The organism is Staphylococcus sp. AC872, assembly GCF_979255425.1.
This window is the reverse complement of the sequence record NZ_CEEDKW010000001.1, coordinates 287,949-403,291: the sequence shown is the minus strand read 5'-3', so window position 1 is coordinate 403,291 and position 115,343 is coordinate 287,949. Positions and strand designations below refer to the sequence as shown.

Here is a 115,343-nt window from a genome sequence, read left to right as displayed (position 1 = left end):
TGATTCAAGGTTATAAATTAAAAACACTAAATCATGCGGATAACTTAATTGGTCAATATGTCCAAAATGAAAAAGTTCAAAAAATGTTAGCATTTCAAATGTTGTATATAGGCATTGATCCTAAACAAGGCCCTTCATTATACTCAATTATTCCAATGATTGAAATGATGTTTGGTGTTCATTTTATTAAAGGTGGTATGTATGGTATGGCGAAAGGTTTAGAACAACTAAACCTAAAGCTAGGTGTGGATATACAATGTAATGCTAATATAGAAGAAATTATTATTGATCCTAAGTATAAGCAAGCAGACGGCGTAAGAGTGAATGGCCTAGTTAAACGATTTGATAAGGTACTTTGTACGGCAGACTTTCCATATGCTGCGCAACAATTAATGCCACAACATGCACCCGTTAAAAAATATCCTCCTCAAAAAATAGACCAATTAGATTATTCATGTTCAGCTTTTATGATGTATATAGGCATTGATAAAGATATTACGGAAGATGTATTGTTGCATAATGTCTTATTTTCAAATCATTTCAGACAAAATATAGATGAAATATTTAATGGGGATATTTCCGAAGATCCATCGTTGTATTTATATGTACCTAAAGTAGGAGATGCCACGTTAGCGCCTGAGGGACAGACAGGATTATATGTTTTAATGCCAACACCAGAGCTTAAAACAGGCCCTCTAGAATGGGAAAATCCACAGTTCATAAAAAGTGTTAAAGAACATATTTATCGTAAATTAGCTACTATACCTGCACTTGAACATGTTCAAGATTATGTTATTTCCGAAACGATTTTTACACCTAAAGATTTTGAACAAACGTTTAATGCTAAGTTTGGTACAGCATTTGGGTTAATGCCCACGCTAGCACAAAGTAATTATTATAGACCTCCGAACGTATCTAGAGATTATAAAGATTTATACTTTGCTGGTGCGAGTACACATCCAGGTGCAGGTGTACCTATTGTTTTAACAAGTGCTAAAATCACCGTTGATGAAATCATCAAAGATATTAACAATCATATATAATTCGTTAGCGTAGAGCGTGAGATAGAATTGCTATGACTTTCATATCAATACGAATTCTCACGTTTTATTTATATTGGATACTTAACACAATTATAAAAATCAGAATATTGTTAATATTGACAATATTAATCCGCTTGATAGAATGATAATATCTAAACATGACATAGAACATTGGAGATTAAGGAGGCATGAGACTTGAAAATGTCAGAGAGATTGGCGGCAATTCCTGAAAGTTATTTTGGCAAAACTATGGGGAGAAAAATAGAATATGGGCCTCTTCCTTTAATTAATATGGCTGTTGGTATTCCGGATGGTGAAACACCACAAGGTATTATTCATCATTTTGCTAAAAGATTGAACGTACCTGAGAATCAAAAATATGGTGCTTTTCATGGTAAAGCATCATTTAAACAAGCCATCGTTGATTTTTATCAGAGACATTATGATGTTGAATTAGATGCAGAAGATGAAGTTTGTATATTATACGGTACGAAAAATGGACTTGTTGCACTTCCAACTTGTCTCGTTAATCCTGGGGAAAATGTGCTATTACCGGATCCAGGTTATACAGATTATTTAGCGGGGGTCATGCTTGCGGATGCGCGCCCTGTCTCATTAAATTTAGAACCACCGCACTATCTACCAGATTGGGATAAAGTAGATAAAAATATATTAAATAATACAAAGCTAATTTATTTAACATATCCAAATAATCCAACAGGCTCTACTGCTACCAAAGCAGTGTTTGATGAAGCGATTCAAAGATTTAAAGATACTAATACTAAAATTATTCATGATTTCGCTTATAGTGCATTCGGTTTTGATGCTAAAAATCCAAGTATTTTATCATCAGAGAATGGAAAAGATGTAGCTGTTGAAATATTCTCATTATCAAAGGGATACAATATGTCAGGATTTAGGGTAGGCTTTGCAGTAGGAAATCGTGACATGATTCAGGCCTTGAAAAAGTATCAAACACATACGAATGCAGGTATGTTTGGTGCCTTACAAGACGCAGCAACCTATGCGTTAAATCATTATGACGAATTTTTAGAACAACAAAATGACACATTCAAGCGAAGACGAGATATGTTTGAGCGTAAATTAAGTGAAGCAGGGTTGCCATTTGTACATTCTAAAGGTGGTATTTATTGTTGGTTAAAGACACCACCCGGATATGAGAGTGAATCATTTGAACAGTTCTTATTAAAAGAATATTCCATTTTAGTGGCACCTGGTATCCCGTTCGGTGAAAATGGTAGAAACTATGTAAGGCTATCTTTAGCACTACCAGATGAACAACTTGAAACAGCAGCAGAACGATTAGCAACTTTAGCAAATTTATATGGAAAATAGTACATAGGGGATGAAGTTATTATGACTAAAATTAAAATAATGAGTGTTTGTGACGAGGATATTGTATATATTGAATCATGGGCTAAGGAAAACAATGTGGAATATGAGTTAACTAAGTCACCATTGACAGAGGATAATGTCGATAAGGTTAAAGGATTTGATGGGTTATCATTATCACAACAACTACCTATTTCAGAAGCGGTGTTTGCTAAATTAAAATCATTCGGTATTAAACAAATTGCTCAAAGAAGTGCGGGATTTGATACATACGATTTAGAGTTAGCATCAAAATATGACATTATCGTCTCTAATGTGTCTTCGTACTCACCAAGTTCAATTGCAGAATTTGCAGTAACACAAGCTATTAATGTTGTCAGACATTTTAATGCTATTCAAACTAAAATGAAATTACATGATTTTAGATGGGAACCATCAATACTGTCACAATCAATCAGTGATTTGAAAGTGGCAGTCATAGGTACTGGAAGAATAGGAAGTATTGTAGCTAAAATTTTTGCTAATGGTTATGGATGCGAGGTAGTCGCATACGATCCTTTTCCTGATGCGCATATTAAAGATATAGTGTCATATCAAACCACTTTACAAGAAGCTATTGAAGGTGCAGATATTGTTACTTTGCATGTCCCAGCAACTAAATATAACCATCATTTATTTGATCAATATACATTTAATCATTTTAAAAAAGGTTCAGTATTTGTCAATTGTGCACGAGGCACTTTAGTCGATACACATGCGTTACTATCATGTATAGATAGTGGTCAAATTAAAGGTGCTGCTCTGAACACCTATGAATTTGAACGTGGCTTATTCCCTAGTGATCAACGAGATAAAAAGATGAATGATACGTTACTTCAACAACTGATTGATAGAGAAGATATCATCATAACACCACATATTGCATTTTATACAGAAGCAGCAGTGGAAAATTTAATCGTTGATGCGTTAGATGCAACAATGGAGGTTATTCAAACAGGAACAACTCATTTGCGAGTAAATTAAAAAACGGGAGCGATACCCATTAAGGTCGCTCCCGTTTTAATTTTTATTTAACATCATAGCCTTGATCTTCAATCGCATCTTTCATGTCAGAAAGTTGAACTTTATCTTCGTTATAATCCACTCGTACTTGTCCTTTTTCTAAATCAACTTCTGCAGCTGAAACACCGTTTATTTTAGCTAAAGCAGATTCAACAGCATTTTTACAATGATCACAACTCATGCCTTCTACATTAATAATTTCTTGTCCCATTTTAATTCACCTCATTTTATTTAATATCTTATCTTCATTTTATAACTAAGTTGTATGACTTAAAAGTAATTGATACAACTTAATTGGATTGTTTTATTTAATGATTCGTTTCAATCTTAATGCATTGGTTACAACGCTAACAGAACTTAATGCCATCGCAGCGCCTGCAATCCATGGTGCAAGTAGACCTAAAGCGGCGATAGGTATACCTGCGATATTATAGCCAAAAGCCCAAATGAGATTTTGACGGATATTGCGCATTGTTAGTTGGCTGATATTGATTGTTTGAGATAGTAATGATAAATCACCACCTAATATTGTAATATCGGCTGCTTCAATCGCAACTTCGGTACCAGTACCCATGGCAATACCGATATCTGCAGTAACAAGTGCAGGGGCATCATTGACACCATCACCAACCATAGCTACTTGTCGACCTTCTTTTTGTAGACGTGTGATGTTGTCGGACTTTTCGTCTGGAAGTACATTGGCAATGACATGATCAATACCGACTTGTTGTGCTATCGCTCGGGCGGTATTATTATTATCACCGGTCAACATCACGACATCAATATTCATTTTGTGTAGTTTCTGTATTGATTCAATAGCATTATCTTTAATAGTGTCTGCCACAGCGATCATACCTTGATATATATCATCGATGGCAATTAGCATGACCGTTTTACCATCGAGTTCCCACTGAGTCATTTTTTCATCTATATGAGAATTCAAAGGAATTTGATGTTTTGTCATTAATTGACGATTACCAACTAAAATCGTTGAATGGTCAACAGTTGCGGATATACCATGTCCTGGCATAGCATTAAATTCATCCGTATCCACTAATTCGAGATTTTTTCCTTTAGCATAGTCTACAATGGCTTTTGCTAATGGATGTTCGGAAGCGTTCTCTGCACTAGCGAGTAATTGTAGTGTACGTGTATCACCGTCAAAATCAGTTACTACAGGCTTCCCATTAGTAATGGTCCCCGTTTTATCCAAAACAATAGTATCAATGTGTTGTGTTTGTTCAACGTACTGACCACCCTTAAATAAAATACCTTTTTCAGCAGCGCGTCCTGTTCCCACCATGATAGATGTAGGTGTAGCTAATCCTAATGAACATGGACAAGCGATTACAAGTACTGAAATAGCTGCCATAAGCGCGGGTTCGAATTCTCCGACATGAATCACTGTAATCCATATCATAAACGTAAGTAATGCAATACCGACAACGGTTGGCACAAAATAACCAGATATTTGGTCAGCTAATCGTTGAATAGGCGCTTTGGACCCTTGTGCTTGTTCGACAACCTTAATGATATTAGCTAATGCTGTATCATTACCGACTTGTGTTGCTTCCATAATGATTGAGCCATTTTGATTAATCGTTGCGCCAATAACTTTGTCATCCACATTTTTATCTACTGGGATAGATTCCCCAGTTAACATAGATTCGTCTATAGACGTTATACCTTTAATAATGACACCATCAACTGGGATTTTTTCACCAGGTTTAATAATAATATGGTCGCCAACTAGAACATCTTTAATGGGAACCATTTTTTCTATACCATCTTTAACAATGCGCGCTTCCTTAGCTTGTAAACTTAATAATTCACCTAGGGCATTGGTCGTTTGTGTTTTAGCTTTTGTTTCCAAATATTTACCAAATAAAATAAGCGTAATTAATACAGCACTCGTTTCAAAATAAAGGTGTGGCATATGCGTTGAATGATTGAGCCATTTAAACATTTCATAAATGCTATAAAAATAAGCTGCGCTTGTACCTAAAGCGACTAATACATCCATGTTGGCAGAGCCATTTTTTAGATTTTTATAAGCACCTTTATAAAACTGCCAACCAATTATAAATTGTACTGGTGTAGCCAATATGAATTGGAACCAGGGATTCATCAATAGGGAGGGCAAAGGTAAATGGAATAAATGAACCAACATTGTCATCAGTAGTGGTACTGATAATACGATAGAAAAGATTAATTTATGGAACTGTTTCTTCAGTTGTTTATCTTTATTTGAATATTGTTGTTGTCCTTCTTTAACTTCAGCGTCATAACCTAAATTCTGGATTTTAGAAATAAAATCATCACTATTAACGACGCCACGATAATATGTCACAGTTGCTTGTTCTGTAGTCAAGTTAACCGTCGCTTGAACGACACCATCCATTTTATTAAGGACTTTCTCTATACGATTTGAACATGCTGCACATGTCATACCAGAAATAGTTAATTCAATACTGTCTTTTACTACATCGTATCCCAAATGCTGGATTTCGTTGACATAGTCATTAGTTCGGTATTGTCCTTTAAAATCATCAATAGTGGCTTGCTCAGTTGTAACGTTAACTTGAGCTTTAACATCATCCAGTTTGTTTAATTTCTTTTCAATTCTATTGGAACACGCAGCGCATGTCATGCCAGTGATGTCTAAAGTTGTTATTTTGTTTTTATCCATGCGAAATCCTCCGTTTCTATTCACTTTTAATATACCCCCTATAGGTATTTAAGTCAATCGTATGAACTGAGGTATTGTCAGTAAATAGGTAAGAATAACAAAAAGTACAATCCAACCATGCGTAAGACATGAGAATTGTACTTTAATCATCTATATTAACAGCTGATTCGCTGGTATTGTCATTTATATGAGTCATTGGTTTATTAAGTATCTAGAAGAAATCTGATGGAGAGAATTGTTTGATATCAATATCTTTAAGTTGGTTAATATCATAATTGGAAAAGTTCTCTAAAAGTTGTCCATTTTTCATTTGTTGATAGTATTGGTCGGCTTCGTTAATGACATCATGTGTTTGAACTGTTTTAACGACACCTAAGAGGATTAGGACTGCAATAACAGTTTTTAATATCCTTTTCATTATTATCGGCTCCTTTTGGTTTTGATACTATTTATTATAGAAAATAAAGTACTTGAATACATGGGGCTATGGTATTGATGTTACCTCGTACTTCAGTATGATGTTTAAAAATAGGCATGGAAAAAGTATTTAAATCGTTTTGAAAGCAGCTTTATAGGGAAGTTGAATATTGATTAGGAAAGGGGACATGTTATGAATTTATTAGAATTTCATCAACAAATTAAAGGTTATACGCAAAGTAATCAACCTGGTATTGAAGCGGAAATGAAACCTAAGCCAATAGCTGAGTTAAACACATATCAAGCTGCAGGAAAATTAAAAGACAAAGTTGCACTAATAACTGGTGGTGATTCAGGCATTGGACGTGCAGTTGCGATATTATTTGCTAAAGAAGGTGCCAATGTAGCCATTGGTTACTATAATGAGCATCAAGACGCTAAAGATACAGTTCGTCGTTTAGAAGAATTAGGTGTTAAGGCTAAAGCATATGCACATGATTTAAAAGACGAGACACAATCGCAGCAACTTGTGAAAGATGTTGTCGATGATTTTGGTGGACTTAATATCCTAGTTAATAATGGTGGCGTGCAATTTCCTCGAGATCATTTTGAAGAGATTACACCGGAACAAGTGAAAGAGACATTCCAGACAAATATTTTCGGAATGATATTTTTATCTCAAGCAGCAGTACCGTATTTAAATGATGGAGATTCAATTATTAATACGACAAGTGTGACAGCATATAGAGGATCAGGTCACTTGATTGATTATTCAGCGACAAAAGGTGCTATCGTATCATTTACACGTTCATTAGCTACGACATTAATGGAGAAAAATATTCGTGTGAATGCAGTAGCACCAGGCCCCATTTATACACCGTTGATTCCTGCAACATTTGATGAAGAGAAAGTTGAAAATCAAGGCGGTGGTACACCAATGGGGCGTCGTGGTCAACCAGCTGAACTAGCACCATCATATGTATTTTTAGCAACACCTGCAGATAGCTCATATATCACTGGACAGGTGATTCATGTTAATGGTGGAGACTTCATGACCACTTAACAAATAGTTAAACGAATTAAATGATAGGATGACGTAATAAATGACAGAAAAAGAAAAAATGTTAGCACATCAATGGTATGATGCCAATTTCGATTCGGAATTAATCAATGATAGGAAAAAAGCTAAAGATTTATGCTTTGACTATAATCATACAAAACCAAGTCATGAAGACGAAAGAAATGAAATATTAAAGTCACTGTTCCAATCAAATCCTGAAAATATAGATATTGCCATTCCATTTGATACTGATTACGGATGGAATGTGACCTTTGGTGAAAATGTATTTCTTAATACAAATTGTTATTTAATGGATGGTGGAGGTATTACATTTGGTGATAATGTATTTGTAGGTCCCAATTGTGGCTTTTATACAGCGACACATCCATTGAAATATGAAGATAGAAATAAGGGATTAGAATTAGCTGAGCCTATTAGTGTTGGTAGTAATACGTGGTTTGGTGGTAATGTAGTGGTATTACCAGGTGTTACTATCGGCGAAGGTAGTGTGATAGGTGCAGGTAGTGTTGTAACGAAAGATATCCCGCCTAATAGTTTAGCAGTAGGAAATCCATGTAAAGTCATACGTCAAATTGATAATTAATCACATAGTTGTCCATAAGAAGTAAAAGTGGTTCAATGCGTTTGCTTCTTGTGGACTTATTTTATTTCGAGTTGAGGTTGGCGATTTAACTTTCAGAATCAAAAAAATATTAAGGTTTGAATAATCCGCATATTAAATTTTTGAAATATTAAGATTTTTAAATGAAAGCGATTGCAAAAGTGTAACAGTACATAGTAGAATGTAAGAAAGGTTGAGATAAAATGACACTGAAAGACAGTAACATCAATAGGCATTTATCTAGACCTCAATATCATTAAACAAAGGGTTTGAAGAACTCACTTTAATATTTCATAGGGGGTACGCAATAATGGTAGTAGATTTTAAAAATGAACCAGGTATTGATTTTACGGTTCAAGAGAATGTAGATAAATTTAAAGAGACTTTAAAAAAGGTTGAAGGACAACTTGGTCAAGATATTCCATTAGTGATTGATGGTAAAAAAATTAGCAAAAAAGATCAATTTGAATCTATCAATCCAGCCAAAACATCTCAAACTATTGCTAAAGTCTCAAAAGCAACAAAAGAAGATGTAGAAAAAGCATTTCAATCTGCTAACGAAGCATACCAAACATGGAAAAAATGGTCTCATAAAGATCGTGCTGAATTAATGTTACGTGTTGCTGCAATTATTCGTCGTCGTAAAGAAGAGATTTCTGCAGTAATGGTTTACGAAGCGGGTAAACCTTGGGATGAAGCAGTTGGCGATGCAGCTGAAGGTATTGACTTTATTGAATATTATGCACGTTCAATGATGGATTTAGCTGATGGTAAACCAGTATTAGATAGAGAAGGAGAACATAACAAATACTTCTATAAATCAATTGGTACAGGCGTTACAATTCCACCTTGGAACTTCCCATTCGCAATTATGGCTGGTACAACATTAGCGCCAGTAGTAGCAGGGAATACAGTATTATTAAAACCAGCAGAAGATACACCATTAACAGCATATAAATTAATGGAAATTTTAGAAGAAGCAGGATTACCTAAAGGTGTAGTTAACTTTGTACCGGGCGATCCAAAAGAAATTGGTGACTACTTAGTTGATCATAAAGATACGCATTTTGTGACATTCACTGGATCAAGAGCGACAGGTACGCGAATCTATGAAAGAAGTGCAGTAGTTCAAGAAGGACAAACATTCTTAAAACGTGTTATTGCTGAAATGGGTGGTAAAGATGCGATTGTTGTCGATGAAAATATCGATACGGATTTAGCAGCAGAAGCCATTGTTACCTCAGCATTTGGTTTCTCAGGACAGAAATGTTCAGCTTGTTCTAGAGCTATTGTTCATAAAGATGTGTACGATGAAGTTTTAGAAAAAGCAGTTAAATTAACGAAAGCATTATCATTAGGTGATACAACTGGCAACACGTTCATGGGACCAGTGATTAACCAAAAACAATTTGATAAAATTAAAAATTACATTGAAATTGGTAAAGAAGAAGGTAAATTAGAACAAGGTGGCGGCACTGATGATTCTACTGGATACTTCATTGAACCTACTATTTTCTCTGGATTAAAATCTTCAGATCGTATCATGCAAGAAGAAATCTTCGGACCAGTTGTTGGATTTGTTAAAGTGAAAGACTTTGATGAAGCTATCGATGTTGCTAATGATACTGAATATGGTCTAACAGGTGCAGTGATTACAAATAACCGTGAACATTGGATTAAAGCTGTTAATGAATACGATGTAGGTAACCTATATTTAAATCGTGGTTGTACAGCTGCAGTCGTTGGTTATCACCCATTCGGTGGATTCAAAATGTCAGGTACAGATGCCAAAACAGGTAGCCCAGATTACTTATTAAACTTCTTAGAACAAAAAGTCGTTTCTGAAATGTTCTAATTCATATAGTAATTAAAAGATAAGAAACGTTGTTTGAGTCGCTTTATGACTTAAACAACGTTTTTGTTTTTCGTAAAAATTGAGTGAGAAATTAAGTTGTCATAAATTGTTAATAATATTGGATTAAATGATATTGAATATCAAAGGATATAAGTATACGCTTACTTTAATTAATAATGATTATCAATATTATTTGGGGAAGCGTGAGGTAAATGTTAAATATTAAATCAGCACTAAAAAATAAAAAATATAAGATTAAACAAATTGATATCAATAATAAGGACATGATTTATAGATTGAATGCATTTGGTATTCGAGTAGGTTCAGATATTAAAGTGAAACAACGTTGTATGTTCAATGGACCATGTGTGATTGAGATTAGCGGACAACAAGTGAGCATTAGACATTGCGATGCTTGTCAGATAGCTTTGGAGGAATAGGATCATGAGTCAAAGTTATTGTATTTTAGGTAATCCCAATGTCGGTAAGACCTCCCTCTTTAATAATTTAACAGGTTCTTATGAGTATGTAGGTAACTGGAGCGGTGTCACTGTTGAAAAGAAAGTTGGGAAATTAAAGCAAGAATTAGGAACCCTCGTTGATTTACCAGGGACGTATGATTTATCTCCAATATCTAAAGACGAAACAGTTGTGACAAAGTATTTATTGCAAAATGATTATACAGGAATGATTAATATTGTTGATGCGAGCCAACTCAAACGGAATTTGCAGCTAACAATTCAATTATTAGAACTGAATGTGCCAGTGATGATTGGTTTAAATATGATCGATGTATCTGCCAAACGAGGTATTATGATTGATCATGATAAACTGATGCGTCGTTTAAGAGTACCAGTATTACCAGTCATTGCACGTAATGGTAAGGGTACAGCGCATATGCTTGAAGAGTTACAATATTTAGATCAAGCTCAAGTGCCACACTTCAAATTAAACTATGGAACAGAAATAGAAAAAGCTATCAAAGATATTTGTGCATGTTTAAAAGACGGTACTCATTATATGTCGCAGCAAATGCGTTTTATCGCAATTCAATATTTGTTAGATAATGCGCAAATTTGTCAAACGTTAAATCAGACATTGATTCAACAATTAGAACCAATTAAATCAGCACTTTCACAACAACTCACATTATCTATCCGTGATGATATAGAACAAAAACGTAATCAATATATAGAACAAATACTAACAGACGTCGTGACATATCCAGATGAAGAAAAGCAATTCTTCTCATCAAAATTAGATAAAATACTAATTAATAAATATATAGGTATGCCTATTTTCCTAGGTATTATGTGGTTGATATTTCAAATTACTTTTACCTGGATTGGTACACCACTATCTGATCAATTAGATGATTTTATCGGAGGTACTTTAACCGATTGGGTTAAAGCGGGCATGCATCAAATAGGCGTCGTACCATTTTTGCAAGATTTAATTACAGATGGAATCATTGCAGGCGTAGGTTCAGTACTTGTATTTGTACCACAAATTATCGTATTGTTCTTCTTTATTTCATTGCTTGAAGATTCAGGGTATATGGCTAGAATCGCCGTATTAATGGATAAATTAATGGAACATTTTGGCTTAAGTGGTAAAGCATTTATACCAATGATCATTGGTTTTGGATGTAATGTGCCCAGTATTATGGCTGCACGTAGTATAGAAAATGAGAAAGAAAGATTATCGACAATATTAATTGCGCCATTTATGTCATGCTCAGCAAGACTACCCGTCTATGCTTTGTTTGTAGGGGTATTCTTTAAAGAACATCAATCTTTAGTGGTACTCAGTCTATATGTGTTAGGTATTGTCATTGCTCTTATTGCAAGTACTATTTTAACTAAGACCGTCCTTAAAAATAAGCATTCATTATTTATTATCGAGTTACCTACGTATCGAATTCCATCAATTAAAACATTATGGAGAAGTACATGGGAAAAGGCAAAAGGCTTTGTTAAAAAAGCAGGTACATTTATTTTTGGTGGGTCAGTCGTGATTTGGCTTCTAAGTTATGCAGGTCCAGGTGGATTTAATGTCAGTATCGATCAAAGCTTCTTACATATTGTAGGTTCGATTGTAGCTACTGTTCTACATCCATTAGGATTTGGCACTTGGCAAGCAGGTGCAACACTCGTTCCAGGGTTTTTAGCTAAAGAAGTCATTGTTAGTTCAATGGCAATCATTTATTCATCAAGTGAAGGTGGTCTCGTACATGTTTTACAACAACAATTCACACCTTTATCAGCGTATGCCTTTATGATTTTTATATTATTATATATTCCATGCCTATCAACAGTAGCGACGATTCGTAAAGAAACATATTCAATTAAATGGACATTATTTTCAATGATTTATCCATTAGCAACAGCTTATATTCTAGCACTAGCATTTTATCAAATTGCTAGATTAATCGTTTAAGGAAGTGGCGTAATGACAATTATCATTAATATTTTGATATTTTTAGCAATATTCGGCTATACAGTATATGTATTAATTAAACACTTCAAACAATCCAAGTCTGGACAATGCGGCTCATGTAGTTCTAAATGTCATTGTGATGATCAAATTAAAAGCACCCAAAGTAAAATTTTTAAATGAAAAAGTTCAATATCTGATTTTTAATATATTAAGAAATGATTGATTAAATATTAATTTACTAGAAAAATGATTAAAACTTTTAAATAGTGATATATAGTCAATAAGCAGAAAATTAAAAAACTATTGGGGGATTTTAATCATGAAAGGTAGTAAGAAATTAAATCAGTTATTAGAAGACAATGAGAAGAAGTTAAAGAAATTATTTAAATATGATAAGAAAGAGGCATTGTCATTCACGAAAGAAGATAGAGAAAAAGTCGAGGATCAGTTTGGTATATATGTGATATTCGATGGCAAAAAACCTGTCTTTGTAGGCCAAACTGGTGGTTATTCAACTGGATATAAACCGATTCAAAAGGATTTAAATAGCAAATTAGCGCAATATAATTCTAAATCTGATAGTGGCACAACCAAATTTAGACGAGAACTTGCGAAAAGTAAGAAAAAAGATACATCAGATTTAAAAGGTGTAACTGCAGAAGAATACGGATTAACTTTCCAATATATTAAAGTCAAAGATGAACCAGCATTTATTAATATTTTAGAAATTTTAGCTTTAGAATATGCGAAACAAGAAAATATGAAGTTATACAATTTTCAATAATTAGTAGAATTCAGAATATCAAGCGATGGAATGAATAAAGACTAAAGGTGACAGAACCTTTAGTCTTTATTGTTAGTATTTTGATTCAAGTCTTTTAAATATTGTTTATGATAAAAGTTGGCGAGTTTCAAATCATGGACGAAAGAGATGACAGGTCTTATCGTCATTTGTATACTACCAATAACAAAGAGAACTGTTCCAATTGTTACGGTTTTATCGCTAAAGAATAAGAAACTACCAACTAAAAAGACAAGTCCTAATACGATATCATTAACTTGATAAATGGCTTTATAAAAGTTAGTGATTTGATTCGCATGTGCTTCAGTGGCTTTGCTATTAAGTTGGTTATTTGTATTGAAATGTAAATCAACATCATTAGGATGCTTTTTCACAATCATCACCCCCAATTGATTATATAATGGTAGTCATTTTCAAACAACTTGAAATAGAAATAGACGGAATTTGGAGTGATCATAATGGAATATAATTGCTTTTATCAATCCCCAGTTGGCCAATTAGAATTGGTCAGTGATGGTCAAAATTTAACTCAATTATTATTTAGTAATCAACAACAACCAACTGAAAGAGTAAACAAAGCATCGTTACCAATATTTAAACAAGCAAGATCCTGGCTAGATACGTATTTTAAGGGAGAACGTCCACAAGAAACTATTCCTGTTCAACCATCAGGAACAGCATTCCAACAATATGTGTGGGAAGAATTGAACCAAATAGAATATGGTGAATTAACGACGTATGGTGATATAGCTCAACGTATTGCTAAGAAAATGAATAAAGATAAGATGTCAGCACAAGCAGTAGGTGGTGCTGTAGGTAGTAATCCGATATCAATTATTATCCCATGTCATCGCGTAGTTGGAAAAAATGGTAGCTTGACAGGGTATGGTGGGACGTTGCCTAATAAAATCAAATTATTAGAAATAGAAAATATAGACATGACGCATTTATTTACACCGAAACACACAACAAAGCCATAATAAAAAGCCTAGATGTGGACATCAATGATGATGGTCCGATACATCTAGGCTTATTTATATTAAAAAACGATGTGATATTTCTGATAAAGTTTATTCTGGAACGTGATATTCACGAATATTGTCATTGATTGCTTTTAAATAGAAGATCGATTGATCATTTTCAACTTTATCTTGTTGTTCATCAAATTCTAATTCATCAAAACGTTTAAAGAATGTTTCGTAGTCTTCAACTGACACTTCATTGCGTTGTTTTAACGCAGATTGATGACCTTCTATATCTAAGTGATTTTGATAACCATCTACTACATTAGCGCTAAAGAATTCACCTACTGAACCTGAACCGTAACTAAATAGTCCAATCGTTTGTCCACTTGAAAGCTTATGATTTTCTAATAATGAAATAAGACTTAAATATAATGAACCAGTGTAAATATTACCTACATAGCGATTGTAATAAACCGCATCTTCATAACCTGCTCTTAAACGTTCTTGAGTTGTTTCATCAGCGTCATCAATAATTGATTCTAATGCTTTTTTACCCATTTTTGTAAATGGTACATGGAAACATAATGATTCGAAATCAGCTAATGATTTATTTTCGCGTTTAGCATATTCGTTCCAACTATGTTGGAATGAGCGTATATAAGCATCTTTAGATAATGCGCCATCAACTAATGGATAAGCATGGCCTGTTGGTCTCCAGAAGTCATAGACGTCTTCTGTATAAGCGACAGCATCGTCATTAAGTTGTAAGATGCTAGGATTGTGTGAAATCATCATGGCTACGGCACCAGCGCCTTGTGTAGGTTCCCCACCAGATTGTAAGCCATAACGTGCAGTATCACTTGCAATAACTAATACCTTTTCTTCTGGACGATTTGCAAGATAATCTTTAGCTAATTGAATGGCAGGTGTAGCAGCATAACAAGCTTCTTTCATCTCAAAGCAACGTGCAAAAGGTTGAATACCTAGTAAATGATGCACTTGAACGGCTGCAGCTTTAGCTGAATCAATTGCAGATTCAGTTGCAACAATAACCATACCGATTTTCTTTTTATCTTCGTCTGTTATAATATCTTTAGCAGCATTTGCTCCCATTGATACGATGTCTTGATTGACTGGACTTACAGCCATTTCCGTTTGGCCAATGCCAATTAAAAATTTATTTGGGTCAACTTGGCGTGCTTCTGCAAGCTTTGCCATGTCTACATAAAATTTGGGTACATAAAAGTTAATTTTATCTATACCTATGTTCATAAGGCGTACATCCTTTCAGTTTTAAAAGTAGCATTAGTATCATACCAAAATAATTTAGTGATATACAATGAATATAACAGATTTTAATCTCAATGTATAACAGTTATGTAAGCGTTTTAATAATTGCTTTAAATAGCTTATTGAATCAAGTAGAAATTAAAAAACATAGTGAGCAATGTTGTTATAATTTAAAAATTTTAGAATGTTTTATAAGATTGAGGAAACATATAGACAGTATCATCTAAAAACGCTGACGCCTTTATGGATCATATATTTCAAGTTTTTAGATGAATGTAAACACGTTTGAATGCGAGTAGCGATGATAACTAAAAATGTTAAATAAAGGAGAAGCACAAATGAAAAAGTTAGACAAAGGGTTCCGACATCTTTCACGAGAAGATAAATTAGAACAATTAGAGTCATATGGTTGGTTATCTAGTGACAATCATGACATTCTTTTAAATCATCCACTGATAGATGAAGATATTGCAAATAGTTTAATAGAAAATGTAATTGGACAAGGTACTTTACCGGTGGGATTATTACCCGAAATTATAGTTGATGATCAACCTTATGTGGTACCAATGATGGTAGAAGAACCATCCGTAGTAGCAGCTGCAAGTTACGGGGCTAAATTAGTAAACAATACTGGTGGATTTAAAACTGTTTCAAGTCAACGATTAATGATTGGACAAATTGTATTTGATGGCGTGACAGATACGGAAAATCTATCACAAGCCATTCAAGATAAAGAAGCACAAATCCATCAAATAGCAGATGAAGCATACCCATCTATTAAAGCTAGAGGTGGCGGTTATCAAAAGATTGAAATAGATTCATTCCCAAAACAGCAATTGCTATCACTTAAAGTATATGTTGATACTAAAGATGCGATGGGTGCTAATATGTTAAATACAATTTTAGAAGCGATTACAGCACACCTAAAAAATGAATTCCCAGATAAAGATGTATTAATGAGCATATTATCAAATCATGCTACTGCGTCAGTAGTTAAGGTGCAAGGTGAAATAGACATCAAAGATCTTAATAAAGGTGGACGTGATGGTGAAGCGGTCGCTCGTAGAATGGAACGCGCTTCAGTATTAGCACAAGTAGATATCCACAGAGCGGCAACACATAATAAAGGTGTAATGAATGGTATACATGCAGTCGTTTTAGCAACAGGTAATGATACACGTGGTGCAGAAGCCAGTGCACATGCATATGCAAGTCGAGATGGTCAATATAGAGGCATTGCGACTTGGAAATATGATCAAGAACGTCAACGTCTTATCGGTACAATTGAAGTACCAATGACACTTGCAATAGTGGGCGGCGGTACGAAAGTATTACCAATAGCTAAAGCATCACTTGATTTATTGAATGTTAAGTCTGCACAAGAATTAGATCATGTTGTGGCAGCAGTTGGTTTGGCACAAAACTTCTCAGCATGCAGAGCCCTTGTATCGGAAGGGATTCAACAAGGTCATATGAGTTTGCAGTATAAATCATTAGCTATTATCGTAGGTGCAAAAGGTGATGAAATTGCACAAGTAGCAGATGCACTTAAACAAGAAGACAAAGCCAATTCAGCAAAAGCAAAAGCCATTTTAGAACAAATAAGACAAGATCAATAAATATAAATAAAAGGACATTGTTTGCAAACTCAATTGCAGTACCAATGTCCTTTTTATATCTTTAATAAATGTAGTTATAATTACGAGCAGATGCTTTACTTATAATTCGCGTCCCATACCCATATGGACGATTATAATTGTATTCTGATATTTTGATATTGCCGTTATTATATATTCTTTCTACTACGGCAACATGTCCGTAATAACCTGCTGTTGATTGCATAACAGCATATCGTCTTGGTGTATGACCAGTAGCATACCCAGAACGTCTTGCGTTGTAATACCAATTTTTCGCATTTCCCCATCGATTAGAAACAGGTTTACCTAATTGTGCACGACGTTGATAAGCCCACCATGTACATTGACCTTTGTTGTAATAATTTTTATATGAAGCTGCTTCTGACACGTGTGTCTGTTCAGCTGTTTGATAAGCAATAGTTCCAGTTAACAAGATTCCAGTAGCGATTATGACACGAGATAATAATTGTTTTAGTTTCATTGTTTTCTCCCAAAAATCGTTTTTTTATTTAGTAACCGTATTCATAATAGATGTAAAAAAGATAGAATACAACATTAGAAACGAATTATACAAGTAACTGTAACGCTACTGAAATAAAAATAGGGTATTTGTAATAATATTTATATTTGTATGCAATTTTCATCATTTTACATTAGATTTATAAGTATAAAAAAACTGCCAATAAAGTACGAAACTTTATTAGCAGCGTTCGACGTCATTTAAGACGTTTTCGAGATGATAGACTCCATGTATTCATTATGTTAGATGAATGCTAAATAACAATTAACATAGATCATACATTAGTGAATTGGTTGAAGACTGACAATGCTCTTTTAACAATCGTCATTGATAAGTCTTCAGGACACGGATTAGTTCGAAAATATGACAATATTTCACTTTGGCTCTTCACTTGTCTAGGAAAATTGTTATCTTGATTAATCCAATCAACCAATTCGCCTAATGGTGTGTCATCACCAAGAAAATTTTGCATAAATTCGTAAAAGCTCAATTCCTCACCTCGAATAATCAATTTGAGCCAGATTAAATTATAACATAGTTAACAGAGTGACATGCGATAAATGGCTAAATAAAAATACAGTAATGTGTATACTAATGTTTCATACATATAAAAATAAGTGATATTGTATAATAAAAGAAACAGTTTTTGAATGGGTGAGTTGCGTGGATATTAAACATATGAAATATTTTGTTGAAGTTGTGAGGCAAGGCGGAATGACTAATGCATCGAAGTCTTTATTCATAGCTCAACCTACTATTAGTAAGGCAATTAAAGATATTGAAGGTGAGATGGCAGTACCGTTGTTTGATAGAGAGAAGAGGCAACTTGTATTAACAGATGCAGGCCAGATCTTCTTTAATAAATGTAAGGAAATCATTGCACTTTATGAAAACTTGCCATCTGAAATCAATAGTTTATATGGATTGGAAACAGGTCATATGGATATAGGGCTTTCAGCAGTCATGAACATGCAGACTTTAATTGATATGATTGGTGATTTTCATCAACATTTTCCCAATGTAACATTTAACTTTGTGGAGAACGGTGGAAAATACATTGAACAGCAACTATTAAATGATGAATTGGATTTTGGTATTACAACATTACCTGTTGATCAACAACGATTTGAAGCCATTGCTTTAAATAAAGAATCGTTATGTGTAGTTATCCATCATGAACATCCTTTAGCACAACACCAATCTGTGAAAATGAAAGAATTAATTCAAGAGGACTTCATATTATTTAACGATGATTTCTATTTAAATGATAAAATTATGGAAATAGCTAAAAATGCAGGTTTTATACCCAATATGGTCTCTCAAATTTCGCAATGGAACGTCATTGAAAATTTAATCAGTAATCAACTTGGCATCGCTATATTACCTTATTCTATTACGCAACTCATGAATGAAAATGTACGTGTGCTAAATATTGAAGATGCGTATGTAGACTGGGAGTTAGGTATTGTTTGGAATAAAGGGAAACGATTAAGTTATGCAGCAAATAAATGGATTGATTATTTAAGAGAACGCTTAGGGTAAGAGCGTAATAAAGTTCCAATGATATCAATTTTATGAAAGTTGAAATACAAAGATAGCGTAGAGTTCTCCCGTTAACGCGGGGGGACTTTTTACATTACTTTTAAGATAGCGCTTCCATAGATTTAAGGAATGTTTAATATTCGAAAAATGTATTTTAATAATAGAAAGATGGAGACTATAATTACAAGTATCACTAAAAAATTGTTGTAACAATTTGGACAAATTTTTTAGAAGGGATAGATCGCATGCATAAGGTGAGAGATTTACTACAACTTTTTGTACAAATCATTCTTATATTACTTATTTCATACATCGGTACCGAAGTGCAGCGCTTATTACACATTCCTTTAGCAGGTAGTATTGTTGGCCTACTCATGTTTTATCTATTGTTACAGTTTAAAATCATTCCTGTATCATGGGTAGACGAAGGTGCAAACTTTCTATTAAAAACAATGGTGTTTTTCTTTATCCCGTCTGTAGTTGGCGTGATGAATGTAGCATCAGATATTACACTAAACTACATATTGTTCTTCTTAATTATTATTTTAGGAACATGTTTAGTGGCATTATCTTCAGGCTATATTGCTGAAACGCTAGTGAAAAGAGATGATGTTGGAAAAGGAACGGATGAGTTATGACGAATATATTACAAGCTACTATCATGATTCTGCTGACGATTGTGGTATATATCATAGCTAGAAGACTACAAGATCGATACAACAATCCTTTTCTGAACCCTGCATTAATTTCATCGATACTCATTATAGCGATTCTGCTTATGTTTGGCGTTAGTTATAAAGGTTACATGAAAGGTGGGGAATGGATAAACCATATTTTAAACGCAACAGTCGTTTGTTTGGCTTATCCCCTCTATCAAAATAGACAGAAGATAAAGAAATATCTATTTGTGATTTTCACGAGCGTGTTAACTGGTGTAGTACTTAATTTTATGTTAGTATACGTAACGTTGAAAATCTTTGGCTATTCCAAAGAAACCATTGTAACAATGCTACCAAGGTCTATTACGGCAGCCGTAGGGATAGAAGTATCCAATGAACTTGGTGGTACAGATACGATTACAGTGCTCTTTATAATAGCTACAGGGTTAATAGGCAGCATTCTAGGTTCAATGCTATTGCGTATGGGAGGCTTTCAGTCATCTATCGCGAGAGGCTTAACATATGGTAACGCTTCTCATGCTTTCGGTACGGCAAAAGCACTAGAATTAGATATAGAATCAGGCGCATTTAGTTCTATTGGTATGATATTAACTGCAGTAATCAGTTCGATTTTAATACCAATTCTTATTTTATTGTTCTATTAAAGGGAAGAAACTCATATAAATAGAAAGGGAGGCTATTTGAAAAAATGGCAAAAATCAAAGCAAATGAAGCATTAGTTAAAGCATTACAAGCATGGGACATCGATCACTTATACGGAATCCCAGGAGATTCAATCGACGCAGTAGTAGACTCTTTACGTACAGTTAGAGATCAATTCAAATTCTATCACGTACGTCACGAAGAAGTAGCAAGTTTAGCTGCTGGTAGTTATACAAAAATCACAGGTAAAATTGGGGTAGCATTAAGTATTGGTGGTCCTGGTTTAGTTCACTTATTAAATGGTATGTATGACGCTAAAATGGATAGCGTTCCTCAATTGATTATTTCTGGTCAAACAAACGATAGTCTTTTAGGTACAGGTGCGTTCCAAGAAACTAACTTATCTAAGTTATGTGAAGATGTAGCGGTTTACAATCACCAAATTCAAAAAGGCGACAATGTATTTGAGGTTGTTAACGAAGCAATCCGTACTGCTTATGAGAAAAAAGGTGTAGCTGTTGTTATCTGCCCTAACGATCTTTTAACTCAAAACATTAAAGATACAACTGATAAACCAGTTAACACAACTAAACTAAAAGCAATTGCACCTAAATTCAAAAACATCAAAAAAGCTGCTAAATTAATCAATAAAAGTAAAAAACCAGTTGTACTTTTCGGTGTTGGTGCACAACATGCGAAAGATGAATTACGCGAATTTGTAGAAATGGCTAAAATCCCAGTTATTCACACATTACCAGCAAAAGCAATTATTGCTGATGATCACCCATATAACTTAGGTAACCTAGGTCAAATTGGTACTAAAGCATCTTATCAAACAATTCAAGATGCAGATTTATTAATCATGATTGGTACTAACTTCCCATTCGTTAAATATTTACCTAAGAAAAATATTAAAGCGATCCAAATAGATACTAAAGAAGAAAACATCAGTCACCGTTTCGACATCAATGTTGGTATCTTAGGCGACAGTAAAATTGCGTTACAACAATTAACTGAAAATATTAAACATGTTGCTAAACGTCCATTCTTAGACAAAGCATTAGATCGTAAAGCTGTTTGGGATAAATGGATGGAACAAGACTTAAACAACAATAACTCACCATTACGTCCAGAACGTTTAATGAAAGCAATCAATGATAACTTAAAAGAAGATGCAATTGTATCTGCAGATGTTGGTACATCAACTGTATGGTCAACACGTTACTTAAACTTAGGTGTTAATAATAAATTCATCATCTCAAGTTGGTTAGGTACAATGGGTTGTGCACTTCCAGGTGCTATGGCATCTAAAATTGCATACCCAAATCGTCAAGCTGTAGCTATTGCTGGTGACGGTGCATTCCAAATGGTTATGCAAGACTTTGCAACAGCAGTTCAATACGATTTACCATTAACAATTTTCGTATTAAACAATAAACAATTAGCGTTCATTAAATATGAACAACAAGCTGCTGGTGAATTAGAATATGCCATTGATTTCTCTGATATGGATCACGCTAAATTCGCTGAAGCTGCAGGCGGTAAAGGTTATACAGTTAGAGACGTTAGTCGTTTAGATGATATTGTAGAAGAAGCTATGTCACAAGACGTACCAACTATCGTTGACGTACATGTAGACCCTAACGCTGCACCATTACCAGGTAAAATTGTTAACGCAGAAGCACTTGGTTATGGTAAATGGGCATACAGATCTATCACTGAAGATAAACACTTAGACTTAGATCAAATCCCACCAATCTCAGTAGCAACTAAACGTTTCTTATAATATAAATAGAAGCAAAGTTCATAAACTCAGCCAAAATAACTTGGCTGAGTTTTTTTGGAATTCCTATTGTAAACGCTTAAACAAATGTGTATACTATATTTAAATTTAATAAAACATTTGCGTGTTACTGGTTAAGCAGGCATGAGCAAACAGGTGATCATTTAATATGGTCTTGTTTGTTCATGCCATTTTTTATGTGCATGCGAGTGATTACAATATGAGAGGAATGTTTTTACATGTTTAAAAAGCTCTTTGGGCAATTGCAACGTATAGGTAAAGCATTAATGCTACCTGTCGCAATTTTACCGGCAGCTGGGATTTTACTTGCATTTGGGAATGCAATGCATAATGAACAGTTAGTCAAAATTGCACCATGGTTAACAAACCATGTATTTGTCATGATTTCTTCTATCATGGAAGCAGCAGGGCAAGTTATCTTTGATAATTTACCATTATTATTTGCAGTCGGAACAGCACTTGGATTAGCTGGAGGAGATGGCGTAGCAGCGTTAGCAGCGCTAGTTGGATATTTAATTATGAACGCAACAATGGGTAAATATTTAAATATTACAATTGATGATATCTTCTCTTATGCAAAAGGCGCTAAAGAATTAAGTCAAGCAGCAAAACAACCTGAATATGCACTTGTGTTAGGTATTCCAACCTTACAAACGGGTGTGTTTGGCGGTATTATCATGGGGGCAGTAGCCGCATGGTGTTATAACAAGTATTATAATATTACATTGCCAGCATTTTTAGGATTCTTTGCAGGTAAACGTTTCGTACCAATCGCAACATCAGTAGCTGCAATTATTGTAGGTATTGTATTAAGTTGGATATGGCCACCTATTCAAACGGGATTAAATGACTTATCTAACTTCTTACTAACGAAGAACTTAGTATTAACAACATTTATTTTCGGGGTTATAGAACGTTCATTAATTCCATTTGGATTGCATCATATTTTTTATGCACCATTCTGGTTCGAGTTTGGCCATTATACAAACCATGCTGGAGAACTTGTACGTGGTGACCAACGTATTTGGATGGCGCAATTAAAAGATGGCGTACCATTTACTGCAGGAACATTTACAACTGGTAAATATCCATTCATGATGTTTGGTTTACCGGCTGCTGCATTTGCAATTTATAAAAATGCACGTCCAGAACGTAAAAAAATCGTTGGTGGTTTAATGCTATCAGCAGGTTTAACAGCATTTTTAACAGGTATAACAGAACCGCTTGAGTTCTCATTCTTATTTGTAGCACCATTATTATATGCGATTCATGTCGTATTAGCAGGATCTTCATTCTTAATCATGCATTTATTAGACGTAAAAATCGGTATGACATTCTCAGGTGGATTTATCGACTATGTATTATTCGGTTTATTAAACTGGGACAGAACGCATGCATTACTTGTGATTCCAGTTGGTATCGTGTACGCGGTCGTGTATTACTTCTTATTCGACTTTGCTATCCGTAAATTTAACTTAAAAACACCGGGTAGAGAAGATAAAGAACAAGAGGTCAGAGATTCAAGTGTCGCTAAATTACCATTTGATGTGTTAGACGCAATGGGTGGTAAAGATAATATCAAACATTTAGACGCATGTATTACACGTTTAAGAGTTGAAGTAAATGATAAAGCTAAAGTAGATGTTCCAGGATTAAAAGCTTTAGGTGCTTCTGGTGTACTTGAAGTTGGTAATAACATGCAAGCGATTTTTGGTCCAAAATCAGACCAAATTAAACATGATATGGCGAAAATTATGAATGGTGAAATCACTAAACCAAGTGAAACGACTGTGACAGAGGAAGACTCTGAAGAGCCAGTTCATGTAGAAGATATTAAAGAAACAGAAATTTACGCACCAGGTGTTGGTCAAATTTTTCCATTATCTGACGTACCTGATAAAGTATTTTCAGAAAAAATGATGGGCGACGGTGTTGGATTTATTCCTGAAAAAGGAGAAATTGTAGCACCATTCGATGGTACTGTTAAAACAATCTTCCCAACAAAACATGCAATTGGTTTAGAATCAGATACAGGTATTGAATTATTGATTCATATCGGTATTGATACAGTTAAACTAGATGGAGAAGGTTTCGAAAGTTTAGTTAAAGCAGATGATAAAGTAACACAAGGACAACCGTTAATGAAAGTGAACTTAGCATATCTTAAAGAACATGCACCAAGTGTTGTAACACCATTAGTAATTACTAATTTAGGTGATCAAACATTAACAGTTGAAAAGACAAGCAGTGTTGAACCAAGCCAACGCATTATGAAAGTTAAATAAATATATTAAAAACCTGACTGTTTTAGATACAGTCAGGTTTTTTAAATTCATCAAATATAATTAAGCTTCTGTGATATCATTTTCGATTAATAATTTAATCGCTTTATGATCTGTAGCATTTCTAAATAAATCATATGCATTTTCAATATCGCTTAATTTACTATAATGTGTCACTAATTGTTCTGGTTGGATGATTTTACTTTTAAGTGCTTCTAAAAGTTCTTCTGTAGTATTACCAGAAACTAATCCAGTTGAAACGTTGATGTTTTTAATCCATAATTTGTCGATATCAAATTGAACAGGTAAACCATGAACACCTACATTAGCGATTGTACCGTCAACGCCAATGAGTTTTTGACATAAATCAAATGTTTGTGGAATACCAACAGCTTCGATTGCTACATCAACACCACGATGATTAAGTTTGTATACTTTTTGAATCGCTTGTTCAACGTTACTTGAATTAATCGTATGTGTAGCACCTAATGATTTAGCAGTTTCTAAACGGTTGTCATCTAAATCAATCATAATAATTTTAGAAGGTGAATAGAATTGAGCAGTTAATAATGTCGCTAATCCGACTGGTCCAGCACCCACAATGGCCACTGTACTACCAGGTTTTACTTTTCCTTTTAACACACCAATTTCGTATCCAGTAGGTAAAATATCTGAAAGCATTACAAGTGCTTCATCAGGTAATGATTGAGGCGCGTGATATAAAGAGTTATCAGCAAATGGTACTTTGACATATTCAGCTTGTGTACCATCAATTAAGTGGCCTAAAATCCATCCACCATCGTTCTCACAATGCGCATAAATGCCTTTTTTACAATAGTAGCATTTACCACAAGAAGAAACGGCAGAAACAATAACCTTATCGCCAACTTTAAAATTGTTCACATTAGATCCTACTGATTCTACAATACCAATACCTTCATGACCTAGTGTAGTATTTTCAGGTACTTCAGGTGTATCTCCTTTAATAATGTGTAAGTCAGTACCGCAAATTGTCGTTTTAACCATACGAATAATGGCGTCAGTACTTTCTGTAATAACAGGTTTTTCCTTATCGATTAATTGTGCCACACCAGGCTTTGCATAGTTATAGGCTTTCATATAAATCCCTCCAATGATATTGTGAATTATTTCACAAATATTATACCACAAAATAAAGAATAATAATTTAATATCAAAAAATATAGAAGGAAAATTATAAAACTCTTTACCTATAAATGCACAATTATTTATAAACTTCAAAGTTTTTAAACAATGAAATTATAGATTAAATAGCGTAAAATAGAATTGAACATAGATATAAAGGAGTTATGAGTAATGGATACAAATGAAGGGAAATTAGTGGTAGATACTGAAATAGAAGTCAATGGCTACGATATTGATGCAATGGGGATTGTGAGCAATATCGTTTTTATTAAATGGTTTGAAGACTTACGTACGATTTTTATCAATCAATATATGAATTATTCTGAAATGATGACACAAGGTATTTCGCCTATATTAATGAAAACAGAAGTAGATTATAAAGTACCTGTGACGATACATGATCGTCCAAGAGCACGTTGTTGGATGATCAAAGCGAGTAAAATGAAATGGATTTTTAAATTTGAAATCGCAACTAACGAAAAAGTTCACTGTATTGGCTATCAAACGGGTGGCTTTTATGATTTAGAAAAACAAAAGATAACAAAATTGCCACAAGTTTTCCAAGATATCTTAAAATAGAGTGGAAGTTGATTGACGAGAGTGAACTGCATACCTTATGATATATACCAATTTTAAGGCAAGAGGGTGTATGGTATGGTTGAATCAATTCGTGATGTAGCCCAATTTAAAACATTAATTAATACAAAACCTTTAGTAGTGATACATGTAATGAGAGAACATTGTAGTGTTTGTCATGCTGTTTTACCACAATTGAAGGATATATTAGACACGTCATATCCAAAAGTGACATTGGCAATTATAAACCAAAGTGAAGTACCCGAGATTGCAGGAGAGCTAACTATTTTTACAGTACCTGTTGATTTAATATTTATGAATGACAAAGAAATGCATAGACAAGGTAGATTTATTGATATGCAGTCATTCGAAAGACAATTAGCTATAATGTATGAACAAATAGATGATTAAATAAGAAAATGATGAAGGTGCCTCAAATTGATGACTCAATTTGGGGCTCTTTTTTATGGAAAACCAATATGAATTTAGCCCGAGTTGTTGGGGCATAGATATGATAAATGTTATGATAAAAAACGTGTGAAAATTTTAGATAGTATTATGATATGGCGTTATTAATCATTATTTAACATGTTTAAAGCTAACATTTAATAAAAGAAAAACAATCGTGATTAAAAAGTTTATGGCACCTATGTATACTTTTCAGCGCCTATTAATATGCTTTTAAATATTTTTTGTGTAATAAGGAGGCTCAAATGGAAAAACATTCTCGTAGTTATCATATTAAAAATACTATTTTTTGCTTATTAGGTACATTGTTAATTGCACTTGGAGTTAACTGTTTTGTTATTCCAGGGAATTTAGGTGAAGGTGGTGCTATCGGTATGTCTTTAGTGCTGAAGTATACACTTGGTTTATCACCGGCACTAACATCTTTCGTCATCAACGCCTTTTTAATAATTATCGGTTGGAAGTATTTAAGTAAAACAACAGCCATATATACAGTCATTACTATTACTGCAAGTTCCATTTTCTTGGATTTAACAAAGTCTTTAAGTTTAGGAATCGATGAAAACTTTATTAATGCGGTATTTGCAGGTGTATTTATTGGCGTAGGTTCAGGACTAGTCATCGCTTCTAGAAGTACGCTAGGTGGTACATCGGTTATTGCACGAATTATTAGTAAATATTCCGAAGTAAAAACATCGCAAGCGTTATTTATTCTAGATGCACTTGTCGTATTATCATTCTTAATCGTATTACCAGTGACTAATGTGCTGTATACGATTGTGATGTTGTTCATTGTCGAGAAAGCAATGGCATTTGTCGTTGAAGGTTTCAATCCTAAAAAAGCGGTAACCGTTATTTCTGATCACAATAAAGAGATTAGTTCTGAAATATACCAAGCGACTGGCAGAGGTTCAACATTATTAGATGGTAAAGGCGCTTATCAACTTGATAATACCGATATATTATACGCGGTAGTATCTCAAACACAAATAGCGACAGTTAAAAAGATTGTCAATCGTTATGACGACCAAGCCTTTTTAGTTATCCATGATGTTAGAGATGTTTTAGGTAACGGCTTTATGAATATCAAATAATAGGACGTGATGAGCGTTTTTAAGACCAATCACAAGAAATTGTTATATGATAGTAGTAAAGAATATAGGAGGTGCATGTCATTGTTTAAAAGAGCACTTGCTGTAATTAGCTCAACTGTTTTAGGAAGTATATTATTTGCTAAAGTTAAAGAAAAAAGAAGTTACCGTAGTTTTGTGCAGGAGAAAATGATGCGATTGAATGGTATGAAAAAGTCATTCGATAATGTTGAAGGTGCGAAAAAAGCACTTGAACGAACTAAAGAAGAAACGGCTGGTAAATACGGTGGTACACCGTATGAATTTAAACATCATGTGAAGATAAGAGATTATTATGGTTCACTTGTTTATATTGTTAATGATCAAAGCGACCGTAAGCAAGAAACGGTATTGTATATACACGGAGGTGCTTGGTTCCAAGATCCATTGCCATATCACTTCGAATTTATCGATTTACTTGCCGGAACGTTAAATGCCAAAGTGGTAATGCCGGTCTATCCGAAAGTGCCGCATAGAGATTATGTGACAACAGATGTATTGTTGCATCATTTATACCAAAACATACTGCAAAAAGTTGATGATGTTGAACAAATAGTGATAATGGGAGATTCTGCAGGTGGTCAAATTGCTTTATCATTTGCACAGTCTTTAAAAGAAAAACAATTACCTCAACCAGGACACATTGTTCTTTTATCACCAGTACTAGATGCTACATTTAGTAATCCAGAAGCCAAGAAGTATGAACAGGAAGACCCTATGTTAGGTATAGAAGGTAGTAAATATTTAGCTACATTATGGGCAGGCGATACGCCTTTAGAGGATTATAGAATCTCACCTATTAATGGGGAGATAGAAGGACTCGGTCATATTACGATTGTGATAGGTACAAAAGAAACGTTGTATCCTGATGCACTCAAACTCTCTCATATGCTCAATGACAAAGGCATTGCACATGACTTTATACAAGGCTATAATCTGTTTCATATTTATCCTATTTTTCCGCTACCAGAACGCGAGCGTTTCTTAAAGCAACTTCAAGAAATCATAAAAAAATAACCCTATGCCAAATTACTTTTGCTAGGGTTTGTTTGGAATATAACAGCGAATTCATTTATCAGTATGTTTGATAATTTGAATTCGCTGTTTTGTTATCTATATGTTCATTTTGATGCTTACTATTGTCATTTGTATCTACATTTTTATAATTTGTTGCTGTATATGAATGAGATTTTGATGAAGCTTCTTCATTTTTTAGAGAAGTGTTGACGGCTTCATCGCTATTACGAGTTTTATTGTTTATCTTCGTATGATCTGTATCTAATACAGAATTAGTCATGTCTTTCCCTTGTAAACTCCCAATTAGAATGAATGATAAGTATAAAGTTGTCACAATTAAGATAATCGCCAAATAAATACCGATAGCGAATTTAACTGACTTTTGCATTCTTCTCCTCCTAAGGTCTGAGTAACTACACTCTTAATGTAACACTTAATTTTTAAGATAGTGTAAATTCCTAGTAAAAAATATATAACTTAAGCAAATGTTGGCACAAACACGTGCATCTATTGATATTGCTAATAATGTAAGCTTATCTGTTAAATCACGAACTATACCTTTACATTCCTTTACATATTTTTAATCTTTGATTAATAGAATTAAAACTGAGTCAATAACCAAATGATAGGCTACTACTAGTAAGTAGTAGATTAAGCATTTTCGACAAAGAATTTTAAGCTAATATTTAAAATATATTGACTTTTAATTAATAACTTTTATAGACTTTATAGTGATGGAAACGTTTGAATAATTTGTATTTATCTTATTTTATTTAAATGTAAATCTACATGTATTGTTCCATTTATAATTCAATATACATAGAAAAGAGAGGGATTACAGCGTGATTCTCATAATAGTATGTGTCGTGTTGATTCTATGGCTAGGCATTAAGGAGAAAAACCGCCATGCGAATCGACTTAAGAAAATCCCTATACGTATCAACATTAATGGTATTCGAGGTAAATCAACAATAACTCGAATGGCGTATAGTGTGCTTAGAGAAGACCACTATAGAGTCATAGGGAAGACAACAGGAACTGACGCAAGAATGATGTACTGGTTTACCCAAAAAGAGTACCCAGTGATTAGAAAACCTCAAGGCGCCAATATTGGTGAGCAACGTGATATCATTCGTAAAGTTGTTAAACAAAAGGCGAATGCACTTGTTAACGAATGTATGGCTGTTAATCCAGATTATCAAATTACTTTCCAAAAGGATTTAGTAAAAGCGAATATTGGCGTTATTGTCAATGTTATGGAAGACCACATGGATGTGTTAGGTCCAACATTACAAGATGTTGCTCAATCATTCACGGCAACTATTCCATATAAAGGTAAATTAGTAGTAATGAAAGATGAATTTACAGAATTTTTCGCTAAAGAAGCCAAAAAGCGTAAAACAGAATTAATCGTTGTGGACAAAGAGCAAATACCAGAGTCTTACTTAAGAAAGTTTGATTATTTAGTTTTTCCAGATAATGTAGCTATCGTATTAGGTATTGCTCAAGCAGTTGGCATTGATAGTGAGACAGCCTTAGAAGGTATGTTAAATGCGCCAGCGGATCCAGGTGCTGTAAGAATTAAATACTTCCATGCCAATAACACTAAAAATGTATTTGTTAATGCGTTTGCTGCCAACGAACCACAATCCACTAAAGCTATTTTAAATAAGGTGGAATCATACAATTATCCTTATACGAAAAAAGTGGTCATTTTAAATTGTCGATCTGACAGAATCGATAGAACACAACTATTTGTTGATAATTTCTTAGAAGATATTGATTACGATACGTTGATTTGTACCGGAAAAAGTACACAGATGGTATCAGATTTAATGCATCGTTTACCAGACAAAAGATATTTGAACTTTGAAGGACAAGATTTTACAGAAATTGAAAAAGCTATTATGAAAGAATCGGACAATGCACTTGTCTTTTGTGTAGGTAATATCCACGGCCCAGGTGGAAGAATAGCGGAATTCATAGAAGGGATAGAATAAAATGATAGGTTCAGAATTATATTTCTCCTTATTTGTAGGTGTCGTTCTCAGTCTTATTTTTGCTGAGAAATTTGGTATTAACCCTGCAGGACTGGTTGTACCAGGTTATTTAGCTTTAATTTTTGATCAACCCATCATGCTGTTATCAGTACTTATTATTAGTTGTTTAACATTCTTCATTGTAAATAATGGTATTAGTAAATGGGTTATTTTATATGGTAGAAGAAAGTTCGCAGCCATGATTCTAACAGGTATGGTATTGAAGTTTATATTTGATTTGATTTATCCATTGACGCCATTTGAAATGGTCGAAGTGTCCGGTATTGGGGTAGTAATTCCTGGTATCATCGCTAACACAATTCAAAAACAAGGTGTTGTAATAACATTATCATCTACTATGTTATTAACATGTATTACATATGTCATCTTGTTCTTATACAGTTTTATTAATTAATCAAGAACAAGGAGCGCGTAATAACAATGAAAAAGAAAAAACGATTAACGCCAAGCGAATGGTTGCTCAAACAATCTAAACGACATAAGCGTAGAAATACGTTGTATACAGCCATCGTCCTACTTATCGCTTTAGTATTAATAGTCTTCGCTATTCGCGCGGTCAAAGTAGTACCAGTTAAGAGTGATGCGAAAGATCCTAGCAGTATCCGAATGACATATTTAGGCAATATTACGTTAAATAAACATATTCGCCAAAATAATCTCAATAGTGTCTTTTCTGGTTTGCAAGATCCGTTGAAAAATAGTGATTTCTCAACAGCATCGCTATTAGTTAATGACTTTTCAAATGATCCTAAGAAAGAAATTGAAAAGAATTTAGAAAATATCATGTTCTTAAAGAAACAAAATATTAAAAGTGTCAATTTAATTAACCAAACAGCCGACAATGTTACAGCTAGAGACTTAATGGAGAAAGTAGAATCGCAAGCAGGATACAACTTCTTAACGGGTAATGGTTCAAACCCAATCAACAGTAAAACAATTCAACAAAATATTAAAGGTAAGAAAATTGCGAATGTATCCTTTACAGATGTTGAATCCAATTATGCAGAGCCACTAAAAAATACGACGTCTATTAGTTTAGATCCTGATATTTTTTATCCGTTAATCAAAAAGTTAAAAGAGAATAATGATTACGTCGTTGTTAATGTCGACTGGGGCATTCCTAATGAAAGAAATGTTACAGATCGTCAAAGAGAATATGCACATGCGTTATCAAAAGCAGGTGCTGATGTCATTATCGGTCATAATTCAGTTATTCAAAAAGTTGAAAAATATAAAAACACACCTATTTTTTATAGCCTAGGAAATACGACTTCAGATGATTTCCTATCTAAAAACCAAAAAGGTATGGTTGTTCAAGATGATTGGAAAGGTAAAAAACATAAGTTCCATCTTACACCAATACAATCTAAAGACGGTAAAATCTCACAAGATGATATGAATAAGATGGATCATAAACGTTTCCATAATAATATTAAAGATCAGTCAATCAATCTTAAAAAAGCTGACGATGGAGGTTATACATTTGAATATTAAAAAACATTGGCTACCCATTACTGTCGTTATTATAGTCGTCATCATTTTCCTACTCGTCATATTTGCAAGAGCGAATGAAGGTTTAGATAGTTATGAACAACAAGAACTGAAAAATGGAGAACAGCAATATCTTTCAAAAGGGGCCAGTTAGGAATGAACATATACAATAAAGCAACCTTGACTGTCATTTTAATTATTACCATTATTATTTCGTTCGTCTTTTATTACTTCACCTCAGATGAAAAGGTAGATAAAGATAAGCTATATGAAAATAAAATAGCTAATCATAAAAAGCCAGGAACTAAAAATTATGGTGTTGCATCCAATAATGCAATTGCTACAAAAATAGGTGAAAAGGTAATAGAAGATGGCGGTAATGCAACAGACGCAGCATTTGCAGTCTCTTATGCATTAGCAGTGACTGAGCCGCATTCATCTGGATTAGGTGGCGGTGGCGCAACGCTAACGTACGATGGTAAAGATGGCCAAGTACCAAACTTATACGAATATAAAACATATTCTTCTTATAACTTTAAACAAGGTGATAAAATCGGTACCCCTGGGTTTGTAAGAGGGATGCATGATATGCATGAAAAAGAAGGTAAGATGGATGAGAAGAAACTCTTTGATTACGTTATTCCACTTGCTAAAGATGGATTTGAAGTCGATTCAGAGTTAGAGCGTAGCTTGAAAATATATGGTTCTAAAATTGATCGAAATTCACCATTCTTTAAAGGTAAACAAACAGTGCGTGAAGGCGATGTAGTAAAACAGGAAAAACTAGCAGATACTTTAACTAAAATACGTGACAAAGGTCCCGATTACTTCTACAAAGATGTAGGTAAAAGCGTTTCTAAACAACTAGATAATAAACTAACTGAAAAAGACTTTACGACATTTAAGACTGAAAAGAAAGAACCAGTAAGTACAGATTATTTAGGTAACAAAGTTTATTCAGCTTCTAATCCACTAGGTGGGACATTAACACTACAAGGTCTGAAAATTGATGAAAAGGAAAATCAAGATACCGCTGATCGAAATAGCTATATTAAAGGTATCTTGGAATCCAGAGATATCATGTATAGTAACCGTGATGTTGTTAATGGCGCAGAGCCAAGTAGTGAAGAACATTTATCTGATGACTACTTATTAGGTGAACTTAATAAGGTCAATGTTGGTACAGCAGGCGAAGGTGGTAGTGATTTCAACCCTATCCAAACAGATAACACTAGTACAACACACTTTGTTGTGATTGATAAACAAGGTAAAGTTGCAAGTACAACAAACACGTTATCAAGTTACTTTGGTTCTGGTGACTTTATGAAAGAAGGATTCTATATGAATAACTCATTAGGCGACTTCTCTAAATCACCATCAAGTCCAAACTATGGTGAAAAGCATAAAGCACCACGTTCATTTATTTCACCATCTATCATCGTTGGTACAGATTTCTATATGGGTATCGGTACACCAGGTGGTAACAAGATTCCAACGATGTTAAATGAAGTCATAGTCGATTATTTAAGAGGTGACGGTACGTTACAAGAAGCAGTAGATAAACCACGTTTCTATAATGATGGTGGCACGATTTACTATGAAAATGCGATTGATGATAAAGATTTAGACATCTTCAAGAGTATGGGATATGCTGTGAAAGAAAAGCGTAACGATCCAAACTTTGGTAGTGTTCAAGGCGCTGTGTATGATAAGAAAAACAAAAAGGTAGATGTCGGATCTGACGTTGGTAACAGATAAGGCAATACTATTAAAAAAGACGTGAGGCAAAGGCCCCACGTCTTTTTTTAATATTAACTATTTTCTCCATTACGGACACGGTCAATAATATTTTGAATTTGTTGTTGCTTTTCCTCTTCATTTTCAACAAAATAAGCAAATGGACCTTCTTTAATAGAAACCCAAGGTACGAGCACATCAAAGTCTAACGTTTTAATCAATTCAAGGCTTTGAATCGAGCGTTCTCTATCACTAGAGCCTAATATAACAGTACGCCATGAGTCACCTTCGAAACATAAGAAGTCGCCAGTAAATAAGTAACGATGCTCACCGTTATCCCATAGAAACATCGTCGTACCAGGTGTATGTCCTGGTGTAGGAATCACTTCTAAATCATCATATAACATTTGGCGTTCATTGAAATAATCCTGAATTGTTATTGAGCGCGTGAGTGCCTTGGCATCATCTTGGTGTATGATATACGGCATATCAAGTTGGTTAGGACCGCCTAAAGATTCATGATCATGATTCATTAAAACTTTAGCAGCGCCTCCCAATTGTTGAATGTCTGGTTGAACGTCTTTTAAATGACCAGAGTGATAAATGACTATATTGTCACCTTCACGTTCTAAAATAAATGATTTAAATTCAAAACGAGGATCAAAAGGTAATTGAGTTGTTGGCGTTGCATAAAGTCCTTGAGCAATTTGGTGTAATTGATTATATGGTTGTGATTGATTATCTTTATATTGATTGGTCATTATAATTCATCCCTTTAATTATTTAATAATTACAAAATTACCCCTTTATATAAAGAATTAATCATAAAAAAGCTAAAATAGACAGTATGAAAGGTGTATATTAAGATAGTGATGAGTACTGGAATAAGATAGTTATAAGACCGACATATGTTGATGAATATCATAATGGACAAATGATTATAGATAAAGGAAGTGTGCCATTTGAAAGAAGTTGTATTAGGTATCGATTTAGGAACAAGTTCAATCAAAGTAATAGCTGTTAATCAACAAGGGGACGTCATTGAGTCTGAGAATGCGCCATTATCATTAATCCAAGAGCAAAGTGGATATAGTGAGCAAGATCCTGAAGCTTGGTTCCAAGCAACTAAAAAAGCGATTTTAGCATTAATGTCATCATCTAAAATGGAAGGTTATGTTGTCAAAGGAATGTCATTTTCAGGTCAAATGCATGGTTTAGTCATTGTTGATAAAGAGGGATACGTCTTGCGTAATGCAATTCTGTGGAATGACACTAGAAACTCTGAACAATGTCGACAAATCATAGACAAATTTGGTCATAGAGTTAATGAAAACCCTGTTTTAGAAGGATTTACTTTACCTAAAATACTTTGGGTACAACAACATGAGCCTAACATATGGAAAAATGTAGATTACTTTATGTTACCAAAAGATTATTTGCGTTATCGTCTCACAGGGAACATACACATGGAATATAGTGATGCTGCAAGTACATTATTATTGAGTCCAAAGACGAATCAATGGACTAAAGATTTAGGAGATACTTTTGAAATTGGTGATATATATCCGCCACTTGTTGATTCACATGCATTTACAGGTAACGTTTTACCTACAATTGCTGAGGAGCTTGGTTTAAATGAAGATGTAGCCACATTTGCAGGTGGTGGTGATAATGCATGTGGAGCCATAGGTGCTGGTGTGATACATGATAAAGAGACCTTATGTAGTATTGGGACATCCGGTGTGATTTTAAATGTCGAACATCAAAGCGTAACAGAATATGATAATAATCTACATTTCTTTAATCATGCGATACCGCAAACTTACTATGCAATGGGTGTAACTTTAGCTGCTGGATATAGCTTAAATTGGTTAAAACATACCTTTTTTGAAGAAGAAAGTTTTGATCAACTAATACAGTTGGCAAGTCAATCTACGATAGGCGCGAACGGCTTACTATTTGCACCATACTTAGCAGGTGAACGTACACCTCATGGTGATGCAACGATTCGCGGTAGTTTCATAGGGATAAGTGGTCAACATACTAAGGCAGATTTCGTTAGAGCAGTGATTGAAGGTATCACGTATTCATTATATGACTCTATACAACTTATTCGACAAGCAGGCAATGAAATTAATACCGTCATCTCTATTGGAGGCGGCGCGAAAAGTGATTTTTGGTTACAATTACAAGCAGATGTTTTTAATACGTCAGTTAAGAAGCTAAAACATGAAGAAGGGCCTAGCATGGGGGCAGTTATCATTGCGGCATATGGTCTAGGTTGGTATCAAACATTTGAAGAGTGCGTTAATGATTTCATTCAGGTAGAAAATGTATTTAAACCTAATACGGATAAGCATCAACAATACGAGTATTACCATAATATTTATAAAGATATGTACAAGCATACTAAAGATATGACGGCTAAACTTATTAAATAAATGTGAGGTAGATTGGAATAAATAGACGGCTTCCAATCTACTATTTTTTATACTAAAGAAGCGTGTTGTGTAATTATTAGAAAAATCTGAAATTTTATATTGACAAAATTAATTTAAAATCGTTTAATATACATATAAAAATACTTCGTTTTATTTTAAAACTACATTATTCCTCGAAAATCGTATCAATCAACTTAAATAGACTCCTTTTTATCACTTACAACTTCAGTATTATGATTGCTTTACACCACTCATTTTTAATACAGTAACAATTTTCTATCCACATTTAAAAACTTATCCTTTCTACTCAAGCTATCTAATAGACATTCACATCTTTAAATTTAAATCTGAAATTTTTAAATGCTATTCCAACAACCACTATCCTTAATCTTCTACAAAAGGATCCTTAATTTGCCAGAGAGGAGCATCCGAATATGACGTATGATATAAAAAGGGGAAGAGGGCCACCAGTTAATGACAATCTTGACATAGTTAAGGGATTACAGTAATTGAATAAACTCAAAAACATCAAGTTTAATTGATGTAAAAACTCACTCAAATTTATAACATTCATATTTATGGGTTTCTTACACAAATTTATGGTAAGAAACCCTAAAAAATTGTGAGCGATTTGTTACAAAATAAGTGTATAAGCGTTAGAATAGAAAGGTCGTCAAAATAATTGAGAGAATATAGTTGAAAAGAGTAAGTTTACATCGCCGGGATTTTTCATGTAGAATGCAACATACAAGGGAAATTACTGATAAAGTGTATATTTGCATTTTAAATATGAATTATACAATTAATTCGTGAAACATTTCACAATTTAGTCTTATTTAAATCTTTTTAATTATTGAAATCGCTTTCTTAAGGGTGTACGATAACTATGGCCTAAAAATAAAAAAGTGAGGTTTTGGGGAAATGAATATTATCTTAGGAGTGGGTACACTTGTACTAGTACTTATCATCATGACGCTATTCTTAAAATTTGCACCTTACGGTAAACAAGGATTGCAAGCTTTATCGGGGGCTGCATGTGCAACGTTTTTACCTCAAGCGTTTTTAAGTTATGCAATTGGTGGCGTATTCCACATCAAATTTTTACAAGAAATCGGTGATTTAGCAGGAAGTTTAAGTGGTATAGCAGTAGGGATACTTACTTGTTTAAACTTAGGCGTATCTCCAGTGTTTGCAGTTATCGTTGGTTTAGTGTTACATGATTTTAAACTATTACCAGCATTTATTGCAGCGTATATTGTAGCTTTTGGAATTAAATTAATAGAGAAAAAAGTTCCAGAAGGACTAGATTTAATTGTTGTTATTTTATTGGCTCCAGCAATTACATTTGGTTTAGCAAGCGTGATCACACCAGGAGTTATGGCAACACTTAAACAAATTGGTAGTGCGGTTACTTCAGTTGGCGACAATAACCCTTATGCACTAGCAATCATTTTAGGACTAGTTATACCGGTTACAGGTATGACACCATTAAGTTCAATGGTATTAACAAGCTTATTAGGTTTAACAGGAGTACCAATGGCAATCGGTGCAATGACATGTATGGGAAGTTCATTCGTCAATTATGTCTTATTTAGTCGATTACACATTGGTGGTAAATCTAAAGCATTTGCAGTAGGTATCGAACCATTAACACAAATTGATTTAATTGCTCAATATCCAGTACAACTATATGGAACGAATGCATTAATTGGAATGGTAAATGCTTGTATCGTAACATTTATGGGCGTAGTGATCGGCGTAAAAGGTATGGCCACACCAATTGCCGGCGCGATTGTCTTATTTGGATTTAATGAACCAATGAAAGCAATTATTACAATTGTCATTGTTGCAATCGTAAGTATCATATTGGCATTAATCATGAGTACAATTATCAAGAAATTTAACTTAATGAATTTAAGTTTAAATGTACCGAGCAGAAAGAACCAAGTTAAGGAGAGTGTTTAATGATGGCTAAAAGCTATGATTATCAAAGTGCATTCGATATTATTGGTCCAGTTATGATGGGACCGTCAAGTTCTCATACAGCCGGAGCAGTAAAAATCGGTAACTCAGCAAGAGCTGTTTTAGGTGATGTGCCTAAAAGCTTAGAAATTCGTTATTATGAATCTTTTGCTAAAACACATCAAGGACACGGAACAGACGTAGCTGTAGTTGGCGGTGCAATGGGCTACAGTACATTTGATAACAGAATTAAATCAGCATTAGACATCGCTAAAGACGAAGGCATCGCTGTTGAAATTATTGAAGATGAAGGTGAAAGTATTGGACAACATCCAAACTGTGCCTACATTAAAGCTGATGATGCAAATGGACGTCATATCGAAGTCATTGGTATTTCAATTGGTGGCGGAACAATCAAGCTTAAAGGTATCCATGTGAATGGACTAGAAGTAGAAATGAACCACGGGTTACCTATTTTAGAAGTTGATGGTCCTGCTGATAAAGCACAAATTAATCATTTGATTAATGACTTAAACGATATGGAAATTGAATACAAAGATGAATTAACACAAGTTAATGATGATAAAAGTTTAGTGGTTCTGCCATTGAATAAATCAATCAAAGAATCAACATTAGACACAATTAGAGAAAAATACAGTGATTTTAACGTTTCCTATATTAATTAAGGGGGATTCAAGATGTTTGATTCAATTAGAGAAACAATAGATTATGCAGTAGAAAAAGATATGGCATTTGCAGATATCATGATCCAAGAAGAAATGGAACTTAAAGGTCTTACTCGTGATGAAGTGCGTGCCAACATGAAACAAAACTTAGATGTTATGAGAGATGCTGTTGTTAAAGGTACTACGGGCGAAGGTGTAGAAAGTGTAACTGGCTACACAGGACATGACGCAGCAAAACTTCGTGACTATAATGAAAATAATCATGCACTATCGGGACATGAAATGATTGAAGCGGTTAAAGGTGCAGTTGCTACAAATGAAGTTAACGCAGCAATGGGTATTATTTGTGCGACACCTACAGCTGGTTCCTCGGGTACTATCCCAGGTGTATTATTTAAATTAGAAAAAACACATGATATTACAGAAGATCAAATGATTGATTTCTTATTCACAGCTGCATTATTCGGAAGAGTCGTAGCTAATAATGCAAGTGTGGCAGGAGCAACAGGTGGTTGCCAAGCAGAAGTTGGTTCAGCATCTGCAATGGCCGCAGCTGCAGCAGTATCAATTTTCGGTGGTTCACCGGAATCTTCAGGCCATGCTATGGCTTTAGCAATTAGTAATTTACTTGGTCTAGTATGTGACCCAGTTGCAGGTTTAGTTGAAATCCCATGTGTGATGCGTAATGCCATTGGTTCAGGCAATGCATTGATTTCAGCAGACCTTGCATTAGCAGGAGTAGAAAGTAGAATTCCAGTTGATGAAGTTATCAGTGCTATGGATAAAATTGGTAGAAACTTACCAGCATCATTACGTGAAACTGGTTTAGGTGGTCTAGCAGGTACGCCAACTGGTGAAGAAATTAAACGTAAAATCTTTGGCGAAGCTGAAGATATGGTGAAAAACAAATAATATTTTGTATCATTAAGCACTTAAGAGTACATAAGCTCTTGAGTGCTTTTTTCATATAATAGAGTTAATGAGCAGGAAAGTAATAAATTTATTTTTCTAAAAATTAAAAAAATTCATTGCAAAAGTTCAGCCCTATCACTAAAATAATTTAAAAGGGGCTGATGCAATGCTACGATTAACATTAATTTTTATAGCATTCATCATTAACACAACGATAACGTATTTGTGGACGACAGAGGGAACTTGGGTGAATTTATTATTCAAATCATTATCGCTAAGTATGATCATTGTGTTCATGTTTTACTATATTCGTTTTGTTATTGAAAACAGAGGTAATCAATGAGATTAAGTCATGGAAGTCAATTCCTACTTAATCTCTTTTTACGTTGTACAAATCAAGTTGGTAAAATGCAAGGTCGAGCCATTGGTCAAATTTATACCCAGCATGTTTAATTGTGCCAGAGTGAATGAAGCCAAATTTATCATGCAATTTAATACTACCTTTATTAGAGGAATCAATACCTGCTACTAGTATGCGGTAATCATTGTCTTTAGCTTCATCAATCAGTTTTGATAACAATTGTGATGCAATACCATGATGTCTATATTCTGGATGAATGTAAATAGAATGTTCGATGGTATATAAATAAGCAGGCCAATTTCTAAAAGGGCCATAAGTTGCAAAACCTTGTACGATACCCTCTTTTTCAAATACAAAAATAGGATCACCGTTTTGTTGTTTATGTTTAAACCATGCCTGTCTTTCCTCTATAGTAGTTGGATGATACGTGTATACTGCAGTCGTATTGATAATAGCGTCATTATAAATATCTAGTATTGAAGTTAAATCCGATTGTTGTGCTTGTCTTATCATGTTCGTCACCTCAATAACTATTAGATACTAATTTAAAACTAAAAACAAGACATACGTAATGACATCCTTATAAGAATATTTAATGGATTTTACATCATTCAATGAATTGAATACTTTATTCAAAGATTATGTAATATGAATATTTAATGATATACTGATATCAAAATATAGAAATAGCTAAATCTGAAATGATTTTCATTGTATTTAACTAAAGGAGTAACATATATGAAGAAATGGACCAATCGATTACTGACTATAGTTGGTGTTGTATTAATATTAGTAGCAATTTACTTATTTGCTAAACCTCATATCGATAATTATCTACATGAAAAGGATAATAACGATAAAATCGAAAATTATGATAAAAAAGAAAGTAACGATAGTAGTCAATCTAAGGATAAAGCACCCGAAATCCCTAAAGATAAATCAAAGATGGCAGGTTATATTAAAGTGCCAGATGCAGAAATTGAGGAACCTGTTTACCCAGGACCTGCTACACCTGAACAATTAAATCGTGGTGTAAGTTTTGCTGAAGGTAACGAATCATTAACAGATCAAAACATTTCTATTGCAGGACATACATTTACCGATCGCCCACATTATCAGTTTACAAATTTAAAAGCAGCTAAAAAAGGCAGCAAAGTGTATTTCAAAGTAGGAAATGAGACTCGAAAATATAAAATGACAAGTATCCGTGATGTTGATCCATCTGATGTTAAAGTCTTAGACGAACATAAAGGCGAGAAAAATCAATTAACATTAATTACTTGTGATAATTACAACAAAAATACAGGCGTTTGGGAAAAACGTAAAATATTTGTAGCTAAACAGATTAATTAATCCAATTAGTATAGACTGGGACATCAACAAATGGTGTCTCAGTTTTTATATTTTTTCTGTCTTGAAAGAAATTTCAAAGTCTGAATATAGTTTCAGGATGTGCCGTGAATCTTCATCACTATTGAATTGTTGTCTATAATGAACGTAAAGATTGGATGAGGGGGATTAAACGTGATTAAGGCAATTGCAGTTGATATGGATGGGACATTTTTAGACTCAAATAAACAATATGATCATGAAAGATTCGAACGTGTATTTAAAGCGTTGAAGGAACAAGGCATTGAATTTATAGCTGCGAGTGGAAACCAATATGCTAAATTGAAGTCAATATTTGGTGAAAGGGATATGTTCTTTATCTCAGAAAATGGTGCTGTTATTTATAAAGGCAATGCATTATATCAATATCGCAGTTTTAATCATCAAGATTACCAAGATGTGATTGATTATCTACATAAAGATAGACAGATTGATCAAATGGTAATATGTGGATTAGAAAGTGCTTATATTTTAGAAGATACACCGGAAGCATTTAAAGAAGATACACGATTCTACTATCATCAATTAAATGAAATTACGCAATTAGAAGATTTACCTGAAGATGAATTTGTAAAAATCGCGTTAAATATTAATAGGCAGACACATCCACATTTAGATGAAGAACTAAAAGTACGTTTTCCAAATACAATTAAGTTAGTATCGAGTGGGCATGATAGTATCGATATCATTATGCCCAATATGACGAAAGGACAAGCATTGGCCAGACTATTGGACGTTTGGGAAATGCAACCTTCAGAATTGATGGCATTTGGTGATGCGAATAATGACAAGGATATGTTAGAGTTAGCTCAATATAGTTATGTGATGAAAAATAGTCAGGATAAAACGTTGTTTGATATAGCTTATGACGTCGCGCCAAGTAATGATGACCAAGGGGTATTAACTACAATTGAAAATGTAGTACTTAATCTTAAATAATCAAAGACGCGTTGTGTTGATCATCGGTTTAGATCACTACAACGCGTCTTTGATATGTGATTTTAGTTTAAACGTGTCTCACAAGTACCTGTGTTAATTACAGATAGTGATGCATTTAAACCGCCCTCAACAAGGTTTTGTACAGCTTCATCAGAGAAAAATGCAATATGCGGTGTAACTAAAATATTTTCATTGTCGATGAGTTCTAATAATGTGTCATCTTCAATTTCTTTATTTGTCCAATCAAATGTGAAATAAGGTGCTTCAAATTCATAAGTATCAATAGCCGCACCATATAATGGACCGTGATTAACAGCATCAATCAAATCTGGTGTGTTGATCACAGCACCACGAGCGGCGTTTACTAGTACTGCACCTTCTTTGACTTGAGAAAACATCGCTTTGTCGAACAAGTGATAACTTTCTTTATTAGCAGGTATATGTAATGAAATGATATCAGCACCATTAATAGCTTCTTCAACAGATGATTGATATTCAATGAAATCTAATGATTCATTTGGATATGCATCATAACCCACAACTTTAGCACCAAAGCCAGCATAAATTTTAGCTGTTGCAGCGCCGATTCTACCAGTCCCTATAATGGCTACAGTCATATTTTTAACTGGACGTGACATAATAGGCGCAGCCCAAGTAAAATTATGATCTTGTACACGTTTTTCAATTGCAGGGAATTTACGTACTAATTGTAATGCGATAGATACAGCATATTCCGCAATAGTTTCAGGTGAATAGCTAGGCACGTTTGAAATAATAATATTGTGCTTTTTAGCCAATTCTAAATCGTACATATCAAAGCCAGCAGTTCGTTGTGCAATTTGTTTAATGCCATATTCCTCTAGTTTAGGATAAACTTCCTCTTCAAGTTTACCGAATTGCATTGTAGTAACACCGTCATAATCTTTAAGTTGATCAACGGTTTCTTTACTTAATAACTCAGGTGACGTAGTAACTTCAATATTATTCTTTTTACCCCAGTTTAACGCCATATCCTTTTCATATTCTCTTGTACCGAAAAACATAATTCTTGTCATCATTGTTTACCTCATTTCTCAAATATAAGAAAACTAAAAATAACTAATAATATAAAATATATAAGTAAGACTGAAACTTACAATCACATTATATTGTGAAACTTTTCACAAATCAAGAGAAATATTAATTTTTCTTTTAAATAAGATAAATTAAGGATTAAGATGTTACATTTTTTTAATTAATCAATTATTAAGACACATGGGTTCAGTTCAAATATTTTTTCAGAAAGGTCAACTAAGCTATAATTTATAGTATAAAGAAATGAATAGGAGGCAATATAAATGAGCGATATGAATCAAACAATCATTGATGCGTTTCATTTTAGACATGCAACAAAACAATTTGATGCATCTAAAACTATTTCAAACGAAGATTTTGAAACAATACTAGAAGCAGGTAGATTATCTCCAAGTTCACTAGGTTTAGAACCTTGGAAATTTGTAGTAGTTCAAAGTAAAACGCTTCGAGATAAGTTAAAACCATATAGTTGGGGTGCTCAAAAACAATTAGATTCCGCTAGTCATTTCATGCTTATTTTTGCACGTAAAAATGTAACATCCCAATCACCATATGTACAAAATTTAGTGAAAAATGTTAAAGGATATGAAGAGAGTACAATCCCTGCAGTGTATAAAAAGTATGATGACTTCCAAACAGAATTCCATATCAATGATAACGAACGTACATTATATGACTGGGCTTGTAAACAAACATATATTGCCTTGGGTAATATGATGACAAGTGCAGCTTTATTAGGTATAGATTCATGTCCAATTGAAGGGTTTGATGTAGATACAGTGACTCAAATCTTATCAGATGAAGGTATTTTAGATACTGAAAACTTCGGCATTTCAGTTATGGCAGCATTTGGTTATCGTGCAGGTGAACCGCCTCATGGTAAAGTTCGTCAAACACAAGATGATGTAGTTAAATGGATTAACTAAAAATACACATGGCTTCTTAAACTATGATTTATATAGTATAAGAAGTCTTTTTTGATTCAAATTTTGAAACAATGAGCATCTTGTTTTATTTTCATAATTGAAGTCGTTACAATGTTAATAAGAAAAAGTAAACGTTTACATTTCCGAAAGTATTTCAAATAAAATTAAAAAGGAAGGGATACTATGGCAAATATTAACGTAAGAGATTATATCGATGAACGATACGGATTATTTATTAACAATGAATTCCAACAAAGTGAAACTGGAGAAACACTGACAGTGACTAACCCAGCGAATAGTGAAGAATTAGCGGAAGTCGCAAAAGCAAGTCAAAAAGACGTGGATAAAGCAGTTGAAGCGGCTACAAACGCATTTGATAGTTGGAGTAAAATTTCTAAAGAAGAACGCGCAGACTATTTACTAGAAATTAGCCGTAAAATTCATGAGAATGCAGAACGATTCGCGACAATTGAATCATTACAAAATGGTAAACCATATAGAGAAACATCTACAATTGATGTACCAATGGCAGCAAATCAATTTAAATATTTTGCAAGTGTGTTAACAACTGATGAAGGTTCAGTAAATGAAATTGATCACAATACGATGAGTTTAGTTGTACATGAACCTGTAGGTGTTGTAGGTGCTGTTGTGGCATGGAACTTCCCAATTTTATTAGCTTCTTGGAAGTTAGGTCCTGCACTTGCAGCAGGTAATACTGTTGTGATTCAACCATCATCATCAACACCATTAACACTAATTGAATTAGCTAAAATCTTCCAAGAAGTATTACCAAAAGGTGTTGTTAATGTATTAACTGGTAAAGGTTCTGAATCAGGAGACGCGATTTTCAATCATGAAGGTGTCGATAAATTGTCATTCACTGGTTCTACAGATGTAGGTTATGGTGTAGCAAAAGCAGGTGCAGAACGCATTGTTCCTACAACATTAGAACTTGGTGGTAAGAGTGCCAATATTATCTTTGACGATGCAAATATTGATCAAGTGATTGAAGGTGTGCAATTAGGTATTTTATTCAACCAAGGTGAGGTATGTAGTGCCGGTTCTAGATTGCTCGTTCAATCATCAGTTTATGACAAATTACTCCCAAAATTAAAAGAAGCTTTTGAAAACATTAAAGTTGGCGATCCATTTGCAGATGATATTAAAATGGGAAGTCAAACTGGTGGAGAACAAATGGAAAAAATTCAAAGCTATGTAAAATTAGCTGAAGATGATCCAAATGCAACAATTCTTACAGGTGGTCACAGACTTACTGATAATGGTCGAGATAAAGGCTTCTTCTTCGAGCCAACGATTATTGAATTAAATGACAATAGCCATCAGCTAGCACAAGAAGAAATTTTTGGACCAGTTGTTGTTGTTGAGAAATTTGAAGACGAACAAGAGGCTATTCAAATTGCCAATGATTCTGAATATGGATTAGCAGGTGGTATCTTTACAACGAATCTAAACCGCGCATTAAATGTTGCTAAAGCGATTCGAACAGGACGTATCTGGATTAATACGTACAACCAAATTCCAGCAGGCGCGCCATTTGGTGGATATAAAAAATCTGGTATTGGTCGTGAAGTGTACAAAGATGCCATTAAAAACTATCAACAAGTTAAAAATATCTATATTGATACTTCAAACGAAACAAAAGGTCTTTATTAATAGGACATAGTATCAATCATGCGATAACCCTTTCATCAAAGTAGATGAAAGGGTTATTTATATTTTTAAAATGATAATAACAACGAATATTAAATTTTTGAGAAAGGCACATATTTAATTAATAATAATGTATAATGCAATTAATATATTTATATATTAATATGAATTATGGAGTAAAGTGAAAATGAAAAAAATGATTATATTAGTATTAATGTTTATGTCGTTAATGCTAATACTGATTGGTTGTAGTCATTCTAAACAACAAACGCAAAAGAAAGATTATAAACCGGAAGTGTTAAACGTAGAATTTGTTCCATCTCAACATAGCGAGACACTCAATGCAAAAGTGAAACCATTACAAAAATTACTCTCTAAAGAATTAGGTATTCCAGTAAAAGTACATATTTCAACGAACTATAATACCATGGTTGAAGCATTAAAATCGAAAAAAGTTGATGTCGCCTTTATATCACCTGTGTCTTATACTATTGCACATGATCAAGGTGCTGCCGATGTACTTTTAAAATCAAAGGGTTACTTGGTAGACAAAGAAGGTAATAAAACGAAAAAGCTTGTTGACTACTATCGCTCACAAATTGTAGTAAAGAAAGATAGTGATATTAAGGATTTAAAAGATTTAAAACATAAAAAGGTAGGTCTACAGGATGTTGAATCAACATCGGGCTATATTTATCCTTTGGCAAGCTTAAAAGATAAAGGCATCTCACTTAATGATATTCACACGAAACAAATTAAAGGTTACGATCAAGCTTTAATTGCTTTATTAAATAATGATGTGGATGCAGTTGCTACATACCAAGATGCGCGTGCAGACTTGAAAAAAGATTATCCTCAAATATATCAAGATACCAAAGTCATTTATCGTAGTGATAAAATTCCTAATGATACTATTTCTACTAGAAGTGACATGAGCCCATCTTGGAAAGACAAAATTAGTAATGCGTTTATGCATATTAGTGAAACCAATAAAGGTAAAAAAGTAATAAGTGAAATTTATGGACATGAAGGCTATGAAAAAGCACATGATAAAGACTTTGATAAAGTGAGAGAATATAGACAGAAAATAGATAGTAATTAAATTTTAGCAAAAGGACATTACATGACCACTGCATTGATTAAACTGTAAGCGTATTAAACAAATGGAGGTCATGGATGATGAAAAAAGGATTAATTGCAACAACACTAGCAGGAACAGTTTTAGCGACAGGTGTGTTAACTGGACAAGCACATGCTGCAGAACAAAAACAACCGATTTATGTGTTTACGGAAAAGCAATTTAATGAACATAGAACAGGTGAAACTGAAGGATTTGGTGGGGGACCAGGTTCAGATGTAGGCGTGGTAATGGGTAATGAAACGTACCAACAGTATTTACAACGTGTTAAAGCAGGTCAATATAATGCCGAACATTCTGGATTACCAATTAAATATGTGTATCCTAAAGACGCTGAACAAAACAACATACAACAACCTAATCAAAATAATACAAACATGAATCATCAATCATCAACACCACAAACTGTGGCTAATGCTCAGCAACAGCCGGAGCAATCAAGCCAAGCAACTGTATTACCTGAAACTGGACAACAAACTTCAAATAGCGGTGTTATATTAAGTAGTATTTTAGGCGTCATCGGTAGTGCCGTGTTATTGATTAGCCGCAAATTTAAGCAACAAGCATAAGTATTATCGCTTCAATCATTGAAATATTTGAAATGATGTAGAGGAATGGTCGCAATACTTTGTTCTTAAAGAATCAAGTATCACGACTTTCCTCTCATTTTTATATCATTTTTTAGAAATAAAGAACAAAAAGACAATATGTGTCCATGGCATTTCTTATAATTTTACTAGGAGTTGATTGTTTTGGATAAAGCGACCCGAGTACTCAATTTATTTACTCGATTAATAAATGAAAATGTTGTGCTTACCTCAGATTTAACAGACTTAACAGATGTGAGTTCAAAATCCATTCAAAGAGATATAAATACGATCAATTTATTTTTTTATGAAAGTGATTTTTGGAGATTTCAACAAACAAAAGTGATTTATAATCGACGTCTTAATGGATATCAGTTAATTAATGACGCATATAATCAAAAAAGCTTACGACTCATAAGTTTATTGATTAAGATTAAAAGTTTAACACCAACACTACACAAGGAAATTTTTAACTTATTCGAGAGGGAAATTAATAGCCAAAATGTAGAAAATCAGAAAGTGTTGAAGTCAGTGTTAAATCATTTTAATTTAAGGGAAGAATCATTGCCAGGATATCAATTAATGACTTTACAAAGGGCGATTACACAACAACGCAATGTTAGATTTCAAATCGAGGGTCAAAACGACAAAATTGTAATCAAACCATTATCTCTAATGTACATGCATTATGACTATTGGTTAACGTACGAATATAAGAAGGAAGTATCAACAATTTCTGTACGTTCGATAAGCGATATCAATGTATTAGAATCACATTTTAATCATGTTCATACGAAGACACCTATCACATTTGAAATTAATAAACAAATTTGGGAACAATTTAAGCAACAATTTTCAATTCAAAACATGATTGAAGAACGTGAAGATACATTAATCGTAGAAGTGAATTGTACCGATTTAGATGCATTTTACATATCCTATCAATTAGCTCCGCTAGCAAGAATGTTAGGACCACAACAGTTAATCGATCAATTTGTGAATCGTTTAGAAGTAATTAAAAGGCAATATACTAATTAATGGGAGATTACATTTATGAATTTAGAAGAAAAAAATTATATCGAGAATCAAGTGACCAATCGGTCTAAGCAAATGAGTGTAGCGTATATTTTATGGTTTTTCTTAGGTGGATTAGGGGGACATCGTTTTTATCTAGGTAAGACTGGCTCAGCAGTAGGATTATTAATTTTAACATTAACGACAGCATGGTTTACATTCGGTATTCCAACCATTATCTGGCTCATTATTGATGCTTGTCTTATTCCGGGGATGATTGAGGAAAATAAGGAAAAGGTTAGACGACATGCGACAGAAGAAGTATCAATGATGAATCACAATTCAAATCACAACTATAATCCATACCAAGACCAATATGCACAACAAGGTCAATTTAATCAAGCGCAACCGCAAAACGGACAACAGCACTTTAATCAAGGGGCAAATGAAGAAGTAACAGAACAACAATTTAATCAAAATCAATAAAGCATAACAAAAAAGGTAGGACAAAGTGTCCTACCTTTTTATTATGCTTGAGGTACTTTAGTTTGATCTGAGTGCAAGTGTACAGTCAAGCCCTCTGGTGAAGTTAAAGTCTCTTCAGTTTGATTTGGTTTATAAATATCAAAGCCAGTTAAACCGTAACTATTTTCATTATCTTCGCGTTTTTTACTTGATTGCCAAGTGTTAGTTGCTAAATGATGATGATATTGATTTGTAGACATAAACAAAGCTTGAGGTAATTTAGATACATGTTGAAAACCAATTTGGTTAATATAAAAATCTTTAGCTTCTTCAATATTATGTGTTTTTAAGTGAAGATGACCAATTTTAGCATTATCAGGCGCACCGTCCCAACCATCTTCAGTTCTTTCTAATAATAATTTAGGACCGTCAACTTCAAGTGTATCCATTTTAACGAAGCCATCATTCCAAGTCCAACCGTCACTTGGGCGGTCGCTATATACTTCAATACCATTACCTTCTGGATCATTGAAATAAAAGGCTTGGCTCACTAGATGATCGCCAGCACCGATGCGCATACCTTTATTTGCTACGAAGTATAAGAAATTTGCTAAATCTGTATCTGTTGGTAATAAATAAGCAATATGGAATAAACCAGCTTCTGAAACGGCAGGTTGTCTACCATCTTTAAGTACATTCATCGTAAGTGTATGGCCACTGTTGCCAATACCTAGAATTGCTTTATCTTCTGTTTGTGATAATACTGTAAATCCAAGAATATTTGTATAGTAAGTGATCATTGTATCTAAGTCTTTAACGTTTAAATTGATATTTGTAATTTGTGTTGCAGTAGTGTCATGAAATGCCATTTTAAATCCCCGCTTTTCTCTTTTGTAATATATTTATTATAACAGGTATAAAAAGTATATTCAAGTAAAACTTTCAAAAAAAGATGTGGAATAATGTAAATGGTGCCATTATCCCACATCTATTTGAGTATTCTTTAAAATTAACCTAAATATACATCTTGTACTTGCTCATCTTTTTCAAGAACTGCTTTAGCAAATGGGCAAGATGCAATGATTTTTAAATTATTTTCACGTGCGTAATCTACAACTTTATATACTAATTTTTTACCTAAGCCTTGACCACCAAGTTCATCGGCAACACCAGTATGATTAATATCAATTTCGTTATTATCTACAGATTTAAAAGTAATAACTGCTTGTGCATTGTTTTCATCTTCACCAACATAAAATCGTTGATTGCCTTGTTTAATTTCTTCAGCCATGAGGCATCGCTCCTTTTTGAATATATAGTATATATTTATCACTAAATGGAAAAGATAAACATATTACAATACGGTTTAGGACATAAAGCACGATTGTTGATCATTTACATCATTAAATAAAATTGCTAATCTAAATTTAATTAAATGACTAAGGTGGGGATGTTATGACACAGTTAAAATATATGCAAGTGGATGTATTTGCGAATGAATTTTATAAAGGAAATCCTGTAGCAGTTGTATTTGGAGCGGATCATTTAACGGATCAACAAATGAAAGATATTGCACGATGGACGAATTTATCTGAAACGACATTTGTGTGTCAGCCAGACAATGAATTGGCAGATTATCGTTTGCGTATTTTTACGCCTAATAATGAACTACCATTTGCAGGACATCCCACAGTAGGGGCATCATTTGCGGTATTACAAAATGGTACGATACCTAAAAATGAGCATTATTTAATCCAAGAGAGTGGCGTTGGTTTAGTGAAAATAGATATAGATCAAGATAAAACATTCTTTAGTCTTCCTGAACCAAAAGTTTCCCAAATAGAAGTGAAACAATTAGACGGTATTATTAAAAGTTTAGACCTTACAAAACAAGATATTGAAAGAGCTGAAAAAGTGAATATCGGTGCTGAATGGTTAACTTTTCAGTTGAAAGATGCACAAAGTGTAAGGGATTTACAGCCTAATTTTGAATTAATGAGTAAGTTTATTTACCCTGGTACGACAGGTGTTACAGTTTTTGGTTCATATGACTCTGAAGACGACGTTCAATTTGAAGTTCGTTCTTTTGCACCTAATGAAGGAGTGAATGAAGATCCAGTATGTGGCAGTGGGAATGGTTGTGTCGCAGTGATGGTTGAACGATATGATTTAGTAAAAGACGATGAATATACCAATACTCAAGGTTGTTGTATCGGTAGAAATGGAAAAATTAATGTAAAACAAGAACAACCTTTAAAAATAGGAGGGCAATCAAATACAATTATAGAAGGTTATATCACTGTAAAAGAAGATAAATAATAAAAGGGTGAATTGAAACAGGCATGAAGCAGTTTGTTTCAATTTACCCTTTTTATTATATTTTAAAGTAGCGTTCATGTTTGATTAAATAGTTTTCAATAAACTTGAAAAAGGCTTCGTTTGCCGGATTGAGGGTCGTATCTTTTAAAGTTGAAAGATAAATAGGTTGATTGAAAATAAACTCTTCATCTTCGATATAAGGCAAGTTGAGGTCTCTACATGATGAAATAGGTAGAAAGGAAAAGTTATTTCGTTTTGATAATACTGAGGATATGAAGTGGTCATCTACATAATTTTCATTATCAACGGTTATATGTTTATAAGATAAGATTTCTTTAAACATACGATTAAATTCTGTATTTTGAGAAGAAAATAAAAATGATTTATACAAATTAGAATCCCGTAAATCAATGTGTTGACCATCTAAATATTTAGGATATGTGAGTACAATATCTTCAGTAATAATTTGTTTACAATGAATTTGAGGATGTGTCAGCGCCATAGTATTTAATGTAAAGTGAATGTGTTGAAATAATAATTTTTGAATCATTTCACTGTTACTAATAATATCAATGTTAAAGTTATTATCTGGATATTGATCGATAAATTGGTCAAATATAGTCATCATAAAACGACTACTAGATGTTGCAAAACGAACGGTATGTAGACGCATTGCTTCATTCTCATTAATGACATCAGTGACTTGGCTTAATTCATTAAAAATAGTATGTGCCGACTCAAGTAGAAGTTGACCACTTTCTGTTAATTGAATGCTACGTCCTTTTTTAATAAATAATTGCGTATTTAATTCATTTTCTAATTTTTTAATGGTCATACTAAGTGCTGGTTGGCTAATGTATAACTTTTGTGCTGCTACAGTATAGTTTAAATATTCGGCAACATAAGTAAAATATTTTAAATGTAATAACTCCATGTAGGACCTCCTTTTAGATGAATTGAAAATGTTAAGATTCGTTTTAAATAAGCCTCTCTCAATATTTTATTTGAGAGAGACAGGTAATTGATTTATAGATCATTTGTTTGATTTGTTTGTTGTGATAATTAATATAATTACATTATACCTTTATTTTAAATCTTATTACAGGTATTAGACCTATGCAAATTGCAAAGGATAAAGTTATTTAAATGTATATTAAGCAATAAAAAAGAGCACATATTGATGTGCTCATGAACTATTATTGATATCTAATATAAGAAACTGTCGTGTTGTAATATTCCTCGAAACCATGAATACCATCGGCACCACCAAGGCCAGATTCTCTCCAACCGGCATGATAGCCATTCACGACTTCTTCTGCTTCACAATTGGCATATACTTCACCAAATTTGAGTCGTTCCGTAGCTGTCATGACTTCTGATAAATCATTAGAAAAGATATATGAAGATAGTCCTGCATTAGTGTCATTAGCGTCATCAATGACTTGCTCAAAGTTTTGATAAGTTGTGATAGCTAAAACAGGTCCGAATATTTCTTCTTTAAAGACAGCGTCTGTTTGTTTAACATGATCAAGTACTGTTGGTGCATAGAAGTAACCAGGACGATCTAGTATATGACCACCTAATAAAAGTACAGCACCATTTTGTACTGCTGCTTGTACTTTATCATCAATACTATTTAATTGGGTTTTATTGATAATCGCACCGAAGTCAGTTTTATCGTCTAATGGATCTCCGACTGTAAGAGATTTCATTTTTTCTGTGACTTTATCTACAAATGTATCATGGATATCTTCATGCACAAAAATGCGTTCCGGGCATGTACATACTTGACCTGCATTTTTAATACGTGCAGTGACAATATAATCTACGGCTTTATCTATATTAGCATTAGGTGTAACAATCACTGGTGCATTGCCACCAAGTTCTAAATTGACTTTTTTAACTGTACTTGCTGCATTTTCGAATACTGCTTTACCAGCACGCATACTACCAGTTAATGAAATAAGTTGGATATCTTTATGTTGTGCTAATTGCGTACCTACTGTTTCGCCTGTGCCTGGTACAATTTGAACGAGTCCTGCAGGAATGGTAGATGCCTTGAATAGTTGAGCTAGACGTAATGTGAGTAACGTTGTTTCTTCGCTTGGTTTAATAACTACAGAACAACCTGTTACGATAGCAGGAATCACTTTACGTAATAATACTAAAATAGGTGCATTCCAAGGCACAATGCCAGCTGTGACACCAATAGGCTTTTTAGTGAGTTGAATTGTTTCATTCTCTACACTATTTTGTAATACTTCTCCCTTATTACTCATACTTAAACTAGTCATATAGTCAATAAATTGTATGGATTTATCGATTTCGCCTTGAGCTTCAGCTAATGTTTTACCCTGTTCTTTAACGTATAATTGAGCTAGCTCATCTTTATTTTGTTCAAATAGAGGAATAAGCAATTTAACATGTTCGGCACGGGTAGGTTGTGGGATTTTTTCCCATTCTCATTGTGCTTGTTTCGATTTTTCGATAGCTTGATTGACTTCATCCTTTGTCGCGAATGTGATAGTATCTATCTTTTCTCCAGTAGCTGGATTAATCACATCCATAGTTTCATTCGAGTTACTTTCAATAAATTCGTTATTAATAAATAATTGATTCGTCATCTCAAACACCTCCATAATTTATATTCCCTAAACTAACGATGATTAAATATAAAAAAAGGTCGGCATGGAAATATGCCAACCTGTCATTTCTGAATTTAATGTTTTTTAAATCCTTTATAAAATATAGGAACCAATAGAATAAAACCAAATAATCCCATGATAGGGAAGACTTTACCAATAAGTGAAATGAAACCTACAAAGGTACATATGAAAGTCACGATAGCCATCGAAATAATCAATATAAAGTATCTCTTTGAAAAAGGCGTACTAAATCGAGCAGCAAAAGCATACATAAGACCAACAACGGTATTGTATATCACTAAAATCATGATAACTGACATGATAAGGCCAATCGAAGGTGAAATATTTTTAGCTAATAATAAAGAAGGGAGTGCGACATCCTTAATTTGATCAAATTCTGTAACTAAACCTAAATTAATCATTAATAGTAAAAATGTAATGATTAAACCGCCTATTAAACCACCGTACGTGGCAGATTGACGATATTTTAATCTGCCCCCCATCACTGAGAAGAAACTAAATGCAGCAGCTATTTGTAAGCTAGCATAATTGATACCATCAAACCACCAACCTGGTGACATGGATGGATGATGATGTGCATAATGATTAGCTGCTTCAAAGTTAAGGTGTCCTGATGCAAAGTAATAAATTGCAATCATAGTCACGACTGCAACGAGAAATGGTGTGACACCACCTAGGACTGCAATTAAACGATCAAATTTTAAAAATAATGTTAATAGTATTAATATGACAAGTAACAGTGAACTTAGCCAATAAGGTAGTCCAAAGCTTTCATGTATCGTGGACGCACCACCTGCTGTCATAATAATCGCTAAAGAAAATAAAAAGATAGTTAATATTAAGTCAAATACTTTAGCAATTGTTGGATGTAGGTAATAATGGACGGATTCAGAATGATTACCTGATTGTAACCGATATCCTGTTTTTAAGACTAAAATACCGCCAACTGTGATGATAGCGCCTGTGATGGCAATACCACCAAGACTATATATGCCATGACTCGTAAAGAATTGAAAGATTTCCTGACCAGTCGCAAATCCTGCACCTACGACGACGCCTACAAATGCAAATGCCACGATGATGGATTCTTTAAAAATATTCATTGTCGTTCTTATCCCTTCATGTCGAAATTGATTTTATTATAATTTTAAATTTTTTTATCATGAAAATGCGTATCTTTTTATTTTAGACGAATTAACATAAAAAATAAACACCTCAGTACATCTTATATGGACGATTGTATGAACATGGTGTACTAATATTGTGACAAAGATTATAAAACTAAAGCGAAGCGGTAGCAAAGATAAATGATAAACTATAGAATTTTAAATAAGGGTAATGCATTCGTACAAATACTTTGATAGTATTATCAAATATTGAATTTTTGAAAGTGAAGTAAGTGTAATAATTGAAGAAGGTGTAGTTATGATTTTTGATTTACCTTTAATGTTAATGATTGTTGTATTTTTAGCGTTAGGTATTTTTAGTCAATGGTTAGCCAATAAAATTAAATGGCCATCGATTGTCGTGATGGCTATAGTAGGACTATTAGTAGGTCCAGTGCTAGGCATTGCAAATCCGAAAGAAGCGATGGGATCAGATGTCTTTAGTCCTATCGTATCGCTCGCTGTAGCGATTATTTTATTTGAAGGAAGTAGTAACCTAGACTTTAGGGAACTTAGAGGTATCTCTAAAGCGGTTATTAGAATGATTACAGTAGGGGCAGCAATTGCATGGGTTCTAGGTGCAGTTGCCTTACATTACATCTTAGACTTCCCACTATCAGTATCTTTAGTAATGGGTGGTTTATTTTTAATTACAGGTCCAACTGTCATTCAACCACTATTAAAACAAGCTAAAGTGAAGAAGAATGTTGATTCGATATTACGGTGGGAGAGTATTATTTTAGATCCGATAGGGCCAATGTTGGCATTAACTGCCTTTTATGTGTTCCAAATTATCGATGATGGTATTAGTTTTTTAGTGATTGTACAATTCTTCTTGAAAATTGTATGTGTCATTGTTATTGGATTTGGCGCATCTTTCCTATTCAATTGGTTAATAAAACATGATTTAATTCCACAAAGTTTAATGCCACCGATTCAACTCGTATTTATTTTATTAATTTTTAGTATTTGTGATGAAATCTTAGCGGAATCTGGATTACTTTCAGTCACTATTTTTGGACTGATGATGGCTCGAAATAAACGTCATGACTTAATGTTTAAAGAATCAGATCATTTCATTGAGAATGCATCAACTATACTAGTATCAACTGTATTTATTCTTATTACATCATCCTTAACGAAAGATGTTTTATTAAATGTACTTTCATGGCAACTTGTGGTGTTTAGTATTGTAATGATTTTACTTGTAAGACCGATATCCGTCATTGTCTCTACATTTAGAACCGAAATATCAAAACGGGAGCGTGCAAGTGTAGCGTTAATGGCACCAAGAGGGATTGTTGTTTTAACAGTAGCACAATTCTTCTCAAGTTTATTCATGGATGATGGCGTTAAAATGGCGCAATATATCACGCCAGTAACATTTGGACTCGTATTTATTACCGTTGTGATTTATGGATTTAGCTTTACACCATTAAGTAAATTATTAGGTGTTGCCAGTAATGAACCACCTGGTGTGATTATCGTTGGAGAAAGTGAATTTTCATTCCACATAGGTAGTATGCTTAAAGAACATGGTATCCCAGTTATGATGTTTAACTTATTTGAGAATACATCTGACAAAGCCCATCAAGAGGGATTTGAAGTCTTTAAAGGCAACTTATTATCCAGTAATGATCGAATTTATTCAGATTTGTTGAGATATAACAAATGTATCTTAATGACTAAATCTTTTATTTTTAATAGTTTAGCATTCAATGAGCTTGTACCAGAGTTTGGTTTGAATAACGTTGATATGATGCCTGTATCATTCAATGATGAACAAGCCCGCAATAATATGAATGGTCCAATTCGAAACCATATATTATTTGATGAGAACCATACACCAAGATGGTTTGACCAATATATAACACAACATAATATAATTGAAGTGCCAGCAGAAAGATATGATGAAATTACGCATAAAGATATGTTGATTTATTATATTAGTGATAGTAAAAAAGTGACATTTAAACGCAGTCAACGCACATTACCAAAAGAAGATCACGGTGTTTATGGTATCTTGAAAAATGTATATGATAAATAAAAATGCTAATTTATGATTAGGATTATCTCGAATATCAACAACACCCCCCTCACTAGAACTCGTAGTAAGGGGGGTGTTTATGTGTAATCATTTGTGTTGTTTTTATTTTAAATAGCGGTCATGCATTAATATTTTGAGAATATCTATTTGTGATTGTAACTCCTGACCAACATTCGTATCTTTGATTTTTTTACGTGTGAGTTCTTCATCTACAACACGTTTGACTGATAATTCATCAGTACCATCTGATAGTACTTTTTCTTTTGTATTGAATTCTTGGTGCGCTACCAATTGCATACCAAAGGAATTATATAATAATGTATAGCCTGCTATGCCAGTGGTTGATTGATATGCTTTTGAAAAACCACCGTCAATAACTAACATTTTACCATCCGCCTTGATTGGGTCTTCACCATCAATTTCTTTTACTGGCGTATGTCCATTAATGATACGGCCTTCGTCTGGATTCAAACCAAAGTCACTTAACATTTTACGAATCATATCTACATCTTCACGAAGATAGTAGTATGGATTTTTTACTTCTTTGTGAGATGCTTTATCTTCAATAAAGTAACGTTCAAATGTTGTCATAGCTCGTTTACCAAATAATGAAGAATATTTACCCGTCCATAGATACCACACTAAATCTGTTGATAAATCATCAGTGACTTCTTTGTCATCGAAAGCTTTTCTTACATGATATTCAAAGACATCTAATAGCTCACGTCCACTATGCATTTCCCCGTCAATTTCAAATGATTCCATTTCACCATTTTCATCTACAGGGATACAACCATGTATAAGTAAATTGCCATTGTATGGTAAATATAATTTACCTTCTCGCATTAAGAATGACATGTGACGACGTAATTTCTCAGATTGTTGGAATGATAATAGTAATTTGTCGATGACTTCTTGTTCTTCTTCCAGTAAGACTTCAGGATGTTGGCGATCAATCGTTTGGAAACATGTATCTTTCAATGGATATGTTTTACCGTAAACAGTGATTTCATTGTTGTCAAAATCGATTTTTTCTAGCACCAAACGTTCTTCCATTTCAAATGAAGGTCGACGTTTAATGATTGGCATTTCAAGTTTGAATTGAATCATCGCAATGGCTTGATGGATCTTAGTAATTTGATGTTCTTCACGTTGTGTCAAACTTGCTTCTTTATCTGGACGCTTCTTAGGTTTGAAAGCAGGGTTATCGCCACTATAATATTTCTCAGCTAAAGTGAGTAACGGTCTTAAGTTGATGCCATATGCATCTTCAATAATATCTAAGTTGTCGTAACGCGCACAGATTCTAAGTAAATTAGCAAGGCATACTTTAGAGCCAGCATAAGCACCAATCCATAGCACATCATGGTTTCCCCATTGAATATCTACAGAGTGATAATTGATTAATGTATCCATGATTTTATCGGGTTTAGGACCACGATCATAAATATCACCAACAACATGTAAATGATCGACAACGAGGCGTTGTACTGTGTAAGAGAGACCAATGATTAAATCATCTGATTGTTCTAACTCGATGACTTGATTGACTAATGTTTCATAATACGTCTTTTTATTTTGATATTCATTATTTTTATAAAGTAATTCTTCAATAATATAGACGAATTGTTCTGGTAAAGCTTTGCGAAGTTTAGAACGTGTATATTTAGAAGAACAATATTTGATTAATTCAACTAAACGTTCGATGGTTGTAATATACCAAATGTTAAGTTGCCCTTTGGCATTGAATTGGTTTTTAACAAGTTTTAGTTTATCTTCTGGATAGTAGACAAGGGCGGCTAAATCATTAATTTCTTTTTCACTAAGCGTTTCGCCAAATATATCATTAATTTTAGCTCTTACATTACCAGAGCCATTTCTTAAAACGTGTTGGAATGATTCATATTCACCGTGTAAATCACTTACAAAGTGTTCAGTACCTTTTGGAAGTTCTAGGATTGACTCTAAATTAATGATTTCAGTTGCTAACTTTTCAGCACTATCAAATCGTTGAGATAGTAAGTCTAAGTATTTTTTCTTTAGTTCATTTTCAGTAATATGTGTCATGTCTTGTCACTCCTATTTTTTAATTCCGTTCAAAGCCAGTTATTGCAATTATTAATGCGCTTACATTTGATTATCAATAAAAATTTAACAATTTTCAATAGCAAAGCATTAATTGAAAAGATATTTTTAAATTTAGAAATATCGTTATCATTTCAAACAATGAGAAATAGCAATAACACCCATTTCTAATAGATGTGATTAAACTTGTAAAAAATAAGCTTTGTGAATTAAAAAGAGGAGAACACAAAAAAGCCAACAAAGTGAGTGCACAATGTTGGCTTGGGATAGCTTTAATTCATTATTTTACGCGTTTACGTTTGACAAAGTATCTGATGACGAAGTAAATAACGGCAATGATGATAATGACATACATAATTCTAGAATACGTATGGATACCATTCATTAAGGCGCCAAAGCTATCACTTAAAAGACGACCTAGTAAAATTAATGCGAAGTTCCAAATTGTTGTACCAAGAAGTGAAAGTGATGTGAACTTCACAATATTCATACGGTTAATACCTGCAGGGATAGTAATTAATACACGTAATACCGGTATGAAGCGGCAAAGTAAGACTGCCCATGCACCGTAGCGTTTAAACCAGTCATTAGCACGTTTTAAATCGCTACTTTTTAATTTCATCCATTTACCATGACGATCGACAAAACGATATAGCTTTTCTTCTGAAATAAGACGGCAAATATAATATAGAATTAATAATCCGATAAATGACGCGATCGTCGCAATGATTAATAATGTCCAAATGGATAAATGAGATTTAACTGACAGTAAACCTGCAAAGGTTAAAATAATTTCGGAAGGGACTACAGGTAATACATTCTCTAACAAGATGAGAATGAAGATAGCCGTGTATCCCCACTGACTAATAAAATTCGTAATAATTTGTTCCATTTATATGAATAGACTCCTTTATGCATTGAAGCATATTACTTAAGTAATATAGTTTGGTAAAACCATTATAATAAAAATAATACGTAAATGCTTGTAAAAGGGGAGTCAGTTTATCATTTTATTGCTTTTAAGAGTTGATGATAAAGTGCATGAACATCTGTCTCTTCTGTAATACCGTGTACATTCATACGGCCATCTTTGAATAGTGTGAATGCCAAATCCTTGTGTTGGATTAATTTAGCAAATGGTGTGGATTTAATCATATGTCCTGGGAAATCTGATGCATAATCGAAACTATGGGCAGGCAATCTAAATCTGACTGTATCTCCACACAATGGTTCGATTGTATGATTCTGTTTATTATTTAATACGTCATATTGTTGGAAATGACATACTGGACATTGATCATCCTTTAATTGACGTATATGTAATGATTGATGTTGAATGTTAAATGCATCTAATGTGATTAATTGTTGGGAAAACCCATATCCACTAATATAACGTATAGCTTCAGCCACTTCGTAACTCGCTACAATCGAAACGATAGGTGGCAAGACCCCATTGATAGCACAACTTTCACCAGTTTGAGGAATTTGCTGTAATAAACATTTAAGGCATGGTCCAGTAAAATCAATACCATAAACGGTGCCTTTGCTACCGACAGCTGCACCATAAATCCAAGGAATATTTAATTTATGACAGACTTCATTAATCAAATAACGTATTTTAAAATGGTCCATACCATCTAAAATAATGTCTGGTTGAAAGTCTTTAATGATGTCTTCGATATTTGTAGATAACAACTCTTGATGATAGGTCTTTAAATGTACTTGTTGATTAATAGTATGGATTTTCTGTTTAAGTGCCTCAACTTTAGATGTCATAAGTTGTGCATCTTGCTCATCATACAAAGTTTGTCGATGTAAATTGGATAATTCTACAATATCCATATCAACGATGGCTAAATGATGAGCACCCATGCGTGCTAATTGGTCTATTATATGACTGCCTAATGCACCAGCACCAAGTACCATGATTTTGGTTTGTTCTAATTGAGCTTGTCCTGTTTCGCCAAAAGGTTGAAAGCGTGTTTGTCTTTCATAACGTGACATTATAAGAAGCCTAAGCCTTCTGTAGGACTTGATGCTTGTGCTGTATATTTTACGGGAATACGACCAGCTTCATATGACAATCTTCCGGCTTGAATACCTAACTTCATTGCTTCGGCCATTTTGACAGGATCTTTAGCTGCAGAGATAGCAGTATTTAATAATATTGCATCAGCACCCAATTCCATTGCTTGACAGGCATCCTTAGGAGAACCAATACCGGCATCTACAATGACAGGGACGTTAGCATTTTGAATAATATAACTTAAATTAAGTGGATTATTAATACCCCTACCTGTACCAATAGGTGATGCTAATGGCATCACCGCATGGACACCTAGGGCTTCTAACTTTTTAGCTAATACAAGATCATTAGAGATATAAGGACAGACGATATACCCTTTTTCTAATAGCACTTTACAAGCTTCATACGTTTCAAACGGGTCAGGTAATAAGGTTTCATCATCACCAATGACTTCAACTTTAATCATGTCGCATACACCAGCGTGATTTGCAATTTCTGCGATACGGATGGCTTCATCAGCAGTTTTAGCACCTGCAGTGTTAGGAAATGTAATGAAATCTTTTAAGTTCACATTAGCTAGTGGGTTTGGAAGATTTTTATCATATAAATTCATACGTCTTACTGCAAATGTTAATACGTTTGTTTCAGCTGCTTTAATTGCTTCAGATTGAGTTTGTTCATCCTCGAATTTACCAGTACCTAATAATAAACGAGATTTCAATTCTAATTGACCTATTTTTAACATTTTATCCGCCTCCTACAAATTCTAATAATTCTAAACGATCATCTTCTCTGACTATTTGATTGTCAAAATCATCTTGCTTAATTAAAGATTGGTTATGCTCAACTACGACACGTTGTGGGTCTAATTCTAATGATTCTAATATGCTTGTAATCGAATCTTCTTGTTCAAAGGTAAATAAATCTCCGTTAATGATGCACTTCATTTTGCTCACTCCTTGATAAACTAAATGCTGAATAGCTTACTGGTTTAATTCCGGATAATAGCCAGTTGGCAATATCTTGACCGATTTTAGGCGATAACAGTATACCGTTACGATAATGACCAGTGATGATAAACAAGCCGTCATCGATTTGATCCATGATAGGTAATTCATGTTCTGTATAAGGTCTTATGCCTGACCATTGTTTTAGAATATGGCCATTCGATAGTCCAGGTATACGTTGTTGAGCATGATTGAGTAGCCATGAAATACCTAGGTCACTATTACCAACACTGTAATTATTGAATTCACTTGTCGCTCCAATTAAGTAGCGATGTTTTTCCTTTGGAACGATATAGCAACCATTCGTCATGAACACAGTATGATTTAATTTAAGTGAAGGTTGTTCAACTAATAATACCTCACCTTTAACACCAATCACTTGTCTTGGTATAGCGTAATCTTTTAATAGCTGAGTAGACCAAGCACCACCTGCCACAATTACTTTTTTAGCGTGGATATCACCATTATTTGTTGTAACTGTGTAAAAACCATTGTTGTGATGAATGTGTTTTACTTCTGTTTGATAATAACGATGAACATCGCGCTGAATTATTGATTGTAATAAAGCTTTAGTATAGTGATTGGCATTGATTTGACCGTCCTTTGGAATATATATGGCTAAGTCAGTTGGTTCGACATGACCATTTGACAGGTTAAATAGTTCATCATCTGAGAGTAACTCGACGCTTGGGTCTTTTGATTTAAGAAAGGCATATTGTTGAGTTAACCACTTTACGTCTTTGGTTGATGATGCCATTTTAATTAATCCAGACTGTTGAAATTCAATATCAATACCAGTTTCATGATAGAGGGCATCACTTAATTCTGGGAATAATGACCTAGACGCTACTGCTAATTGAAATAATTCACTATCAGTTGTGAACTCATTTTGAGCGCCTAACATGCCACCGGCTTTATAAGAGGCATGCATACCTGGTATATCTCGGTCTACAATAGCAATATCTAAATGTGATTGACTAAGTTGTCGAGCTATCGACATACCTATCACACCAGAACCGATAATAAGAACATCATGCATGAGCGTGCCACTTCCTTTTTAAAGAGTTAATTTCGCTAACGGTAGAGGTCATGAAAAATGAAATTGAACATAGACCATCAAATGCTGTAGGTAATTGAGAAATGGTGGACGGGGAAATTCCGCCTATAGCATAAATAGGAATATCAATCTCGAGTACGTCATGAATCTCTTGAATTGTTCGTGGATGTTCATCTGGATGCGACGATGTAGGGAATATGTGACCGAAAAAGACATAATCTAATTGCCACTCATGACATTGCTTAACCATTTCAATATTATGCGTTGACATACCGACAACTAACTCTGGATGTTGTTGTTTGATTAAAAATGCTTCTTCGTCATTTTCTTTAAAATGAATACATTGTAAATTTAAAGCTTTAAGTAATTTAAAATGACTATGAATGATTATTTTATCTTTGGGAAATCCAGCTTCAATGAGCTGTGCAATAAAACGTTGTAACTCAAAAGCAGACATAGGTGTTCTAAAGAGTAAGCCATCAATGGCCGGCTCTATAGTCAAAAAATGCCTTAAATCTTTCTGTGACAATTCTTTATAAAAAGTTATCGCAATAAATATATACATCACCTCAACAAAAAACGCTATTTCCACATAGTAGGGAAATAGCGTTAAATTGCTAATGAGTACTTTAAATTCATAGCTATGCCACTTCCCTACGCCAGTACAAACTGGATCAGGTTCTAGGAATTATAAAGTCACATCTTTACTCTCAGCCTTAAACAAAGGCACTTCCAGTGGGTTTATTATTAAATTGTATGAATGGAATAGCGCTTTCAATTTACATACAGTTTACTATTTTTTATTGACGGTATCAAACATGACAACTATCTTTATTTAGCTTTTTTTTGGAATAAAGGCAAGAAAGAAACAACCAATTTAGACGAAAACGCAAATGAACATGAATAGCTTATTTAAATATTGAAAATTAAATGTAAGTATTGTTAATTTTTATTGAATAAATTGTGAATATTTTCTAAATTTTATATTGTAACCGTTTCCATTTTGTGCTATTATAATAAAAATTGTAGCGCTACAAGAAATGAAAAGATGTGTGATTAGAAGTTAAACAGTCATCATTAGGAATTTCTGAAACTTAACGACAACACATAGAAACAACATATCATTATGGGAAGTAGGAAAAGAAATGAATAAAAAAAGAAGTAACGTTCGTTGGTTTTTTGCGATTGCATTCTTTCTTATTGGTGTTATAGCTTATATGGATAGATCTAATATTTCATATATTGCTGTACCAATGATGGAAGATTTATATTTAACAAAAACACAATTTGGTTTATTAGCGTCATTTTTCTCATTAGGTTACGCTTTAATGCAAGTACCGTCAGGGATGTTAGCAGAGAAATTTGGACCACGTAAAATGATTACAATAGCTTTAGTATGGTGGAGTGCTTTTACAATTCTCACAGGTATGATTAAGCATCATGGTTTATTATATTTTGTTAGATTTTTATTTGGTGTGGGAGAGGCGCCTATGTATCCATCTAATGCAGTGTTCAATTCATTTTGGTTTGCTAAAAATGAAAAAGGAAGAGCATCAAGTGCGTTATTAGCAGGTTCATATTTCGGCCCTGTGTTAGCACCGATTGTAACCATCGCGATTGTTAACGCATTTAATTGGCAAGCAGTCTTTTATATTTTTGGTGCGATTGGTATTGTGATGGCAGTTCTATGGGCAATTATCGCTAAAGACTTGCCGGAACAACATAAAATGGTCAATGAAGCTGAAAAGCAATTTATTACTGATCATAGAGACATTGTTGAAACTGATAAATCACTACCACCTTGGAAACGTTTCTTAACTCACTTTAGTTTTTATGCGATTGCGATTCAGTACTTTGTAGTACAATTTGTCATTACATTATTCTTAATTTGGTTACCAACATATTTAACAGAACAATACCATGTTGATTTCAATGATATGTCAATTAGTTCATTACCATGGTTATTAATGTTCTTCTTGATTTTATCTGGTGGTGCTATTTCAGATAAGATTTTAAATACTGGTAAATCTCGTTTCGTCGCACGTGGCGTCATTGCGATTTTAGGATTTGTCGTCTTCTCAATATCAATCTTTTTTGCAGTATATACTGAAAACTTATATGTCACTATATTCTGGTTATCTCTTGGCTTAGGTGGCGTTGGTATGTCTATGGGTATGAGTTGGGCCGCAGCGACAGACTTAGGTCGTAACTTCTCTGGAACAGTATCTGGTTGGATGAACTTATGGGGGAATATTGGTGCCTTAACGAGTCCATTCTTAGCTGGTGCCTTTGTTGAACAACTTGGTTGGAGTATGACGTTCCAATTATTAATTATTCCAGCAGTATTAGCGATTATCATGTGGTTCTTTGTTAAACCTGATCAACCATTAGTCATAGATGAACATCAATCAGTTAAATAATTTGTAAATATCAAATACGAGCAATAAATGAGGATAGACAGGTCGTTAAGATCATGGGTCAAACTCATTTATTGCTTTTTTAATTTTACTAGGTGCATAATTATATTATAGAAAGGTGTGATTCGAATGATGATAATCAATGCTAAAATTAAAATATCAGAAGAAAAACGTGATGAATATTTAAAACTTATGAAACATTTAGTTTCTGAATCAAGAAAAGAAGAGGGCGTACTATTCTATAGCCATTATGAAGATGTGCAAGATAGAAATACGTTTATCGTAGTGGAGAACTACGTAGATGAAGCTGCTATTAAATCACATAATGAGTCTGAACATTTACAAATGTTCAAAAATGAAATTGGTAACTTTGTCGTAGAAGCACCAGTGATTGAAGTGGCTCAACAAGTCAAATAAATATTTATATCGGTATAAAGGGAATTAGTCATCAAACAAAAAGAAAAGTGTTATAATAGTTTTTGTGTTTTGATGAATTGCAAGCAATACATCCGATAAATTGACGCTATAGAGAGCGGGATAAAGCTGATTTCAAAAGTGAAATGAGAACCATTCCGTTCTCTTATTTATGTTCAAATAAAAAAGAAAGGAGAGCATATTTTGAAGAGTTTCTTAAAGACAGTATTTTATTTTAATCGATCTAAGATTGATATGTTCAAAGGTATCAGACAAGGCTTGCTTATGATAATACCTGCATTATTAGGTTATTACTTCGGCTTTTTCTCATTTGGTTTACTTATTGCCACTGGTACTTTGGCACATATTTATGTTTTTAAAGGTTCACCACAATCTATGATTAGAACGGTGGTGCTTTGTTCGTTAGCTTTCGCAGTTTGTATGATGTTAGGGACATTGACAGCTGCACAACCGCTCATCTTTGGTATTTTACTTCTAGTTGTAACGGTGGTGCCATTTTATATATTCACAGCTTTAAAAATTGCGGGTCCATCATCAACTTTCTTTATAGTGACATTTTGTTTACCAATGAACTTACCAATTGCACCTGATCAAGCATTAGTGAGAGGACTTGGTATTCTTATTGGTGGTGCATTTGCGACACTAGTTGTACTTATCACTATCTATATGAAGAAAGAAAAAACAGAGGATAGTGCCATTAATTCTGACTTCAAAGTGATTCAAGATTTAATGAAAAATTATAATGATCCAGAATCATTTAAGGAAGTGGCAACATCTGCAGTGTCTTCTTTTAAAGCATCAGATAAATTATTGATCACATCATCATCTAGTAATGGTAAATTAAGTACGAGATTCCAAAAATTACTATTACTACATACGTCAGCACAAGGTATTTACTCAGAATTACTTGAATTAAATGAAAAGGGTGTGCGTCCATTACCAAATGAACTGATTGAAATGCTAGACTTTATCATTGATAAAATAAGTCATCCATCTTCAAATGGTAAAACATGGAGAAAAGAAGTAGATGTGAGCCCAGAATTCGAAAACTTAATTAGTCATATATTAAAAATTGACGAAATTGCTCATGCAAACTCTGAACATCTTGAACATGAGGCAAACATTCGAAAACCATTATACAGTAAACGTATTTTACAAAACTTAACATTAGATTCGCTCGTGTTTAGAAATACATTACGATATACAGTCATTATTGCAGTAGCAATCTTTGTTGCTTTATTCTTTGGATTTGATAAAGCTTATTGGATTCCACTTTCCGCACATACATTATTATTAGGTACATCAACGATTCACACATTAGAACGAGGAATGGCCAGAAGCTTAGGTACGTTACTCGGTGTAGTGGTACTTTCAGGAATTTTAGCATTTACAGTACCAGCCCCATTAGCAGTTGTATTAATGGGCTTCGGTGCGATGATGACAGAAGCATTTGTTGGTGTTAACTATACTTTTGCAGTTATCTTTATTACGATACAAGTTATCTTATTAAATGGATTGGCATCACAGAATTTATCCATCTCAATTGCTTTCCCACGTATTGTCGATGTGGCCATGGGGGTTGCCATTGCATTACTCGGTTTATTTATACTAGGACAACGTACAGCGTCTGCGTTATTGCCTAACACTATTGCAGATGTCGTTAGACAAGAAGCGAAATTTTTCCATTATTTATTCTCCAACAATGAATACAAAAATGAAGAACAAGAAAAACATTTAAGTCTAAGCTTGTCAGTAAGATTAAACAATATGACGCAAATGTACAACGCAGCAAATGGTGAATTATTTAGTAATAAGTCAGTTATTCAATATTACTATCCAAGTATATTTGCCTTAGAAGAAATTAGTTTTATGTTGAGTAGAGCTTTAAACGATAAAAATCGAACTAGAATTGACGATCAACAAATGGGTGAATACTTAGCTATCTTTGAAAATATTGCTAAGCACTTTGAACTCCACTCTCATTTAGAAGTTAAAGACTTAACAGATTTACCGCAATATAATTATATTAAGTCAGGTTTAATGAAGATTCAGAATAATAGTCAAAAAGAACGTAAAGATGCAAGTGAAACACTAGCATTTGCTTAAGTTTGCGAATGATTAGGCAGTCTGAGGGTTGTCTAACTTCAGAGTCCGGTCATGGTGATTGAATAGTTGAAAAGAGTGGTAAAGAAAAGTATCACACTCATTAACTAGGAGATGAAATGCAATGCCTTGGACTATGGAAGATTATCCTCAAAGCCTAAAGAATTTAGACAAATTAGAACAAAAAAAGCAATTGATATTGCTAATGCTATGCTAAAAGATGGTTATAAGGAATCAGATGTGATTCCAATAGCAACACAACAAGCTGAAAAATGGTATAAACAAGCATCTGAAGAAGAACTAGAAGAACTCAAAAATAAACACATTACACAACATCAACAAGATAAGTCAGCGCAACCAGAATTAAATGAAAAGCCAGTTCATGTATATTTCGAAGATAATGAATGGAAAGTGAAAACAGAAGATGCAAAACAAGCATCTGATACATTCACATATAAAAAAGATGCTATAAAGCGTGCCAAACATATTGCAGACAATAAAGACACTAAAGTAGTTGAACATCAAAAAGATGAATAGAATGACTAGAGGTTGAGACATAACGTTTTTGTGCTCTGGGAAACCGATTAACGGCGTCCCAAAAGCAGGATTATCGGCAGAAACTCTCACGATTCGACAAAATTTGGAAAACAATTTTGCTCATCGTTCGGTTCTGCTCAAATCCTAAACGCTTTTGTCCCGACCTCTTATTGTTTACGACTAAAGTAGGTAATGCAATTATTTCTTATTCTCATTGAACTTCGATATAATGAAGGGGATAAAAGAGATGGAGGAAATCATATGTATGTAGAGAGAAAACCATCATTATACCTTGAAGACTTGAGATACGAATTTAAAAATAGTTTGAGTGCTATTCAAAATGGTGATGAGGCATTTGATATTTTAGTAGGATTTGTTGAACTCGATCACACTTATTCATCCGCACTTAAAGAAATAAGTACTAAGTTAAGCATTTTAGATGATAATTTCAATCATAGATATAAACATAATCCCATACACCATATGGAACGACGTGTTAAAGAGATGGGGAGTTTAGTTAAGAAACTTAAACGGAAAGGTTTAGACATTAGTGCACAAAGTGCTAGAGATCACATTATGGATATCGCTGGTATTAGAGTGATATGTAATTATATGGATGATATTTATGTTATTGAAGAGATGTTATTAAAACAGGAAGACGTCAAATTAATTAAACGCAAAGATTATATTGAACATCCTAAAGAAAATGGTTATCGCAGCTTACATATTGTGGTATCGATTCCTGTATTCTTAGCAGATTCTGTAGAAATTATTCCAGTAGAAATTCAAATTAGAACCATTGGTATGGATATGTGGGCGAGTCTAGAACATAAAATTCGTTATAAAAATAATGCAGATACTGAAAAATATAAAGGTTTATTAGAACAATGTGCAACAGAGATTACCGATGTAGAAAGTAAGATGCAACAGATTCATACTGAAATATCTAAGGATGATTAACGTCACCCTTAATGAAAGATGAAATAAAGTAGTAGGTCGCCAATTTACTAAAGCATGACGACTTACTACTTATTTTTATGTAAAAAGGATTTTAATTAAAGTAATATGATAAAATATTTAATATATATAATATGATTTTTGAGAATTAGAGGGTTAAGATGAATAAGCAAAATTTTAAAACACAACTATACCAATTAAATAATTATGAAAATGAACAAAGTGAAGTGATATATGCAGGTAATCCCAATTCTAAAGAGGTCATCGTCTTTATTCATGGTGCATTACTTACGTATAAGATTATGACCATGTTTGCACCATACATGAGAGAATACAAACTGATATTTATCAACTGTCCTAGTAGAGGTAAGAGTTCTGAAATTGAAAGAGATAATCACACATTAGATGACTATTCAGAACGTGTTTATGATGTATTAAGTCAGATTGTGACTGAGCAACAATTGTCAGAAATAAAAGTAGTTGGTTATTCTATGGGAGGTATGATTGCTACACGTTTATTGAAATTTAATACACTGCCCATTTCTCATTTGATTTACCTAAACAGTGCTGCGAAAATCACACCAGATGGTAGCATGTTAGCACGCTTATTTACGTCAGATAGTAAGCGAGATATTTTAAAAGATGAAATTAATGCAGTGAAAAATTTACCACAATACATACTCGATAAAACCATTTTTGCGCAAAAAGAAAATGCGATTGAACTATTTCAATTCGTCGCACCAATCAAGACAATTATCACAGATATTTTGTATACGATTAATGCTGATTACCTACCAGATATTGAAGAAATAGAAACATTTCCGAAGATACTATTCATGTCTGGTAAAGAAGATCAAATTATTCCATATACAGATTCATTAGCTACGTTAGAACAATTCAAAGCTTATGGTGGCACAACAAAAGAAATCGTATATGAAGGAATAGGGCATCTTGATTTTCCAAGTGTGCTAGAAACAAAACCAGACCAAGAATTAGGTGTTGTAGATCATATCAAACAATGGATTCAAGAATAATATAAATAAGTAGACAACCGGTAGTCTTAAAATGATATTTTTGTATTGATTATGACGTAACGTCATCATTTACATTGTGAGTAGGAGGTGAATGATCTATGTCTTATTATACGACGGGAGAAATAGCGGAAAGATGTGAGGTTTCAGTAAGAACTGTTCAATATTATGATCAAAAAGATATTTTAAAACCTAGTCACATGACAGAGACAAATCGACGTATGTATTCGAAAGGTGACGTGAAACGTCTAGAATTGATTAATTTATTAAAGCAATTGGGATGTTCTTTGAACGACATTAAAACGTTGCTAAAAGAAGATAGCACTATGAACACGTTGAACTATATACTAAGTATGAAAGAAGAATCCCTATCGCAAGAAGTAAATGATAAGCAAAACATCATAAAGAGTATCAAAACCATTAAACAATATATAGATACGCATTCTGTATCGCCTATTCAAAAATTAACTGACATCGAGCGTATGGTACAAGCATCAACTCATATTCGGGATATCCATAAAAATATTTTTATAACAGCTGGGTTGATAAGTATTGCTCAGTATACTGGTATCATTAGTTCCATTATTTTAAAAAGTAAACATCCATTGCTTACAGTGTCTCCATTTGTTATAAGTTATGCTATAGCGCTAACATACTATTATGCTAAAAAAGTGGCTTTTATATGTCCGAATTGTCATACACAATTTCATCCAACATTAAATCAATTAGTCACTGCTAAACATACATTAAATACACGACGGCTGGAATGTACAAACTGTCACAAAATTAATTATTGTATTGAAACACCTGCTCAATCTTCATAATTTCGTAAAGATTTTAAAGCTTCGATGACTGAAATAATCGAGGCTTTTTATTATTTTAGTTAAAGTAAGCGTTTGCAAAAATGTATATCATGTACTAATATACTTGTATACAAGTATAGAACGACGAATGAAAGTGCGGTGTGAGCTATGACATATGGCTATCCAGAACAATGGAAACGACATTTAACTACAGGTGAGGCGATAGCTGCAGAAATAAGATTAGGCATTATTAAAGGTGATATTCAAGCAGAAACACTACTGACTGAAAATCAAATTGCTAAACAATTCAATGTGAGTCGCTCTCCTGTTAGAGATGCATTCAAGCTATTACAAACAGATCAACTTATTCATTTAGAACGAATGGGGGCGCAAGTCTTACCTTTTGGTGAACAAGAAAAAAGGGAACTTTATGACTTACGCTTAATGTTAGAGTCTTTTGCCTTTTCTAGATTGAGATCACAAGATACACAACCGATAGCTAAAGAAATGAAAAAGCAGCTCGAAATGATGAAAGTAGCAGTACAATTTGAAGATGCTGAATCGTTTACGAAACATGACTTTGAATTTCATGAAGCCATGATTTTAGCTTCAAACCACCAATACCTCAGAACATTTTGGAATCATTTGAAACCTGTGATGGAGTCACTCATTCTCCTATCGATGAGACGCAGAATGTCAGAAGATCCTAATGATTTTGAACGTATACATCGAAATCACAATGTCTTTGTAGATGCAGTTGAAAATAAAAATGCTGAAACGTTAAGACAAGCCTTTCATTTAAACTTTGATGATGTAGGTAAAGATATAGAAGGATTTTGGTTACGCTAATTTTTAGAAAGGAAGAGATAAGATATGAAATATATGATTGGTGTCGATATTGGTACCACAAGCACCAAATCAGTACTTTATGATGAAAATGGACAATTCATTATGAAACATAACATTGGGTACGAATTGCATACACCTAATGTCGATGTGTCTGAAGAGAATCCAGATGAATTATTTGATGCAGTATTGATGACCGTCAAATATGTCATCAGAGAAGCCAATATCGCTAAAGAAGATATTAAATTAATCTCATTTAGTGCCCAAATGCATAGTTTAGTTGCGATGGATGAACAACATCAACGCTTAACAGAGAATATTACTTGGGCAGATAATCGAGCAAGTAAATATGCTGACCAAATTAATCAACAACATGATGGTTTTAATATTTATAGAAGAACAGGTACACCCATTCATCCAATGTCACCATTATCGAAGATATTTTGGATGAAACATGAACAACCGGATATTTTCAATCATACTGCCATGTTTGCTGATATTAAGACATATATTTTATATCAACTATATGAGACATATGTTATCGACCACTCCATGGCTTCAGCTACAGGTATGTTCAATCTGGAACAACTTGATTGGGATGACGACGTATTAAATTTATTAGGTATCACACGTCAGCAGCTACCAGAATTAGTGCCCACAACACATATTTTAAAAGGAATGAAAAAGCGCTACGCCACATTAATGGGTGTCGATGAGAATACGCCTGTAGTAATTGGCGCGAGTGATGGTGTGTTATCTAATCTGGGCGTGAACAGTTACCGAAAAGGTGAAGTTGCCGTTACTATTGGGACATCTGGTGCTATTAGAACCGTCATTGATAAACCAAGAACGGATGATAAAGGTCGAATTTTTTGTTATGTCCTAACAGATGAACATTACGTAATTGGTGGACCAGTTAATAATGGTGGCGTCATCTTAAGATGGCTTCGAGATGAGATATTAGCAAGTGAAGTCGAAACAGCCAAACGCTTAGGTGTTGATCCTTATGACGTATTAACTCAAATCGCCAGTCGTGTTAAACCAGGCGCAGATGGCTTAATCTTCCATCCTTATCTTGCTGGAGAACGTGCACCATTATGGAATGCCGATGCACGTGGGTCATTCTTCGGCTTAACACTATCTCATAAGAAAGAACATATGATACGTGCTGCCTTAGAAGGCGTTTTATACAATCTATACACAGTTTATCTAGCTTTGATAGAAGTGATGAATGAAACACCAAGTACAATCAAAGCGACAGGTGGATTTGCTAAAAGTGAAATTTGGCGCCAAATGATGGCGGATATCTTTGATACGCATTTAAGTGTGCCAGAGAGTTACGAAAGTTCATGCTTAGGTGCATGCGTGTTAGGTATGAAAGCACTCGGTGAAATTGATAACTTCTCAATAATTGAACAAATGGTAGGTACGACAAATGAACATCAACCAGATTCAGAAACAGTCGATATTTATCAACAACTTGTAAGTATCTTTATCAATATTAGTCGCTCTTTAACCGACACGTATAGTGAGATTGCCGCATTTCAACGACAGCATATGAATTGATTTTAAGCAGTGCCAGACAAATGTAGTATTGCATAGTTAAGTCACAACGTCACTTTGCCACTTTCGAATTCGAGCAACTTTGTAAATGAGAACAGACATATTATAGGAAGAAGGGGAATGCCATGTTTGCAGAAATTTGGCCATTAATTAGCGTTGTTTTAGGAATTGTGATCTTATTAAGTTTAATTATCTTTTTAAAACTGAATACCTTTATCTCTTTAATCATTACATCAATTGTTACTGCTTTGTTATTAGGTATGCCACTGGATAAAATTATGGAAACTGTAGAAAAGGGTATGGGTGGTACATTAGGACATATTGCACTTATCTTTGGACTAGGCGCCATATTAGGGAAGTTACTTTCTGATGGAGGTGGCGCAACACGTATTGCCGATACATTAATCGCCAAATTTGGCCAAAAACATGTACAGTGGGCGATGCTCGTTGCTGCATTTATCGTCGGTATCGCTTTATTCTTTGAAGTGGGATTAGTGTTATTAATTCCATTAGTATTCACAGTAGCCAAACGTGCTAATGTATCTACACTTAAACTTGGATTACCAATGGTTACAGCATTATCAGTGACACATGGTTTCTTACCGCCACATCCTGGACCAGTAGTTATAGCTAAAGAATTAAAAGCGAATATTGGTCATGTACTCCTTTACGGTATTATTATTTCAATTCCTGTTACTTTAATCGCAGGACCATTATTTAATAAAATCGCACAAAAAATCATTCCATCTGCATATGGTAGAGAGGGAGATATTTCAGCATTAGGTGCTCAAAAGGAATTTACTGAGGAAGACATGCCAGGATTTGGGATTAGTATTTTAACAGCAATATTACCAGTCATCTTAATGCTTATTTCAACATTAGTACAACTTATCACAGGACATGATTCTCCTAAAAATGCATTCGAATCAATCATTTATTTAATTGGGAATGCTGGTACAGCCATGTTAATTGCAGTTATCTTCGCTATATTTACAATGGGTGTATTAAGACATAGAAAAATGGAAAATATCATGGAATCAGTTACTCAAGCAATTTATCCAATAGGCATGATGTTATTAATCATTGGTGGTGGCGGTACATTCAAGCAAGTACTTATTGATGGTGGCGTAGGTGATACGATCGCCAAAATGTTCGAAGGTACACACATGTCACCAATTCTACTTGCATGGATTGTTGCTGCAGTACTAAGAATTGCACTAGGTTCTGCAACTGTGGCCGCCATATCTACGACAGGTATTGTGATGCCATTATTACAAGCTTCAGATGCCAATGTCGCACTTGTTGTGCTAGCAATCGGTGCAGGAAGTGTGATTTTATCTCATGTGAATGATGCAGGATTCTGGATGTTCAAAGAATATTTCGGACTAACAGTTAAAGAAACATTTTTAACATGGTCATTACTAGAAACAATCATTTCAGTTTCAGGCATCATCTTTATCTTATTTATTAGTTTATTTGTATAACATTGGGGATGTAACTACCGGCTGGAAACAGTCGGTAGTTTTCTTTACACATTATTGTGTATATACCACTAGTAATGACTATTACATATATTGTTAAGGTGTTTATCAAGCACATTCGAGCGAAAAAATAAACCCGTCTTACTGTGAATAAGACGAGTTTAAAAGCAGTTTGTGTAAAACATATGAATTGAGTTAACGCTCAAAATATGTTGCTTAGTTTTTCCACCTAGTGACTAGTCGAATGGTTGCTAGGTGTATTTTTATGCTTCAATTATACTAAGCCATCGATTTGATTGCAATAAACAGAGAATGAAATAAAGTATATGATAAGTTTTGGTCAATTAAAATCAAACGTTAAAATAGTGTGATATTCATAATATAGGTATAACTAGGCACAATGTTTATTTAATGATAAGATAAATGCGATTGAACATCATTAATTTAAGGAAGGGGTAGAGACTTTGAAACAAATAAAAAAAGCCATTATTCCAGCTGCTGGTTTGGGGACAAGATTTTTACCAGCAACGAAAGCAATGCCAAAAGAAATGTTACCCATCTTAGACAAACCAACAATTCAATATATTGTTGAAGAAGCATCAAGAGCGGGGATCGAAGATATCATTATCGTTACAGGTAAGCACAAACGTGCGATTGAAGATCATTTTGATAATCAAAAAGAATTAGAAATAATTTTAGAGAAAAAAGAAAAATATGATCTATTAGAAAAGGTTCAATACTCAACAGATTTAGCTAACATCTTCTATGTTCGTCAAAAAGAGCAAAAAGGTTTAGGTCATGCAATTTATACAGCACGTCAATTCATTGGGAATGAACCATTCGCTGTATTATTAGGTGATGACATTGTGGAATCAGACACACCAGCAATTAAACAATTGATGGATGTTTACGATGAAACAGGTAAATCCGTAATTGGTGTTCAAGAAGTAGCTGAAGAAGACACACACCGTTACGGTATTATTGATCCATTAGCAAAATCGGGTTTACGTTATGAAGTTAAGAAATTCGTAGAAAAACCAAAACAAGGTACAGCACCATCTAATTTAGCGATTATGGGGCGCTATGTACTAACACCTGAAATCTTTGATTATCTTGAAACACAAGAAGAAGGTGCAGGTAACGAAATTCAATTAACAGATGCAATTGAACGTATGAACGCCGAAAGCCAAGTATACGCATACGATTTCGAAGGTGATCGTTATGATGTCGGTGAAAAACTAGGCTTCGTTAAAACAACGATTGAATACGCATTAAAAGACGAAGATATGAAAGACGATTTAAAAGTATTTATAGAGCAATTGGACTTATAAAAGTAAATTGAGAGCGGGATAAAATTAACATTTTACTAAAATTCATTTCGTTCCCCGCCTTTGCAAGGTTGAGTAAATTGAAAAAGCTTGAGATATTAGAACGTCTGTATAATTCATTACTTAGACGGTTTTATGCATGAACTTTAAATCATATATACCTTTTAGATTTATCTCTACACTTGAATTTACATCAACTACTGTATATATTATTGAAGCCTGAGTTATTTATTTTGTTCCAGGCTTGCTTTTGCTTTATTTCAATTCTTTGACGAAACATAGATTATCAGTGACGTAAAGTTCGCCTAATGCTTTTAATCTAGTTGTAAAATTACTCGTAAATTAGATATCTATAGAGAGAATTTATAATCATGAATTCTCTCTTAATTGTAATAATACAAAATGCTACTTCCCTAATTGGAAGGGAAGTAGTACGCTTAATTAAATATTTCTTCATTAATTTGTTGTGCTACATCATCGAAATGATCAATCGTTAATGACACATATAATTTAATTTTAGGTTCAGTACCAGATGGTCTTAGGGCAATAAAACCTTCTTTGAAATATATTTTAAGAACGTTTGCTTTTGGAAGTGTGATTGGTGTTGTTTCATTAGTTTGGAAATCAACTTTTTCACCAGTTTCATAATCTTCAATAGCAACAACATCTAATCCATTGATTGTACGTGGTGGGTTGTTTCTATAAGATTTCATAATGTCATCAATAATGGCTTTACCTTTAGCACCTTCAAATGTATGTGAGAATAATTGGTCATTATGACGTCCAACTTGTTGATAAATGTCTTCTAAATCATCTTTTAACATTCTGCCTTCGTTTTTAAGTTCAGATGCATATTTGATGATAAGTGGAACGATTTGAATGGCATCTTTATCTCTAACGAAAGGTCCTGCTAAGAAACCATAACTTTCTTCATAGCCTAATAAATAATTTTGGTCTTCAGGCATATTTCTGATTGCTTCAGCAATATATTTAAACCCAGTTAAAACTTCTTTGTATGCGACACCATGATGGCGTGCCACAGATTTAGCTAATTCACTACTTACAATGGATTGAATCATCAATCTATTATTTAAATGTGAAGTTGCTTTGATTTGATAATTTAATAAAAGAGCGCCGATTTGGTTACCATTATAATAATAGATATTGCTTTCTTGATTGCGTTCAGCTATACCTAGTCGGTCTGCATCAGGGTCCGTACTGATTAATAAATCTGCATTGACTTGATTTGCAAGCTCAATAGATTGATCAAATGCTTTGTGATCTTCTGGGTTAGCACTAGCGACAGAACTGAAATTAGGATCTGGTTTACATTGTGCTTCGACTAAATTAAATTGATTAAAGTTTAATTTAGATAATATTTCAGGAACTACAGGTACACTTGTACCATGTAAACTTGTGAAGACCACTTGTAAATCTGATTGCGGTATATCACCAACTAATGATTGAATTTCTTTGAAATAAGACGCTCTTACTTCATCTGGTACAGATAAAATCAATGATTGTTGTTCATTCGATAATTGAGGTAATTCAATCGTAAGTGGATCACCTAAAGCATTGATGTAATCACTTAATACATTAGAAGGCTCTGTAGATAGTTGTGCACCATCTTCACCATAAACTTTGATACCATTATAGTCTTTAGGATTGTGACTTGCGGTAATCATGACACCAGCATGTGCTTTTAAAAATCTCACAGCATATGATAAGTCAGGTGTTGTACGATACGTATCTGATAAATAAACTTTGATATCGTGACTTGCTAAAATCGTCGCAATGATTTGAGCAAACTCAGGTGATAAATGTCTTGTATCATAGTGAATCACTGCTACAGGTGAGTCATGTTTTGATTTTAAAAATTGCGCTAAACCAAGAGCAACTTTAGAAACTGTGAATCGATTTAAACGTCCTTCACCAAGACCTAATTTACCTCTTATACCTGCCGTACCGAAAGCAAGCGTTGTTTCAAATCCTTCTTGTTGTTCCTCTGAAGATTGTTGATTATAAAAGTCTTTAACTAAACTGTCGTCTATGACGTTAATCCAATTATCTTTCATAAATATAAATTCCCCTTTAAAAAATAATGATGAGACATATAAAATTGAATGCTTAATTTAAAATTAAATATACCATGTAACGGGTATAAAAGTAGTAATGTACGCATGTAAGTTATCCACATTATATGGTATATTTAGAAAGTTGTTATCAAACCAAGAAATTAAAGTTTCGGTATGAATATTTTAAAGAGCTGTTATCTCTTTATATAGAGAAACAAAATATTATTGTAACTAGTTTAGATTTTACTTGAAATTTAAAAAATAAGCTATTTATAGAGAGAAATACTTAGAAATTTGCAGTGAGATATTAAGATAAAATAGTATTTGATGATTAATAACTAATATTGAAAAATTTTATTGAAATATTTTAATTAAGTGACTTTTCATAGTTGTCGAGAACGTGAAAACTTAGATTCCCTTTTTACATGTAATGTAGATTTATTTAGATTGGCTTCTGTTTCTTCATTGTTTGTAAGTATACCTTGTTCAGAAATGATTCAAGATTTTATTAAATCATTTGAGCTGTCTTTTCTAAAACGAATAATGGGTTTATAAGTAGATGGTTGATTCTATGATAACTGCATCATTCTATCACTATTTTCGAGAAAAATTTCAATTCATATGACTAAAAAGTCGATTGACGTAAATTTGTAAAAGTAAAAATAAGTCATGTTATTATTTAAGCATAAATTTTTTTGTATTATTATCTATATTTTTAGTATTGTAAATAAAACAAAGTATTAAAGTCTAATTTCTTTTAAAAAACTAGAAAAGCATTCTTATGATTGTTAAAATATAGTGAGTAAATGAGTAAATTTAAGGAAGGATAAGTACCTTAATAAAAGGGGGAAGGCATGCTTAATTTTGTGGAACGTATACTAGGTTTAATTAATCAATTAATTCTATTACCTTCAGAAATAAAAGAAAGAAAATCTTGTTTGAATTCAGATTTGGAAGAAGAAAAAGAATTTATAAGTTCAGACGAATATGATGATTTCATAGTATAAATAAAAAGGAGAAAAGAATATGAAATATGCTGGTATTCTTGCTGGTGGTATTGGTTCTAGAATGGGAAATGTTCCATTACCTAAGCAATTTTTAAATTTGGATAATAAACCAATATTGATACACACAATTGAAAAATTCATTTTAGTAGATGAGTTTGAAAAAATTATTATAGCGACACCTAAACAATGGATGTCACATACAAAAGATACATTGAAATTAAACAAAATATATGATGAACGTATTGAAGTGATTGAAGGCGGAAGCGATAGAAATGAAACAATAATGAATATCGTTTCATTTATTGAATTAGAACGAGATATTGAAAATGATGATATTATTGTCACACATGATGCGGTAAGACCGTTTTTAACTTACAGAATAATTAAAGAAAATATTGAAGGAGCAATAAATTACGGTGCAGTTGATACTGTTATAAAAGCTGTAGATACGATAGTTACTTCTCAAGATAGTAATATTATTGAATCGATTCCACTAAGAGATAATATGTATCAAGGTCAAACTCCTCAATCATTTAAAATAAATTTATTAAAAGATAGTTATAATGAGTTACCAGATAATAGAAAAAAACTACTAACTGATGCATGTAAAATAATTGTTGAAACAAATGGAGAAGTTAAATTAGTAGATGGAGAGGTTTATAATATAAAAGTTACTACCCCTTATGACTTAAAAGTTGCTAATGCCATTATTAAAGGTGGTATTACAAATGATTAATCAAATTTATCAACTTACATCACCTCGACAATTTGAAATAACATATAATAATACAGATATATTTAGTGAAAATGTTATTGTAAGGCCTTTATATTTATCAATATGTGCTGCAGATCAAAGATATTATACTGGTAGTAGAGATGAGAAAACATTAAAAAAGAAATTGCCAATGTCCTTAATTCATGAAGGTGTTGGAGAGGTTGTATTTGATAGTAAAGGCATTTATAAAAAAGGAACAAAGGTAGTAATGGTTCCAAATACACCGACAGAGAATGATGATGTTATTGCAGAAAACTATTTACCAAGTAGTTATTTTAGATCTAGTGGTTATGATGGATTTATGCAAGATTTCAACTTTTTAAAACATGATAGAGTGGTTCCATTACCGGATAATGTGGATTTAAGTATACTATCATATACTGAATTGGTTTCTGTAAGTTTACATGCAATTAATCGATTCGAAATGAAATCTATTTCCAACAGATCATCATTTGGTATATGGGGAGACGGAAATCTGGGGTATATTACCGCTTTACTACTTAGAAAAATTTATCCAGATTGTAAAATATATGTTTTTGGTAAAACAGATTATAAATTGAGTCACTTTTCTTTTGTTGATAAAACATATCATATTGATAATGTCCCTAACAACTTAACATTTGACCATGGTTTTGAATGTGTGGGAGGAAAAGGTAGTCAATCAGCTGTAAATCAAATTATTGATTATATATATCCCGAAGGAAGTATTGCATTATTGGGAGTTAGTGAAATGCCAATTGAAATAAATACACGATTGGTTTTAGAAAAAGGAATCACATTAATAGGCAGTAGTAGAAGTGGTGCTGAAGATTTTAAAAATGTCGTTGATTTATATATAAAACATCCTGATATTGTAGAAAAACTTTCTTTATTGAAAGGTCAAGAATTTGAAATTCGTAATATTCAAGATTTAACTAATGCGTTTGAATCAGATTTATCTACTTCATGGGGTAAAACAGTTTTAAAATGGACTATGTAATACGAAAGGATGCTAAGATTGGCAAACAGTAAATTATATATAGATAATATTTATTGGGAAAGAGTTCAACTTTTTATAGAAGGACATAGTGAAGATATAGACATAGAACAAGGAAAATTTTTATTAAGAAACTTAATAGAAACTAAAGAATTAGAAGCAAATAGTGTTGAAATTAATGGTAACAAATTTACTTGTAGATTTAATGTAGCAATATTAGATGATGGTTACTACTTGCCTTCTGGTGAATACTTACTTATTAATAAACAAGAATTAGACTATATTGCAACAATTAATTCTAATGTAATTAAAGAACAATATAATAATTTAGATGAAATAGAACTAGAACAATATAATGAATTAGAAACGAATACGGAGAAAACAAACCTTCTACTAAAAGATTATACAAAAAACTTTAGAAGAGGAGGTAATTCAAAAAAAACAGTATTTACACTAAGTCCTCAAATTTCTAGTGAAGTTAATGAATTTGTATTTAACGTATCTGTAAAATTACCTTCTAAAAAAGAAAATAGATTATTGAAAAATTATAAAGAAATGAAAGAAAAATATAGAAGATATGCTTTTAATATAAGGAATTTTACTTTTAAAGCCATTTTTTATACAGTAAGATTTTTACACATGCGTAAGGGGAAAACTGTACTATTTACATCTGATTCTAGGTCAGAAATGTCAGGCAATTTCAAATTTGTTTATGATGAGATGTTAAGGCAAAATTTAGATGAAAAATATAAAATCCATAGTCTATTTAAACCGAATATATCTGAAAGAAGAAATTTTACAGACAAATTTAGGTTTCCGTATTTACTAGGTAAAGCTGATTATATTTTCGTAGATGATTTTCATCCTATGCTATATAAAGTTAACTTTAGAAGATCACAAGAAATCATTCAAGTTTGGCACGCAGTAGGTGCTTTTAAAACTGTTGGCTTTAGTAGAACAGGTAAAAAAGGTGGTCCATTCTTTGATTCATACAATCATAGAAATTATACAAAAGCATATGTTTCTTCTGAAACAGACATACCATTCTATGCAGAAGCGTTTGGCATAAAAGAGCGTAATGTAATACCAACAGGTGTACCTAGAACGGACATCTTTTTTGATAAATCTTTTGAAAAAGAGACTATTGAGAAAATGGAAAATTTATTACCAGAAATTAAAGATAAAAATGTAATTTTATTTGCACCTACATTTAGAGGGTCTGGTCATCATACTGCACACTACCCATTCTTCAAAATTGATTTTGAAAGATTGGCTAAGTATTGTGAAGATAACAATACTGTTGTTTTATTTAAAATGCATCCATTTGTTAGAAATAGATTACACATCAAAAATGAATATCGAAAATATTTCATAGATATATCTGATTTGAGAGAAGTTAATGATGTATTATTTATTACTGATATTTTGATAAGTGATTATTCCTCATTAATTTATGAATTTGCTGTATTTAAAAGACCAATGCTATTCTATGCTTTTGATTTAGAAGATTATATTACTACACGAGATTTTTATGAAAATTATGAATCATTTGTACCAGGTAAAATAGTAGAATCATTTGATGACTTAATAGACTCTTTATATAAGGAAGACTACGATCAACATAAAGTTGAACCATTCTTAAATAAACATTTTAAATACCAAGATGGTAGATCAAGTGAAAGACTTGTACGGGATCTTTTCGGGTCATAATTGTTTGCAAGATGTTTATATGTAAATTCAGTATTTCTATATACAATTTATAAAATAATAAAGAAAAGACATATTATGTAAAAACGCCAATTATTTTAGTGAATCTAATAATTGGCGTTATATATTATTAAGCAAGTTTGTAAAAAATCTAAAAAATACTATTTTAAATTATCAGGAAAAGGGGTTAAATCTTGAACCAATATATATTTACTACTAGTAGATTGGATAGAAATCATGGTGGCTTAACTAGTTCTATGTTGAAAAAAGTTAACATATTAAATGAAAAAATGGGAATAAAGCCATTAGTTTTAACTTTTCATTTAGATGTAAAATATGAATCAATTGTTGAGGAAATAAAAGATAGATATAATTTAAAAGAGAAAGCTATTTTTTTGAATATTAATAGCTATTTTAAAGAAAAAAACGTTGATGAAAAACTATTAAAATTTGAATTCAATATCGACGAAAATTTATCTAAAAAATTAGTGGATGGAAAAATTACTGAATATTATTCACAAAATAATAAAGTTTATGAAACTAAATACAACAATAATCAATTGAGCGAAATTAAAAAATTTTCGAATGACAAAATTACAGAAAAAATTCTGTTAGATAAAGAGGGGTATATATTTACGATAAATCATTATAAAGATGGGATGATGACTCAACAAGACTTGTATAAAAGAGACCAAACTATTTTTGAAAGTAGATTTTTTGAAAAAGTCAATAATAAAGAAGAAATAAATAAAATAATTTTATATGATAAAGAAACTATTGAATTCAAATCTTTAGAAGAATTCAAACATTATTTTATTACGCTTTTTATAAAAAAACCTTTAACATATATAGTTGTAGAAAATAGAAATATAGATCAAATAGTTTTAAATATAAATGATGATAGAGTAAGAAAAATATTTATGACTCATAGTATTCATATTAGACCAAAAACTGATATTATTCGTAAAGGAAATAGGCCAGTATTAAAAAATTTGAATAAAATAGATGCTTTAATTTTACTCACTGAATTCCAAAAGAAGGATATTATTACGCGTTTTGGGTATAGGAGTAATTATTATGTTATACCACATGCTATTAAAACAGAAACTAAAAAATTTGAAACTGAAAAAAACAATGTTGTAATAGTGTCAAGACTTCATGAAGAAAAGAGACTTGAACAAGCTATCAGAGCATTCAAAAAAGTAGTTGAGTGGTCACCTGACGCGGTTCTTAATATATATGGCGAGGGAAAAGATAGAAAGCATTTAGAAAAGTTGATTGACAATCTAAACCTAAATCAAAATGTATTTCTTAGAGGTTATACACACAATATAAATCAAGCGCTTCAAAGTGCAGAATGTACATTACTAACGTCAATATATGAAGGGTTTGCTTTAGTAGTTCAAGAAAGTTTAGCAAATGGCACTCCTGTAATTGCATACGATATTAAATATGGACCAAGTGATATGATTGAAGATGGAAAAAATGGATATTTAATTGAAGATGGAAATATTGATCAGTTAGCCCGAAAAATATATATGTATTTGTTCAAAAATGAAGATGAAAAAAATAAATTTATTGAAAGTGCAATACTCAAAGCTCAATCATATAGTTATGAGCGGTTCGCAAACAACTGGAATGATCTATTCAATAACCTAGAAAATAAAGAAGAATCTTATAAACCATCAGTAAAATTAACAAATATAGAGTTAAAAAAAACAATTTACCAAATTAGTATTAGAATTAAATTAAACACAAAAGAATGTCGAAATCCCACTTTTAAATTTTTATTTTATAAACGTTCGACTCTTCAAAATAAAGAAACTATGGAATATATAGGGCAAAATGTAGATGTTACAAAAATTGAAGATGATGTTTTTGATATAAAAGGCAATTTTGATCCTGAATTATGTACTTTTAATGATATTTATGACTTAACATTAGAAATTCAAGACTATACACAACATCATTTTATAAGAGTAGGTAATAATAGAAACCAAATCGATTTGGCTCGTTTAGGTTATAAAAATGTTCGTCCATACTATACGGAAAATCATGATAATCTTAGTTTTGACTTGAGACCTTCAACAAATAAGTATAGTAAATATAAATATTTGAAAAATGCTAAAAGCAAATTTAAAAAATTATTAAGTAATAAGTCTAGAGTGGAGCTAAGTATTGATAAAGTTAAGGTAGCTTCTCAGGTTCCTCAAACGATAGTAAAATATCTTACAAATGAGAGAACTGGAAATTTAGTAGCAGAATATCAAAATCTAAAAAATCTTCATCCAATTTTAAAAAAACACCAGAATTATTATTATAAGTTGATAGAAGTATCAGTTAAACTAAAAAAATGGAATGAGGCACATTATTATATTAATAAGATGCTGCAAGTTAATGAAAAAGATAAATTCCTTTATTTAAAGGCTATTTTATTAAGAAAATGTGGTAAGCAAAAGGAGAGTATTAATATTTTAAAAAAATTAATGTTCAATAAAAAATATGAAAAAAGCGCATGTTTAGAAATATCACGCAATTATTATGATATGAAAGAAATGAATAAAGCGATAAATTATCTAGAGAAATATCTTAAGTTAAAACCATATGATATAGATGTATTAACACAATTAATTAATTATTTGATTAAGAATAATGATAAAGAGAAAGCAATACAATATTATAATCAGTTATTAAATGAAAACAAAACTAATTTAAAAGAGGATAAACTGAGTAGTTGTTATTTAGAAAAAGGGAAACTTGAAAATGAATTAGAGCGATTTGAAGACGCAAAGAATAGTTTTATTAAAGTTACTCAATATACAAATGATCCATCAATAAAAAAATGGGGGATTGGACATATATTTGAAACGGTTGAAAATTATAAACAAGCTATCAATATGTATGAAAAAAGGTTAGAAAAAGATAACAGTAATGCAGAACTATATTTTAAACTTGCAACTATCTCCAAAAAGGTAGGTAAAATTGAAAAGGCCATCTCTTATTTTGAGAATGCTTTAGCTTTAAATAAAGTAAGATCACCATGGTACTATCAATTAGCCCTATGTTATGAAGAGTTGGAAGAATATGAAAGAGCTATTTACGCATATAAAAATGCAATTCTTAGACAACAAACACATAGACCAGATAATTATCGTCGATTAGCGTACCTGTTAGACAAAAATAATCAGAGTAAAGCTGCTTTAGAGGCATACGCCGAAGCGGAATTATTCAGAAGACCAAGCTATATGTCAAAAGCTTTATATAATAAATATCTATCATCAATACCAGTAAGATATGGACAAAGTTATAATTATTATGAAATTGATAATCAATTGATCTTTTATGAGAGTATGGGTGGCGCGGGTATTAATGGCAACCCATGGGCCATATTTGATTATATTTATTATCAAGAAGAATATTCATCATTTACTCATATTTGGGTTATCAATTCTTTTGATAATATTCCAATATATATGAGAGATAAAGAAAATATTTTGTTCGTTAAGAAAAACTCAGATGCCTATTTAAAATATATTTCTAAAGCTAAGTATTTAGTTTGTGATTCTACTTTTTCAGATTATGTAGTTAGAAAACCAAATCAAAAATATTTACAAACTACCCACGGTATATTTTATAAAACAGTTGGACGTGACAGTAATGGTAGTCAATTAGGTGTTGCAGGAAGTACACGTAATTTATTACAAGCTACTCATATTATTGCACCAAACCAATTTATGTTGGATAAACAGAAATCATCTTATTCTATTGATGGAATACACACTGGTGATTTAGCAAAAGTAGGTTATCCTAGAATTGATATAACATTAAATGCTTCTGAAGAGCAAAGAAATAGTATGGCATCAAGAATGAACTTAGAAGAAGGTAAAGGTGTGGTACTATATGCACCTACATGGAGAGGAGAAAACAAAGAAAGTAATAGTTTTGATATAGATAAATTAATTTACGACTTGAATGAACTCTCAAAAATTGATGCGAATATTTTATTTAGAGGGCATAGCATAACAAAATCACTTCTTAAAGATGTTGTTTTTCCAAAAAATGTTATCATTCCACCTAGTGATATTTCAACAAATCATTTGATGAGTATAGTCGATGTCCTTATATCTGATTATTCAAGTGTATTCTTCGACTTTATACCTACGGAGAGACCAATTATACATTATATTTATGATATTGAAGATTATGTGAGTGTTAGAGGTCTAAATATACCTACAGAAGATTTGCCGGGTTATATTGCAAAAAATACTGAAGAATTAGTATCATCTGTCAAGTATAGTTTGGAAAATCCTAAGCCTAGTGAGAAATATTTACAAAGTAAAAATAAGTTTTGTCCATATGACAATGGTAATTCTAGTGAAACTGTAGCAAAATGGTTTTTAGAAGGTGAAGTTGAAAATTTAGAAATTATATCTCCTTCAAAAAATCAAGAAAAAGCATTATTCTTGATAGGAACATTTTCTGACTCAATTAATGCTACTCAATTAATACAACACATAGATTCCACAAATAAATCAGGTATTATTACTTCTCTTTCATTGAAAAAGAGCATTACAAATGAAAAAAATAAAACAAGTCAGATAGTATCTCTAGGTTCTGATATTAATTTGATACCAAATGCTGGACCAATGGTAAAAACATTTGAAGAATTAGTAGCAATTAGAGACATTGAAATAAATCGAAAAATTAGAAATGGTAAAACTCAATACTTGTATGACAGAGCTTATTCTCGTGAAAAAAGAAGACTATTTGGGGATACATATTTTCATTACGTTTTCAACTATGAGGATAACAAAGCATATTGGAAGGGATTATATCAAATCATGAAAAGTGAAGAGGTGCAATAAGGTATATTCAAAAGAAAATTTATTAAAATAGATATTAAATTTTTAAATTAGTTTAGAACTAAAACCTAAAAATAAAACTCATACTTTATGGGTATTGTTCAAAAAAGGTTTTAATATAGTTATAAAAAAGAATGCATCTCTATTTATTAGAATTAATCGACTCTATGTCAACGTCGGTTGGTAATGAAAGAAAGAGACTGGGACATAAAGTTCTTAGCGAGTAGAAAAATGCGATTTCTATCAATATAATATAGAAATCGCATTTTTTATTACTATTTTGTTGATGCTTAATTCGTTGATCTACTACTTTTCTGATATTTTAGTGCCATTAAAACGAATCCAAGTCCTCTTTTAACTTTGTTTATACCTCGAACCGATATTCTAGTGAAATACAAAATAACCTTCATAAACCCGAAAACTGGTTCTACATCAATTTTTCTTTGATCGTAGATTGCTTTTGTTTCTGGTTCAGAAAGCTTCGGATTAATTTGAGATTTGAAGTATTTCCAGTTATAATTCTTCATTATCTTCTTATTGGATTTTGAATTAGATTTTATACATTGTTACTTTAATGGACACTTTAAACAATCATCGCACTCATATAATTTAAAATCTCTCTTAAATCCATATTTATCATACCGATAGGCATATCTTTTAAAACCTAGTCGTTTGTGATTTGGACAAATAAAGGATCAATTAATGCATCTGTTTTGGGGTTTACTCTAAAACGATTAATAGTTTTATAAGAGGGTGTTTGATTTTGTGATAACCACATCAATTCTAACGCTATCATTAAGGAGTTTTTCTATTTTACGACCAGAAAAAAACGATTGTGTATAGGCATATAATATCACTTTCAGCATCATTTTTGGATGATATGATGTAACACCACGATGGTGATTGAATTCATCAAATTCATCATCTGGAATGGTTTCGACAATTTCATTTTATCGTTTTTAGTGATAAGAATTGAAATTTCCATTGGTAGTATAAGTTGACTCATGTTATAAATTTTATACATAAGGTACATCGTTAATTTAGTTTAGTGGTATTTATTAAGTTATACGAAGGTGCCTTATTTTTTAAAGCATTTTAAAGTAAATGTACATGTCAATACGTATTATTAAATATAATAAATAAAAGCATACGCTATGCGTATGGTTCAGAAAAGGTTCTACCATTGTCACAAAAAATGCATCTCTACGTGCTAGAATTAATATTGGTCAGCCAACCAAAATAAACAACACGAGGAGATGCTTTTTAATGTCATCCGGCACAAACAGTTTAGCACATACAAAATGGAATTGTAAGTATCATATAGTCTTTGCTGCAAAATATAGAAGACAAGTGATTTATGGAAAAATCAAAAAAGATATAGGCATCATTCTGCGTCAATTATGTGAAAGAAAAGGTGTAGAGATAATTGAAGCAGAAGCATGTAAAGATCATGTTCATATGTTAGTAAGTATCCCGCCAAAAATTGGTGTTTCATCTTTTGTTGGTTATTTAAAAGGGAAAAGTAGTTTAATGATTTTTGATAGACATGCTAACTTAAAATATAGATATGTAAATAGAAAGTTTTGGTGCAAAGGATTTTATGTGGATACGGTAGGTAGAAACAAAAAAGTTATTGAAAATTATATAAGAAATCAATTACAAGAGGATATCGTTGCAGATCAAATCTCAATGGAAGAATATTTAGATTCATTTACCGGAGAAGAAATAAAAAAGAGAAAGAAAAAATAGTAACCCTTTAGGGTTGCTGGAAGAGTAGTGCAGTTGGCTGACTTGTCAGTGCCCTTTTAGGGCTGGCCAGTAAGAGAGGCTTATAGCCGAAGAACAAACCACCCGTTCACACGGGTGGTTTTGATTTTGGTATTTATGTCCCAGGCTCTTTGATTATTAAATATAGTAGTGATCTTAAATTTTCATTAGATAAATTACTATATTCAATTTATTTGATAGAATGAATATATATAAACAAATTTAAAAGGTGATAGTTATGAAAAAAGTAATAAATGTAGTTGGCGCAGTAATATATTCAGATAACAAAATTTTATGTGCACAAAGAAGTGAAAATATGAGTCTCCCGTTATTATGGGAATTTCCTGGTGGGAAGATTGAAAAAGGGGAAACAGAAGAAGAAGCGTTAATTAGAGAAATTAAAGAAGAAATGAAGTGTGATATCTCAGTCAAAGAAAAATTGACAACTACAGAACATGAATATGATTTTGGTATTGTTAATTTAACAACTTTTAAATGTCATTTAAATCAACAATTACCTACTTTAACAGAACATAAGGAGATAAAGTGGTTACCAATTAATCAACTTGATTCAATAGAATGGGCTCCAGCCGATGTTCCAGCAGTTAAATTATTAATAGAAGGGGAATAGCTATGAATAGGCTAATCGAAGATTTTACACAATCGCTATATAAAGGTTTTATCGATAAAGATGTATCGCATCAGGGTAACTTTACGCCTAAGCTATTAATTAATAATAAAAAAGAAAATGTTTTATCAACAATAGTACAAGAATTACAAAAGTGCTCATCTTTTAGTATATCAGTGCCTTTTATTACTGAAAGTGGTTTAGCTAGTTTAAAATCTTATTTATATGATTTAAACCAAAAAGGAATAAAAGGAAAAATACTTACTTCAAATTATTTGGGATTTAATAGTCCTAAAATGTATTATGAACTACTTAAATTAGAAAATGTTGAGGTAAGATTAACAGATGTAGAAGGATTTCACGCCAAAGGTTATATTTTTGATCATGACAATTATTCTTCGATGATCATTGGTAGCTCAAATTTAACTTCCAATGCATTGAAAATTAACTATGAGCACAATATTCTTTTATCAACGCATAGAAATGGTGAATTAGTTCATAATGTGAAATCACAATTTAATGATCTGTGGGACGAAAGTATACCACTGACACCAAGTTGGGTTGAAGAATATCAAGAAACGTTTGAGTATAAGTCAATAAAGAAAGTATTTGAAATACAAAAGGAACAATTGATATCTACAGAAAATTATAAAAATGCTATAGATATTCAGCCTAATAAAATGCAGAAAGAAGCTTTAAAATGTTTAGAGGCTCTTAGAAAAGAAGGGAAAGAAAAAAGCTTAATTATTTCGGCTACAGGAACTGGTAAAACAATATTATGTGCCTTAGATGTTAGGGCATTCAATCCAAATAGGTTCTTGTTTATAGTACATAATGAAGGTATTTTAAATAGAGCTAAAGAAGAGTTTAGAAAAGTAATGCCTCATATTGATGAAAAAGAATTTGGACTATTAACTGGGAAACATAAAGATATCAAAGCGAGATATTTATTTGCTACTATTCAAACATTATCTAATAATGAAAATTATAAAGAATTTGCAAAGGATCATTTTGATTATATTGTTTTTGATGAAGCGCATAGATCAGCTGCAGCCAGTTACCAGAAAGTATTTAATTACTTCACACCCAAGTTTATGTTAGGTATGACAGCAACTCCAGAAAGAACAGATGATTTAAATATTTATGAATTATTTGATTATAATGTGGCTTTTGAAATTAGATTACAAGAGGCTTTAGAAAGTGAAATTTTATGTCCATTTCATTATTTTGGGGTCACTGATTATTCACTTAACGGAGAAATAAATGAGGATGTTACTGATTTAAAGAACTTAACATCTGATGAAAGATTAAAGAACATTTTAGAAAAAACAGATTACTATGGTTATTCTGGAGAAGAATTAAAGGGTCTGATTTTTGTTAGTCGGAGAGATGAAGCATATGAGTTAGCAGAAAAACTAACTAATTACGGAATCCCTTCTGTTGGTTTGACTGGTAAAGATAATATCAATGTACGAAGTACTACAATTGATCGCTTGAAAAATGGGGGAATCAACTATATTATTACTGTCGACTTATTTAATGAAGGTATCGATATACCGGAAGTGAATCAAGTTGTAATGCTACGACCTACAGAATCAAGCATCATTTTTATTCAACAATTAGGTAGAGGATTAAGAAAAAGTTCTAATAAGGATTATGTTACAGTAATTGATTTTATAGGAAACTATAAAACAAATTACTTAATACCGGTTGCTTTATCAGGTGATCAATCTCAAAATAAGGATAATTATAAAAGATTCTTAACAACTAATAGCGAACTGAATGGTTTTTCTACAATTAACTTTGAAGAAATAGCTAAAAAAAGAATTTATGATTCTTTAGATGCTGTTAAACTTAATCAACCAAAATTATTAAGAGAAGCATATGAAACGGTTAAGAAAAGAATAGGTAAGCAACCTATGTTAATGGATTTCATTAGACAAAATTCAGTGGACCCAAGTGTTATTTTTTCTAAATACAAAAATTATCATGAATTTTTAACTAAAAATAAATATATTGAAGATACATTAAGTATTAATGAATTTAAGAATTTAACATTTTTATCTAGACAGTTAACACCAGGATTAAAAAAGGTGGATATTGATGTATTAGAAACTTTAGTCGAAGGCGAAACTTCAATTGATAATTTAATTGAAAGTATGAGATATCAAAATGATGATATAACTGAAAAAGATGTGATGACATCATTAAAAGTCTTAGATTTTACATTATTTAAAGCAACAATTGGAGATACTTATGGAAGTCCCCTTATAGCTATTAATGATAAAAACGTAGAGCTAACAAATGATTTTTCTAGTGCCTTAAAGAAACCATTATTTAAGAAATACTTTTTAGATTTGATCGATCCATCTAAATACAATAATATGCGATATCAAGATAGTGGAAATAAAATGATTATTTACAACAAATATTCTAGAGAAGATTTCGTGAAATTGTTAAATTGGGATAGTGATGAGTCAGGTACAATTAATGGATATAAAATGAAACATCAGACATTACCTATATTTATAACTTATGACAAACATGAAGATATAAGTGATAATACAAAATATGAAGATGAATTTTTGAGTCAGGATGAATTGAAATGGTATACGCGCTCTCCAAGAAAGATTACCTCTCCTGAAGTACAAAATATACTGAAACATGCGGAAGATAATGTAACGATGTATATTTTTGTTAAGAAAAAAGATGATGATGGCAAGTATTTCTATTATTTAGGTACAGCAAATTATATTGAAGGTACGGAAGAAGAAGATATAATGCCTAATGGTAATTCCGTGGTAACAATGAAAATTTCTATGCATCAAGCAGTTAGAGACGATATTTATAGATATATAACTGAAAATTAATAGTTTTATCATTCCAAGTAAGGTGAACGCATTGTTCATCTTACTTTTTTATTTCCTAAATAATATTTATTTTATTATTCTCATTTGCTCAAATATCCTTTTAGTTGTAATATGTAATTAAAGGAATAAGAAAACGCTTACACAATCTATAATATTTTCTTTGCTTTTTATTTTCTTGTTTCTTTTGGGCTTTCTTTTCATTACTAAATGGCTTTTATGAATATGATATGGAAGGGGGATGTGATATGGCAAGTAACTATGATCTTGTAGTGATTGGTGCGGGACCTGGTGGTTATGTGGCTGCAATTAGAACGGCACAACTTGGTAAATCAGTCGCAATCGTTGAAAAGCAACATGTTGGGGGAACGTGTTTGAATGTGGGTTGTATTCCTTCTAAAACGTTACTTGAGTTTGGGTCTCAAGTACATCAAATTCATGCTGCTAATGATTTAGGTATCACAACGGATCATTTGAATATTGATTATTCGCGTTTATTTGAACATAAGAACAATATCGTTCATACATTAACCGGTGGCGTAACACAATTGCTTAAGAAGAATAACGTTGAACTGATTCAAGGAGAAGCTGTGGTTAAAGATGGACTAACAATTGAAGTGAATCAACAATCACTGAAGGCGAAAGACATCATATTAGCAACAGGTAGTCAACCATTTGTTCCGCCTATTAAAGGTATCGAAGATGTAAATTATCTAACAACAGATACCTTCTTTAATCTACAGTCATTACCGAAACGTTTAGCCGTTATTGGTGGTGGTGTGATTGCTACTGAATTAGCATCATCTATGGCTGATTTAGGCGTAGACGTGACGATCATTGAAGTAGCTGATGATATCTTATTGACTGAAATTGAAGAAGTACGTGAATATTTGAAAGCACATTTGGAAGAACAAGGTGTTCATATCATTACACAAGCGCAAATTAAGCAAGTAACATCTTCTGCTATTCAACTTGAAACCGGTGACACAGTTGAATTCGATCAATTATTAATTGCGACAGGTAGAAAGCCAAATACACAAGTCGTAAACGCGCTCAATATCGATATGGATGGTTCGTTCATTCAAGTGAATGCGTTTAATCAGACAAGTAACGACCATATCTATGCTATTGGAGACTTAGTCAAAGGTTACCAATTGGCCCATACTGCAAGTGCACAAGGCGTGGTAGTAGCCGAAAAGTTAGCTGGTTTAAATCCAAAACCTGTTAATCCAAATGAAATTACAAGATGTATTTATACAAGAATTGAAGCGGCATCCGTTGGGCTTTCAGAACAACAGGCGAAAGACGTAGGTTATGATGTAGCAGTTACTGAATCAAGTTTTCAAGGTAATGCGAAAGCAATGATTAAAGGCGAGCCTCAAGGATTTATTAAAATAGTGTCAGACAAGCAATACAATGAAATCTTGGGCGCATTTATAGTGGGACCACATGCGACAGATCTCATCGGTGAAGTTTTAGGCGTCAAAGTTTCAGAAGGCACAATGAATGAACTATCTCAAATTATCCAACCTCATCCATCTTTATTAGAAGCAATAGGTGAAGGTGCAGATGCATTATTTAAAAAAGCTATACACATGTAATTTACATTTAAATTTCTGAATTTTGTGACAAAAATGTGATGTTTTGAATCGGTTAAAGGGGAGGAAATGACTATGGAAAAGGAACAAGCACGTTGGATTTATAAAACAATGAATGAAATTCGATACTTTGAAGAAAAAGTGCATAAAATTTTTAGTGATGGTCAAATTCCAGGATTCGTTCACTTGTATGTGGGTGAAGAAGCAGTTGCTACGGGTGTCATGTCATTGTTAGAAGATGATGATTATATTACAAGTACACACCGTGGACATGGTCATGCAATTGCTAAAGGTTGTGATTTAAACGGCATGATGGCTGAAATTATGGGTAAGAAAGATGGACTTGGCCATGGTAAAGGTGGCTCTATGCACGTAGCCGAAATCGACAAAGGTATGTTAGGTGCCAATGGAATTGTAAGTGGTGGCTTTGGCCTTGCGACGGGTGCAGGTATATCCATTAGAAATCAGAAAAAAGAAAATGTTGCCGTATGTTTTTTTGGTGATGGTGCAGCTAATGAAGGTAATTTCCATGAAGGATTAAACTTTGCATCTATTTTAAATTTACCAGTGATATTTGTTTGTGAAAATAACCAATTCGCTGAAGGTACAACACATGATTATGCTAGTGCGTCTGAAACCATTGCAGAACGTGCTAAAGCGTATAACATGCCTGGTGTTAGAGTGGACGGCATGGATGTGATTGAAGTGAGAAATGCTGCTAAAGAAGCGGTTGAACGAGCTAAAAATGGAGAAGGACCAACACTGATCGAATGTGATACGTATCGAAAATATGGTCACTTTGAAGGTGATGAACAAAAGGTTAAATCACCTAATGATCGTAATGCAGATAAAAATGCTACAGAAGAGTTTAGAAAAGTAGCAATCAACGAAGGTTGGTTAACGGAAGAGGAAGCAACGAAAATTGAACAAGCTGCAGAACAAGCAGTTGAAGATTCAGTTGTATACGCAGAACAAAGTGAGTTACCAGATGTCGAATCACTATATAAAGATGTATTTGCATAAGCAAAGGGGGATATCATTATGAGTGAAAATCGTAAGTTAACATTTATGGGAGCAATCAACGAAGCAATCGATCAATCAATGGAAAAGGATGACAATGTCATTTTAATTGGTACAGATGTATCTGGTGGTGCCAATGTGGAACATATCAAAGATGATGATACATTTGGTGGTGTATTTGGTGTAACCAAAGGTTTGGCTAAAAAGTATAGTCGTGATCGTGTTATTGACACACCGATAGCAGAACATATTACCTTAAGTACAGCAGTTGGTGCGGCAGCTACTGGTTTACGACCAATCGCAGAGTTAATGTTCAATGACTTTATTGGATTTGGTCTGGATCCTATTTTGAACCAAGGGGCAAAAATGCGCTATATGTTTGGTGGGAAAGCTAAAATTCCATTAGTTGTTAGAACTGTACATGGTGCAGGCGCAGGTGCAGCGGCACAACATTCACAATCACTATATAATATGTTTGCTGCAATTCCAGGTGTTAAGGTCGTTGTGCCATCTAATCCATACGACGCTAAAGGATTATTAAATGCTGCCATTGAGGATGACAATTTAGTCGTATTCTCTGAAGATAAAACACTATTAGGTCAAAAAGGCGAGGTGCCAGAAGAACATTATAAGGTAGAAATTGGTAAAGCCAATGTTGTTCGAGAAGGTAGCGATTTATCCATTGTAGCTATAGGTAAAATGGTAGCTGTCGCTTTAGAAACGGCAGACCAATTGGCTGAAAGCAATGTATCTGTTGAAGTGATTGATTTACGCTCAGTATCACCTTGGGATAAAGATACAGTATTAGATTCAGTTAAGAAAACAGGGCGACTTATCGTCATCGATGAATCTAACCCACAATGTAATGTAGCTGGTGATGTGGCATCAGTGATTGGTGATATTGGATTTGATTATTTAGATGGTCCAATTAAAAAGGTCACTGCACCAGACACACCAGTACCATTTGCAGCTAACTTAGAGGAAGCTTATATACCAAATACAGATAAAGTTTTAGATGTCGCATCAGAATTAATCGATGATTTGAAACAAGCTAAATCATAAGTATGGGGGGTGTGAAGCATGAGTGAAAATATTATAATGCCGAAATTAGGAATGACAATGAAAGAAGGAACTGTTGAAGAATGGTTTAAATCAGAAGGTGATACAGTCAATGAAGGAGACAGTATTGTCACAATTAGTTCTGAAAAGTTAACACAAGACGTAGAAGCACCAGCATCAGGTACATTATTAAAAATCAATGTACAAGCAGGAGAAGAAGCAAAAGTTAAAGCAGTGCTTGGTGTTATTGGAGAAGAAGGCGAATCAACGCAGCAACAATCTGAAGAAAATAATTCTAAAGATGAAACTAATGATGAAGCAAAAGAAAGTGATGCAGATAACGGAAATGCAAATCAAGAAGTCAAAGTTCAGCAGCCTAGTCAAGAAGACGCATCTCAAGAACAACGTCTATTTATTTCTCCATTAGCACGTAAAATGGCTGACAAAGAAGACCTAGATATTACACGTATTAATGGTACAGGTGGTAATCAACGTATAACTAAATTAGATATCCAACGTGTACTTGAAAATGGTTATGATCAAGCAGATCATAAGTCTAGCGAATCGCAACAAGATACATCTGAAACTGCAAACTTAGCAGCAGGAAATGTCGGTGAAGGCTTAAGTCCAATGCGTAAAAATATTGCTCAAAATATGAGACAAAGTCTTCAAAATACTGCTCAGTTGACGTTACATCGTAAAGTAGATGCTGATCACCTATTAGAATTTAAAGATAAATTAAAAGGTGAGCTACAAAACGCAGGGCAAGATGTTAAATTAACTGTCACAACATTACTTGCTAAAGCAGTGGTCTTAGCCCTTAAAGATTATGGCGCTATTAATGCACGTTATGAAAATGGCACATTAACGGAATATGATGACGTCCACTTAGGTATAGCAACATCACTTGAAGATGGATTAATGGTACCCGTTATCACACAAGCAGATACTAAAAGTGTTGGTGCACTTGCCAATGAAATTAAACAGTCTTCTGAAGCGGTGCGTGAAGGTAGAACAAATGATATACAATTACAAGGCGCTACGTTTACGATTACGAATATGGGGGCAAGTGAAATTGAATACTTCACACCAATATTAAATGTTGGTGAAACAGGTATTTTAGGTATAGGCGCATTAGCACAAGAAGTTGTTATGGATAACGGCAATGTTAAACAAGTGTCTCGAATTCCACTAAGTTTAACATTCGACCATCAAATATTAGACGGTGCAGGCGCAGCAGAATTCCTAAAAGTATTAGCCAAATATATCGAAAATCCATATCTACTAATTTTATAAATTTAGAAAACTTGATATTAAAATAAGGAAATGTCTTGATGTTATCTATTATAGAAACCTCAAGACATTTCTTTTTGTACTTCAAAATAAAAGAAGGTAAAATTTTTGCATTTAGGTAAATATGAATTTAAACTCCAATTATAAGTATATTTTTTATACTTATTGCAAAATAATGAAAATGAAGATAAATCGAGAGGTATTTAAAATGAATGAATTTAAATTTGACATAAATAATGAAGTGCCAATGATGACGATTAAGCCAATTTCTATTCCTACCCCGTCTAATCGTGGAGAGGAATTACAGATTAAGGTGAGTATGCCATCTGAAGGTAAGCATTTACCTATTATTTTATTTGCGCATGGATTTGGTTCATCAATGCATGCATATGAACCACTTACTGATTTTTGGGCATCACATGGATTTGTCGTAATTCAAGGGACACATTTAGATTCTAGAACAATAGGTTTAGCTCAGGATGATTCTAGACAACCAGATATTTGGCGTCATAGAGTCGAAGATTTAAAATCAATTTTAGACCATCTATCATATATTGAAGCGCAAGTTCCAGGTTTAAGTGGAAGGTTAGATAAGAATAGAATAGCTACAATTGGTCATTCATTCGGTGGACAAACGGCTGGAAACTTACTAGGTTTACAAGTCATGGACCCTGATACTAAAGAGACGACGGACTTATCAGATTATAGAGTAAAAGGAGGGATTTTATTAGCGACAGCTGGAGAAGGTGGCGACAATTTAACTCAATTTGCAAAAGACCATATGCCGTTTTTAAATCCAACATTTCAATATATGACGAAACCAGCACTTGTTGTGGTCGGTGATAAAGATCAATCGCCATTAACTCATTTAGGACCTGAATGGATGGAAGATCCTTATTACCTAAGTCCAGGGAAGAAAAGTTTATTAAAATTATATGATGCAGAACATTCACTTGGTGGTATTGCTGGATATGAGGCAAAGGAAACTACTGACGAAAATCCACAAAGAATTGATTTACTACAACATACGACATGGGCATATTTGAGACATATCCTTGATATCGAACATGATAGTTGGGAAACAGCTCAAAATATAATTAAAAATGATACAAATATAGCCGATGTTTTTTCAAAAGAAGAGTAAAGATACTTTCAGAGCAAGGAGGATTAAGCTATCTATTGAGCTTAGTCCTCCTTTTTAATATTAAATATAAAAATTTGTATTTAATGCTTGCACTTTACAAATAAAAGGAATAGAATGACAACATCCAATAAATAGTTAGATATCTAACTAAATAAACAAACAAAGATAAGCAAACAACGAGCAATATTAAATATAGTCAAAAATGCTAAGGAGTGTTGAATATGAAAGAGTTAAAACGTATTGGTATTATGGGTGGCGGACCTGGTGGATTAATGCTTGGTCTATTATTACAACAACAAGGACATGAGGTTGCTATTTATGAAAAAGCAGATCCTAATGTAAACAAAGATCGTGGTGGTTCACTTGATATTCATGATGATAGTGGTCAACTTGCTTTGAAGGAAGCGAATATTTATCAAGCATTTAAAGATTTAGCACGTTATGAAGGTGAAGACACACGCGTCGTATCCAAAGATGGTACTATTTTATTTGAAGAAGATGCTGAAGGTGAAGGCTCACGTCCTGAAATCGATCGTGGAGAACTTTGTGATATTATCATGAATCAATTAGCACCTTCTACGGTACAATATGGCTATACATTTAGTCATTTAAATCAACTTGATAATGGTCAAGTAGAAGTAACGTTTAAAGAAGGACAATCACAAACATTTGACTTAGTTATAGGTGCAGATGGTGCCTTTTCTAAAGTTCGAAACCATATTACAGATGTAGATGTAGAATATAATGATATATCAATGGTTGAATTAAATATTAATAATGTTAAAGAAGACCATCCAGATTTAGCTCAATTCAATAAAAATGGAAAAATGATGGCATTTGGTGATCATAAGGCAATACTAGGACAATTGAATGGTGACGGACGTATTAAAGCTTATGTATCATATTTAATGGATGTGAATCAATTGGATCAATATAAAGCGATGTCTTCTGATGAAATTAAACAACAATTATTACAACAAGACTTTGTAGATTGGTCACCAGAATTAAAACATTATATCGAATATGCTAGTGATGATATGCTATTACGACGCATTTATAAATTGCCAATAGGATTTACTTGGGAAAGTATTGGTAACGTCACACTGATTGGTGATGCAGCCCATTTAATGAGTCCATTTGCAGGTGAAGGTGTCAATATGGCTTTATATGATGCCTATTTATTAGCCAATGCAATCAAAGAATCTCAAGATTTAGATACTGCAGTTGCACAATATGAACAAGAGATGTATGCTGTTTCCAAAGAAAGTGCTCAAGAATCTCAAGATAATTTAGAAGTGATGTTTAGTAAAGACGCTGCAGAACAAATGACAGCTTTTTTCACTTCAGTTATGGAATAGACTTTAAATAATGAGGATTGAATAAAAAATAAAGAGATAGTAGTTAGTAAAAAATAGAAATGAATCATTCAAATCACGATTGATCTTGCAACGGTAGAGGTTATATGAAAGTTGACATTATTTTTACAATCTTTAAAAAGTGATATTTTTGTGAAAACAATCACAAACACCTTTTATTTTCTGAAAAATGGTGTAGTATATGAATTGTAAGGAATAAGACATGTTGGAGTGATAAAAGTGAGAAAAGTAATTGAAGAGCTTGTTTTCTCTGATGTAAGTAGCTATGAAATCTATGTCAATACCGGTGTGAACCAAGGTATTATTGGCGACATTAAAGATGGCTATTTAACTATCGATTCAATCCCCTATATCGATGCTGAAAGACTATACTACTATGGCTTAGAACGAAAAACATTAGTGACAAACTAATTCATTTTGACTCCTAATCGTAAATTAACAACTTGCCTTCATTGGTGAGCAATTGAAGGCATCATTATTATACCCCCGTATAATTCTGGAAATGTTTATAAAGACCGTATCTCAAATGAGGTACGGTCTTTTTTGAATTATTTTGAATGTTGTTGGTCTTCTACGACTTTAAAGTTCTTTTTAATACCGTTATAGGCATAGATAAGATTGAACATTTTGTTTTTTGCTTTATCTACACTAGCGAATGGCATTCTGACATCACTCATTTGATTAATGTCACGTTGGAATTGCTTTTCTGCAGATTTTTGATCAGCGATAGACATCTCTAACCATTCTTCTTTACTAAATAAGTCTTCGAAACGAAATTTAAATGCCGTGCGATGATTGTGTTCTCTTAATTTTAATATACGATCATGAAAAGTCATTATTTGCCCCCTATAATTCCAAAACATGTATGATAGTTACACATTAACTTTATAACTTATAAATGATTTTTACAATCATGATTTTCAAATGTTTGAAACATGCTAAGTAATGAAAAGAATTCACAAACGTTTAACTTAGTAGTGTCATTGGTAATTATAAAATAATGATAAATAAAAAGGAGTTTTGAAGATGAATCAATTAAAAGATAAAGTTGCAGTCGTTACAGGTGCAGGAAGTGGTATTGGTGAAGCAATCGCAACTGCTCTAGGAGATCAAGGTGTTAAAGTTGTTTTAGCTGGAAGAAATACAGATAAACTCAATGCAGTTGCTACAAAATTTGATAGCAATCAAGTTAAAGTGGTAGCTACAGATGTAACTAATCAATGTGAAGTAGAATCATTAATTGATACTGCTAAAACAAGCTTTGGTGGATTAGACATCGTTGTAAATAGTGCAGGTCAAATGAAATCCTCTAAAATCACAGATTATAAAGTAGAAGATTGGGATTCAATGATTGATGTGAATGTTAAAGGAACGTTATATACAGTACAAGCGGCATTACCAACATTATTAGAACAATCAAGTGGTCATATTATCAATATCGCATCTATTTCAGGATTTGAAGTAACGAAAGGTAGTGCGATATACAGTGCTACGAAAGCGGCAGTGCATACAATCACTCAAGGATTAGAAAAAGAATTAGCTAAAACAGGTGTCAAAGTCACTAGCATTTCACCAGGTATGGTTGAAACACCATTAACAGAGCATTACGACTTTAATGGTCGTAAAAAGTTAGAAGCACAAAATATTGCTGATGCTGCCATTTATGCATTAACACAACCTAGTCATGTGAATGTTAACGAAGTAACTGTAAGACCTGTATAATATTTAATTCGAATCATAACCATGATAGACTTAAATTGTAAACGTTTTTATAAAATCATTTTACATGAAGGACGGGATGTAAATTGAATCAACGTCAATTTGAGTTATTAGAATGGTTAGTCAGTTATCATACGGAAAGTCCACCAGGTCGGAACACAGATCCATTACAAGACGATATCGTACAATTGTTAAAACAGCTTGGCTTTACCATACAACGTGAAGCAATGTATGAGCATGATAGTGTGGTCATTGGCACGCTTAAAGGCACAGATGCCCAAGCACCTAAATTAATTTTAAACGGTCATATCGATGTTGCCTCTGTAGAAGATGATCAATACTGGACGTATCCACCATTCCAACTTACGGAGCACCAAGATTGGTTATATGGTAGAGGTGTCAGTGATATGAAAGGTGGCATGTCATCTTTATTTTATGTTTTAGAACGATTACATCAAGAAGGACATCGACCTAAAGGTGACATTATTGTTCAGTCAGTGGTTGGTGAAGAAGTAGGAGAAGCAGGTACTAAACGTGCGTGTGAAGTAGGATCTAAAGGTGATCTAGCGCTTGTATTAGATACTAGTGAGAATCAAGCGCTAGGACAGGGTGGTGTCATTACAGGCTGGATTACAGTTAAAAGCAAGAATACAATACATGATGGTGCCCGTCATCAAACGATTCACGCAGGTGGTGGGTTATTTGGTGCGAGTGCCATTGAAAAAATGACTAAAATCATCCAAGCATTGAATGAACTCGAACGACATTGGGCTGTAATGAAGCATTATCCAGATATGCCAGCAGGGGCCAATACCATTAATCCTGCTGTGATTGAGGGTGGCAGACACCCAGCATTTATTGCTGATGAATGTCGATTATGGATTACAGTACATTATTTGCCAAATGAGTCATACGAAGATGTAGTAACTGAGATCGAAGATTATTTAAATCGTGTGGCGCAAGCTGATGTGTGGCTAAAGGACAATCCACTTGAGTTTGAGTGGGGCGGTACATCTATGATTGAAGATAAGGGAGAAATATTCCCTAGCTTTACAGTCCCAGTAGATCACCCTGGTTTTCATCAATTACAACAAGCACACCAAACAGTACATCAAGCACCATTAAAACATGGTATGAGTACGACAGTGACTGATGGTGGTTGGATTGCACATTTTGATATTCCAACCATCTTATATGGACCGGGCAGTCTAGAAGAAGCGCATAGCGTTAATGAAAAAATACAAAATGAAGAACTTAAAAAATATAGTGAAGTACTATATCAATTTTTAAAACATTGGTATGAATATCCTGAAAAATAAGTAAAAGGGCTGGAACGACGACGTTCCAACCCTTAATTTATATATCATATTAACGTTTGAGCGTATCGCGTAAACGACTGACCCAACTGCCACCACGTTTAGAACGCACGGCACGACCAGATGGTTGCGCGCTTTGTCGTTTTAATTCTTGTCCATATTTAAGTGCAATTTGCATCAAGTAGGCTTGAGAATTTAATGGTGACGAATTATTTTCGATATAATGATAATTACCATATTGATCTTGATAACGACCTTTTTGGTTATCTGATAACTGTAAGTTCATAAAGTCTAATAAACGTGCGGCAATGTTTTTATCTTCAACAGGGAATAAGATTTCTACACGTTTGATCATATTACGTGTCATTACATCGGCTGATGATAGGTAGATACGTTCGTCTCCATTATTATGGAAGTAATAAATTCGAGAATGTTCAAGTAATCTACCAACGATACTTACAACTTCAATATTTTCACTGATGCCAGGGATGCCTGGTTTTAAACAACAAATACCACGAATAATTAATTGGATTTTCACACCAGCTTGTGATGCTTCAAATAATTTTTCAATAATTGCTTTATCTGTTAATGAGTTCATCTTCATCATGATTTTCCCATTACCATGTTCTAAATGACTACTAATCTCTTTATCAATGCGATCAATAAAGACATCTCGTATATCAAATGGTGCCACAATCAACTTGTTATATTGTGGTTTAACCGAATAGCCACTTAAGTAATTAAAGAAGTTAATCGCATCTTCTGCAATTTCGTTGTTCGTCGTAATAATACCCATATCAGTATATAATTTAGCAGTTTTGTCATTATAGTTTCCTGTACCAAGATGTACAAATGATGTTAATTCACCAGCAATTTTCTTCACGACTAATGCGATTTTACTATGTGTTTTCAGATGAGTCATACCATAAATCACATGGCAACCCGCATCTTCTAACATACGTGCCCAATGAACGTTATTTTCTTCGTCGAAACGTGCTTTTAATTCTACAAGTACCGTCACTTGTTTACCTTTTTCGGCAGCTTCTTTCAAGCTCTTGATAATAGGGGAATCTTTACTTACACGATATAACGTTTGTTTAATCGCAATGGTATTTGGATCTTCGGCAGCTTCTCTAATAAAATCGACAATAGGTTCAAATGATTCATAAGGATGATGGAAGAAAATGTCACGTTCCAAAGCTAATTGATAAATGTTGTTATAGCCAAGTGAACGAGGCACTTGTGGTGTGTATTTATCGTAAGTTAAATAACTTAACTTGTGAGATAAGTGATCAACTAAACCAAATAAGAAAGTTAAATCTAAAGGACCGTCTACAAAATAGACGTCGTCATCTTTAACTTCAAGTTGATCCATAATCCAACCAATATCTTCACGGACAGCAGTACGACCATCCACTTCTAAACGTACGGCTGAACCACTTTTACGTTCTTTTAAGAAGCGTTCTATTTCAATTAATAAGTCTTCTGCACCGTCTTCGTGAATTGTTAAATCTGCATTTCTTGTGATACGGAAAGCAAATGTATTTAATACTTCGTAACCAACGAACAGTTGATTAATAAAGAATGTAACAACATCTTCAACCATTAACACATATTGCTTATACCCCTCGTTTAAAGTTAAAAATCTAGGTATTAATGATGGAATCTGAACAATTGCTGAATTAATTGCATCTTCCGTATCGATATCTACAAAGATATTTAAACTTTTATTATTCAATTTTGGAAATGGATGATAGGCATCTATACCTAATGGCGTTAATGTAGGTAGAATTTTCGTTCTAAATTCATTCTCTAGTCTAGTTAAAAGAGATTCTGATAAGTCCTCAGGTTGAGCCATTTCAATTTCATAGTTACGCAACTCTTCAATTAATTCATTGTAGCGATTGTATTGAATGTTAACATACTCTGTATTTTTCTTTTTAATAGCTTCTAATTGCTCTTGAGGTGTCATTTGTGCTTTGTTTTCAGGTTTATCATAGCCCATTTTGACCTGATCTTTGAGTCCTGCAACACGCACCATGAAAAATTCATCTAAATTTGAACTAAAAATTGATACGAAATTTAATTTCTCGAGTAGTGGATTACTAAAATCATAGGCTTCTTCTAAAACTCTATAGTTAAAGTCTAACCAACTTAACTCCCGGTTGTTATAGTATTGTGGTAAATTAATATCCTTTTCTCCCAATTGAGTTTGCATACGCTTAAAACACCTCATCGTTTTTTATATACTCATATAGTTTAAAAATATCATACAATTATTAAGATTTTGTAAAGACGATCGTTACTTTACCTTTTAATATCTTTTCAATATGCTTTTTCTGACGATTTGCTTGATATTCTTCGGCGATGGGTTCCCCTTTGTAGAACACGTGAAGCTCATATTTATCGTCTTTCTTCGCTTTGAGTTCAACTTCTTCAACAAAGCTTGTATGAGAAATATTGAGTGCATTCACAAATTTGATAATACCACCTAAGGATTGAATCGTTTCGGTCTCTTTACTACCGAACCAATGTGTTTCTTTGCAGTAGAACTTAAGTAGTGATTTATTTTTAAAACTTGCAAGTAATGCTAACTTCACACGATCTTTATGTGAAAAGCCGTTGATCATTGAGTTAGCAATTAGATAGTAGGTATGTGGTGAACTTGAATCAGAATCGATAAAGCTACCTAGATAATAAAGATACGCACCTTCAACGAAGAGCTCTTTATCTTTGTCGCTTAATTTAAGATCTGAACGTTTTAATAGTTGTGATAATAGTGATTCTGCTAGTTTAAGACGACGATTAGCACTGCTTTCTTCAATGTGATATTCGTTTGCTAAATGGCGTAAAGCATCTTGTCTTACATTATCTTTTGAAAATTCTTCTGGATAACGTTGGCGAATGAGATTCATTACATAACCTTCACGAATACCTTTTCTAGAGAATGTAAATTGTGTCGCATCCACTTTCTTGTATAGTGTTTTAAAGACTGAAACGGCAGGTAAGATAATATCTACACGGTCGCGACTTAATCCGTCTAGATTTGTTAAGTCGTCTCTTGAGCTTTTTCGAATTAAATCATAGACTTCCTCGATATCTCTATCGGACATCGTGTAGTTATGAACGCCACCGATAGGGTAAGAATGTTCTGATTGATGAATTCGAGCTACATTTCGTGCTGAGCCACCTACGCCAACGAGTGCGACATCTTGATCATTAAGCCAGTCAAGTTGACCGAATTGCTCTGATAAGAATTTCTCCATACTTTTAATCGCTGATTTATCATTATGATCTTTATCACCAAAGAATTGACGTTTGAGTGAGACAACACCAAATGGAAAGCTATTTGCAGCCTTTAATTTTTTATCTTTAAATAAAGTGACCTCTGTAGATCCGCCCCCGATATCGACGGAGACACCATTTTCAATATCAGTTGTATGCGAAATGGCATAATAACCGTAAAACGCTTCATCTTCTTCAGGGACAATTTTAATCTCTACCCCTGTGTCTTTTTTAACTTTTTTGATAATATCTTGTTGATTATTTGATTGACGAATCGCTGCTGTTGCAATTGGATGTAATTCGTCTACTTTGAATTTCGTTGCTACTTTATTAAAGCTACTTAACGCGTCTGTAAGTACTTGAATCCCTTCACCGTTCATGTCGTTATCTTTAGTTAAATACTGACTTAGACGTGCGGGTGTCTTAATATTCAGTATTTCATTCAAGCCTGTGTCTTTATCAAATCCAAAAATAACAAGACGAATGGTATTTGAACCAATATCTATTAAACCAATACGTTCTTCCATCACTGCCTCCTATGTTTTATGGGAACAATTGTCATACCCCTGTTTAATTTTATTTTACATGAGTTATATAAAATGAAAAGAATTTTAAGGTATTTTTCTAAGAAAATTTCATCTTTTTGTAAATCAAAAAAGATTGTCTAAGTTCAACATGTTTTCTTTATTAATTGTACTTGAAAATAAGCCACTTCCATGTCTGTTGGAAGTGACTTTAAGATGATGCATTCTATTTATTTTACATGTAGTGGTCCACCAGGTCCGACTGGAATACCTAGTAAGAACCAAATGAGTGTGAATAGTGTCCATACAATCGTTAAGGCGATTGAATATGGCATTAGACTTGAAAGTAGGGTGCCGAGTTTCATGTTTTTATCATACTTTTGAGCATAAGATAACAACAACGGTAGGTAAGGCATCATTGGTGTAATTGGATTGGTAATGGAATCACCTACTCGGTATATAGCCTGTGTAAAGGCAGGGTGGAAGCCGACTAAAATGAGCATTGGCACAAAGATAGGTGCTAAGATACCCCATTTAGCAGAGGCGCTACCCACTAGCATATTGACGAGTGCACTTAGGAAGATGACACCAATAATCAGTACAATACCATTTTGATGTTGTAGTAATTTGGCACCCTTGACTGCTGTAATCACACCAAGGTTACTCCATTCTAGGAATGCGAGTAGTTGTGCTGCAAAGAATACAATGACAATGAATGAACCCATAGATGACATTGAATCAGTAATCATTTGTCCTAAATCCTTAGTATTTTTAATTTCATGACTTAAGACGCCGTATATCACGCCCGGTACTAAGAAGATGACTAAGATAATGAGGCCGACACCATTAATTAAAGGTGCATCATCAAGTAGACTACCTGTTTTAGCATTTCTTAAAAAACTATGTTCTGGGATAGCACAAATGATGAGTAATACAAGTAAGACGATAAAACTCATATTTGCCCAAAATAATGCCTTTTTCTCTATAGGTGTGATGTGAGAAGACGTCTCTTCCATGTCATCGTGTGCATCTGAATCATCATATTTACCAAGCCTAGGAATAATTAACTTTGTTGTCACTAAGTGGATGGTAGGTAATAACACAACTACACTGGCCGCAATGAAATACCAGTTCATAGCCACATTGATTTTAATATGATCTGAGACGATTCTTGTGGCAGGTTCAGTAAATGAATAGACTAACGCATCTTGCATACCTACGACTAAATTGGCAGCAAATCCGCCCACAGCTGATGCATATGCCATTGCTAGACCTGCGATAGGGTGATAACCAATCTTGATAAATAGCATAGCCGCTAAAGGTGGTAAGATAATCGTTGCTGCATCACCAGCTGTACTTCCGACAATACCAATTAAAATGATGGTAGGAACGATTAACTTCTTTGGTGCTCTGTTTACTACTGAAATCATGAGTTTATCGAAATACCCAGATTTTTCAGCGGCACCAATACCAATCATGACACCTAATACGAGGCCAAGTGCAGGGAATTCAGAAAAGTTTTTAATAGCATCATTCATAATCATGGCAAAGCCATCATGACTGAGAATACTTTTGATATGAATAGTTTCACCGTTACCTGGATGTTTAACGGAAACATTAAATAAATAGACGAACCATGTAATAATAGCAAGTCCGACACACATTAAGAAGAAGAGTACCGTAGGATCAGGTAATTTATTACCAACCCATTCGACCCCATTTAAAAATTTACTAACGATTGATGGTTTTTGTTTTGAGTTTGTTGCCATTCATGAACCACTCCTTAGTTAAATTATCTAAAAGTATAGCAAATATTACATATAATGATAAGAATTTTCTGAAATTTAAAAAGAAGTATATATGATTCGTTAGTAAATGTAAATTCGATGTGTATGTGCGAGATATGAAATATTCATTTTGAATTAAAACGCTATCATTGTCATAACGGCGTTTAGTCCTATTATGAAAGTGGAACAACAATAGTAAGATTTCATTTTAGCAAAATATTGAGGAGAGTGACGTTATATGAAACGTTTAGAGAATAAAGTCGCAGTTGTGACAGGTGCAAGTACAGGTATTGGTCAAGCTTCTGCCAATGTATTAGCCCAAGAAGGTGCACACGTCTTGGCTTCAGACATTTCTGATCAATTAGATCAAACAGTTGAAGATATTAAACAACAAGGTGGACAAGCGACTGCATTTCAAGTAGATATTTCTGATGAACAACAAGTTCAAGCGTTTGCCAATCAGATTAAATCAGAATTCGGGCATGTAGATGTACTATTTAATAATGCGGGTGTTGATAATGGTGCAGGACGTATTCATGAATACCCAGTTGAAGTATTTGATAAAATTATGGGTGTAGATATGAGAGGTACATTCTTAGTAACGAAATTCCTTTTACCGTTAATGATGGATAATGGTGGTTCAATCATTAATACAGCTTCATTCTCTGGGCAAGCAGCAGATCTTTATCGTTCTGGTTATAATGCTGCTAAAGGTGCAGTGATTAACTTTACGAAATCCATTGCTATTGAATATGGTCGTGACAATATCCGTGCTAATGCCATTGCACCGGGCACGATAGAAACACCATTAGTAGATAATTTAGCTGGTACGGCTCAAGATGAAGCGGGTCAAACATTCCGTGAAAATCAAAAATGGGTGACACCATTAGGACGCTTAGGTACACCAGATGAAGTAGGTAAATTAGTAACTTTCTTAGCATCTGATGATAGTTCGTTTATTACAGGTGAAACGATTCGTATTGACGGAGGCGTGATGGCGTACACATGGCCAGGTGAAATGTTAAGTGATGATAGTTGGAAAAAATCAATCAAATAATAAAGCAAAATTATTAATAATAATAAGCCAAGATGTCCCAGGAAATAACAGACATCTTGGCTTAAATACTATTTAAGTTGTTTCGCACATGCTTCACATAACTTATATTGTTGGTCGGCCCAACCGCTTAGTTGAGTATATCCATGCAGATCTTTACCATTAACTTTAATATAGATAGGCTCATCTTCTTTAAGTTCACGTTGACAATGAGAACATTTTAAAGCGCCAAATAGTCTCATAAAGTCACCTCCCAAAGGATTACCTTACCATTTGATATTGTTATACGTATGATCATTTAATGAGCGTACAATTTCAGCAACTAGACGTACCGAACGATCATAATCATCTTTATGAATCACTGATACATTAGAGTGCATATAACGCAGGGCGATACCCAGTGTTATAGTAGGTATACCTTCATTCGCAACATGGATACTACCTGCATCTGTACCACCACCTGGCGTTGTATCCCATTGAACGTCGATATGATGTTGTTTGGCGACATCTTTGACATGTTGACGCAATCCTTCGTGCGCAATGCTTGAAGCATCCATCATAATGACAACAGGGCCACCACCTAAATAACTATCACTTGTTTGACCAGACATGCCTGGTGTATCAAATGCGACTGCCACGTCTACTGCAATGGCTAAGTCAGGTTGAATAGTTTGTGCAGCCACTTTCGCACCACGTAATCCAACTTCTTCTTGTACTGTGGCACCCGAATATAAGTTAATATCTATAGCTTCATCTTTTAATTCATTGAGAACATCGATAGCTAATGCACAACCATATCGATTATCAAATGCCTTAGCAGTCATATATTTATCATTCGCTAGTGTTTCAAATTCACTGTATGGTGTGACCATATTGCCAACAGACACACCGGCTTGTTCAGCTTCTTCCTTACTATTCACACCAATATCGATATACATATTTTTAATATCTACGGTTTTCTTACGTTCTTCAGGTGAAAGAATATGTGGTGGCTTAGAACCAATAATACCTCTTAATGCTTTACCATCATCTGTTGTAACAGTGACTTTTTGAGAAAGCATCACTTGGTTCCACCAACCACCAATTGGATTAAAAGATAAAAAGCCATCTTTATCAATTTTGGTTACTAAGAAACCCACTTCATCCATATGTCCTGATATTAAAATAGATTTAGAACCATTTGTTGCAGTCTTTTTACCGAATATGCCACCCAAATTATCTTCTACAATCGCATCACTAACTGGTGATAAATAATCTTTCATTATAGACTTAACTTGCATTTCTCGACCTGCAATACCATTGGCGGCAGTCAGTTCTTTCAGTAATTGTATTGAATCAGTCATACCATCATCCTCCCAATCATTAGTTACTTATAGTTTAACATAGCACATTTATTGATATGTATTGATGGAAATGTTTATGGAATAAGGGTATATTAATATCAATAATAAATCAGGTAATGGTACCATTGCCCCAACAAACAGGTGAGAGAAGGCGATCATATGAAAAAACTAGTTTCACTTATAGTGGTTATCGCATTAAGCGCAATCACACTAGCTGCTTGTAGTAAAGAGCAAACGAAAACGTTCGAGGGTGACGTTAATGGTAAACAGATTATTACGTCGCTCACATATAAAGGAGACGAAGTACTGAAACAATCTACAATAGGTACTTTGAAATATGATGATTTAGGTATTGATAAAGATCAAGCCAAAGACATGTTAAAGAAAGATGAGAAGGCCTTTAAAGGTGACAAAGGTGTATCATTCAAAATTGATTACAAAGATGATAAAGCAGTTGAACATATAGATATCGATTATGAAAAAGCCGATATCGATCAATTGAAGAAAAAATTAGGCTTTGTATCAGTTAAAGGTAAAAATAATAAAGTAAGTTTAGATAAAACCGTTAGCCAAATGAAACGTAACGGTTTAAAAGAAAAAAGTAATATGACCGATCATGATGATTAAAATACAAGAGCCAGTACATGCAAATGGCAACGCATGTACTGGCTCTTAATTTTATTTGTTCTATTGCTTTTGACTAAAGTCTTCAATAGCGGCTTTAATTTCATCTCTAACACGTTGGAATTCTGACCAATCTTTACCAGCTGGATCGTCGAAACCCCAATGTTCTTTCTTAACTGAAGGTGGTAATGTTGGACAATGTTGATCTGCATGGCTACACAATGTAACAACTAAATCAGCACGATCTAGAATATCTTGTTGTATTAAATCGGATGTATGATGTGAAATATCGATATTGACTTCTTTCATCGCTTCGATAGCCTTTGGATTCACACCATGTGTTTCAATACCACCTGAATATACATCCCAATTTGAATCTAATATATTGTCAGCAAAGCCATGAGCCATTTGACTACGACACGAATTACCAGTACAGATGAAATAAATGATTTTCTTTGCCATGCTTAGAACTCCTTATTAAAAAATGATTAGTGTTAAATATAGTCCTAATAACGTGAAGAATAAGACTGGAATGGTGATTACGACACCTGTTTTAAAGTATGTTCCCCAAGAAATTTTGACGCCTTTTTGTGCTAATACATGTAACCATAATAATGTCGCAAGTGAACCTATTGGTGTGATTTTAGGACCTAAATCTGAACCAATCACATTACTATAGATCATACCTTCTTTGAGTGAATGAGATACGCCTGACTGACCAATTGCAATCGCATCAATTAAGACAGTTGGTAAATTGTTCATAATTGAAGAAAGAATAGCTGAAATAAAGCCCATACTCATAATACTAGCGAATAAACCATGAACTGAAATGTTTGAAAGTGTATGAGCTAATATAGTTGTGATACCGGCATTTTTCAAGCCGAAAACGACTAAATACATGCCAATTGAAAAGATGACAATATTCCATGGTGCGCCTTTAATGACTTGTTTCGTATGAACAGCATTCGATTGTCTTGCGAGTAATACAAATATGATAGCAATGGCACCTGCAATCAATGAAACAGGTATTTGTAGCCATTCACTTACAAAATAACCAATCATCAATACTACAAGGACAATCCAAGAGATTCGGAATAGACGTAAATCTTTTAAGGCAGATGACGGATGATTGATATGAGTGGTATCGACACGTTTTGGAATTGATTTTCTGAAATAAATCCATAAAACGACGATACTGGCAGTTAATGAGAATATGTTAGGTATCATCATACGACTCATATATTCACCAAAACCTATGCCAAAGTAATCGGCTGAGACAATATTAACCAAATTACTAATAATCATTGGTAGCGACGTCGTATCTGCAATAAATCCACTGGCAATAATAAATGGAAAGACCATTTTCTCATTGAATCCTAAATGACGAACCATAGCTAAAACGATAGGAGTTAAGATTAATGCGGCTCCGTCGTTGGCAAAGAAAGCAGCGACGATTGCACCGAGAACCATGATTAAAACAAACATCATGAGACCATTACCTTTAGATGCTCGCACCATATGCAATGCTGCCCACTCGAAAAAGCCGATTTGGTCTAGAATTAACGATATTAATATAATTGCAACAAAGGTTAATGTGGCATTCCAAACAATTTGAGTTACTTCAACCACATCTGAAAGGCTAACAACACCTGTAATGATTGCGGCGATGGCACCAATGACAGCAGTAATACCAATATCTAATCCTTTAGGTTGCCAAATTACAAAGACGAGTGTGATAAGGAATATGA

The 115,343-nt window shown here is 33.2% G+C and carries 101 protein-coding genes, 5 pseudogenes and 1 riboswitch (2 of these 107 cut by a window edge); of the genes and pseudogenes, 72 read left to right on the top strand and 34 right to left on the bottom strand.

The window, feature by feature from the left end; translation table 11 throughout:
- The 3 genes from ACZ267_RS02030 to ACZ267_RS02020 form a co-directional block, all read left to right on the top strand.
- Positions 1 to 1,043, top strand: the 3' portion of a protein-coding gene (locus ACZ267_RS02030; RefSeq protein WP_047211130.1) for a phytoene desaturase family protein. Its footprint begins 463 nt before the window's first position; 1,043 of the gene's 1,506 nt are visible here — the last part of the coding sequence; its start codon lies beyond the left edge, outside the window; the stop codon is at positions 1,041 to 1,043.
- 201 nt (positions 1,044 to 1,244) lie between these two features.
- Positions 1,245 to 2,399: an aminotransferase class I/II-fold pyridoxal phosphate-dependent enzyme gene (locus ACZ267_RS02025; RefSeq protein WP_171991397.1), complete on the top strand. Its 1,155-nt coding sequence runs from the start codon at positions 1,245 to 1,247 to the stop codon at positions 2,397 to 2,399.
- 21 nt (positions 2,400 to 2,420) lie between these two features.
- Positions 2,421 to 3,419, top strand: a complete 999-nt coding sequence (locus ACZ267_RS02020) for a D-lactate dehydrogenase (RefSeq protein ID WP_463680281.1) — start codon at positions 2,421 to 2,423, stop codon at positions 3,417 to 3,419.
- A 43-nt stretch (positions 3,420 to 3,462) separates the two neighbouring features.
- On the opposite strand, the gene copZ is transcribed toward ACZ267_RS02020, so the two are convergent.
- The 3 genes from copZ to ACZ267_RS02005 form a co-directional block, all read right to left on the bottom strand.
- Positions 3,463 to 3,669 carry a copper chaperone CopZ gene (gene copZ, locus ACZ267_RS02015; protein ID WP_002466956.1) on the bottom strand — a complete coding sequence of 69 codons (207 nt, stop codon included), beginning with the start codon at positions 3,667 to 3,669 and terminating at the stop codon, positions 3,463 to 3,465.
- Positions 3,670 to 3,762: 93 nt separating this feature from the next.
- Entirely contained in the window at positions 3,763 to 6,147 is a 2,385-nt protein-coding gene (locus ACZ267_RS02010; protein ID WP_047211127.1) for a heavy metal translocating P-type ATPase, read from the bottom strand.
- A 211-nt stretch (positions 6,148 to 6,358) separates the two neighbouring features.
- The gene (locus ACZ267_RS02005) at positions 6,359 to 6,565 is read right to left on the bottom strand and encodes a hypothetical protein (protein ID WP_002466979.1); all 207 of its coding nucleotides are present in this window, start codon (positions 6,563 to 6,565) and stop codon (positions 6,359 to 6,361) included.
- 192 nt (positions 6,566 to 6,757) lie between these two features.
- On the opposite strand from ACZ267_RS02005, the gene ACZ267_RS02000 reads away from it, so the two are divergent.
- The 7 genes from ACZ267_RS02000 to ACZ267_RS01970 all read left to right on the top strand — a co-directional run bounded on the left by ACZ267_RS02000 (position 6,758) and on the right by ACZ267_RS01970 (position 13,324).
- Positions 6,758 to 7,627, top strand: a complete 870-nt coding sequence (locus tag ACZ267_RS02000; protein ID WP_124747917.1) for an SDR family oxidoreductase — start codon at positions 6,758 to 6,760, stop codon at positions 7,625 to 7,627.
- Between the two features lie 40 nt (positions 7,628 to 7,667).
- A complete protein-coding gene (locus tag ACZ267_RS01995) occupies positions 7,668 to 8,228 on the top strand; it encodes a sugar O-acetyltransferase (RefSeq protein WP_002466946.1) in 561 nt (186 codons plus the stop codon).
- A 328-nt stretch (positions 8,229 to 8,556) separates the two neighbouring features.
- Positions 8,557 to 10,101: an L-glutamate gamma-semialdehyde dehydrogenase gene (gene pruA / locus ACZ267_RS01990; protein ID WP_002466954.1), complete on the top strand. Its 1,545-nt coding sequence runs from the start codon at positions 8,557 to 8,559 to the stop codon at positions 10,099 to 10,101.
- Between the two features lie 212 nt (positions 10,102 to 10,313).
- Complete coding sequence (locus ACZ267_RS01985) at positions 10,314 to 10,541, top strand: FeoA family protein (RefSeq protein WP_002466951.1); 228 nt, start codon at positions 10,314 to 10,316, stop codon at positions 10,539 to 10,541.
- Between the two features lie 4 nt (positions 10,542 to 10,545).
- Positions 10,546 to 12,540 (top strand): ferrous iron transport protein B, encoded by a 1,995-nt coding sequence (gene feoB, locus ACZ267_RS01980; protein WP_047211125.1) that lies wholly within the window; start codon positions 10,546 to 10,548, stop codon positions 12,538 to 12,540.
- A 12-nt stretch (positions 12,541 to 12,552) separates the two neighbouring features.
- Entirely contained in the window at positions 12,553 to 12,720 is a 168-nt protein-coding gene (locus ACZ267_RS01975; RefSeq protein WP_047211124.1) for a FeoB-associated Cys-rich membrane protein, read from the top strand.
- Positions 12,721 to 12,859: 139 nt separating this feature from the next.
- Complete coding sequence (locus tag ACZ267_RS01970; protein WP_047211123.1) at positions 12,860 to 13,324, top strand: hypothetical protein; 465 nt, start codon at positions 12,860 to 12,862, stop codon at positions 13,322 to 13,324.
- A gap of 59 nt (positions 13,325 to 13,383) precedes the next feature.
- Here ACZ267_RS01970 and ACZ267_RS01965 read toward each other — a convergent pair whose 3' ends face one another.
- On the bottom strand, positions 13,384 to 13,722 hold the full coding sequence (locus ACZ267_RS01965; protein ID WP_002450138.1) for a YrhK family protein: 339 nt from the start codon (positions 13,720 to 13,722) through the stop codon (positions 13,384 to 13,386).
- Between the two features lie 78 nt (positions 13,723 to 13,800).
- Between ACZ267_RS01965 and ACZ267_RS01960 the strand changes: the two genes are divergently transcribed.
- Positions 13,801 to 14,322 (top strand): methylated-DNA--[protein]-cysteine S-methyltransferase, encoded by a 522-nt coding sequence (locus ACZ267_RS01960; protein ID WP_047211122.1) that lies wholly within the window; start codon positions 13,801 to 13,803, stop codon positions 14,320 to 14,322.
- A gap of 90 nt (positions 14,323 to 14,412) precedes the next feature.
- Here ACZ267_RS01960 and ACZ267_RS01955 read toward each other — a convergent pair whose 3' ends face one another.
- A complete protein-coding gene (locus tag ACZ267_RS01955; protein WP_019236084.1) occupies positions 14,413 to 15,579 on the bottom strand; it encodes a hydroxymethylglutaryl-CoA synthase in 1,167 nt (388 codons plus the stop codon).
- A gap of 356 nt (positions 15,580 to 15,935) precedes the next feature.
- Here ACZ267_RS01955 and ACZ267_RS01950 point away from each other — a divergent pair, with 356 nt between their 5' ends.
- Positions 15,936 to 17,216, top strand: a complete 1,281-nt coding sequence (locus tag ACZ267_RS01950) for a hydroxymethylglutaryl-CoA reductase, degradative (RefSeq protein ID WP_047211121.1) — start codon at positions 15,936 to 15,938, stop codon at positions 17,214 to 17,216.
- Positions 17,217 to 17,277: 61 nt separating this feature from the next.
- Here ACZ267_RS01950 and ACZ267_RS01945 read toward each other — a convergent pair whose 3' ends face one another.
- Both ACZ267_RS01945 and ACZ267_RS01940 read right to left on the bottom strand, forming a co-directional pair.
- Positions 17,278 to 17,715: a CHAP domain-containing protein gene (locus ACZ267_RS01945; RefSeq protein ID WP_002450134.1), complete on the bottom strand. Its 438-nt coding sequence runs from the start codon at positions 17,713 to 17,715 to the stop codon at positions 17,278 to 17,280.
- A 313-nt stretch (positions 17,716 to 18,028) separates the two neighbouring features.
- Positions 18,029 to 18,244, bottom strand: a complete 216-nt coding sequence (locus ACZ267_RS01940) for a sterile alpha motif-like domain-containing protein (protein WP_002450133.1) — start codon at positions 18,242 to 18,244, stop codon at positions 18,029 to 18,031.
- A gap of 173 nt (positions 18,245 to 18,417) precedes the next feature.
- Between ACZ267_RS01940 and cidR the strand changes: the two genes are divergently transcribed.
- The 5 genes from cidR (at position 18,418) to ptsG (ending at position 24,707) form a co-directional block, all read left to right on the top strand.
- A complete protein-coding gene (gene cidR / locus ACZ267_RS01935; RefSeq protein ID WP_047211120.1) occupies positions 18,418 to 19,296 on the top strand; it encodes a cidABC operon transcriptional activator CidR in 879 nt (292 codons plus the stop codon).
- Between the two features lie 245 nt (positions 19,297 to 19,541).
- Positions 19,542 to 19,934 (top strand): CidA/LrgA family protein, encoded by a 393-nt coding sequence (locus ACZ267_RS01930; RefSeq protein WP_002466955.1) that lies wholly within the window; start codon positions 19,542 to 19,544, stop codon positions 19,932 to 19,934.
- A complete protein-coding gene (locus ACZ267_RS01925) occupies positions 19,931 to 20,620 on the top strand; it encodes an LrgB family protein (RefSeq protein WP_002466957.1) in 690 nt (229 codons plus the stop codon). Before ACZ267_RS01930 ends, ACZ267_RS01925 begins: the two co-directional genes overlap by 4 nt.
- A gap of 44 nt (positions 20,621 to 20,664) precedes the next feature.
- Entirely contained in the window at positions 20,665 to 22,404 is a 1,740-nt protein-coding gene (locus ACZ267_RS01920; protein WP_047211119.1) for a pyruvate oxidase, read from the top strand.
- A gap of 236 nt (positions 22,405 to 22,640) precedes the next feature.
- Positions 22,641 to 24,707: a glucose-specific PTS transporter subunit IIBC gene (gene ptsG / locus ACZ267_RS01915; RefSeq protein WP_058714749.1), complete on the top strand. Its 2,067-nt coding sequence runs from the start codon at positions 22,641 to 22,643 to the stop codon at positions 24,705 to 24,707.
- Positions 24,708 to 24,767: 60 nt separating this feature from the next.
- Here ptsG and ACZ267_RS01910 read toward each other — a convergent pair whose 3' ends face one another.
- Positions 24,768 to 25,823 carry a zinc-dependent alcohol dehydrogenase family protein gene (locus ACZ267_RS01910; RefSeq protein WP_047211117.1) on the bottom strand — a complete coding sequence of 352 codons (1,056 nt, stop codon included), beginning with the start codon at positions 25,821 to 25,823 and terminating at the stop codon, positions 24,768 to 24,770.
- Positions 25,824 to 26,039: 216 nt separating this feature from the next.
- Here ACZ267_RS01910 and ACZ267_RS01905 point away from each other — a divergent pair, with 216 nt between their 5' ends.
- The 4 genes from ACZ267_RS01905 (at position 26,040) to ACZ267_RS01890 (ending at position 29,059) form a co-directional block, all read left to right on the top strand.
- Entirely contained in the window at positions 26,040 to 26,447 is a 408-nt protein-coding gene (locus ACZ267_RS01905; protein ID WP_002466974.1) for an acyl-CoA thioesterase, read from the top strand.
- A gap of 75 nt (positions 26,448 to 26,522) precedes the next feature.
- A complete protein-coding gene (locus ACZ267_RS01900; protein WP_047211116.1) occupies positions 26,523 to 26,855 on the top strand; it encodes a thioredoxin family protein in 333 nt (110 codons plus the stop codon).
- Positions 26,856 to 27,157: 302 nt separating this feature from the next.
- Positions 27,158 to 28,006: a YitT family protein gene (locus ACZ267_RS01895; RefSeq protein WP_047211115.1), complete on the top strand. Its 849-nt coding sequence runs from the start codon at positions 27,158 to 27,160 to the stop codon at positions 28,004 to 28,006.
- 81 nt (positions 28,007 to 28,087) lie between these two features.
- The gene (locus tag ACZ267_RS01890) at positions 28,088 to 29,059 is read left to right on the top strand and encodes an alpha/beta hydrolase fold domain-containing protein (protein ID WP_047211114.1); all 972 of its coding nucleotides are present in this window, start codon (positions 28,088 to 28,090) and stop codon (positions 29,057 to 29,059) included.
- A 58-nt stretch (positions 29,060 to 29,117) separates the two neighbouring features.
- Here ACZ267_RS01890 and ACZ267_RS01885 read toward each other — a convergent pair whose 3' ends face one another.
- A complete protein-coding gene (locus tag ACZ267_RS01885; protein ID WP_002466964.1) occupies positions 29,118 to 29,447 on the bottom strand; it encodes a hypothetical protein in 330 nt (109 codons plus the stop codon).
- A gap of 454 nt (positions 29,448 to 29,901) precedes the next feature.
- Here ACZ267_RS01885 and pgsB point away from each other — a divergent pair, with 454 nt between their 5' ends.
- The 5 genes from pgsB to ACZ267_RS01860 are packed head-to-tail and all read left to right on the top strand — an operon-like array spanning position 29,902 to position 34,368.
- Positions 29,902 to 31,059 (top strand): poly-gamma-glutamate synthase PgsB, encoded by a 1,158-nt coding sequence (gene pgsB / locus ACZ267_RS01880; protein WP_002466961.1) that lies wholly within the window; start codon positions 29,902 to 29,904, stop codon positions 31,057 to 31,059.
- A 1-nt stretch (position 31,060) separates the two neighbouring features.
- A complete protein-coding gene (gene pgsC / locus ACZ267_RS01875; RefSeq protein ID WP_002450119.1) occupies positions 31,061 to 31,513 on the top strand; it encodes a poly-gamma-glutamate biosynthesis protein PgsC in 453 nt (150 codons plus the stop codon).
- Positions 31,514 to 31,539: 26 nt separating this feature from the next.
- The gene (locus ACZ267_RS01870; RefSeq protein WP_015364687.1) at positions 31,540 to 32,613 is read left to right on the top strand and encodes a CapA family protein; all 1,074 of its coding nucleotides are present in this window, start codon (positions 31,540 to 31,542) and stop codon (positions 32,611 to 32,613) included.
- On the top strand, positions 32,603 to 32,764 hold the full coding sequence (locus ACZ267_RS01865) for a hypothetical protein (RefSeq protein ID WP_002466942.1): 162 nt from the start codon (positions 32,603 to 32,605) through the stop codon (positions 32,762 to 32,764). Before ACZ267_RS01870 ends, ACZ267_RS01865 begins: the two co-directional genes overlap by 11 nt.
- 2 nt (positions 32,765 to 32,766) lie before the next feature.
- Positions 32,767 to 34,368: a gamma-glutamyltransferase gene (locus ACZ267_RS01860; RefSeq protein ID WP_002466934.1), complete on the top strand. Its 1,602-nt coding sequence runs from the start codon at positions 32,767 to 32,769 to the stop codon at positions 34,366 to 34,368.
- A gap of 53 nt (positions 34,369 to 34,421) precedes the next feature.
- On the opposite strand, the gene ACZ267_RS01855 is transcribed toward ACZ267_RS01860, so the two are convergent.
- Positions 34,422 to 35,108 carry an MBL fold metallo-hydrolase gene (locus ACZ267_RS01855; RefSeq protein ID WP_047211113.1) on the bottom strand — a complete coding sequence of 229 codons (687 nt, stop codon included), beginning with the start codon at positions 35,106 to 35,108 and terminating at the stop codon, positions 34,422 to 34,424.
- Between the two features lie 201 nt (positions 35,109 to 35,309).
- Between ACZ267_RS01855 and xylB the strand changes: the two genes are divergently transcribed.
- The 5 genes from xylB (at position 35,310) to ACZ267_RS01830 (ending at position 40,691) form a co-directional block, all read left to right on the top strand.
- On the top strand, positions 35,310 to 36,788 hold the full coding sequence (xylB, locus tag ACZ267_RS01850) for a xylulokinase (protein ID WP_463680280.1): 1,479 nt from the start codon (positions 35,310 to 35,312) through the stop codon (positions 36,786 to 36,788).
- A gap of 921 nt (positions 36,789 to 37,709) precedes the next feature.
- The gene (locus tag ACZ267_RS01845; RefSeq protein WP_002466981.1) at positions 37,710 to 38,753 is read left to right on the top strand and encodes a PTS sugar transporter subunit IIC; all 1,044 of its coding nucleotides are present in this window, start codon (positions 37,710 to 37,712) and stop codon (positions 38,751 to 38,753) included.
- A 2-nt stretch (positions 38,754 to 38,755) separates the two neighbouring features.
- Positions 38,756 to 39,436, top strand: coding sequence for an L-serine ammonia-lyase, iron-sulfur-dependent subunit beta (gene sdaAB / locus ACZ267_RS01840; protein ID WP_015364688.1), 681 nt, complete (start codon positions 38,756 to 38,758; stop codon positions 39,434 to 39,436).
- Between the two features lie 12 nt (positions 39,437 to 39,448).
- Complete coding sequence (gene sdaAA, locus ACZ267_RS01835; RefSeq protein ID WP_047211111.1) at positions 39,449 to 40,348, top strand: L-serine ammonia-lyase, iron-sulfur-dependent, subunit alpha; 900 nt, start codon at positions 39,449 to 39,451, stop codon at positions 40,346 to 40,348.
- Positions 40,349 to 40,514: 166 nt separating this feature from the next.
- Positions 40,515 to 40,691 (top strand): hypothetical protein, encoded by a 177-nt coding sequence (locus ACZ267_RS01830; protein WP_002466971.1) that lies wholly within the window; start codon positions 40,515 to 40,517, stop codon positions 40,689 to 40,691.
- A gap of 27 nt (positions 40,692 to 40,718) precedes the next feature.
- Here ACZ267_RS01830 and ACZ267_RS01825 read toward each other — a convergent pair whose 3' ends face one another.
- Positions 40,719 to 41,222 carry a GNAT family N-acetyltransferase gene (locus ACZ267_RS01825; RefSeq protein ID WP_002466984.1) on the bottom strand — a complete coding sequence of 168 codons (504 nt, stop codon included), beginning with the start codon at positions 41,220 to 41,222 and terminating at the stop codon, positions 40,719 to 40,721.
- Between the two features lie 225 nt (positions 41,223 to 41,447).
- On the opposite strand from ACZ267_RS01825, the gene srtA reads away from it, so the two are divergent.
- Together srtA and ACZ267_RS01815 are read left to right on the top strand one after the other, a co-directional pair.
- A complete protein-coding gene (srtA, locus tag ACZ267_RS01820) occupies positions 41,448 to 42,062 on the top strand; it encodes a class A sortase SrtA (protein WP_002466975.1) in 615 nt (204 codons plus the stop codon).
- Between the two features lie 171 nt (positions 42,063 to 42,233).
- Positions 42,234 to 43,037, top strand: coding sequence for a Cof-type HAD-IIB family hydrolase (locus ACZ267_RS01815; RefSeq protein ID WP_002466940.1), 804 nt, complete (start codon positions 42,234 to 42,236; stop codon positions 43,035 to 43,037).
- 62 nt (positions 43,038 to 43,099) lie between these two features.
- Here ACZ267_RS01815 and ACZ267_RS01810 read toward each other — a convergent pair whose 3' ends face one another.
- Positions 43,100 to 44,092 carry a D-lactate dehydrogenase gene (locus tag ACZ267_RS01810; protein WP_047211307.1) on the bottom strand — a complete coding sequence of 331 codons (993 nt, stop codon included), beginning with the start codon at positions 44,090 to 44,092 and terminating at the stop codon, positions 43,100 to 43,102.
- 282 nt (positions 44,093 to 44,374) lie between these two features.
- Here ACZ267_RS01810 and ACZ267_RS01805 point away from each other — a divergent pair, with 282 nt between their 5' ends.
- From ACZ267_RS01805 to ACZ267_RS01780, 6 genes are all read left to right on the top strand, one after another.
- The gene (locus tag ACZ267_RS01805; RefSeq protein WP_002466985.1) at positions 44,375 to 45,037 is read left to right on the top strand and encodes an NAD(P)H-dependent oxidoreductase; all 663 of its coding nucleotides are present in this window, start codon (positions 44,375 to 44,377) and stop codon (positions 45,035 to 45,037) included.
- A gap of 183 nt (positions 45,038 to 45,220) precedes the next feature.
- Positions 45,221 to 46,714, top strand: coding sequence for an aldehyde dehydrogenase family protein (locus ACZ267_RS01800; protein ID WP_079448987.1), 1,494 nt, complete (start codon positions 45,221 to 45,223; stop codon positions 46,712 to 46,714).
- A gap of 184 nt (positions 46,715 to 46,898) precedes the next feature.
- Positions 46,899 to 47,813: a phosphate/phosphite/phosphonate ABC transporter substrate-binding protein gene (locus ACZ267_RS01795; RefSeq protein ID WP_047211109.1), complete on the top strand. Its 915-nt coding sequence runs from the start codon at positions 46,899 to 46,901 to the stop codon at positions 47,811 to 47,813.
- Between the two features lie 77 nt (positions 47,814 to 47,890).
- Positions 47,891 to 48,418 carry an LPXTG cell wall anchor domain-containing protein gene (locus ACZ267_RS01790; protein ID WP_251509912.1) on the top strand — a complete coding sequence of 176 codons (528 nt, stop codon included), beginning with the start codon at positions 47,891 to 47,893 and terminating at the stop codon, positions 48,416 to 48,418.
- A 183-nt stretch (positions 48,419 to 48,601) separates the two neighbouring features.
- Positions 48,602 to 49,474, top strand: coding sequence for a helix-turn-helix transcriptional regulator (locus tag ACZ267_RS01785; RefSeq protein WP_002466959.1), 873 nt, complete (start codon positions 48,602 to 48,604; stop codon positions 49,472 to 49,474).
- Between the two features lie 15 nt (positions 49,475 to 49,489).
- Positions 49,490 to 49,936 (top strand): TM2 domain-containing protein, encoded by a 447-nt coding sequence (locus ACZ267_RS01780; RefSeq protein ID WP_002466965.1) that lies wholly within the window; start codon positions 49,490 to 49,492, stop codon positions 49,934 to 49,936.
- A gap of 41 nt (positions 49,937 to 49,977) precedes the next feature.
- Here the strand turns inward: ACZ267_RS01780 and ACZ267_RS01775 are convergent, their stop codons facing one another.
- Both ACZ267_RS01775 and ACZ267_RS01770 read right to left on the bottom strand, forming a co-directional pair.
- Positions 49,978 to 50,784, bottom strand: a complete 807-nt coding sequence (locus ACZ267_RS01775; RefSeq protein ID WP_047211105.1) for a VOC family protein — start codon at positions 50,782 to 50,784, stop codon at positions 49,978 to 49,980.
- Positions 50,785 to 50,924: 140 nt separating this feature from the next.
- On the bottom strand, positions 50,925 to 51,230 hold the full coding sequence (locus ACZ267_RS01770) for a GNAT family N-acetyltransferase (protein ID WP_326129748.1): 306 nt from the start codon (positions 51,228 to 51,230) through the stop codon (positions 50,925 to 50,927).
- Between the two features lie 140 nt (positions 51,231 to 51,370).
- Here ACZ267_RS01770 and ACZ267_RS01765 point away from each other — a divergent pair, with 140 nt between their 5' ends.
- On the top strand, positions 51,371 to 52,234 hold the full coding sequence (locus ACZ267_RS01765) for a PhzF family phenazine biosynthesis protein (RefSeq protein WP_047211103.1): 864 nt from the start codon (positions 51,371 to 51,373) through the stop codon (positions 52,232 to 52,234).
- Between the two features lie 55 nt (positions 52,235 to 52,289).
- Here ACZ267_RS01765 and ACZ267_RS01760 read toward each other — a convergent pair whose 3' ends face one another.
- From ACZ267_RS01760 to ACZ267_RS01750, 3 genes and pseudogenes are all read right to left on the bottom strand, one after another.
- Entirely contained in the window at positions 52,290 to 53,168 is an 879-nt protein-coding gene (locus tag ACZ267_RS01760) for a LysR family transcriptional regulator (protein ID WP_047211102.1), read from the bottom strand.
- A gap of 262 nt (positions 53,169 to 53,430) precedes the next feature.
- Positions 53,431 to 54,858 (bottom strand): annotated as a pseudogene (gene aldA / locus ACZ267_RS01755) (aldehyde dehydrogenase).
- A gap of 95 nt (positions 54,859 to 54,953) precedes the next feature.
- Entirely contained in the window at positions 54,954 to 56,003 is a 1,050-nt protein-coding gene (locus ACZ267_RS01750) for a YkvI family membrane protein (protein ID WP_049416886.1), read from the bottom strand.
- Positions 56,004 to 56,325: 322 nt separating this feature from the next.
- Between ACZ267_RS01750 and ACZ267_RS01745 the strand changes: the two genes are divergently transcribed.
- Complete coding sequence (locus ACZ267_RS01745) at positions 56,326 to 58,113, top strand: cation:proton antiporter (protein ID WP_047211100.1); 1,788 nt, start codon at positions 56,326 to 56,328, stop codon at positions 58,111 to 58,113.
- A 102-nt stretch (positions 58,114 to 58,215) separates the two neighbouring features.
- Here the strand turns inward: ACZ267_RS01745 and ACZ267_RS01740 are convergent, their stop codons facing one another.
- The 7 genes from ACZ267_RS01740 to ACZ267_RS01710 all read right to left on the bottom strand — a co-directional run bounded on the left by ACZ267_RS01740 (position 58,216) and on the right by ACZ267_RS01710 (position 64,853).
- Positions 58,216 to 60,180 (bottom strand): fructose-1,6-bisphosphatase, encoded by a 1,965-nt coding sequence (locus ACZ267_RS01740; RefSeq protein ID WP_047211099.1) that lies wholly within the window; start codon positions 60,178 to 60,180, stop codon positions 58,216 to 58,218.
- 298 nt (positions 60,181 to 60,478) lie between these two features.
- Complete coding sequence (gene uptA / locus ACZ267_RS01735) at positions 60,479 to 61,090, bottom strand: undecaprenyl phosphate transporter UptA (protein ID WP_002466988.1); 612 nt, start codon at positions 61,088 to 61,090, stop codon at positions 60,479 to 60,481.
- 113 nt (positions 61,091 to 61,203) lie between these two features.
- Positions 61,204 to 62,202, bottom strand: coding sequence for a HesA/MoeB/ThiF family protein (locus tag ACZ267_RS01730; protein ID WP_047211098.1), 999 nt, complete (start codon positions 62,200 to 62,202; stop codon positions 61,204 to 61,206).
- A complete protein-coding gene (locus ACZ267_RS01725) occupies positions 62,202 to 62,969 on the bottom strand; it encodes a thiazole synthase (protein ID WP_002466967.1) in 768 nt (255 codons plus the stop codon). The genes ACZ267_RS01730 and ACZ267_RS01725 overlap by 1 nt, the downstream gene beginning before the upstream one ends.
- Position 62,970: 1 nt before the next feature.
- Entirely contained in the window at positions 62,971 to 63,171 is a 201-nt protein-coding gene (gene thiS, locus ACZ267_RS01720) for a sulfur carrier protein ThiS (RefSeq protein ID WP_002466949.1), read from the bottom strand.
- Complete coding sequence (thiO, locus tag ACZ267_RS01715; protein ID WP_047211097.1) at positions 63,155 to 64,270, bottom strand: glycine oxidase ThiO; 1,116 nt, start codon at positions 64,268 to 64,270, stop codon at positions 63,155 to 63,157. The genes thiS and thiO overlap by 17 nt, the downstream gene beginning before the upstream one ends.
- On the bottom strand, positions 64,263 to 64,853 hold the full coding sequence (locus ACZ267_RS01710) for a thiamine phosphate synthase (RefSeq protein WP_047211096.1): 591 nt from the start codon (positions 64,851 to 64,853) through the stop codon (positions 64,263 to 64,265). The genes thiO and ACZ267_RS01710 overlap by 8 nt, the downstream gene beginning before the upstream one ends.
- 69 nt (positions 64,854 to 64,922) lie before the next feature.
- Positions 64,923 to 65,032: riboswitch (TPP riboswitch) on the bottom strand.
- A gap of 401 nt (positions 65,033 to 65,433) precedes the next feature.
- Between ACZ267_RS01710 and ACZ267_RS01705 the strand changes: the two genes are divergently transcribed.
- The 11 genes and pseudogenes from ACZ267_RS01705 (at position 65,434) to galU (ending at position 77,792) form a co-directional block, all read left to right on the top strand.
- Positions 65,434 to 66,708, top strand: coding sequence for an MFS transporter (locus tag ACZ267_RS01705; protein WP_047211095.1), 1,275 nt, complete (start codon positions 65,434 to 65,436; stop codon positions 66,706 to 66,708).
- Between the two features lie 126 nt (positions 66,709 to 66,834).
- Positions 66,835 to 67,122: a putative quinol monooxygenase gene (locus ACZ267_RS01700; protein ID WP_002466987.1), complete on the top strand. Its 288-nt coding sequence runs from the start codon at positions 66,835 to 66,837 to the stop codon at positions 67,120 to 67,122.
- Between the two features lie 252 nt (positions 67,123 to 67,374).
- On the top strand, positions 67,375 to 69,246 hold the full coding sequence (locus tag ACZ267_RS01695) for an FUSC family protein (protein ID WP_372868293.1): 1,872 nt from the start codon (positions 67,375 to 67,377) through the stop codon (positions 69,244 to 69,246).
- 121 nt (positions 69,247 to 69,367) lie between these two features.
- Positions 69,368 to 69,780: pseudogene (locus ACZ267_RS01690) on the top strand (DUF2188 domain-containing protein).
- A 261-nt stretch (positions 69,781 to 70,041) separates the two neighbouring features.
- Entirely contained in the window at positions 70,042 to 70,740 is a 699-nt protein-coding gene (locus tag ACZ267_RS01685) for a GTP pyrophosphokinase (RefSeq protein WP_047211093.1), read from the top strand.
- Positions 70,741 to 70,898: 158 nt separating this feature from the next.
- A complete protein-coding gene (locus ACZ267_RS01680) occupies positions 70,899 to 71,771 on the top strand; it encodes an alpha/beta fold hydrolase (protein WP_047211092.1) in 873 nt (290 codons plus the stop codon).
- Positions 71,772 to 71,869: 98 nt separating this feature from the next.
- A complete protein-coding gene (locus ACZ267_RS01675; protein WP_047211091.1) occupies positions 71,870 to 72,592 on the top strand; it encodes a MerR family transcriptional regulator in 723 nt (240 codons plus the stop codon).
- 147 nt (positions 72,593 to 72,739) lie between these two features.
- Positions 72,740 to 73,420 carry a GntR family transcriptional regulator gene (locus ACZ267_RS01670; protein ID WP_002450423.1) on the top strand — a complete coding sequence of 227 codons (681 nt, stop codon included), beginning with the start codon at positions 72,740 to 72,742 and terminating at the stop codon, positions 73,418 to 73,420.
- Between the two features lie 24 nt (positions 73,421 to 73,444).
- Positions 73,445 to 74,983: a gluconokinase gene (gene gntK / locus ACZ267_RS01665; RefSeq protein WP_079448985.1), complete on the top strand. Its 1,539-nt coding sequence runs from the start codon at positions 73,445 to 73,447 to the stop codon at positions 74,981 to 74,983.
- A gap of 122 nt (positions 74,984 to 75,105) precedes the next feature.
- Complete coding sequence (locus ACZ267_RS01660; RefSeq protein WP_047211089.1) at positions 75,106 to 76,464, top strand: gluconate:H+ symporter; 1,359 nt, start codon at positions 75,106 to 75,108, stop codon at positions 76,462 to 76,464.
- A gap of 461 nt (positions 76,465 to 76,925) precedes the next feature.
- A complete protein-coding gene (gene galU / locus ACZ267_RS01655) occupies positions 76,926 to 77,792 on the top strand; it encodes a UTP--glucose-1-phosphate uridylyltransferase GalU (protein WP_047211088.1) in 867 nt (288 codons plus the stop codon).
- Between the two features lie 434 nt (positions 77,793 to 78,226).
- Here the strand turns inward: galU and ACZ267_RS01650 are convergent, their stop codons facing one another.
- Entirely contained in the window at positions 78,227 to 79,864 is a 1,638-nt protein-coding gene (locus ACZ267_RS01650; protein ID WP_079448984.1) for a phospho-sugar mutase, read from the bottom strand.
- 854 nt (positions 79,865 to 80,718) lie between these two features.
- Between ACZ267_RS01650 and ACZ267_RS01645 the strand changes: the two genes are divergently transcribed.
- The 5 genes from ACZ267_RS01645 (at position 80,719) to ACZ267_RS01625 (ending at position 89,194) form a co-directional block, all read left to right on the top strand.
- Positions 80,719 to 80,871: a hypothetical protein gene (locus ACZ267_RS01645; protein ID WP_171991394.1), complete on the top strand. Its 153-nt coding sequence runs from the start codon at positions 80,719 to 80,721 to the stop codon at positions 80,869 to 80,871.
- Positions 80,872 to 80,890: 19 nt separating this feature from the next.
- Positions 80,891 to 81,607 carry a D-ribitol-5-phosphate cytidylyltransferase gene (locus ACZ267_RS01640; RefSeq protein ID WP_047211086.1) on the top strand — a complete coding sequence of 239 codons (717 nt, stop codon included), beginning with the start codon at positions 80,891 to 80,893 and terminating at the stop codon, positions 81,605 to 81,607.
- Positions 81,600 to 82,625, top strand: coding sequence for a ribitol-5-phosphate dehydrogenase (locus ACZ267_RS01635; RefSeq protein WP_058714552.1), 1,026 nt, complete (start codon positions 81,600 to 81,602; stop codon positions 82,623 to 82,625). Before ACZ267_RS01640 ends, ACZ267_RS01635 begins: the two co-directional genes overlap by 8 nt.
- A gap of 18 nt (positions 82,626 to 82,643) precedes the next feature.
- Positions 82,644 to 84,332 (top strand): teichoic acid ribitol-phosphate polymerase TarL, encoded by a 1,689-nt coding sequence (gene tarL / locus ACZ267_RS01630; RefSeq protein WP_052772706.1) that lies wholly within the window; start codon positions 82,644 to 82,646, stop codon positions 84,330 to 84,332.
- 191 nt (positions 84,333 to 84,523) lie between these two features.
- Positions 84,524 to 89,194 carry a CDP-glycerol glycerophosphotransferase family protein gene (locus tag ACZ267_RS01625; protein ID WP_047211083.1) on the top strand — a complete coding sequence of 1,557 codons (4,671 nt, stop codon included), beginning with the start codon at positions 84,524 to 84,526 and terminating at the stop codon, positions 89,192 to 89,194.
- 167 nt (positions 89,195 to 89,361) lie between these two features.
- Here ACZ267_RS01625 and ACZ267_RS01620 read toward each other — a convergent pair.
- Positions 89,362 to 90,215 (bottom strand): annotated as a pseudogene (locus ACZ267_RS01620) (transposase).
- Positions 90,216 to 90,457: 242 nt separating this feature from the next.
- Here ACZ267_RS01620 and tnpA point away from each other — a divergent pair.
- The 11 genes and pseudogenes from tnpA (at position 90,458) to ACZ267_RS01565 (ending at position 102,354) form a co-directional block, all read left to right on the top strand.
- Positions 90,458 to 90,940: an IS200/IS605 family transposase gene (gene tnpA, locus ACZ267_RS01615; protein ID WP_047211082.1), complete on the top strand. Its 483-nt coding sequence runs from the start codon at positions 90,458 to 90,460 to the stop codon at positions 90,938 to 90,940.
- Positions 90,941 to 91,196: 256 nt separating this feature from the next.
- Positions 91,197 to 91,589 carry a (deoxy)nucleoside triphosphate pyrophosphohydrolase gene (locus ACZ267_RS01610; protein WP_047211081.1) on the top strand — a complete coding sequence of 131 codons (393 nt, stop codon included), beginning with the start codon at positions 91,197 to 91,199 and terminating at the stop codon, positions 91,587 to 91,589.
- A 2-nt stretch (positions 91,590 to 91,591) separates the two neighbouring features.
- Positions 91,592 to 94,456, top strand: coding sequence for a DEAD/DEAH box helicase (locus ACZ267_RS01605; RefSeq protein ID WP_463680279.1), 2,865 nt, complete (start codon positions 91,592 to 91,594; stop codon positions 94,454 to 94,456).
- Positions 94,457 to 94,701: 245 nt separating this feature from the next.
- Positions 94,702 to 96,054, top strand: a complete 1,353-nt coding sequence (gene lpdA / locus ACZ267_RS01600; protein WP_079448980.1) for a dihydrolipoyl dehydrogenase — start codon at positions 94,702 to 94,704, stop codon at positions 96,052 to 96,054.
- Positions 96,055 to 96,120: 66 nt separating this feature from the next.
- Positions 96,121 to 97,074: a thiamine pyrophosphate-dependent dehydrogenase E1 component subunit alpha gene (locus ACZ267_RS01595; protein WP_002467083.1), complete on the top strand. Its 954-nt coding sequence runs from the start codon at positions 96,121 to 96,123 to the stop codon at positions 97,072 to 97,074.
- Positions 97,075 to 97,092: 18 nt separating this feature from the next.
- Positions 97,093 to 98,133 carry an alpha-ketoacid dehydrogenase subunit beta gene (locus ACZ267_RS01590; RefSeq protein ID WP_002467071.1) on the top strand — a complete coding sequence of 347 codons (1,041 nt, stop codon included), beginning with the start codon at positions 97,093 to 97,095 and terminating at the stop codon, positions 98,131 to 98,133.
- An 18-nt stretch (positions 98,134 to 98,151) separates the two neighbouring features.
- Positions 98,152 to 98,319: pseudogene (locus tag ACZ267_RS01585) on the top strand (biotin/lipoyl-containing protein); the annotation flags it as partial.
- 216 nt (positions 98,320 to 98,535) lie between these two features.
- Positions 98,536 to 99,426, top strand: a pseudogene (locus ACZ267_RS01580) (dihydrolipoamide acetyltransferase family protein); the annotation flags it as partial.
- 205 nt (positions 99,427 to 99,631) lie between these two features.
- A complete protein-coding gene (locus ACZ267_RS01575; protein WP_079448979.1) occupies positions 99,632 to 100,567 on the top strand; it encodes an alpha/beta hydrolase family protein in 936 nt (311 codons plus the stop codon).
- Positions 100,568 to 100,788: 221 nt separating this feature from the next.
- Positions 100,789 to 101,925 (top strand): FAD-dependent oxidoreductase, encoded by a 1,137-nt coding sequence (locus ACZ267_RS01570; RefSeq protein ID WP_079448978.1) that lies wholly within the window; start codon positions 100,789 to 100,791, stop codon positions 101,923 to 101,925.
- Positions 101,926 to 102,162: 237 nt separating this feature from the next.
- The gene (locus tag ACZ267_RS01565) at positions 102,163 to 102,354 is read left to right on the top strand and encodes a hypothetical protein (RefSeq protein ID WP_002450408.1); all 192 of its coding nucleotides are present in this window, start codon (positions 102,163 to 102,165) and stop codon (positions 102,352 to 102,354) included.
- Between the two features lie 137 nt (positions 102,355 to 102,491).
- Here the strand turns inward: ACZ267_RS01565 and ACZ267_RS01560 are convergent, their stop codons facing one another.
- Positions 102,492 to 102,779 (bottom strand): DUF1413 domain-containing protein, encoded by a 288-nt coding sequence (locus tag ACZ267_RS01560; RefSeq protein ID WP_047211075.1) that lies wholly within the window; start codon positions 102,777 to 102,779, stop codon positions 102,492 to 102,494.
- A gap of 190 nt (positions 102,780 to 102,969) precedes the next feature.
- On the opposite strand from ACZ267_RS01560, the gene ACZ267_RS01555 reads away from it, so the two are divergent.
- Positions 102,970 to 103,665 (top strand): SDR family oxidoreductase, encoded by a 696-nt coding sequence (locus tag ACZ267_RS01555; RefSeq protein ID WP_079448977.1) that lies wholly within the window; start codon positions 102,970 to 102,972, stop codon positions 103,663 to 103,665.
- An 83-nt stretch (positions 103,666 to 103,748) separates the two neighbouring features.
- Positions 103,749 to 104,981, top strand: a complete 1,233-nt coding sequence (locus ACZ267_RS01550) for an acetylornithine deacetylase (protein WP_047211073.1) — start codon at positions 103,749 to 103,751, stop codon at positions 104,979 to 104,981.
- A gap of 49 nt (positions 104,982 to 105,030) precedes the next feature.
- Here the strand turns inward: ACZ267_RS01550 and ACZ267_RS01545 are convergent, their stop codons facing one another.
- From ACZ267_RS01545 to ACZ267_RS01535, 3 genes are all read right to left on the bottom strand, one after another.
- Complete coding sequence (locus ACZ267_RS01545) at positions 105,031 to 107,196, bottom strand: RNA degradosome polyphosphate kinase (RefSeq protein WP_079448976.1); 2,166 nt, start codon at positions 107,194 to 107,196, stop codon at positions 105,031 to 105,033.
- A gap of 61 nt (positions 107,197 to 107,257) precedes the next feature.
- Positions 107,258 to 108,790, bottom strand: a complete 1,533-nt coding sequence (gene ppx / locus ACZ267_RS01540; protein WP_079448975.1) for an exopolyphosphatase — start codon at positions 108,788 to 108,790, stop codon at positions 107,258 to 107,260.
- Positions 108,791 to 109,017: 227 nt separating this feature from the next.
- Positions 109,018 to 110,556, bottom strand: coding sequence for an AbgT family transporter (locus ACZ267_RS01535; protein ID WP_058714558.1), 1,539 nt, complete (start codon positions 110,554 to 110,556; stop codon positions 109,018 to 109,020).
- A gap of 256 nt (positions 110,557 to 110,812) precedes the next feature.
- Here ACZ267_RS01535 and ACZ267_RS01530 point away from each other — a divergent pair, with 256 nt between their 5' ends.
- The gene (locus ACZ267_RS01530; RefSeq protein WP_047211069.1) at positions 110,813 to 111,631 is read left to right on the top strand and encodes an SDR family oxidoreductase; all 819 of its coding nucleotides are present in this window, start codon (positions 110,813 to 110,815) and stop codon (positions 111,629 to 111,631) included.
- 68 nt (positions 111,632 to 111,699) lie between these two features.
- On the opposite strand, the gene ACZ267_RS01525 is transcribed toward ACZ267_RS01530, so the two are convergent.
- Complete coding sequence (locus ACZ267_RS01525; RefSeq protein ID WP_171991392.1) at positions 111,700 to 111,870, bottom strand: hypothetical protein; 171 nt, start codon at positions 111,868 to 111,870, stop codon at positions 111,700 to 111,702.
- Positions 111,871 to 111,894: 24 nt separating this feature from the next.
- Entirely contained in the window at positions 111,895 to 112,971 is a 1,077-nt protein-coding gene (locus ACZ267_RS01520) for a M42 family metallopeptidase (RefSeq protein ID WP_002467092.1), read from the bottom strand.
- 159 nt (positions 112,972 to 113,130) lie between these two features.
- Between ACZ267_RS01520 and ACZ267_RS01515 the strand changes: the two genes are divergently transcribed.
- Positions 113,131 to 113,598, top strand: coding sequence for a YehR family lipoprotein (locus tag ACZ267_RS01515; protein ID WP_015364708.1), 468 nt, complete (start codon positions 113,131 to 113,133; stop codon positions 113,596 to 113,598).
- Between the two features lie 60 nt (positions 113,599 to 113,658).
- Here the strand turns inward: ACZ267_RS01515 and arsC are convergent, their stop codons facing one another.
- Entirely contained in the window at positions 113,659 to 114,057 is a 399-nt protein-coding gene (gene arsC / locus ACZ267_RS01510; RefSeq protein WP_002467075.1) for an arsenate reductase (thioredoxin), read from the bottom strand.
- A gap of 15 nt (positions 114,058 to 114,072) precedes the next feature.
- A protein-coding gene (gene arsB / locus ACZ267_RS01505; RefSeq protein ID WP_079448993.1) for an arsenite efflux transporter membrane subunit ArsB crosses the window boundary here: on the bottom strand, positions 114,073 to 115,343 show its 3' portion. The gene runs 19 nt beyond the window's last position; only the last 1,271 of its 1,290 coding nucleotides appear in the window; the start codon falls outside the window, past its right edge — the gene reads right to left on this strand; the stop codon is at positions 114,073 to 114,075.

Coding starts and splice junctions, on each gene's coding strand:
- ACZ267_RS01930 (WP_002466955.1), top strand. CDS start 19,542: ATGCATAAGGTGAGAGATTTACTACAACTTTTTGTACAAATCATTCTT.
- ACZ267_RS01795 (WP_047211109.1), top strand. CDS start 46,899: ATGAAAAAAATGATTATATTAGTATTAATGTTTATGTCGTTAATGCTA.
- gntK (WP_079448985.1), top strand. CDS start 73,445: ATGAAATATATGATTGGTGTCGATATTGGTACCACAAGCACCAAATCA.
- ACZ267_RS01855 (WP_047211113.1), bottom strand. CDS start 35,108: ATGACCAATCAATATAAAGATAATCAATCACAACCATATAATCAATTA.
- ACZ267_RS01590 (WP_002467071.1), top strand. CDS start 97,093: ATGAGTGAAAATCGTAAGTTAACATTTATGGGAGCAATCAACGAAGCA.
- ACZ267_RS02010 (WP_047211127.1), bottom strand. CDS start 6,147: ATGGATAAAAACAAAATAACAACTTTAGACATCACTGGCATGACATGC.
- tnpA (WP_047211082.1), top strand. CDS start 90,458: ATGTCATCCGGCACAAACAGTTTAGCACATACAAAATGGAATTGTAAG.
- ACZ267_RS01635 (WP_058714552.1), top strand. CDS start 81,600: ATGATTAATCAAATTTATCAACTTACATCACCTCGACAATTTGAAATA.
- ACZ267_RS01995 (WP_002466946.1), top strand. CDS start 7,668: ATGACAGAAAAAGAAAAAATGTTAGCACATCAATGGTATGATGCCAAT.
- ACZ267_RS01650 (WP_079448984.1), bottom strand. CDS start 79,864: ATGAAAGATAATTGGATTAACGTCATAGACGACAGTTTAGTTAAAGAC.
- ACZ267_RS01970 (WP_047211123.1), top strand. CDS start 12,860: ATGAAAGGTAGTAAGAAATTAAATCAGTTATTAGAAGACAATGAGAAG.
- ACZ267_RS01950 (WP_047211121.1), top strand. CDS start 15,936: ATGAAAAAGTTAGACAAAGGGTTCCGACATCTTTCACGAGAAGATAAA.
- ACZ267_RS02000 (WP_124747917.1), top strand. CDS start 6,758: ATGAATTTATTAGAATTTCATCAACAAATTAAAGGTTATACGCAAAGT.
- ACZ267_RS01885 (WP_002466964.1), bottom strand. CDS start 29,447: ATGCAAAAGTCAGTTAAATTCGCTATCGGTATTTATTTGGCGATTATC.
- ACZ267_RS01595 (WP_002467083.1), top strand. CDS start 96,121: ATGACTATGGAAAAGGAACAAGCACGTTGGATTTATAAAACAATGAAT.
- ACZ267_RS01685 (WP_047211093.1), top strand. CDS start 70,042: ATGTATGTAGAGAGAAAACCATCATTATACCTTGAAGACTTGAGATAC.
- ACZ267_RS01790 (WP_251509912.1), top strand. CDS start 47,891: ATGAAAAAAGGATTAATTGCAACAACACTAGCAGGAACAGTTTTAGCG.
- ACZ267_RS01985 (WP_002466951.1), top strand. CDS start 10,314: ATGTTAAATATTAAATCAGCACTAAAAAATAAAAAATATAAGATTAAA.
- ACZ267_RS01830 (WP_002466971.1), top strand. CDS start 40,515: ATGCTACGATTAACATTAATTTTTATAGCATTCATCATTAACACAACG.
- ACZ267_RS01705 (WP_047211095.1), top strand. CDS start 65,434: ATGAATAAAAAAAGAAGTAACGTTCGTTGGTTTTTTGCGATTGCATTC.
- ACZ267_RS01805 (WP_002466985.1), top strand. CDS start 44,375: ATGAGCGATATGAATCAAACAATCATTGATGCGTTTCATTTTAGACAT.
- ACZ267_RS01810 (WP_047211307.1), bottom strand. CDS start 44,092: ATGACAAGAATTATGTTTTTCGGTACAAGAGAATATGAAAAGGATATG.
- ACZ267_RS01700 (WP_002466987.1), top strand. CDS start 66,835: ATGATGATAATCAATGCTAAAATTAAAATATCAGAAGAAAAACGTGAT.
- ACZ267_RS01680 (WP_047211092.1), top strand. CDS start 70,899: ATGAATAAGCAAAATTTTAAAACACAACTATACCAATTAAATAATTAT.
- ACZ267_RS01745 (WP_047211100.1), top strand. CDS start 56,326: ATGATTTTTGATTTACCTTTAATGTTAATGATTGTTGTATTTTTAGCG.
- thiS (WP_002466949.1), bottom strand. CDS start 63,171: ATGAAGTGCATCATTAACGGAGATTTATTTACCTTTGAACAAGAAGAT.
- pgsC (WP_002450119.1), top strand. CDS start 31,061: ATGATAGGTTCAGAATTATATTTCTCCTTATTTGTAGGTGTCGTTCTC.
- arsC (WP_002467075.1), bottom strand. CDS start 114,057: ATGGCAAAGAAAATCATTTATTTCATCTGTACTGGTAATTCGTGTCGT.
- thiO (WP_047211097.1), bottom strand. CDS start 64,270: ATGCATGATGTTCTTATTATCGGTTCTGGTGTGATAGGTATGTCGATA.
- ACZ267_RS01515 (WP_015364708.1), top strand. CDS start 113,131: ATGAAAAAACTAGTTTCACTTATAGTGGTTATCGCATTAAGCGCAATC.
- ACZ267_RS01545 (WP_079448976.1), bottom strand. CDS start 107,196: ATGCAAACTCAATTGGGAGAAAAGGATATTAATTTACCACAATACTAT.
- ACZ267_RS01905 (WP_002466974.1), top strand. CDS start 26,040: ATGGATACAAATGAAGGGAAATTAGTGGTAGATACTGAAATAGAAGTC.
- ACZ267_RS01675 (WP_047211091.1), top strand. CDS start 71,870: ATGTCTTATTATACGACGGGAGAAATAGCGGAAAGATGTGAGGTTTCA.
- ACZ267_RS02025 (WP_171991397.1), top strand. CDS start 1,245: ATGTCAGAGAGATTGGCGGCAATTCCTGAAAGTTATTTTGGCAAAACT.
- uptA (WP_002466988.1), bottom strand. CDS start 61,090: ATGGAACAAATTATTACGAATTTTATTAGTCAGTGGGGATACACGGCT.
- ACZ267_RS01560 (WP_047211075.1), bottom strand. CDS start 102,779: ATGACTTTTCATGATCGTATATTAAAATTAAGAGAACACAATCATCGC.
- ACZ267_RS01725 (WP_002466967.1), bottom strand. CDS start 62,969: ATGTTAAAAATAGGTCAATTAGAATTGAAATCTCGTTTATTATTAGGT.
- ACZ267_RS01610 (WP_047211081.1), top strand. CDS start 91,197: ATGAAAAAAGTAATAAATGTAGTTGGCGCAGTAATATATTCAGATAAC.
- ACZ267_RS01605 (WP_463680279.1), top strand. CDS start 91,592: ATGAATAGGCTAATCGAAGATTTTACACAATCGCTATATAAAGGTTTT.
- ppx (WP_079448975.1), bottom strand. CDS start 108,790: ATGGAAGAACGTATTGGTTTAATAGATATTGGTTCAAATACCATTCGT.
- ACZ267_RS01645 (WP_171991394.1), top strand. CDS start 80,719: ATGCTTAATTTTGTGGAACGTATACTAGGTTTAATTAATCAATTAATT.
- ACZ267_RS01895 (WP_047211115.1), top strand. CDS start 27,158: ATGGAAAAACATTCTCGTAGTTATCATATTAAAAATACTATTTTTTGC.
- ACZ267_RS01555 (WP_079448977.1), top strand. CDS start 102,970: ATGAATCAATTAAAAGATAAAGTTGCAGTCGTTACAGGTGCAGGAAGT.
- ACZ267_RS01975 (WP_047211124.1), top strand. CDS start 12,553: ATGACAATTATCATTAATATTTTGATATTTTTAGCAATATTCGGCTAT.
- ACZ267_RS01860 (WP_002466934.1), top strand. CDS start 32,767: ATGAACATATACAATAAAGCAACCTTGACTGTCATTTTAATTATTACC.
- ACZ267_RS01570 (WP_079448978.1), top strand. CDS start 100,789: ATGAAAGAGTTAAAACGTATTGGTATTATGGGTGGCGGACCTGGTGGA.
- ACZ267_RS01525 (WP_171991392.1), bottom strand. CDS start 111,870: ATGAGACTATTTGGCGCTTTAAAATGTTCTCATTGTCAACGTGAACTT.
- ACZ267_RS01670 (WP_002450423.1), top strand. CDS start 72,740: ATGACATATGGCTATCCAGAACAATGGAAACGACATTTAACTACAGGT.
- ACZ267_RS01740 (WP_047211099.1), bottom strand. CDS start 60,180: ATGACACATATTACTGAAAATGAACTAAAGAAAAAATACTTAGACTTA.
- ACZ267_RS01730 (WP_047211098.1), bottom strand. CDS start 62,202: ATGTCACGTTATGAAAGACAAACACGCTTTCAACCTTTTGGCGAAACA.
- ACZ267_RS01910 (WP_047211117.1), bottom strand. CDS start 25,823: ATGAAAGCCTATAACTATGCAAAGCCTGGTGTGGCACAATTAATCGAT.
- ACZ267_RS01780 (WP_002466965.1), top strand. CDS start 49,490: ATGAATTTAGAAGAAAAAAATTATATCGAGAATCAAGTGACCAATCGG.
- ACZ267_RS01520 (WP_002467092.1), bottom strand. CDS start 112,971: ATGACTGATTCAATACAATTACTGAAAGAACTGACTGCCGCCAATGGT.
- ACZ267_RS02020 (WP_463680281.1), top strand. CDS start 2,421: ATGACTAAAATTAAAATAATGAGTGTTTGTGACGAGGATATTGTATAT.
- ACZ267_RS01760 (WP_047211102.1), bottom strand. CDS start 53,168: ATGGAGTTATTACATTTAAAATATTTTACTTATGTTGCCGAATATTTA.
- ACZ267_RS01925 (WP_002466957.1), top strand. CDS start 19,931: ATGACGAATATATTACAAGCTACTATCATGATTCTGCTGACGATTGTG.
- ACZ267_RS01660 (WP_047211089.1), top strand. CDS start 75,106: ATGTTTGCAGAAATTTGGCCATTAATTAGCGTTGTTTTAGGAATTGTG.
- ACZ267_RS01535 (WP_058714558.1), bottom strand. CDS start 110,556: ATGGCAACAAACTCAAAACAAAAACCATCAATCGTTAGTAAATTTTTA.
- ACZ267_RS01640 (WP_047211086.1), top strand. CDS start 80,891: ATGAAATATGCTGGTATTCTTGCTGGTGGTATTGGTTCTAGAATGGGA.
- ACZ267_RS01920 (WP_047211119.1), top strand. CDS start 20,665: ATGGCAAAAATCAAAGCAAATGAAGCATTAGTTAAAGCATTACAAGCA.
- ACZ267_RS01870 (WP_015364687.1), top strand. CDS start 31,540: ATGAAAAAGAAAAAACGATTAACGCCAAGCGAATGGTTGCTCAAACAA.
- srtA (WP_002466975.1), top strand. CDS start 41,448: ATGAAGAAATGGACCAATCGATTACTGACTATAGTTGGTGTTGTATTA.
- ACZ267_RS01800 (WP_079448987.1), top strand. CDS start 45,221: ATGGCAAATATTAACGTAAGAGATTATATCGATGAACGATACGGATTA.
- sdaAA (WP_047211111.1), top strand. CDS start 39,449: ATGTTTGATTCAATTAGAGAAACAATAGATTATGCAGTAGAAAAAGAT.
- ACZ267_RS01825 (WP_002466984.1), bottom strand. CDS start 41,222: ATGATAAGACAAGCACAACAATCGGATTTAACTTCAATACTAGATATT.
- ACZ267_RS01845 (WP_002466981.1), top strand. CDS start 37,710: ATGAATATTATCTTAGGAGTGGGTACACTTGTACTAGTACTTATCATC.
- ACZ267_RS01575 (WP_079448979.1), top strand. CDS start 99,632: ATGAATGAATTTAAATTTGACATAAATAATGAAGTGCCAATGATGACG.
- ACZ267_RS01530 (WP_047211069.1), top strand. CDS start 110,813: ATGAAACGTTTAGAGAATAAAGTCGCAGTTGTGACAGGTGCAAGTACA.
- ACZ267_RS01960 (WP_047211122.1), top strand. CDS start 13,801: ATGGAATATAATTGCTTTTATCAATCCCCAGTTGGCCAATTAGAATTG.
- copZ (WP_002466956.1), bottom strand. CDS start 3,669: ATGGGACAAGAAATTATTAATGTAGAAGGCATGAGTTGTGATCATTGT.
- ACZ267_RS01750 (WP_049416886.1), bottom strand. CDS start 56,003: ATGAATATTTTTAAAGAATCCATCATCGTGGCATTTGCATTTGTAGGC.
- ACZ267_RS01765 (WP_047211103.1), top strand. CDS start 51,371: ATGACACAGTTAAAATATATGCAAGTGGATGTATTTGCGAATGAATTT.
- pruA (WP_002466954.1), top strand. CDS start 8,557: ATGGTAGTAGATTTTAAAAATGAACCAGGTATTGATTTTACGGTTCAA.
- ACZ267_RS01775 (WP_047211105.1), bottom strand. CDS start 50,784: ATGGCATTTCATGACACTACTGCAACACAAATTACAAATATCAATTTA.
- feoB (WP_047211125.1), top strand. CDS start 10,546: ATGAGTCAAAGTTATTGTATTTTAGGTAATCCCAATGTCGGTAAGACC.
- ACZ267_RS01695 (WP_372868293.1), top strand. CDS start 67,375: ATGTTCAAAGGTATCAGACAAGGCTTGCTTATGATAATACCTGCATTA.
- ACZ267_RS02005 (WP_002466979.1), bottom strand. CDS start 6,565: ATGAAAAGGATATTAAAAACTGTTATTGCAGTCCTAATCCTCTTAGGT.
- ACZ267_RS01710 (WP_047211096.1), bottom strand. CDS start 64,853: ATGTATATATTTATTGCGATAACTTTTTATAAAGAATTGTCACAGAAA.
- ACZ267_RS01955 (WP_019236084.1), bottom strand. CDS start 15,579: ATGAACATAGGTATAGATAAAATTAACTTTTATGTACCCAAATTTTAT.
- lpdA (WP_079448980.1), top strand. CDS start 94,702: ATGGCAAGTAACTATGATCTTGTAGTGATTGGTGCGGGACCTGGTGGT.
- ACZ267_RS01900 (WP_047211116.1), top strand. CDS start 26,523: ATGGTTGAATCAATTCGTGATGTAGCCCAATTTAAAACATTAATTAAT.
- ptsG (WP_058714749.1), top strand. CDS start 22,641: ATGTTTAAAAAGCTCTTTGGGCAATTGCAACGTATAGGTAAAGCATTA.
- sdaAB (WP_015364688.1), top strand. CDS start 38,756: ATGGCTAAAAGCTATGATTATCAAAGTGCATTCGATATTATTGGTCCA.
- ACZ267_RS01945 (WP_002450134.1), bottom strand. CDS start 17,715: ATGAAACTAAAACAATTATTATCTCGTGTCATAATCGCTACTGGAATC.
- ACZ267_RS01965 (WP_002450138.1), bottom strand. CDS start 13,722: ATGATTGTGAAAAAGCATCCTAATGATGTTGATTTACATTTCAATACA.